This window comes from Janibacter anophelis NBRC 107843, from assembly GCF_001570945.1.
GTDB lineage: Bacteria > Actinomycetota > Actinomycetes > Actinomycetales > Dermatophilaceae > Janibacter > Janibacter anophelis.
Window position 1 is genome coordinate 1 of record NZ_BCSQ01000001.1, and the last position, 109886, is coordinate 109886.

Annotated in this window: 112 protein-coding genes, 1 pseudogene and 1 riboswitch (1 of these 114 running past the window's edge); of the genes and pseudogenes, 45 read left to right on the forward strand and 68 right to left on the reverse strand. The window is 72.4% G+C overall.

The features are described from left to right. A pseudogene (locus tag JAN01S_RS00005) lies at positions 1–370 on the reverse strand (transglutaminase-like domain-containing protein); the annotation flags it as partial. Positions 371–498: 128 nt separating this feature from the next. Then, positions 499–849, reverse strand: a complete 351-nt coding sequence (locus JAN01S_RS00010; protein ID WP_068311738.1) for an ArsR/SmtB family transcription factor — start codon at positions 847–849, stop codon at positions 499–501. Positions 850–926: 77 nt separating this feature from the next. Here JAN01S_RS00010 and arsB point away from each other — a divergent pair, with 77 nt between their 5' ends. Both arsB and JAN01S_RS00020 read left to right on the forward strand, forming a co-directional pair. After that, complete coding sequence (gene arsB / locus JAN01S_RS00015) at positions 927–2003, forward strand: ACR3 family arsenite efflux transporter (protein ID WP_068311740.1); 1077 nt, start codon at positions 927–929, stop codon at positions 2001–2003. After that, positions 2000–2401, forward strand: coding sequence for an arsenate reductase ArsC (locus tag JAN01S_RS00020; protein ID WP_068311743.1), 402 nt, complete (start codon positions 2000–2002; stop codon positions 2399–2401). Before arsB ends, JAN01S_RS00020 begins: the two co-directional genes overlap by 4 nt. A 72-nt stretch (positions 2402–2473) precedes the next feature. Here the strand turns inward: JAN01S_RS00020 and JAN01S_RS00025 are convergent, their stop codons facing one another. Next, a complete protein-coding gene (locus JAN01S_RS00025; RefSeq protein ID WP_068311746.1) occupies positions 2474–3010 on the reverse strand; it encodes a YbaK/EbsC family protein in 537 nt (178 codons plus the stop codon). Positions 3011–3068: 58 nt separating this feature from the next. On the opposite strand from JAN01S_RS00025, the gene JAN01S_RS00030 reads away from it, so the two are divergent. From JAN01S_RS00030 to JAN01S_RS00060, 7 genes are all read left to right on the forward strand, one after another. Beyond that, complete coding sequence (locus JAN01S_RS00030; RefSeq protein ID WP_068311750.1) at positions 3069–4277, forward strand: sigma-54-dependent transcriptional regulator family protein; 1209 nt, start codon at positions 3069–3071, stop codon at positions 4275–4277. Positions 4278–4294: 17 nt separating this feature from the next. Then, positions 4295–5947: a phosphoglucomutase (alpha-D-glucose-1,6-bisphosphate-dependent) gene (gene pgm, locus JAN01S_RS00035; protein WP_068311752.1), complete on the forward strand. Its 1653-nt coding sequence runs from the start codon at positions 4295–4297 to the stop codon at positions 5945–5947. Positions 5948–6041: 94 nt separating this feature from the next. Then, positions 6042–7565: an acetaldehyde dehydrogenase ExaC gene (gene exaC / locus JAN01S_RS00040; protein ID WP_068311755.1), complete on the forward strand. Its 1524-nt coding sequence runs from the start codon at positions 6042–6044 to the stop codon at positions 7563–7565. 29 nt (positions 7566–7594) lie between these two features. Next, entirely contained in the window at positions 7595–7969 is a 375-nt protein-coding gene (locus JAN01S_RS00045) for a DUF779 domain-containing protein (protein WP_068311758.1), read from the forward strand. Positions 7970–8162: 193 nt separating this feature from the next. Further along, positions 8163–9413: a threonine ammonia-lyase IlvA gene (gene ilvA, locus JAN01S_RS00050; RefSeq protein ID WP_068312130.1), complete on the forward strand. Its 1251-nt coding sequence runs from the start codon at positions 8163–8165 to the stop codon at positions 9411–9413. A 64-nt stretch (positions 9414–9477) separates the two neighbouring features. Then, positions 9478–9759, forward strand: coding sequence for a metal-sensitive transcriptional regulator (locus JAN01S_RS00055; RefSeq protein WP_068311761.1), 282 nt, complete (start codon positions 9478–9480; stop codon positions 9757–9759). Positions 9760–9849: 90 nt separating this feature from the next. Continuing rightward, the gene (locus JAN01S_RS00060) at positions 9850–12051 is read left to right on the forward strand and encodes a heavy metal translocating P-type ATPase (protein WP_068311764.1); all 2202 of its coding nucleotides are present in this window, start codon (positions 9850–9852) and stop codon (positions 12049–12051) included. 148 nt (positions 12052–12199) lie between these two features. Here JAN01S_RS00060 and JAN01S_RS00065 read toward each other — a convergent pair whose 3' ends face one another. The 6 genes from JAN01S_RS00065 to JAN01S_RS00090 all read right to left on the reverse strand — a co-directional run bounded on the left by JAN01S_RS00065 (position 12200) and on the right by JAN01S_RS00090 (position 18004). Further along, positions 12200–13369, reverse strand: a complete 1170-nt coding sequence (locus JAN01S_RS00065) for an ABC transporter permease (RefSeq protein WP_068311767.1) — start codon at positions 13367–13369, stop codon at positions 12200–12202. After that, the gene (locus JAN01S_RS00070; RefSeq protein ID WP_068311771.1) at positions 13366–14283 is read right to left on the reverse strand and encodes an ABC transporter ATP-binding protein; all 918 of its coding nucleotides are present in this window, start codon (positions 14281–14283) and stop codon (positions 13366–13368) included. The genes JAN01S_RS00065 and JAN01S_RS00070 overlap by 4 nt, the downstream gene beginning before the upstream one ends. Positions 14284–14514: 231 nt before the next feature. Further along, complete coding sequence (locus JAN01S_RS00075) at positions 14515–15183, reverse strand: response regulator (RefSeq protein ID WP_068311774.1); 669 nt, start codon at positions 15181–15183, stop codon at positions 14515–14517. Next, positions 15180–16484, reverse strand: a complete 1305-nt coding sequence (locus tag JAN01S_RS00080) for a sensor histidine kinase (protein WP_084359875.1) — start codon at positions 16482–16484, stop codon at positions 15180–15182. The genes JAN01S_RS00075 and JAN01S_RS00080 overlap by 4 nt, the downstream gene beginning before the upstream one ends. 10 nt (positions 16485–16494) lie before the next feature. After that, positions 16495–17136 carry a VOC family protein gene (locus tag JAN01S_RS00085; RefSeq protein WP_068311778.1) on the reverse strand — a complete coding sequence of 214 codons (642 nt, stop codon included), beginning with the start codon at positions 17134–17136 and terminating at the stop codon, positions 16495–16497. 58 nt (positions 17137–17194) lie between these two features. Continuing rightward, positions 17195–18004 carry a TrmH family RNA methyltransferase gene (locus tag JAN01S_RS00090; protein ID WP_068311780.1) on the reverse strand — a complete coding sequence of 270 codons (810 nt, stop codon included), beginning with the start codon at positions 18002–18004 and terminating at the stop codon, positions 17195–17197. Between the two features lie 30 nt (positions 18005–18034). Between JAN01S_RS00090 and JAN01S_RS00095 the strand changes: the two genes are divergently transcribed. Further along, positions 18035–18706, forward strand: a complete 672-nt coding sequence (locus JAN01S_RS00095) for a phosphatase PAP2 family protein (protein WP_169797139.1) — start codon at positions 18035–18037, stop codon at positions 18704–18706. Here the strand turns inward: JAN01S_RS00095 and JAN01S_RS00100 are convergent. From JAN01S_RS00100 to pyrE, 5 genes are all read right to left on the reverse strand, one after another. Then, on the reverse strand, positions 18639–20279 hold the full coding sequence (locus JAN01S_RS00100; protein ID WP_068311786.1) for an ABC-F family ATP-binding cassette domain-containing protein: 1641 nt from the start codon (positions 20277–20279) through the stop codon (positions 18639–18641). The genes JAN01S_RS00095 and JAN01S_RS00100 overlap by 68 nt on opposite strands. A gap of 210 nt (positions 20280–20489) precedes the next feature. Then, positions 20490–21299 (reverse strand): DUF1206 domain-containing protein, encoded by an 810-nt coding sequence (locus tag JAN01S_RS00105; RefSeq protein ID WP_068311789.1) that lies wholly within the window; start codon positions 21297–21299, stop codon positions 20490–20492. A 27-nt stretch (positions 21300–21326) separates the two neighbouring features. Next, positions 21327–22118 carry an HAD family hydrolase gene (locus JAN01S_RS00110; RefSeq protein ID WP_068311792.1) on the reverse strand — a complete coding sequence of 264 codons (792 nt, stop codon included), beginning with the start codon at positions 22116–22118 and terminating at the stop codon, positions 21327–21329. 25 nt (positions 22119–22143) lie between these two features. Next, complete coding sequence (locus JAN01S_RS00115) at positions 22144–23010, reverse strand: siderophore-interacting protein (protein ID WP_068311795.1); 867 nt, start codon at positions 23008–23010, stop codon at positions 22144–22146. 199 nt (positions 23011–23209) lie between these two features. After that, the gene (gene pyrE / locus JAN01S_RS00120) at positions 23210–23764 is read right to left on the reverse strand and encodes an orotate phosphoribosyltransferase (RefSeq protein ID WP_068311798.1); all 555 of its coding nucleotides are present in this window, start codon (positions 23762–23764) and stop codon (positions 23210–23212) included. Between the two features lie 124 nt (positions 23765–23888). On the opposite strand from pyrE, the gene JAN01S_RS00125 reads away from it, so the two are divergent. After that, a complete protein-coding gene (locus JAN01S_RS00125) occupies positions 23889–24356 on the forward strand; it encodes a hemerythrin domain-containing protein (protein WP_068311800.1) in 468 nt (155 codons plus the stop codon). Between the two features lie 43 nt (positions 24357–24399). Here the strand turns inward: JAN01S_RS00125 and JAN01S_RS00130 are convergent, their stop codons facing one another. The 3 genes from JAN01S_RS00130 to JAN01S_RS00140 are packed head-to-tail and all read right to left on the reverse strand — an operon-like array spanning position 24400 to position 26380. Continuing rightward, entirely contained in the window at positions 24400–25170 is a 771-nt protein-coding gene (locus JAN01S_RS00130) for an SDR family NAD(P)-dependent oxidoreductase (RefSeq protein WP_068311802.1), read from the reverse strand. Further along, the gene (locus JAN01S_RS00135; protein WP_217999973.1) at positions 25167–25922 is read right to left on the reverse strand and encodes a dienelactone hydrolase family protein; all 756 of its coding nucleotides are present in this window, start codon (positions 25920–25922) and stop codon (positions 25167–25169) included. The genes JAN01S_RS00130 and JAN01S_RS00135 overlap by 4 nt, the downstream gene beginning before the upstream one ends. Positions 25923–25927: 5 nt before the next feature. Then, positions 25928–26380: an SRPBCC family protein gene (locus tag JAN01S_RS00140; protein WP_068311806.1), complete on the reverse strand. Its 453-nt coding sequence runs from the start codon at positions 26378–26380 to the stop codon at positions 25928–25930. A gap of 40 nt (positions 26381–26420) precedes the next feature. Between JAN01S_RS00140 and JAN01S_RS00145 the strand changes: the two genes are divergently transcribed. Both JAN01S_RS00145 and JAN01S_RS00150 read left to right on the forward strand, forming a co-directional pair. Then, on the forward strand, positions 26421–27233 hold the full coding sequence (locus JAN01S_RS00145; protein WP_068311808.1) for an exodeoxyribonuclease III: 813 nt from the start codon (positions 26421–26423) through the stop codon (positions 27231–27233). After that, on the forward strand, positions 27230–28126 hold the full coding sequence (locus JAN01S_RS00150) for an alpha/beta fold hydrolase (protein WP_068311810.1): 897 nt from the start codon (positions 27230–27232) through the stop codon (positions 28124–28126). Before JAN01S_RS00145 ends, JAN01S_RS00150 begins: the two co-directional genes overlap by 4 nt. Here the strand turns inward: JAN01S_RS00150 and JAN01S_RS00155 are convergent. The 8 genes from JAN01S_RS00155 to JAN01S_RS00190 form a co-directional block, all read right to left on the reverse strand. Further along, positions 28088–29779, reverse strand: a complete 1692-nt coding sequence (locus tag JAN01S_RS00155; protein WP_068311812.1) for an MFS transporter — start codon at positions 29777–29779, stop codon at positions 28088–28090. The genes JAN01S_RS00150 and JAN01S_RS00155 overlap by 39 nt on opposite strands. A gap of 1 nt (position 29780) precedes the next feature. Next, positions 29781–30473: an LppX_LprAFG lipoprotein gene (locus tag JAN01S_RS00160; RefSeq protein WP_084359863.1), complete on the reverse strand. Its 693-nt coding sequence runs from the start codon at positions 30471–30473 to the stop codon at positions 29781–29783. A 48-nt stretch (positions 30474–30521) separates the two neighbouring features. Next, a complete protein-coding gene (locus JAN01S_RS00165) occupies positions 30522–31817 on the reverse strand; it encodes an AAA family ATPase (RefSeq protein ID WP_068311817.1) in 1296 nt (431 codons plus the stop codon). Between the two features lie 36 nt (positions 31818–31853). Next, a complete protein-coding gene (locus JAN01S_RS00170; protein WP_068311820.1) occupies positions 31854–32900 on the reverse strand; it encodes a tetratricopeptide repeat protein in 1047 nt (348 codons plus the stop codon). Between the two features lie 10 nt (positions 32901–32910). Further along, positions 32911–33942 (reverse strand): FAD-dependent monooxygenase, encoded by a 1032-nt coding sequence (locus JAN01S_RS00175; RefSeq protein WP_068311823.1) that lies wholly within the window; start codon positions 33940–33942, stop codon positions 32911–32913. 101 nt (positions 33943–34043) lie between these two features. Continuing rightward, positions 34044–36611, reverse strand: a complete 2568-nt coding sequence (gene clpB / locus JAN01S_RS00180; RefSeq protein ID WP_068311826.1) for an ATP-dependent chaperone ClpB — start codon at positions 36609–36611, stop codon at positions 34044–34046. 95 nt (positions 36612–36706) lie between these two features. Then, positions 36707–38206 (reverse strand): LCP family protein, encoded by a 1500-nt coding sequence (locus JAN01S_RS00185; protein WP_068311829.1) that lies wholly within the window; start codon positions 38204–38206, stop codon positions 36707–36709. Between the two features lie 133 nt (positions 38207–38339). Continuing rightward, positions 38340–38612, reverse strand: a complete 273-nt coding sequence (locus JAN01S_RS00190) for a ribonuclease E inhibitor RraB (RefSeq protein WP_068311831.1) — start codon at positions 38610–38612, stop codon at positions 38340–38342. Between the two features lie 62 nt (positions 38613–38674). Here JAN01S_RS00190 and JAN01S_RS00195 point away from each other — a divergent pair, with 62 nt between their 5' ends. Further along, a complete protein-coding gene (locus JAN01S_RS00195; RefSeq protein ID WP_068311834.1) occupies positions 38675–39139 on the forward strand; it encodes an SRPBCC family protein in 465 nt (154 codons plus the stop codon). A gap of 24 nt (positions 39140–39163) precedes the next feature. Continuing rightward, positions 39164–40144, forward strand: coding sequence for an aminotransferase class V-fold PLP-dependent enzyme (locus tag JAN01S_RS00200; RefSeq protein WP_084359865.1), 981 nt, complete (start codon positions 39164–39166; stop codon positions 40142–40144). Here JAN01S_RS00200 and JAN01S_RS00205 read toward each other — a convergent pair. After that, entirely contained in the window at positions 40122–40688 is a 567-nt protein-coding gene (locus tag JAN01S_RS00205) for a TIGR03086 family metal-binding protein (RefSeq protein WP_068311837.1), read from the reverse strand. The two genes, JAN01S_RS00200 and JAN01S_RS00205, sit on opposite strands and share 23 nt — an antisense overlap. 48 nt (positions 40689–40736) lie before the next feature. Further along, the gene (locus tag JAN01S_RS00210; protein ID WP_157075530.1) at positions 40737–41198 is read right to left on the reverse strand and encodes a hypothetical protein; all 462 of its coding nucleotides are present in this window, start codon (positions 41196–41198) and stop codon (positions 40737–40739) included. 245 nt (positions 41199–41443) lie between these two features. On the opposite strand from JAN01S_RS00210, the gene JAN01S_RS00215 reads away from it, so the two are divergent. Further along, on the forward strand, positions 41444–42283 hold the full coding sequence (locus JAN01S_RS00215) for an SGNH/GDSL hydrolase family protein (RefSeq protein ID WP_068312133.1): 840 nt from the start codon (positions 41444–41446) through the stop codon (positions 42281–42283). Between the two features lie 98 nt (positions 42284–42381). Here JAN01S_RS00215 and JAN01S_RS00220 read toward each other — a convergent pair whose 3' ends face one another. From JAN01S_RS00220 to dnaK, 4 genes are all read right to left on the reverse strand, one after another. Continuing rightward, positions 42382–42825 carry a heat shock protein transcriptional repressor HspR gene (locus tag JAN01S_RS00220; RefSeq protein ID WP_068311843.1) on the reverse strand — a complete coding sequence of 148 codons (444 nt, stop codon included), beginning with the start codon at positions 42823–42825 and terminating at the stop codon, positions 42382–42384. Positions 42826–42917: 92 nt separating this feature from the next. Next, positions 42918–43940, reverse strand: coding sequence for a DnaJ C-terminal domain-containing protein (locus tag JAN01S_RS00225; RefSeq protein ID WP_068311846.1), 1023 nt, complete (start codon positions 43938–43940; stop codon positions 42918–42920). 24 nt (positions 43941–43964) lie between these two features. Then, a complete protein-coding gene (locus tag JAN01S_RS00230) occupies positions 43965–44633 on the reverse strand; it encodes a nucleotide exchange factor GrpE (protein ID WP_068311849.1) in 669 nt (222 codons plus the stop codon). Then, entirely contained in the window at positions 44630–46516 is a 1887-nt protein-coding gene (gene dnaK, locus JAN01S_RS00235) for a molecular chaperone DnaK (RefSeq protein WP_068311853.1), read from the reverse strand. The genes JAN01S_RS00230 and dnaK overlap by 4 nt, the downstream gene beginning before the upstream one ends. Positions 46517–46726: 210 nt before the next feature. Between dnaK and JAN01S_RS00240 the strand changes: the two genes are divergently transcribed. Together JAN01S_RS00240 and JAN01S_RS00245 are read left to right on the forward strand one after the other, a co-directional pair. Beyond that, complete coding sequence (locus JAN01S_RS00240) at positions 46727–47356, forward strand: alpha/beta hydrolase (RefSeq protein WP_068311856.1); 630 nt, start codon at positions 46727–46729, stop codon at positions 47354–47356. A gap of 84 nt (positions 47357–47440) precedes the next feature. After that, positions 47441–47800 carry a hypothetical protein gene (locus JAN01S_RS00245; protein WP_084359866.1) on the forward strand — a complete coding sequence of 120 codons (360 nt, stop codon included), beginning with the start codon at positions 47441–47443 and terminating at the stop codon, positions 47798–47800. A gap of 9 nt (positions 47801–47809) precedes the next feature. On the opposite strand, the gene JAN01S_RS00250 is transcribed toward JAN01S_RS00245, so the two are convergent. Further along, positions 47810–48394 (reverse strand): TIGR03086 family metal-binding protein, encoded by a 585-nt coding sequence (locus JAN01S_RS00250; RefSeq protein WP_068311862.1) that lies wholly within the window; start codon positions 48392–48394, stop codon positions 47810–47812. A gap of 76 nt (positions 48395–48470) precedes the next feature. Between JAN01S_RS00250 and JAN01S_RS00255 the strand changes: the two genes are divergently transcribed. Continuing rightward, positions 48471–49361: a CHAD domain-containing protein gene (locus JAN01S_RS00255; RefSeq protein WP_068311865.1), complete on the forward strand. Its 891-nt coding sequence runs from the start codon at positions 48471–48473 to the stop codon at positions 49359–49361. A 53-nt stretch (positions 49362–49414) separates the two neighbouring features. Here the strand turns inward: JAN01S_RS00255 and JAN01S_RS00260 are convergent, their stop codons facing one another. After that, positions 49415–50293 carry a helix-turn-helix domain-containing protein gene (locus JAN01S_RS00260; RefSeq protein WP_068311869.1) on the reverse strand — a complete coding sequence of 293 codons (879 nt, stop codon included), beginning with the start codon at positions 50291–50293 and terminating at the stop codon, positions 49415–49417. Between the two features lie 181 nt (positions 50294–50474). Between JAN01S_RS00260 and JAN01S_RS00265 the strand changes: the two genes are divergently transcribed. The 4 genes from JAN01S_RS00265 (at position 50475) to JAN01S_RS00280 (ending at position 52805) form a co-directional block, all read left to right on the forward strand. Continuing rightward, positions 50475–51119 carry a papain-like cysteine protease family protein gene (locus JAN01S_RS00265; protein ID WP_217999974.1) on the forward strand — a complete coding sequence of 215 codons (645 nt, stop codon included), beginning with the start codon at positions 50475–50477 and terminating at the stop codon, positions 51117–51119. A 2-nt stretch (positions 51120–51121) separates the two neighbouring features. After that, positions 51122–51922 carry a hypothetical protein gene (locus tag JAN01S_RS00270; RefSeq protein ID WP_068311875.1) on the forward strand — a complete coding sequence of 267 codons (801 nt, stop codon included), beginning with the start codon at positions 51122–51124 and terminating at the stop codon, positions 51920–51922. Between the two features lie 96 nt (positions 51923–52018). Next, complete coding sequence (locus tag JAN01S_RS00275) at positions 52019–52222, forward strand: heavy-metal-associated domain-containing protein (protein ID WP_068311877.1); 204 nt, start codon at positions 52019–52021, stop codon at positions 52220–52222. Between the two features lie 4 nt (positions 52223–52226). Then, the gene (locus tag JAN01S_RS00280; protein ID WP_068311880.1) at positions 52227–52805 is read left to right on the forward strand and encodes a mismatch-specific DNA-glycosylase; all 579 of its coding nucleotides are present in this window, start codon (positions 52227–52229) and stop codon (positions 52803–52805) included. Positions 52806–52859: 54 nt separating this feature from the next. Here JAN01S_RS00280 and JAN01S_RS00285 read toward each other — a convergent pair whose 3' ends face one another. Further along, positions 52860–53327 carry a PaaI family thioesterase gene (locus tag JAN01S_RS00285; RefSeq protein ID WP_068311883.1) on the reverse strand — a complete coding sequence of 156 codons (468 nt, stop codon included), beginning with the start codon at positions 53325–53327 and terminating at the stop codon, positions 52860–52862. A gap of 121 nt (positions 53328–53448) precedes the next feature. On the opposite strand from JAN01S_RS00285, the gene JAN01S_RS00290 reads away from it, so the two are divergent. Continuing rightward, entirely contained in the window at positions 53449–53982 is a 534-nt protein-coding gene (locus JAN01S_RS00290) for a hypothetical protein (protein ID WP_068311886.1), read from the forward strand. On the opposite strand, the gene JAN01S_RS00295 is transcribed toward JAN01S_RS00290, so the two are convergent. Continuing rightward, a complete protein-coding gene (locus JAN01S_RS00295; protein WP_068311889.1) occupies positions 53928–54659 on the reverse strand; it encodes a VOC family protein in 732 nt (243 codons plus the stop codon). The genes JAN01S_RS00290 and JAN01S_RS00295 overlap by 55 nt on opposite strands. A 113-nt stretch (positions 54660–54772) precedes the next feature. Between JAN01S_RS00295 and JAN01S_RS00300 the strand changes: the two genes are divergently transcribed. Further along, positions 54773–55348, forward strand: coding sequence for a GNAT family N-acetyltransferase (locus tag JAN01S_RS00300; protein WP_068311891.1), 576 nt, complete (start codon positions 54773–54775; stop codon positions 55346–55348). On the opposite strand, the gene JAN01S_RS00305 is transcribed toward JAN01S_RS00300, so the two are convergent. From JAN01S_RS00305 to JAN01S_RS00320, 4 genes are read right to left on the reverse strand one after another with little or no spacing between them, the layout of a single operon-like run. Further along, positions 55269–55898 carry an RsmD family RNA methyltransferase gene (locus tag JAN01S_RS00305; RefSeq protein ID WP_068311894.1) on the reverse strand — a complete coding sequence of 210 codons (630 nt, stop codon included), beginning with the start codon at positions 55896–55898 and terminating at the stop codon, positions 55269–55271. The two genes, JAN01S_RS00300 and JAN01S_RS00305, sit on opposite strands and share 80 nt — an antisense overlap. Continuing rightward, positions 55895–56110, reverse strand: a complete 216-nt coding sequence (locus JAN01S_RS00310; protein WP_068311895.1) for a CDGSH iron-sulfur domain-containing protein — start codon at positions 56108–56110, stop codon at positions 55895–55897. The genes JAN01S_RS00305 and JAN01S_RS00310 overlap by 4 nt, the downstream gene beginning before the upstream one ends. Further along, positions 56107–57069: an iron-containing redox enzyme family protein gene (locus tag JAN01S_RS00315; protein WP_169797140.1), complete on the reverse strand. Its 963-nt coding sequence runs from the start codon at positions 57067–57069 to the stop codon at positions 56107–56109. The genes JAN01S_RS00310 and JAN01S_RS00315 overlap by 4 nt, the downstream gene beginning before the upstream one ends. 29 nt (positions 57070–57098) lie before the next feature. Then, the gene (locus tag JAN01S_RS00320; protein ID WP_068311897.1) at positions 57099–57308 is read right to left on the reverse strand and encodes a hypothetical protein; all 210 of its coding nucleotides are present in this window, start codon (positions 57306–57308) and stop codon (positions 57099–57101) included. 76 nt (positions 57309–57384) lie between these two features. Between JAN01S_RS00320 and JAN01S_RS00325 the strand changes: the two genes are divergently transcribed. The 3 genes from JAN01S_RS00325 to JAN01S_RS00335 all read left to right on the forward strand — a co-directional run bounded on the left by JAN01S_RS00325 (position 57385) and on the right by JAN01S_RS00335 (position 59021). Continuing rightward, positions 57385–58164 carry an SDR family NAD(P)-dependent oxidoreductase gene (locus JAN01S_RS00325; RefSeq protein WP_068311899.1) on the forward strand — a complete coding sequence of 260 codons (780 nt, stop codon included), beginning with the start codon at positions 57385–57387 and terminating at the stop codon, positions 58162–58164. Continuing rightward, positions 58161–58709, forward strand: coding sequence for a DUF1697 domain-containing protein (locus JAN01S_RS00330; RefSeq protein WP_068311901.1), 549 nt, complete (start codon positions 58161–58163; stop codon positions 58707–58709). The genes JAN01S_RS00325 and JAN01S_RS00330 overlap by 4 nt, the downstream gene beginning before the upstream one ends. A gap of 63 nt (positions 58710–58772) precedes the next feature. Further along, a complete protein-coding gene (locus tag JAN01S_RS00335; protein ID WP_068311903.1) occupies positions 58773–59021 on the forward strand; it encodes a hypothetical protein in 249 nt (82 codons plus the stop codon). A gap of 959 nt (positions 59022–59980) precedes the next feature. Here the strand turns inward: JAN01S_RS00335 and JAN01S_RS00345 are convergent. Next, a complete protein-coding gene (locus JAN01S_RS00345; protein WP_068311909.1) occupies positions 59981–60226 on the reverse strand; it encodes a hypothetical protein in 246 nt (81 codons plus the stop codon). A 363-nt stretch (positions 60227–60589) separates the two neighbouring features. Between JAN01S_RS00345 and JAN01S_RS00350 the strand changes: the two genes are divergently transcribed. The 3 genes from JAN01S_RS00350 to hrpB are packed head-to-tail and all read left to right on the forward strand — an operon-like array spanning position 60590 to position 64979. Further along, complete coding sequence (locus JAN01S_RS00350; RefSeq protein ID WP_244884686.1) at positions 60590–61897, forward strand: threonine/serine exporter family protein; 1308 nt, start codon at positions 60590–60592, stop codon at positions 61895–61897. Between the two features lie 11 nt (positions 61898–61908). Beyond that, positions 61909–62457, forward strand: coding sequence for a GNAT family N-acetyltransferase (locus tag JAN01S_RS00355; RefSeq protein WP_084359869.1), 549 nt, complete (start codon positions 61909–61911; stop codon positions 62455–62457). Further along, positions 62457–64979, forward strand: coding sequence for an ATP-dependent helicase HrpB (gene hrpB, locus JAN01S_RS00360; protein ID WP_068311916.1), 2523 nt, complete (start codon positions 62457–62459; stop codon positions 64977–64979). The genes JAN01S_RS00355 and hrpB overlap by 1 nt, the downstream gene beginning before the upstream one ends. 1 nt (position 64980) lies before the next feature. Here hrpB and JAN01S_RS00365 read toward each other — a convergent pair whose 3' ends face one another. The 4 genes from JAN01S_RS00365 to JAN01S_RS00380 are packed head-to-tail and all read right to left on the reverse strand — an operon-like array spanning position 64981 to position 67784. After that, positions 64981–65343 (reverse strand): VOC family protein, encoded by a 363-nt coding sequence (locus JAN01S_RS00365; protein WP_068311919.1) that lies wholly within the window; start codon positions 65341–65343, stop codon positions 64981–64983. A gap of 42 nt (positions 65344–65385) precedes the next feature. Then, on the reverse strand, positions 65386–65868 hold the full coding sequence (locus tag JAN01S_RS00370; protein WP_068311922.1) for a hypothetical protein: 483 nt from the start codon (positions 65866–65868) through the stop codon (positions 65386–65388). Further along, positions 65865–66755, reverse strand: a complete 891-nt coding sequence (locus tag JAN01S_RS00375; RefSeq protein ID WP_068311925.1) for an NAD(+)/NADH kinase — start codon at positions 66753–66755, stop codon at positions 65865–65867. Before JAN01S_RS00375 ends, JAN01S_RS00370 begins: the two co-directional genes overlap by 4 nt. 3 nt (positions 66756–66758) lie before the next feature. After that, positions 66759–67784, reverse strand: a complete 1026-nt coding sequence (locus tag JAN01S_RS00380) for an SPFH domain-containing protein (RefSeq protein ID WP_068311928.1) — start codon at positions 67782–67784, stop codon at positions 66759–66761. A gap of 92 nt (positions 67785–67876) precedes the next feature. Here JAN01S_RS00380 and JAN01S_RS00385 point away from each other — a divergent pair, with 92 nt between their 5' ends. Then, positions 67877–68545 (forward strand): NUDIX hydrolase, encoded by a 669-nt coding sequence (locus JAN01S_RS00385; RefSeq protein WP_068311931.1) that lies wholly within the window; start codon positions 67877–67879, stop codon positions 68543–68545. Here JAN01S_RS00385 and JAN01S_RS00390 read toward each other — a convergent pair. The 4 genes from JAN01S_RS00390 to JAN01S_RS00405 form a co-directional block, all read right to left on the reverse strand. After that, positions 68535–69038, reverse strand: coding sequence for a mycothiol transferase (locus tag JAN01S_RS00390; protein ID WP_068311934.1), 504 nt, complete (start codon positions 69036–69038; stop codon positions 68535–68537). The two genes, JAN01S_RS00385 and JAN01S_RS00390, sit on opposite strands and share 11 nt — an antisense overlap. Positions 69039–69169: 131 nt before the next feature. Further along, positions 69170–69874: a DsbA family oxidoreductase gene (locus JAN01S_RS00395; RefSeq protein ID WP_068311937.1), complete on the reverse strand. Its 705-nt coding sequence runs from the start codon at positions 69872–69874 to the stop codon at positions 69170–69172. A 29-nt stretch (positions 69875–69903) separates the two neighbouring features. Continuing rightward, positions 69904–71112, reverse strand: a complete 1209-nt coding sequence (locus tag JAN01S_RS00400) for an MFS transporter (protein WP_068311940.1) — start codon at positions 71110–71112, stop codon at positions 69904–69906. Then, entirely contained in the window at positions 71109–71813 is a 705-nt protein-coding gene (locus JAN01S_RS00405; RefSeq protein WP_068311943.1) for a DUF1361 domain-containing protein, read from the reverse strand. Before JAN01S_RS00405 ends, JAN01S_RS00400 begins: the two co-directional genes overlap by 4 nt. A 260-nt stretch (positions 71814–72073) precedes the next feature. On the opposite strand from JAN01S_RS00405, the gene JAN01S_RS00410 reads away from it, so the two are divergent. The 3 genes from JAN01S_RS00410 to JAN01S_RS00420 are packed head-to-tail and all read left to right on the forward strand — an operon-like array spanning position 72074 to position 73950. Beyond that, positions 72074–72658 (forward strand): DinB family protein, encoded by a 585-nt coding sequence (locus tag JAN01S_RS00410; RefSeq protein ID WP_068311946.1) that lies wholly within the window; start codon positions 72074–72076, stop codon positions 72656–72658. A gap of 11 nt (positions 72659–72669) precedes the next feature. Next, entirely contained in the window at positions 72670–73428 is a 759-nt protein-coding gene (locus tag JAN01S_RS00415; RefSeq protein ID WP_068311949.1) for a hypothetical protein, read from the forward strand. A gap of 42 nt (positions 73429–73470) precedes the next feature. Further along, positions 73471–73950 (forward strand): hypothetical protein, encoded by a 480-nt coding sequence (locus JAN01S_RS00420; RefSeq protein ID WP_068311952.1) that lies wholly within the window; start codon positions 73471–73473, stop codon positions 73948–73950. An 83-nt stretch (positions 73951–74033) separates the two neighbouring features. Here the strand turns inward: JAN01S_RS00420 and JAN01S_RS00425 are convergent, their stop codons facing one another. The 6 genes from JAN01S_RS00425 to JAN01S_RS00450 form a co-directional block, all read right to left on the reverse strand. After that, positions 74034–74453 carry a hypothetical protein gene (locus JAN01S_RS00425; RefSeq protein ID WP_068311955.1) on the reverse strand — a complete coding sequence of 140 codons (420 nt, stop codon included), beginning with the start codon at positions 74451–74453 and terminating at the stop codon, positions 74034–74036. Between the two features lie 14 nt (positions 74454–74467). Then, a complete protein-coding gene (locus tag JAN01S_RS00430) occupies positions 74468–76168 on the reverse strand; it encodes a hypothetical protein (protein ID WP_068311958.1) in 1701 nt (566 codons plus the stop codon). Beyond that, positions 76168–76884, reverse strand: coding sequence for a hypothetical protein (locus tag JAN01S_RS00435; RefSeq protein WP_157075533.1), 717 nt, complete (start codon positions 76882–76884; stop codon positions 76168–76170). Before JAN01S_RS00435 ends, JAN01S_RS00430 begins: the two co-directional genes overlap by 1 nt. A 156-nt stretch (positions 76885–77040) precedes the next feature. Beyond that, positions 77041–77532 (reverse strand): flavodoxin family protein, encoded by a 492-nt coding sequence (locus JAN01S_RS00440; RefSeq protein WP_068312142.1) that lies wholly within the window; start codon positions 77530–77532, stop codon positions 77041–77043. 16 nt (positions 77533–77548) lie between these two features. Continuing rightward, positions 77549–79909 carry an ATP-binding cassette domain-containing protein gene (locus JAN01S_RS00445; RefSeq protein ID WP_370670770.1) on the reverse strand — a complete coding sequence of 787 codons (2361 nt, stop codon included), beginning with the start codon at positions 79907–79909 and terminating at the stop codon, positions 77549–77551. Further along, entirely contained in the window at positions 79906–80541 is a 636-nt protein-coding gene (locus JAN01S_RS00450) for an ECF transporter S component (protein ID WP_068311965.1), read from the reverse strand. Before JAN01S_RS00450 ends, JAN01S_RS00445 begins: the two co-directional genes overlap by 4 nt. A gap of 83 nt (positions 80542–80624) precedes the next feature. Continuing rightward, positions 80625–80726: riboswitch (TPP riboswitch) on the reverse strand. 131 nt (positions 80727–80857) lie between these two features. Between JAN01S_RS00450 and JAN01S_RS00455 the strand changes: the two genes are divergently transcribed. Next, positions 80858–81145, forward strand: a complete 288-nt coding sequence (locus JAN01S_RS00455; protein ID WP_240312421.1) for a DUF4235 domain-containing protein — start codon at positions 80858–80860, stop codon at positions 81143–81145. Continuing rightward, the gene (locus JAN01S_RS00460) at positions 81145–82122 is read left to right on the forward strand and encodes an NAD(P)H-quinone oxidoreductase (protein WP_068311971.1); all 978 of its coding nucleotides are present in this window, start codon (positions 81145–81147) and stop codon (positions 82120–82122) included. Before JAN01S_RS00455 ends, JAN01S_RS00460 begins: the two co-directional genes overlap by 1 nt. A gap of 77 nt (positions 82123–82199) precedes the next feature. Here the strand turns inward: JAN01S_RS00460 and JAN01S_RS00465 are convergent, their stop codons facing one another. Genes JAN01S_RS00465 through JAN01S_RS00475 form a run of 3 tightly spaced genes read right to left on the reverse strand, consistent with a single transcriptional unit; the run spans position 82200 to position 86748 of the window. Then, complete coding sequence (locus tag JAN01S_RS00465) at positions 82200–82892, reverse strand: ABC transporter ATP-binding protein (RefSeq protein ID WP_244884690.1); 693 nt, start codon at positions 82890–82892, stop codon at positions 82200–82202. Then, complete coding sequence (locus tag JAN01S_RS00470) at positions 82889–83722, reverse strand: ABC transporter ATP-binding protein (protein ID WP_068311974.1); 834 nt, start codon at positions 83720–83722, stop codon at positions 82889–82891. The genes JAN01S_RS00465 and JAN01S_RS00470 overlap by 4 nt, the downstream gene beginning before the upstream one ends. Next, a complete protein-coding gene (locus tag JAN01S_RS00475) occupies positions 83719–86748 on the reverse strand; it encodes an FtsX-like permease family protein (RefSeq protein ID WP_068311977.1) in 3030 nt (1009 codons plus the stop codon). The genes JAN01S_RS00470 and JAN01S_RS00475 overlap by 4 nt, the downstream gene beginning before the upstream one ends. Before the next feature lie 108 nt (positions 86749–86856). Between JAN01S_RS00475 and JAN01S_RS00480 the strand changes: the two genes are divergently transcribed. The 3 genes from JAN01S_RS00480 to JAN01S_RS00490 are packed head-to-tail and all read left to right on the forward strand — an operon-like array spanning position 86857 to position 91027. Further along, complete coding sequence (locus tag JAN01S_RS00480; protein ID WP_068311980.1) at positions 86857–87447, forward strand: PadR family transcriptional regulator; 591 nt, start codon at positions 86857–86859, stop codon at positions 87445–87447. Beyond that, positions 87444–88172: an ABC transporter ATP-binding protein gene (locus tag JAN01S_RS00485; RefSeq protein ID WP_068311984.1), complete on the forward strand. Its 729-nt coding sequence runs from the start codon at positions 87444–87446 to the stop codon at positions 88170–88172. The genes JAN01S_RS00480 and JAN01S_RS00485 overlap by 4 nt, the downstream gene beginning before the upstream one ends. Continuing rightward, entirely contained in the window at positions 88169–91027 is a 2859-nt protein-coding gene (locus tag JAN01S_RS00490; RefSeq protein ID WP_084359871.1) for an FtsX-like permease family protein, read from the forward strand. Before JAN01S_RS00485 ends, JAN01S_RS00490 begins: the two co-directional genes overlap by 4 nt. Positions 91028–91034: 7 nt before the next feature. On the opposite strand, the gene JAN01S_RS00495 is transcribed toward JAN01S_RS00490, so the two are convergent. After that, entirely contained in the window at positions 91035–92699 is a 1665-nt protein-coding gene (locus JAN01S_RS00495) for an FAD-binding dehydrogenase (protein ID WP_068311990.1), read from the reverse strand. Positions 92700–92779: 80 nt separating this feature from the next. On the opposite strand from JAN01S_RS00495, the gene JAN01S_RS00500 reads away from it, so the two are divergent. Next, positions 92780–94294, forward strand: a complete 1515-nt coding sequence (locus tag JAN01S_RS00500; protein WP_068311993.1) for a metallophosphoesterase family protein — start codon at positions 92780–92782, stop codon at positions 94292–94294. Between the two features lie 220 nt (positions 94295–94514). Here the strand turns inward: JAN01S_RS00500 and JAN01S_RS00505 are convergent, their stop codons facing one another. The 4 genes from JAN01S_RS00505 to JAN01S_RS16450 form a co-directional block, all read right to left on the reverse strand. Further along, positions 94515–95966 (reverse strand): glyceraldehyde-3-phosphate dehydrogenase, encoded by a 1452-nt coding sequence (locus JAN01S_RS00505; protein WP_068311996.1) that lies wholly within the window; start codon positions 95964–95966, stop codon positions 94515–94517. Between the two features lie 114 nt (positions 95967–96080). Then, a complete protein-coding gene (locus JAN01S_RS00510) occupies positions 96081–96968 on the reverse strand; it encodes a ferredoxin family protein (RefSeq protein ID WP_068311999.1) in 888 nt (295 codons plus the stop codon). A gap of 10 nt (positions 96969–96978) precedes the next feature. Next, a complete protein-coding gene (locus JAN01S_RS00515) occupies positions 96979–98238 on the reverse strand; it encodes a cupin domain-containing protein (RefSeq protein ID WP_244884691.1) in 1260 nt (419 codons plus the stop codon). Then, entirely contained in the window at positions 98239–98589 is a 351-nt protein-coding gene (locus tag JAN01S_RS16450) for a BatC protein (RefSeq protein WP_084359881.1), read from the reverse strand. 148 nt (positions 98590–98737) lie between these two features. Between JAN01S_RS16450 and JAN01S_RS00525 the strand changes: the two genes are divergently transcribed. Beyond that, on the forward strand, positions 98738–100033 hold the full coding sequence (locus JAN01S_RS00525) for a saccharopine dehydrogenase family protein (protein WP_068312004.1): 1296 nt from the start codon (positions 98738–98740) through the stop codon (positions 100031–100033). 156 nt (positions 100034–100189) lie between these two features. Here JAN01S_RS00525 and JAN01S_RS00530 read toward each other — a convergent pair whose 3' ends face one another. The 6 genes from JAN01S_RS00530 to JAN01S_RS00555 all read right to left on the reverse strand — a co-directional run bounded on the left by JAN01S_RS00530 (position 100190) and on the right by JAN01S_RS00555 (position 106773). Further along, on the reverse strand, positions 100190–101296 hold the full coding sequence (locus JAN01S_RS00530) for a GNAT family N-acetyltransferase (protein WP_084359872.1): 1107 nt from the start codon (positions 101294–101296) through the stop codon (positions 100190–100192). After that, a complete protein-coding gene (locus tag JAN01S_RS00535; protein WP_157075534.1) occupies positions 101293–101703 on the reverse strand; it encodes a hypothetical protein in 411 nt (136 codons plus the stop codon). The genes JAN01S_RS00530 and JAN01S_RS00535 overlap by 4 nt, the downstream gene beginning before the upstream one ends. A 107-nt stretch (positions 101704–101810) precedes the next feature. Continuing rightward, on the reverse strand, positions 101811–102620 hold the full coding sequence (locus tag JAN01S_RS00540; protein WP_068312010.1) for a crotonase/enoyl-CoA hydratase family protein: 810 nt from the start codon (positions 102618–102620) through the stop codon (positions 101811–101813). Positions 102621–102703: 83 nt separating this feature from the next. Next, positions 102704–103450, reverse strand: coding sequence for a hypothetical protein (locus JAN01S_RS00545; protein WP_068312013.1), 747 nt, complete (start codon positions 103448–103450; stop codon positions 102704–102706). A 286-nt stretch (positions 103451–103736) separates the two neighbouring features. After that, positions 103737–104210: an SRPBCC family protein gene (locus tag JAN01S_RS00550; RefSeq protein ID WP_068312016.1), complete on the reverse strand. Its 474-nt coding sequence runs from the start codon at positions 104208–104210 to the stop codon at positions 103737–103739. A gap of 10 nt (positions 104211–104220) precedes the next feature. Beyond that, entirely contained in the window at positions 104221–106773 is a 2553-nt protein-coding gene (locus tag JAN01S_RS00555) for an MMPL family transporter (protein ID WP_068312019.1), read from the reverse strand. A gap of 109 nt (positions 106774–106882) precedes the next feature. On the opposite strand from JAN01S_RS00555, the gene JAN01S_RS00560 reads away from it, so the two are divergent. The 3 genes from JAN01S_RS00560 to ppdK form a co-directional block, all read left to right on the forward strand. Further along, positions 106883–108085: an MFS transporter gene (locus JAN01S_RS00560; RefSeq protein ID WP_068312022.1), complete on the forward strand. Its 1203-nt coding sequence runs from the start codon at positions 106883–106885 to the stop codon at positions 108083–108085. A 96-nt stretch (positions 108086–108181) separates the two neighbouring features. Then, positions 108182–108682, forward strand: coding sequence for a GNAT family N-acetyltransferase (locus JAN01S_RS00565; RefSeq protein ID WP_068312026.1), 501 nt, complete (start codon positions 108182–108184; stop codon positions 108680–108682). 140 nt (positions 108683–108822) lie between these two features. Then, on the forward strand, positions 108823–109886 hold the 5' portion of the coding sequence (gene ppdK / locus JAN01S_RS00570) for a pyruvate, phosphate dikinase (protein ID WP_068312029.1). The gene runs 1654 nt beyond the window's last position; only the first 1064 of its 2718 coding nucleotides appear in the window; its start codon is at positions 108823–108825; the stop codon falls past the right edge of the window.

A 109886-nucleotide genomic window follows, 5' to 3' on the forward strand; every position in this document is an offset into this window, starting at 1 on the left:
CCAGCCGGTCCGACTCCGCGTACCGGCTCGGCCGGGTGAAGACCCACCGGTCGAAGTCGATCTCCTTGCCCACCTGGTCGCCCGTCGGCCGGGTGATGTCGACGAGCGCCGAGTAGGTCACCTCGAGCCAGCCGCTGCCGACGTCCTCGACGACGTGCAGGCGGGTGCCGTGGTTGCCGGCGAGCTCACGGGCCTCGACCTGGCGGCCGGCCGCGTGGATGAGGATCTCCTCCTCGAGGATGTCGTGCGCGTTGGACACGGCAAAGGACAGCAGCGCCTCACGGACCCCATTCGTCCCATAGGCAAACTTGGTGCCTACCCGCGCCCGAAGGGGGGTGGGCGCGGCGTCGACGATCGCGAGGTCGGTCATGGGTCCATGGGACCGCGCCGGGTGCGACCGCGTCAAAACGATGGCGGCCTCGCGCGCATTTCCCCGGGGAAATGCGCGAGTGGGCGCGCATCCGCCCGGGGAAATGCGCGGGTGGGGGCGGCGCGAGGTCAGGCGGGGGTGGGGACGGCCAGGAGGGCCGAGAGGGCGCCGAGGGCCTCGGGGTTGATCCGGTACCAGACATAGGTGCCGCGCCGCTCGCTGCTGACCAGTCCGGCCTCGCGCAGCTGCTTGAGGTGGTGCGAGATCGTGCCGAGCGACAGGTCGAAAGCCGGCGAGATGTCGCAGACGCAGACCTCGGGCTGGGCGGCGATGAGGCTCGCCATGCGCAGCCGCGCCGGGTCGCCGAGCGCCTTGAAGACCGGAGCCAACCGCGCCGCCTCGTCCGCACTCATCGGTGACTTGGTGAGGCCACCACAGCTGACGATCGGCTCGAGGGGGGTGGGCTCGCGCGGGCTCATGCCGCCATCTTGACATGCATCAAACCAGGCGTCACGCTGAACTCGCTGATTGGACCCCTGTCGAAGCACGAGAGCCGATGACCTCCCCCGCCACACCCCCTTCGCGCCTGTCCGCGCTCGACCGCTGGCTGCCCCTGTGGATCGGCCTGGCCATGGCCGCCGGCCTGCTCCTCGGCCGCCTCGTCCCCGGCCTCGGCGAGGCGCTGAGCACGGTCGAGATCGACGGCATCTCGCTGCCGATCGCCATCGGGCTGCTCGTGATGATGTACCCGGTCCTGGCCAAGGTGCGCTACGACCGGCTCGACACGGTGACGGGCGACCGGCGGCTGCTCGGCTCCTCCCTCGTGCTCAACTGGCTCGTCGGGCCCGCCCTGATGTTCGCCCTCGCGTGGCTGCTGCTGCCCGACCTGCCCGAGTACCGCACCGGCCTGATCATCGTCGGCCTCGCCCGCTGCATCGCCATGGTCATCATCTGGAACGACCTGGCCTGCGGCGACCGCGACGCCGCCGCCGTGCTCGTCGCGATCAACAGCGTCTTCCAGGTCATCGCCTTCGCCGGGCTCGGCTGGTTCTACCTGTCGGTGCTGCCCGGATGGCTGGGCCTCCAGCAGACCGCCCTCGACGTCTCGGCATGGCAGATCGCGAAGTCGGTCCTGATCTTCCTCGGCATCCCGCTGATCGCCGGGTACCTCACCCGTCGGTTCGGCGAGCGCCGGCTGGGCCGCGAGCGCTACGAGGGCAACTTCCTGCCGAGGATCGGCCCGTGGGCCCTCTACGGCCTGCTCTTCACGATCGTCATCCTCTTCGCACTCCAGGGCGAGGCCATCACCTCCCGACCCGGCGACGTCGCCCGCATCGCCCTGCCGCTCCTCGCCTACTTCGCCGTGATGTGGGGCATCGGATACCTCACCGGCCGCCTCCTCGACATGTCCTACGAGCGCACGACGACCCTCGCCTTCACCGCCGCGGGCAACAACTTCGAGCTGGCGATCGCCGTGGCCATCGCCACCTTCGGCGCGACGAGCGGCCAGGCCCTCGCCGGCGTCGTCGGTCCGCTCATCGAGGTCCCCGTCCTCGTCGGCCTGGTCTACGTCAGCCTCGCCCTCCGCACGCGCTTTACCTCCCCTTCGCCCGACCTGCAGGAGGTCCGATGACCCCGTCCGTGCTCTACGTCTGCGTGCACAACGCCGGCCGCTCGCAGATGGCCGCGGCCTGGACCCGCGTGCTGTCCGGCGGCGCCGTCGAGGTGCGCTCCGCCGGCTCCGCGCCCGCCGACTCGATCAACCCGGCCGTCCACGCGGCGATGCTCGAAGAGGGCATCGACCTGTCCGCCGAGCGGCCCAAGGTCCTGACCACCGACGCGGTGCAGGCCAGCGACGTCGTCATCACCATGGGCTGCGGGGATGCCTGCCCGATCTTCCCCGGCAAGCGCTACGAGGACTGGCAGCTCGACGACCCCGCCGGCCAGGGCGTCGAGGCCGTGCGGCCGATCCGCGACGAGATCAAGGGGCGGGTGCGGGAGCTGCTCGCCTCGCTCGGGGTGGACGTGTGACGGGTCACTGACCGGGTCTCGAGGCTCGGCCGTGGACGGCCTCGCACCTCGACCAACGGTGGGTCGCGGACCTCAGCCGGTCGGCTGCGCCAGGGCGAGGACCTCCGCGGTCGGCAGCGCCGCGAGCTCGGCCGCGTCGACGAGCAGCTTGGAGCCGCGCACGCCCGAGCCGACGACGACCTCGCCGGCGGCAACGACCGCCTCGTCGACGAGCACCGGCCACCCCTCCGGCAGCCCGACGGGGGTGATGCCGCCGTACTCCATGCCGGTGACCTCGACGGCCTCGTCCATCGGGGCGAAGGAGATATTGCGTGCGTCGACGTGCCGGCGCACGACGCCGTTGATGTCCGCCCGGTCCGTCGCGAGGACGAGGACGGCGGCGTGCCGCGTCTCCCCTCCTCTTCGGCCCGCGACGACGACGCAGTTGGCGGACGACTGCGGCGGCGACGCGTAGGCCTCGCAGAAGGCGGCGGTGTCCGCCAGCTCGGGGTCGATCTCGGCCACGCGGGCCGAGGGGACCGCCGCGATCGCGGCGGCGACGGGCGCGGCGAGCAGATCCGTGCGCTCGGCCGCCGGAGTCCAGGTCAGGGTGCCGGCTGCGGTGCTCATCCCTCGACTCTAGGCCCCGCCCGGCCTACCCTGACCGGGGACCACGAGGAGGTGGCCGATGGTGGAGTCGGGTCGGCGGCGCACGCTGGAGCGCGCCTGGGAGCACTGGCGCGAGGGCAGCGCGCCCGAGCAGGTGCGCCCCGAGATCCTCTCGTCGTGGCGCCGATCCGCGGAGCACCTGCCCGCGACCGTCGAGGCCGCTCCGCTGGCGGACGAAGGGGAGACCGCCAGCCTCTTCGCGGAGTCACCGCTGTCGGCCGCGGTCGCTCGGCTCGAGGGCGCGCTGCGCTCCGCTGCTGAGGACGGAGACCTCGTCGTCGCTGTCACCGACCCCCAGACACGGATCCTGTGGACCTATGGCGGGCGGGTCATGCGCAGCGCTGCCGAGCAGGTCAACTTCGTCGCCGGCGGCCGGTGGGACGAGGGCAGCGTCGGGACCAATGCGCTCAACCTCGCGCTGCGCACGGACTCCGTCTCAACCGTCTTCGCCGCCGAGCACTACGCCCCGATCATCCACAACTGGGTCTGCTGGGCCGCGCCCGTCCACGACCCGGTGACCGGTGCCCAGCTCGGGGTGCTCGACCTGTCGACGACGTGGGACCGCAGCCACCCCATCGGCGCCGCCACCGCCCAGGCGCTGGCGCGTCTCCTCGAGACGGCGATCCCCGCCTCGTCGATCGCCTCGACGCTGACCGTGCCAGCGCACCAGGGGCTGCACCTACGGCTGCTCGGCGCGAGCGAGGTCCACCTCGACGGGTCACGGCTGCTCCTCACCCGACGCCAGGTCGAGATCCTCGCGATCCTCGCGCTGCACCCCGACGGGCTCTCGCTCGGCGAGCTGCACGCCCACCTCTACGGCGACGAGCGGGTCTCGACGAGCACCCTGAAGTCGGAGGTCAGCCACCTGCGCTCGGCCCTCGGCGGCCGGCTCGCATCGCGCCCCTACCGACTCGACCTGCCGGTGACGAGCGATGTCGACGCCGTCCGGGCCGCCGTGCGGCGCGGCGACGCCCGGGCCGCCGTCGACGCCTACGGCGGCGACCTCGTCCCCGGGACCAGCTCGCCGCTGCTCACCGAGACGGCCGACTACCTCGCTGTCGCCGTCCGCGAGTGCCTGCTCACCGACCCCGACCCCTCGGCGGTCCTCGCCTACAGCGAGGTCGTCGCCGACACCGAGGTGCTGCAGCGGGCGCTCGACGAGCTGGGCGATGGGCGCCACCCGGCCCGGGCACCGCTCACCGCGCGGCTGGCGGCGGTGCTGCGGTAGAGCGGTAGCGTCGGGCCATGAGCGCAGCCGACCGAGCGGGCCAGCCCGCACTGCCCGAGGACCTCATCGACGTCAGCCACGTCGTCACCGCCTACTACGCGGTCCAGCCCGACCCCGACGACGTCGACCAGCAGGTCGCCTTCGGCACGAGCGGGCACCGGGGCTCCTCGCTCACCGGGTCCTTCAACGAGGCGCACATCCTCGCGACGACCCAGGCGATCGTCGACCACCGCCGCGCGGCCGGCATCGACGGCCCGCTCTTCCTCGGCCGCGACACCCACGCCCTCTCCGAGCCGGCGTGGACCACCGCCCTCGAGGTCCTCGTCGCCGGCGGCGTCACCGTCCTCGTCGACTCCCGCGACGGCTACACCCCGACCCCCGCGATCTCGCACGCGATCCTCACGGCCAACCGGGGCAAGGACCTCACGGCGAAGGGGGGTGGCCTCGCCGACGGCATCGTCGTCACCCCGTCACACAACCCCCCGAGCGACGGCGGCTTCAAGTACAACCCGCCCCACGGCGGCCCCGCCGACACCGACGTCACGAGCGCCATCGCGGACGCGGCCAATGCACACCTGCGCGATGGGCTGCGGCAGGTGCGGCGGACTCCCTTCGCCCGGGCGCGGGCCATCGCGACCGACCACGACTACCTCGACGCCTACGTCACCGACCTGCCCGATGTGGTCGACCTGCAACGGATCCGAGACGCCGGCGTGCGGATCGGTGCCGACCCGATGGGCGGCGCGGCCGTGCACTACTGGGGCAAGATCGGCGAGCGGCACGGCCTCGACCTCACCGTGGTCAATCCGCTCGTCGACCCGACGTGGCGCTTCATGACCCTCGACAAGGACGGCAGGATCCGGATGGACTGCAGTTCGCCGTCCGCGATGGCGAGCCTTGTCGCACAACGCGATCGGTACGACATCGCGACCGGCAACGACGCAGACTCCGACCGGCACGGCATCGTCACGCCCGACGCGGGGCTGATGAACCCCAACCACTACCTCGCCGTCGCGATCCAGTACCTGCACGGCGGCGCGCGTCCGGGATGGTCGAGCCGGCGCATCGGCAAGACGCTCGTGTCGAGCTCCATGATCGACCGCGTCGCGGCCGACCTCGGCATGGACCTGTGGGAGGTGCCGGTCGGCTTCAAGTGGTTCGTCCCCGGCCTGCTCGACGGCTCGGTCGGCTTCGGCGGCGAGGAGTCGGCCGGCGCCTCCTTCCTCCGCCACGACGGGTCGGTGTGGACCACTGACAAGGACGGCATCATCCTCGCGCTGCTCGCCTCCGAGATCCTCGCGACCACCGGTCGCTCTCCCAGCGAGCACTACGCCGACCTCGTCGCGCGGCACGGCGAGCCCGCCTACGCCCGCGTCGACGCGCCCGCGACCCGTGAGCAGAAGGCTGCACTCAAGGCCCTCACCCCGGCCGCTGTCTCCGCGGACTCCCTTGCAGGAGAGGCGATCACGGCCAAGGTCACCGAGGCCCCCGGCAACGGCGCGGCCATCGGTGGGCTCAAGGTCACCACCGAGTCGGCGTGGTGCGCCGCCCGCCCGTCGGGCACCGAGGACGTCTACAAGATCTACGCCGAGTCCTTCCGCGGGCCCGAGCACCTGGCGCAGGTGCAGGCGGACGCCAAGGCCATCGTGGACGCGGCACTGGGCGGCTGACGACCGACCAACCTTTGGCCAACCTTCCTCGTCCTACGGTCGGCCCAGGACGACTTCGCAACGGTGCGTCGTCGATTGACCCCAGGAGGCAGACATGGCCGTCTACAGCCCGCCCGGCAGCTCGGACTCGACCATCGAGGTCAAGGAGCAGTACGACAACTTCATCGGTGGCGAGTGGGTCGCCCCGGTGAACGGCGAGTACTTCGACAACATCACCCCGGTGATCGGTCAGGTCTTCACCCGGGTCGCCCGTAGCACCGCCGAGGACATCGACAAGGCGCTGGACGCCGCGCACGCCGCCAAGGACGCGTGGGGCCGCACGTCGACCACCGACCGCTCCAACATCCTGCTCAAGATCGCCGACACCATCGAGGCCAACCTCGAGGACATCGCGGTCATCGAGACCTGGGACAACGGCAAGGCCGTGCGCGAGACACTCGCCGCCGACATCCCGCTCGCGGTCGACCACTTCCGCTACTTCGCCGGCGCGATCCGTGCCCAGGAAGGCAGCATCTCGGAGATCGACCACAACACGATGGCCTACCACTTTCACGAGCCGCTCGGCGTCGTCGGCCAGATCATCCCGTGGAACTTCCCGATCCTCATGGGCGTGTGGAAGATTGCCCCGGCGCTGGCCGCCGGCAACTGCATCGTCCTCAAGCCGGCCGAGCAGACCCCGTGGTCGATCCTCAAGGTCGTCGAGCTCATCGCCGACCTGCTGCCCCCGGGCGTGCTCAACGTCGTCAACGGCTTCGGCGTCGAGGCCGGCAAGCCGCTCGCGTCCAGTCCCCGCATCGCCAAGATCGCCTTCACCGGCGAGACGACCACCGGCCGGCTGATCATGCAGTACGCCAGCCAGAACATCATCCCCGTCACCCTCGAGCTCGGCGGCAAGTCGCCCAACGTCTTCTTCGACGACGTCGCGGCCGAGCAGGACGCCTTCTACGACAAGGCACTCGAGGGCTTCACGATGTTCGCCCTCAACCAGGGCGAGATCTGCACCTGCCCCTCCCGCGCGCTCGTGCAGCAGGGCATGTACGAGCAGTTCGTCGGCGACGCCGTCAAGCGCGTCGAGGCGATCACGCAGGGCAACCCGCTCGACACCGAGACGACGATGGGCGCCCAGGCGAGCAACGACCAGTTCGAGAAGATCAAGAGCTACCTGGCGATCGGCCGCGAGGAGGGCGCCAAGGTGCTCACCGGTGGCGAGTCGGTCGACCTCGGCGGCGACCTGTCCGGCGGCTACTACATCGCGCCGACGGTCTTCGAGGGCAAGAACTCGATGCGGATCTTCCAGGAGGAGATCTTCGGACCGGTCGTCTCGCTGACCTCCTTCGCCGACGAGGACGAGGCACTGCACATCGCGAACGACACCCTCTACGGCCTCGGCGCCGGCGTCTGGTCGCGCAGCGCCCACACCACCTTCAACATGGGTCGCGGGATCCAGGCCGGTCGCGTGTGGACCAACTGCTACCACCAGTACCCGGCCCACGCCGCCTTCGGCGGCTACAAGCAGTCCGGCATCGGTCGCGAGAACCACAAGATGATGCTCGAGCACTACCAGCAGACGAAGAACCTGCTCGTCAGCTACGACCAGAACAAGCTCGGCTTCTTCTGATCGAGCCGGACCGAAGGGAGTCCCCCGCCATGGGTGCACGCGTCGACCTCACCGACGAGGCAGCAGCACTGCTCGCGAAGCTCGAGCAGCGCCACGGCCCGCTGATGTTCCACCAGAGCGGCGGTTGTTGCGACGGCTCGGCGCCGATGTGCTACCCGGCGGGGGACTTCATCACCAGCGAGGCCGACATCAACCTCGGCACGCTCACCGGTGAGGGCTTCACCCCCATCGAGTTCTGGATGAGCGTGTCGCAGTACGAGTACTGGAAGCACACCCACCTCACGGTCGACGTCGTCCCCGGCCGCGGCTCGGGCTTCTCGGTCGAGGCGCCCGAGGGCGTGCGCTTCCTCATCCGCTCGCGCCTGATGACAGAGGATGAGCTGCGGGAGTTCGACCTGCTGTAGCGGGCTTCGCGGCTCGCTGGCGCTCGCACCTCAGCCACCGTGGGTCGAGGTGGCCGAGCGCCAGCGAGGCCCTCGAGACCGCGCACTAGGTTTCGAGGCTCGTCGCAGAGCTCCTCACACCTCGACCACCGGTGTGGACGGGGCGGGTGAGACGGGTCGGGCCGGGGCGACCGGGCGCGACTACGGTGGGCAGGTGACCGCCCCGCTCCTCACCGCAGCCGCCGTCGACGAGGCGGCAGCCCTGCTCGCCGATGTCCTGCCGCCGACCCCGCTGCACCGCAGCGAGCGCCTGTCGGCCGCGACCGGCGCCGACGTCTGGCTCAAGCGCGAGGACCTGCAGCCGGTGCGGTCCTACAAGTTGCGAGGCGCCTTCACCCTCATCGCCCACCTCAGCGACAAGCAGCGCGCGAAGGGAGTCGTCGCCGCCTCCGCGGGCAACCACGCCCAGGGGGTCGCCTTCGCCGGCCAGCGCCTCGGCGTCAAGGCCCGGATCTACCTGCCACGCAACACTCCTCGGCAGAAGCGCGACCGCGTCGCAGCCCTCGGCGGCGACATGGTCGACGTCATCGTCACCGGTGAGGTCTACGACGACGCAGCGCGCGCAGCCGCAGCAGACGCTGCGGAGTCCGGTGCTGTCGTCGTGCCGGCCTTCGACGCCCTCGACACCATGGCCGGTCAGGGCACGGTCGCCGTCGAGATCGCCCGCCAGCTCGGCCGCACCCCCGACCTCGTCACCGTGCCCGTCGGCGGGGGCGGGCTGCTCGGCGGGATGGCGACGTGGATGGCGGCCCACTCCTCGAGCACCCGGCTCGTCGGGGTCGAGCCCGAGGACGCCGCCTCGATGGCCGCCGCCCTGGCCGCCGGGGCCCCGGTCGACCTCGAGACGGTCTCCCCCTTCGTCGACGGGGCCGCAGTGCGCCGCGCCGGTGACCTGACCCACGCGGCCGTCGCCGCCACCGGCACCGAGCTGACGTCGGTCGCCGAGGGCGCCATCTGCGTCGAGATGCTCGCGATGTACCAGACCGACGGGATCATCGCCGAGCCCGCGGGCGCCATGGCGACCACGGTCCTCGCCGACCTCGACATCACGCCCGGGTCGACCGTCGTCGCCGTCGTCTCGGGCGGCAACAACGACGTCTCCCGCTACGCCGAGATCGTCGAGCGGGCGCTCATCCACGAGGGCCGCAAGCACTACTTCCTCGTCGACTTCCCGCAGGAGCCCGGGGCGCTGCGGCGCTTCCTCGACGAAGTCCTCGGGCCGGACGACGACATCACCTTCTTCGAGTACATCAAGCGCAACAACCGCGACACGGGCACCGCGATCGTCGGCCTCGAGCTCGGCGACCCGCAGGACCTGCTGCCGCTGCTCGCGCGGATGGACACCTCGCCGCTCGGCATCGAGCGGATCCCGGCGGACAGCCCGCTCTTCCGCATCATCGGCTGACCCGCGCTGGAATACCCTCTGGGGGTATGCTGTTGACCGAGTCGACACCCCACCAGGAGGACCCATGGCCGGCTACAGCGGCAGCAAGGACGACTACCTCAAGCGACTGCGACGCGTCGAGGGCCAGATCCGTGGCATCTCGCGCATGGTCGAGGAGGACACCTACTGCATCGACATCCTCACCCAGGTCTCCGCGGCGACCAAGGCGCTGCAGGCCGTGAGCCTGGGCCTGCTCGAGGACCACGTCGGGCACTGCGTCGTCGACGCCGCACGCGAGTCTGACGAGGCAGCCGCGGCCAAGGTCCAGGAGGCCAGCGCCGCGATCGCGCGGCTCGTGCGGTCCTGACGCCACGCCCCACCGCGACCACACGCGAAGGGGGCGACGCGCCCCCTTCGCCTCCCCGAGGCCCCGCAGACCGAGCGAGATGATGCACCCATGAGCACCACGACCGACCCCCGACCCGAGACCGAGGCGGACGCGCGCAGCGTCGACCTCGCGATCACCGGCATGACGTGCGCCTCCTGCAGCGCACGCATCGAGCGCAAGCTCGGCAAGATCGACGGGGTCGAGGCGAGCGTCAACCTCGCGACGGAAAAGGCGACGGTCCGCCACCCCGACTCGGTCGCCGTCGACGACCTGATCTCCGCGGTCGAGTCCGCCGGGTACGGCGCGACCGTCATCGAGCCCGAGGCACGCCTCGCTCCCCCGAGCCACACCCCGATCGCGCGCGCCGACCTGCAGCGACGGGCGATCGTCGCCGGCGCCCTCGCGCTCGTCGTGGTCGTCATCGCGATGGGCCCGTGGGACTTCGCCGCGGGGCCGTGGCTGGAGTGGCTGCTCACGACGCCGGTCGTGCTGTGGGCTGCCTGGCCCTTCCACCGCGCCGCCGCGATCAACGCGCGCCACCTGGCCTCGACGATGGACACGCTCGTCAGCCTCGGCGTGAGCGCCGCCTACCTGTGGTCGACCGTCACCCTCTTCACCGGGGCGGGCACCGAGGGGCACTACTACTTCGAGACCGCGGCGGTCATCACCGCCTTCCTCCTCCTCGGGCGCTGGCTGGAGGCCCGCAGCAAGGACGAGGGGCGTTCCGCGCTCACCGAGCTCATGGACCTGGGGTCGAAGGGAGTGGCCGTCCAGCGCATCGACGCCCGCACCCGCGCGACGACCGAGGTCGTCCTGCCCCTCGACGAGCTGCAGGTCGGTGACCACTTCATCGTCCGCCCGGGCGAAAAGGTCGCGACCGACGGCGTCATCGTCGACGGGACCAGCTCGATCGACACCTCGCTCGTCACCGGCGAGTCCGTGCCCGTCGACGTGCGCACCGGCGACCACGTCGACGCCGGCACGGTCAACACCTCCGGGCGGCTCATCGTCGAGGCGACCGCCATCGGCGCCGACACCACCTACTCCCAGATCGTGCGCCTCGTCGAGCAGGCCCAGACGGGCAAGGCCGACGTGCAGCGGCTCGCCGACCGGGTCTCCGCGGTCTTCGTGCCCGTCGTGCTCGGGCTGGCGCTGCTGACCTTCGTCGGCTGGTGGATCGGCTCCGGGTCGGCCACGACCGCGATCGGCGTCGCTGTGACCGTCCTCATCATCGCCTGCCCGTGCGCGCTCGGCTTGGCCACGCCGATGGCGCTGCTCGTCGGCACCAGCCGCGGCGCCCAGCGCGGCGTGCTCATCAAGGGGCCGCAGGTCCTCGAGGACACCCGTCGCGTCGACACCCTCGTCCTCGACAAGACCGGCACCATCACCACCGGCGTCGCCCAGGTCACCGACCTCGCGGCCTCGCCCGGTCTCCACCCGGCGGCCGTGCTCACCGCTGCGGCGGCCGTCGAGTCGGGCAGCGAGCACCCGATCGCGCGCGCCATCGTGCGCCGCGCGCAGGACAAGGGGATCAAGGTCCCGGCGATCCGCGACTTCGAGGCCCTCCCGGGCGCCGGAGCGGTCGCGACCATCAAGGACACGCGGGTCACGGTCGGGCGAGCCGACCTCTTCGACGAGGTGCCGGCCGAGCTGGCGACACTCGAGCGCGCCGGCACGACGGTCTTCGTCGGCTGGGACGGCGTCGCGCGCGGCGCGCTGACCGTCGCCGACGAGGTGCGCGAGACCTCCGGTGATGCGATCCGGGCGCTGCGCGCCGAGGGTCTGCAGGTGTGGCTGCTCAGCGGCGACAACGAGCACAACGCGACGACGATCGCCGGGCAGGTGGGCATCGACCCCGAGCACGTCATCGCCGACGTCCGCCCACAGGACAAGCACGACGTCATCGCGCGCCTGCAGGACGAGGGCCGGGTCGTCGCCATGGTCGGTGACGGCGTCAACGACGCGGCCGCGATCGTGCGGGCCGACCTGGGCATGGCCATGGGCACCGGCACCGACGTCGCGATGGAGTCGGCCGACATCGTCCTCGTGCACGCCGACCTCGAGTCGGTGCCGCGCGCGATGGCCCTCTCCCGCGAGACCCTGCAGATCATCAAGCAAAACCTCGGCTGGGCCTTCGGCTACAACATCGCCGCGATCCCGCTCGCGATGGCCGGCCTGCTCAACCCGATGATCGCCGGTGGCGCGATGGCCCTGAGCTCGATCCTCGTCGTGCTCAACTCCCTTCGCCTGCGGCGGGCGATCGACGACTGAGGGGCTCCCCCCTTCGGCTGGATCGCCGGTGAAATCCAGGGCGCGTGTCCGGAAGCGCGCCCTGTATTTCGATCGACGGGGAGCATGACGATCGGCCCGGGCACACCCCCTGCGGGTGCCCGGGCCGATCGGGATCTGAGGCCGAGCGTCAGAGCTCGGCGTTCCACGCGTCCTTGTAGCTGAGCTTGCCGCCGGTCTGCATCAGCGCGCGGCGGTAGATCCGCTCGGCGACGAGGATGACCGCGACGGTCGCGACGGCGAGGATGCCGAGGCTGATGAGCGCCTCCCACCACTGCGCCTCGCCGGAGACCAGGCGCATCGGCTGCAGGATCGCGGAGAACGGCGGGATCCAGGCGAGCACGTCGACGATCGTGCCGCTGGCGAACATCGCGCCGAAGAACATCACCATGAGCAGCATCGTCACGGGGAAGGACGTCGACTGGATGTCCTCCTGCCGCGACGCGAGCGCCCCGGACACCGCGTACATCGCGGCGATCATCGTGAAGCCGGCGATGAAGAACACGACGAACCACGCGAGTCCCGCGGTGAGGCCGGGCAGCAGGTCACCCCAGTCGGTGAAGCTCGCGCCGACGACCGCCACCGCCGCGTAGAGGAGCAGCTGGCCGACCGCGAGCGCCACGGCCGCGATGAGCTTGCCGAAGAGCAGGTGCCGAAGGGGGATCGACGTCGCGATGATCTCGACGATGCGGGACTGCTTCTCCTCCGTCACGCTCATCGCGAGGTACATGCCGAAGATCGCGGCCGACATGTAGAAGAGGATCGCCATGCCGAAGCCGACGGCCTGGGCGATGCCCTGCTGCTCGGCGTCGCCGTCGAGGATGTCGGTGGTGACGGCCGTGCCCTGCTGCAGGGTGGCGACGTCGGTGCCGGCGCGCTCCGCGTTGGCGGCCAACACCGTGCTGCTCACCGTCTGGGTGGTGATGTCCTGCAGCGTCGAGTTGACCTCTGACTTGCCGACGAGCTGCCACCCGTCGTCGGTCTGGTGCAGCCACGCGTCGGCCGACTCGTCCATGACCGCGGCCTCGGCGGCCTGCTCGTCGGCGACGTCGAGGAGCTCGACGGTCACCTTGTCGTCGATGCCGGGTGCGGCGTCGGCAACGGCTTGCCCCATCTGCTGCGACTGGCTGGTGACGGCGACGTCGTAGGTGGCCGCCTTGTTGGCCTGCCACGCCTGGAACCCGAAGACGGCGATGAGGATGACGAGCGAGAGCAGGGTCGACCCGATGAAGGTCTTGTCCCGCAGGCGGACGGACAGCTCTCGCTGGGCGACGAGGGTCCATGCGGTGTTGGTGCTCATGCCGTCACCTCTCGGTAGACCTCGGACAGGGGCGGGATGATCGGGGACAGCTCGGTGACGCCCCCGCGGCGCAGGCCCTCGGCGAGGACTTCGCCGAGCAGCTGCTGACGCTCGGTCTCGGAGTGGGCCGCCAGGTCGAGCACGGCGACCGGGCCGTCGACGTCGATCGCGGTGACGCCGCGCAGGTCACGGACCCAACCGGCGTCGTGGGCCGCGACGAGCCGGTGCCGTCGGGGCGCTCCGCCGCGCAGCTCGGTCGGCGTACCGGTGGCTCGCACGCTGCCCTTGGCGAGGATGACGAGCTGATCGCACAGCCGGTCGACGAGGTCGAGCTGGTGGCTGGAGAAGAGGACCGGCACCCCGCGGGCGGTGTGCTCGCGCAGTAGGTCGGCCATCGAGTCGACGGCCTCGGGGTCGAGCCCGCTGAAGGGCTCGTCGAGGATGAGCGCGGCCGGCTCGATCATCAGCGCCGCGGCGATCTGCACGCGCTGCTGGTTGCCGAGGGAGAGCTGCTCGACGGTGTCACCGGTCCGCTCGCCCAGGCCGAGCCGCTCGAGCAGCGTCATGACGGACTCGCGGGCGCCCTTGGCGGACATGCCGCGCAGCTGACCGAGGTAGACCAGCTGGTCGGCGATCTTTTGCTTGGGGTACAGACCCCGCTCCTCGGGCATGTAGCCGATCGAGCGCTGGTCGGCGGCGGTGATCGGGCGGTCGCCCCAGAGCACGCGGCCCTCGGTGATCGACAGGACGCCCATGATCATGCGCATCGTCGTGGTCTTGCCGGCCCCGTTGCCCCCGACGAATCCGGTCATCTTCCCCTGCGGCACCGTGAAGTCGACGTGGTCGACGGCGGTGAAGTCACCGAACCGTCGCGTCAGCCCCTCCACGGTGATCGTCTGCGGTGCCTTGTCCATGACCCCAACGCTATGGACGCAGCCGGCCCGGCGGATCACCCCCGAGGCTGGTCCTGCCCCTCCCCCTGCGGGCGGAGAAGGCGACGCTCCTCCCCCTTCGCCCGGCTCGTGGCCGCGCATCTCCCCGGGCGGATGTGCGAAAACGCGCGCATCTCCCCGGGGAAATGCAAAGTCTTGATGTCGAAAGCCTGCAGTGCCGTCGAGCACTGCGGGCGAACGGGGTGGGCTGGGTCAGCGCCCGGCGATGCCCGCCTCGTGGGCGATGATCACCGCGCCCACCCGGTCGCGCACCTGCAGCTTGGCGAAGATGCTCGACACGTGCGTCTTGACCGTCGCCGCCCCGATGACCAGGTCGGCCGCGATCTCCGTGTTGGACCGGCCCGCGCCCATGAGACGCAGCACGTCGAGCTCGCGCTCGGTGAGCTGGGCGAGCAGGGGCGCGTGCCGCCCTTCGCCCCCGGCCGCGGCCGACCCCGGCGAGGCCATCTGCGCGATGACCCGCTGGGTGACCTCCGGCGCGAGCAGCGCGTGCCCGTGCCCGACGGCCCGCAGCGCGTCGACGAGCTGGTCGGCCTCCGCGTTCTTCAGCAGGAACCCGCTCGCCCCGGCCTGCAGCGCGTCGAAGAGGTAGTTGTCGGCGTCGAAGGTGGTCAGGATGATGACCCGCCCCAGGTCGCGCGCGACGATCTCGCGGGTCGCGGCGATGCCGTCCATGAGGGGCATCTGCACGTCCATGACGATGACGTCGGGTCGCTCCCGCTCGGCGAGGTCGATGGCCTCGCGGCCGTTGGCCGCCTCGCCCACGACCTCGATGTCCTCCTCGACGGAGAGCATCATGGCGAATCCGGAGCGGATGATCGGCTGGTCGTCGACGAGCAGCACCCGCAGCACCTGGCTCATCTCGTCTCCTCCTGCAGGGGGATGCGTGCGCGCACCCGGTAGCCGGCAAGCGGGCGCGGGCCGATCTCCACGGCACCGCCGTGCGACGAGACCCGCTCGCGGATGCCCAGCTGCCCCATGCCCGTGCCCGAGGTACCCGGCCGTGGGCGGCCGTCGTCGGTCACCTCGACCTCGGCATGGCGCGCGCCGACGCGCACCGTCACCCGGGCACGCTGCGCCGTCGAGTGCCGCACGACATTGGTCAGGGCCTCCTGCGCGGTGCGGTACAGCGAGTGGCCGACCGCCGCGGGCACCGCGTCGAGGTCGCCGGGGGCGTCCTCGACGACGTCGTGGGTCACGGCGAGCACCGCGCCGTCGCGCTCGGCGACGAGGTCGGCGACGTCCGCGAGGGTCGGCTCGGGAGCAGTGGAGTCCTCGCTCGTCGACCCCTCCCCCATCCGCAGCGTGCCGAGCAGCCCGCGCATCTGCGTCACGGCGTCCCGGCTGCCCCCTTCGATCCGGGCGAGCGCCCCCTTCGCCGCCTCGGGGTCCTTGTCGAGGACGCGCCGGGCCGCGGCCGCCTGCACCCCGATGCCGGAGACGTGGTGCGCGACGACGTCGTGCAGCTCGCGGGCGATGCGCAGCCGCTCCTCGACGACCGCCGCCTCGCGCAGCTGGCCGGCCTGCTCACGGATCGTCTCGGTCTGCTCCTGCAGCCGGAACCGCTGCCGCGCCGAGCGCCACGCCACCTGACCACCGAGGACGGCGCCACCGAAGTAGAGGATGTTGATGACGCTCAGCATGAGCGGCGCGGCGATCGTCGCCGGGATCCACGCGTCGGGGTCGACGGCGAGCACCATGTCCTTCGTCGCCTGCCCCACGGCGACGCCCCACACGAGCCAGAGGAACATCGCGAAGATGATGACGCCGTAGACCCCCGCCATCGTGCGACGGTTGCGGGCCCAGCTGACGCCGCCGAGCACGACGAGGAAGTAGGAGACCTGCGTCGACAGCAGACTCGTCATGAGCGGCTCGTAGGTGGAGATCGCCCAGTAGGCAACGCTTGCAGCGCAGACGGTGATGAGGGGAAATCGCCTGCGGGTCAGCAGGAAGAGCCCGGGGATCGCGGTGAGGAGCCACTGCTGCCACACGGGCACGTCGATCTCGACGAGGCTGCCGAGGGCGCGCATGAGCTCGAGGACGAAGAGCGAGAGCGCGACGACCGTCAGCGTGAAGAGCGCGTCGCCGCGGCTGATCGTGTCGCCGGGACGCTCCCAGTCGTCGTCGAGGGCGAAGAAGTCGCCGACGTCGGACCAGGCCATGAGGAGCCGGTCAGAGGGTGACCGGGCCACCCGGGGTGTTGAAGGTGACCGACATCAGGCCGGGCGTGCCGTGCGGGGCGACGAACTCGAAGTCGATGACCGACGAGGTCTCCTCCGGCGGCAGCCCGCCGAGCCAGTCGGTGACGCGGCCGGGGTCGCCGGCGATCATCAGCGAGGCGATCGTCACGTCGGTGGACGCCTCCTCGGAGGGGTGCGGCGAGCCCTCGCCCCACTTGACGAAGAAGGGCAGCTGCGGGTCGGCGAGCGTGCCCTTGATGCCGATCTGCTTCCAGAGGAACTCCCGGCCGTCGGCCAGGCGACGGTTGCCGTCGACGGCCTTGCGGTCGAGGCGCTGCTCGACCTCCTCGATCTCGGCGTCGACGCGGATGACCCAGCCCATCCAGCCGCCTCCGGCCTCGGAGCGGGCGCGCACGACCTGACCGAAGGGGGCCTTGTCGGAGCTGGGGTGGTCGAGGACCTCGACGACCTCGACGTAGCGCTCGTGGGCGAGCGGCAGGATCATGTTGCGCGTGCCGAATCGCGGGTGGATGCCCCCGTCGACGGGCGTGACGCCGAGTGCCTCGCCCAGACGCTGGGCCGTGGCCTTGACACCGGACTGGTCTGCAGCATAGGAGACGTGGTCGACGCGCATGCCAGCATCGTGACACAGGCCGCACCCGGGTCAGTAATCGCCCCCCGAAGTCGGGGACTCAGCCGGTGCGCCGCTGACGGACCGCCTCGTAGACGACGATGGCCGCCGACGTGGCGACGTTGAGCGAATTGGCCCGGCCCACCATGGGGATCCGCACGCGGTGGTGCGCCCGGGCGAGGGCGTCGTCGGTCAGGCCGTACTTCTCCGAGCCGACCGCGACCGCCACCGCACCGGTGAGGTCGGCGTCGGTGTGCTCGACGTCGGTGTCGGGGGTCGTCGCGACGACCTCGACCCCTCGCGCGTCCAGCCAGGACCACACGTCGTCGCTGTCGGCCGCGGCCACGGGGACGGAAAAGACCGTCCCCTTGCTCGAGCGGATGACATTGGGGTTGCCCCAGTCGGTCACCGGGTCGGCGGCGATGACGAGCGCGACACCGGCGGCGTCGGCGGTGCGGAGCATGGCGCCGAGGTTGCCGGGCTTTTCGACGCCCTCGCACAGCAGGACGAGCGCGCCGTCGGGCAGGTCGACGTCGGCCAGGTCCAGCCCGGGCGCGGGGACGCGGGCGAGGATGCCGTCGGGCCCCTCGCGGTAGGCGACCTTTTCGAAGGCGGCGCGCCCCAGCTCGACGATCTCGGCCCCGGCGTCACGGGCACGCTCGACGAGCGCGGCGCCGACCTGCCGGTCGAGCATCAACTCGGGGCAGTGGAAGAGGGTGAACGGCCGCACGCCGGCGTCGAGCGCGAGCGAGGTCTCCTCGAGCCCCTCGAGGAGGGTCGCCCCCGTGCTCTCACGGATGCGGCGGCGGCGCAGGGTGACGAGGTCCTTGAGGCGCTGGTTGGCCGGGGAGGTGATGACGAGATCGGACATGGCGGGTCCAGCATGCCGCACAATCGGTGCGTGCCAGCAGACAGTCGCCCCCTCGTGCTCCGCGGTGTCGCAGCGGTGGTCGCGATGACCGTCGTCATGCTGGCGATCGCCGCCCTCGGCCGGTGGGTCCTGATCACCGCCCCGTGGGCGGCCCGGGTGGACGAAGGGGGCCTGGCCGCCGGCGGCGAGATCGTCGCCGCCGCACCGTGGATCGTCGACGTCGCCCGGACCTGGTCGGCGCTCAGCGGACCGTGGGTCATCCACCCGGTCGTCATCGCGTTGGCCCTGTGGCTGCTGCTGAGCGGGCGCGCCCACCGGTCGGTGCTGCTCGTGCCGGCGGTCGGGCTCGTCGGCTGGGCGCTGGGCGCCCTGTGCAAGGAGGTCGTCCAACGGGCCCGGCCCGACGAGGCGGTCGTCGCCTACGGCAGCTGGTCCTTCCCCAGTGGTCACGCCAACAACGCGGCGCTCGGTTCGGTCCTGCTCGTCACCCTCCTGGCGCTGGTGCGCACTGCCTGGATCCGTTGGGGTGCAACGGCCCTCGTCGTCGTGGGCGCGCTGCTCACCGCGGCCGACCGGATCGTCCTCGGGGTGCACTACGTCACCGACGTGACCGCCGGCCTGGCCCTCGGGGCGCTCATGGCGCTGGTGGGGCTGGGGGTGCTTCGACCAGACCTGCGTCCACCACCTGCCACCGACGCGTGATGCCGATCCTCCCGAGGAAGTCCTCGTCGTGGCTGACGACGAGCAGCGCTCCCTCGTAGGCGGTGAGCGCGTCGACGAGCTGGTCGACGCTGTCGACGTCGAGGCTGTTGGTCGGCTCGTCGAGCACCACGAGCTGCGGTGCGGGGTCGGCCAGCAGCACCCGTGCGAGTGCGACGCGGAAGCGCTCACCACCGCTCAGCCCGGCCACCTCCCGCTCGGCCAGCGCCCCGCGGAAGAGGAATCGCGCCAGCGACGCCCGCACCTCCTGCGGGGTGGCGCTCGGTGCCGCGGCGCGCACCGACTCGAGCACGGTGAGCTCGCCATCGAGCTCGATCCGCTGCGGCAGGTGGCCGACCTCGTCGATACGCCGCACGAGCCGGGCGACCGGGGGCACCGCCGTCGGCAGGCCGAGCACCTCGCGCAGCAGCGTCGTCTTGCCCGAGCCGTTGTCACCGGTGAGGGCGATGCGTTCCGGCCCGCGCACGACGAATGTGTCTGCCCCCGCCGCGAGCTCCAGCACGGTCCGCCCCGCCGGCACCCGCGTGGCGGGCAGCTCGATGCGCACCGAGCGGTCCTCCCGCACACGTGACTCGGCGTCGGTCAGCGCCTCGGTGGCCCGGTCGAGCCGGTCGTCGTGCAGGTGGCGGTGCTTGGCGGCGGCCTGCTCGGCCTGCATGCCCCAGGTCTTCATGACGATGCGCGGCGCGCGCTTGTTGGCGTAGTCACGCTCGGCGATGCGCCGGCGACCGGCGAGCTTGACCTCGGCCTCGATGCGGTCGCGGCGTTGTCGACGCACGTCCTGCTCGGCGGACCGCACGGCGTCGGCGGCGGCCTGCTGCTCCGCCTCGATCGCGGCCCGGTACACCGACCACGCCCCGTCGAATCCGCGCAGCTCGTGCCCGTGCACCTCGACGATGCGCTCGACGTGCTCGAGCAGCTCGGTGTCGTGGCTGATGACGACGAGCGAGCGCTGCGCCGGCCACGCGTCGATCGCCGCGACGAGCCGGGCCCGCGCGCTGCGGTCGAGGTTGTTGGTCGGCTCGTCGAGCAGCGCGACATCGGCCCGCTGCAGCTGCAGCGCGGCGAGTCCGACCGTGACGACCTCACCCCCCGACAGGGTGCCGAGGGGACGGTCGAGCAGGTCGGCGTCGGCGTCGGCCTCGAGACCGAGGGTCGCGAGGGTGGCGAGCGCCTCCGCCTCGATGCCCCAGCGGTCCTCGACGGTGTCGAAGTCCGCCTGGGCGAGGGAACCCCCTTCGATCGCATGGATGGCCGCGAGGACCGGCGCGATGCCGAGCGCCTCGGCGACCGTCCGGTCGGTGTCGAGACCCAGCTGCTGCGGCAGGGTCGCGACCGTCCCGGAGACGTGGATGCTGCCGGAGGTGGGGGTGAGCTCACCGGTGACCAGGCGCAGCAGCGTCGTCTTGCCGGAGCCGTTGCGACCGACGAGACCGGTGCGGCCATGGCCGAAGGAGCCGCTGACGTCGTCGAGCGCGCGGGTGCCGTCGGGCCAGTCGAAGGTCAGCGAGGTGAGGGTGACGAGGGCATCGTGTGCCCGGGCAGGTGATGACATGGGAGATCTCTCGACGTCGGGGCGGGCGCGCCGACGTGACACGCGGTGCGTGGGCCGCGGTCGGTCGCGCCGTCAGTCGCGGGAGATCTCGTGCCGCATCGTGCGGAGGTCACCTTCGTCAGGAGGGACCCAGCGCTGTCACCACCGGGTCGGACCCGACAAGGCTAGGGGTGCCCCTTCGCCCCGGCAACCGGATTGTCGCCGCGGCGCTCAGATCCGCTGGTGGCGCGCGCGGGCGAAGCAGTACAGCCCGAAGGCGACGAGACCGACTGCCACGGCGGTGAGGAGGTAGGGGCCGAAGGGCTCGTCGCGCAGGGACTTCAGGGCGCCGTCGAGACCGGTCGCCTCCTCCGACTGCTGCTCCACCGCGGCGAGGACGAAGAAGGCCCCGACGAGGGCGAGCACGACCCCCTTCGCCGGGTAGCCGACCATGCCGAGGGTGCGCGCCACGGTGCCCGGGTCCTCCTCGAGGTCCTTCATGAAGCGCTGGGCCAGCCCCTTGTACATGTGGTACGCACCGACCCCGATGACGACGAGACCGACCGCGCCGACGAGCCAGCGGCCGGCGGGCTGCTGCATGAGGGTCGCCGTGACGTCCTGCGAGGACTCCTCGCTCGAGGACGAGGACCCGGAGCCGAGCGCGAACTGCAGTGCCGTCCAGGCGAGCGCGCCGTAGACGACCGCCTTGGCCACCGCCTTGCCTCGGTCGGCCAGGCCGTCGCCGGCGGACGGCGCGACCGCGACGGTCAGCTGCCACAGGACGAGCGCGACCAGCCCGATGACGACGACCCACATGAGCACGACCCCGCCGGGGTTGCTCGCGAGCGCGGCCAGCGCGCCGGCCTGGTCCGCCTGCCCGCCGCCACCGCCCCACGCGACGCGGCCGGCGGTCCAGCCGATGACGATGTGCAGGATGCCCGACACGACGAAACCGACGCGGGCGAGCGCCTCGAGGGCGGGGTGGTCACCGACGCGACGAGCAGCACCGCGGGCGTCGGAGATGTCAGGGGTGCGGGTCACGGAGCAATGATGCCCCGCGCGAGCACCTCAGAGGTAGGGGCGAAGGGCGGCGGCCAGCCCGTCCTCGTGGACGGTGCCCGTCTGCTCGTCCGCGGCCGCGACGACCTCAGGCGGCGCGTCGCCCATCGCGACCCCACGCGCGGCCCAGCGGAGCATCTCGAGGTCATTGCGCTGGTCGCCGGCGGCGAAGGTCAGGTGCGGCTCGACGGCCAGGCGGCGGCGCACGAGCTCCAGGGCCGACCCCTTCGACACGCCCTCGGGGGCCAGGTCGAGCCACGCGGTGTAGCCGACCGCGTAGCTGACGCCGTGCAGGCCGATCCGCTCGACGAGCTCGAGGAAGTCCTCGCTCGCGCCCTCCGGGTCATGGAAGGTCACGCGGGTCGTCGGCCCGCTCACGAGCTCCTCGAAGGGGACGACGACCTGCTCGCCCTGCAGCACGCCCTCGGGGTAGGGCCGGGCGACCTTGAACCCCACGCCCACCTGCTCGACCGCGACGAGGATGTGCGGCGCGTGCTCCATGACGAGGGTGAGCGCCTCCCGCGGGTCGAAGGTCACCGTCTCGGCGACGCGGTGGCCCCCGGGCTCGTCGGGACTCAGCTCGAGCGTCACCGCCCCGTTGGAGCAGACCGCCCAGCCGTGGGTGAGGTCGAGCATCTCGAGCACGGGGAGGGTGGCGACGGCGGAGCGTCCGGTGGAGATGACGACGTGGTGGCCGGCGTCGGCGACCGCGCGGACCGCGTCCCGGGTGGCCGGTCGCAACTGGCCGTCGTGGGTGAGGATCGTGCCGTCGACATCCAGGGCGACGAGGTGCGGCTCCATGGTCGAAACGCTATCGGGCGGGCGGTCAGCCGCGGGCAGCGCCCAGCTTCCAGTACCCCGAAAAGGTGATGTCGCGCTTGTCCATGCCGACCTGCTGGACGAGATGACGACGCAGGGAGGTCGCCAGCCCCGACTCGCCGCAGAGCCACGCGTAGTCGAGGTCGGCGGTCGACGCGGGCGACGCGACGAGGGCCGGCAGCACCGCCGTGCCGGGGTCGTCAGCGCCGCGCACGTGCACGGCCACCTCCGCCGGCAGGTCGAGCCCGCCGAGCACCTCGGTCGAGGGGACCTCGACGTGCGCCTCGATGCCTGCGCCGAGCCCGGGCAGGCCACGGCGCTCGCGCTCCTCGAGGATCGCGAGCAGCGCCGGCACCGCGGTCTCGTCGGCGACGATGAGCTGCCGGGCGTCGCCGAAGCGGGAGTAGAGCGCTCCCCCGGAGCGGAAGGCGGCGATGTCACCGACCTTCGCCATGGTGGCCCAGGCCGAGCCGGGGCCGGAGTCGCCGTGGGTGACGATGTCGACGTCGAGCTCCTGCGCGTCGGCACGCAGCTCGCGCACGGTGTACCAGCGCAGGCCGGGCTGCTCGTCCTCCGGCATCTCGCTGATCGCCGCGCGCACATTGGGGCGCTCCGGGTCGGGCAGGTGCAGCTGCCCGTCGGGGCCGGGCATGAGCAGACCGAAGTACTCATCCGGGCCGAGCAGGGTGTAGCCGGCGAACTCGGGGGCGTTGAGCGTGATCCGCCGCATGACGGAGTTGAGCGCGACGACCCGGGTCACCGTGACCTCGAACTGCGACTCCTCCGGGCGCTCCGTGTAGTCGGCCATTGTCCGGCGGGCGTAGGCGCGGGCGGCGCCGAGGACGACGCGATCCTTGAGCTCGGCGATCTTCATGACTCTCCTGTGACCGGGGCGGGCCAAGCGGTACCGCCTGACTTAGGAGACCCTAACCTACCCTGCTCTGCATTGCCCTACGGCGATGCACTCTCTCGACGTCAAGACTCTGCATTGCCGTAGGGCAATGCGCGCCCCGGCACGTCAGACCGCGCATTTCCCCGGGGAGATGCGCGGTCCGGAGCGTGGAGGGTCCCGCTCAGGCGAGCCCGAGCTCCTCGAGCCCGAAGACGTGGCGGTACTCCAGGCCCGCCTCGGCGAACTTCTCCGCCGCACCGGTCGCGCGGTCGGCGATCGTCGCGACGGCGACGACCTCGGCGCCCGCCTCACGGGCGGCATTGGCCGCCTCGAGCGGCGAGTTGCCGGTCGTGGAGGTGTCCTCGACGATGAGCACGCGCCGGCCCTCGATCGACGGGCCCTCGATGCGCTGCTGCAACCCGTGCGCCTTGCCCGCCTTGCGCACGACGAAGGCGTCCAGACGCTCCCCCTTCGCCGCCGTGGCGTGGAGCATCGAGGTCGCGACCGGGTCCGCGCCGAGCGTCAGCCCACCGACGGCGTCGAAGTCGAGGTCCGCGACGAGGTCGAGCATGACCCGGCCGACGAGCGGGGAGGCCTCGCCGTCGAGGGTGATGCGGCGCAGGTCGACGTAGTAGTCGGCCTCCTTGCCGGAGGAGAGGGTCACCCGTCCGTGGACGATGGCCTTGTCCTTGACGATCTCGAGCAGGCGGGCGCGGTCGGCAGCGATGTCAGTCACGGCCCCGAGTCTATGGACTAGCGTTGGGCGCAGCGTCGCGTGCCGGTGGCAGACCGTGTCAGGCATGGAGGCGCCGAACCGCGAGGAGGACGCGTGATGCACGCTTCCCACCCTTCGCCCTCCCGTGACTGAGGGCGAGCACACCAGGCTCATCGCCCGGGCACACGAGATGCGGGCGGTTCACGCCCGTCTGCGCGAGGCCCTGGACCTCGTGCGCTCCGCGATCGCCGGGGGCGCTGATCCCCCTTCGGCCCGCGACCTGGTGGTCTGGTGTCGTGGCTTCTGCACCGCCCTGACCCGCCATCACGAAGGGGAGGACCGGCACCTCTTCCCTGCCGTCGCCGCGGCGAACCCCGAGCTCGAGGAGACCCTGCGCAAGCTGACGCAGGACCACTCGATGATGAGTTACCTCATCACCGGGCTCGAGACCGCGCTCGATCGCGACGAGCCCGCCGAGCGCGTGCACGCCCACCTCGAGGGGCTCGGGGCGATCATGGAGTCGCACTTCCGCTTCGAGGAGCGCGCTCTGCTCGAGGTCCTCGAGACGGTGCGTCTCGAGGTCCACCCGGCCGACGCCCTCGGCCCTCTCTGAGCGCGCATCTCCCCGGGGAGATGCGCGGTTTCGGGGACGGCGGTCAGGTGCGCTTGCGGTGCAGGCCGCTGACGCGCGGGTTGCGCAGGAGCCCCCGCGGCAGATGACGAAGGGCGGCGACCAGCGCCTTGTACTGCGGGCTGGGCACGGACACGACCCGCCCGCGCTCGGAGTCGGCGAGCGCCTCGCGCACGAGGTCGGTCGCGTCGAGCCAGAACGGCCCCGACCGCTCCCCCTGGTCGATCCCGGCGCGCGCGTGGAACTCGGTGCGCACGAAGCCGGGCAGGAGCGCCGTGGCTCGCACGCCCTGCGGTGCCAGCTGGGCCGCGATCGACTCGGTGAAGGTCGTCACCCAGGCCTTGGCCGCCGCATAGGTCCCGCTCGTCAGGTGACCGGCGACGGACGAGACGTTGATGATCCGCCCGTGCCCGCGCGCGGTCATCGAGCGCGCGGCGGCATGGCTGAGCACGAGCACCGCGCGCACGAGCACGTCGAGCAGGCGCTCCTCGTCCGCGACGTCCGTGTCGACGAAGGGAGAGCCCAGCCCGTAGCCCGCGTTGTTGACGAGCAGATCCACGGGTCGCGACTCGTCGCGCAGCCGCTCGGCGACCCGCTCGAGCTGGGCGCGGTCGCACAGGTCGGCCGGCAGCACCTCGACGGCGACGCCGTGGGCGGTGGTCAGCTCGGCGGCGAGCGCCTCCAGTCGCGCGGTGTCGCGGGCGACGATGACGAGGTCCTTGCCCTGCGCGGCCAGCTGGACGGCGAACTCGCGCCCGATGCCGGCGGTCGCGCCGGTGACCAGGGCCGTGCTCACGCGCCGAGCACCCGGTCGAAGAGCTCGCGCAGCTCGGTGAAGTGCCGCTCGGCCCCCGCCTCCTGGTAGCTCGAGGTGTCGGCCATCGTGAACCCGTGCGGTGCGTCGGGGTAGATCGCGGTGCGCGCCTGCAGGCCGTGCTCGGCGAGCGCCGCGTCGAGCCGCTCGGCCATCTCGACCGGCATCGTCGGGTCGTTGTCGGCGTGCCCGTAGACGAAGGCCGCGCGGGCGCTGCCGAGCCGCAGGTGGGGGCTGTCGGGCTGGTCGCTCGCGACGTGTGCGCCGTGGAAACCGCCGCACGCCGCGATCGTCGGGTCGACGCACGCGGCGCGGGTCGCGTGCTTGGCGCCCATGCAGTACCCCGTGGTCCCGATGGGTCCGTCGGCGACACCGGGCAGGGCGCGCAGCGCAGCGACGAAGGGGGCGACGTCCGCCTCCGTGGCCTCCCGGGTCAGCGTCGCGACCCGGGGCATGCTCAGCTTGCCGTAGGCGGCCCGCTGGTCGGGGTCGCGCAGGTCGGCACCGGCCGGCGGCCGCATCTCCGCGGCCGTGCCGAGTCGGTAGAAGGTGTTGGGTGCGAGCACGACGTAGCCCCACGAGGCGATGCGATCGGCCATCTGCTCGATCTGGGCGCGCAGCCCGATCGCGTCCATCCACAGCAGCACCCCCGGGTGGGTGCCGTCGCCGTCCGGTCGGGCGACGAGCGCCTCGGCGACGCCCTCGCCGGCCTCGATCTCGATGAGGTCCCGCATGGCCATCACCCTTCTGCCGCAGCCTTGAGCGCGGCCAGTCCCTTGTCGAAGTCCTTCCCGATCGCCTTGTCGAAGAAGAGCCTGCCCGCCAGGCCCATGATCGCGCTGCGGGTGCCGGTCATCGTCCACGTGACGTCGGTGCCGCCGTCCCGCGCCACGAGATCGAAGCGCGTGACATTGGTGGCCTTGAAGGGCTTGAGGAATCTCAGGTCCACGACCACGGCATCGGGAGTGGACCTGACGATCTCCATCCGCCCTTCGCCCGCCTGCTTGTTGCCGGACCACTCGTAGACCGACCCGACGCCGCTCTGCGTGCCGCTGTAGGTGCGCCGCAGATCGGGGTCGGCGCCCTCCCAGGGCGACCACTGCGGCCACTGCCGGAAGTCGTCGATGAGCGCCTTGACGGTCGCCGGGTCCGCGTCGACGTGCGCGGAGCGGGACATCTCGAAGTCGGCCATGGGTCACATCGTCGCAGGTGGCGGTGGCTAGGGTGGCGGCGTGCGTATCGCGACCTGGAACGTCAACTCCATCCGCTCCCGCGTCGACCGCGTCGAGGCCTGGCTGCAGCGCAGCGACGTCGACGTGCTCGCCATCCAGGAGACCAAGGCGAAGGAGGAGCAGTTCCCCTTCGACCGTTTCACCGCCCTCGGGTACGAGGTGGCCCACCACGGGATCAACCAGTGGAACGGCGTGGCGATCCTCTCCCGGGTGGGGCTGGAGGACGTGGCGATCGGCTTCGACGGGGACCCGGGGTTCGGCGACCCGATCGCGCCGGAGGCCCGCTCGATCGGCGCCACGTGCGGCGGCGTGCGCGTGTGGTCGCTCTACGTCCCCAACGGGCGCACCCTCGACGACCCGCACATGGCCTACAAGCTCGCGTGGCTCGAGCAGCTGCGCCAGCGCGCGGTCGAGTGGTCTGCCGACGGCACCCCGACCGCCCTGTGCGGTGACTGGAATGTCGCGCCCCAGGACGAGGACGTGTGGTCGATGGAGTACTTCGCGGACAAGACGCACGTCTCCCCGCCGGAGCGCGCGGCCTTCAACGCCTTCCTCGAGTCGGGCTTCGTCGACGTCGTGCGCCCGCACACCCCCGGGCCCGGCACCTACACCTACTGGGACTACCAGCAGCTCGCCTTCCCCAAGCGGCGCGGCATGCGCATCGACTTCGTCCTCGGGTCGGCGGCCTTCGCCGAGCGCGTCACCGGCGCCTCGATCGACCGCGAGGAGCGCAAGGGCAAGGGGGCGAGCGACCACGCACCGGTCATCGTCGGTCTCGACGGCGACGCAGGGGACGCGAGGACCAACCTGTGAGCCCCATCGCCCACCCGGGTCCGGGAGAACGCCGTACCGTCTCCACGCCTGACGGCGCCCTCGTCGTCGCGCACGACCACCCCGCGCCCAGCGGCTCACCGCAGGGGCCGACCCTCGTCCTCGCCCACGGCTGGTGCGGCACCCACGAGGTCTGGGACCCGGTGGTCGTCGACCTGCAGGAGCGCCGCCCCGACCTGCGCGTCATCACCTACGACCAGCCGGGCCACGGTCAGTCGTCACCCGGCCGCGACCGTGACGTCTCCCTGCTCGACCTCGGCGTGGCGATGCGCGAGGTCGTCGCCGAGCTGGTCCCCGAGGGCGAGATCGTCCTCGCCGGCCACTCGATGGGCGGCATGACCGTCATGGCGTTCGGCGACGTCGCGCCCGACCTGGTGCGTGAGCGGGTGCGCGGCGTCGCGCTCGTCGGCACCGCCGCCCACCTGCCGGGGCGCCGCGGCATCCCCGGCGAGGTGGCCGTCATGAGCCTCCTGGCCAAGGCCCCCGCATCCTTCCCCGGGCTGCCGACCACGGCCCGGCTGACCGCCGCCAACCTCTTCGGGGACGACCCCGACCCGGAGGCCGTGCGGGCGACGATGCGCCAGACGAGCCGTACCCGGGCCAATGTCGTCGCGGACTGGTACCGGGCGATCATGGGGCTCGACCTGCGCGAGGCCCTCGCTCCCTTCGCCGAGGTCCGCACGGTGGTCCTCACGGGCCGGCGCGACCGGCTCACGCCCGTCTCGGCCGGCCGCCGGCTGGCGGCGCTCATCCCGGGCGCGACCTTTTGGACCGTGCCCGGCGTCGGGCACATGATCACCTACGAGGCGAGCCGCCTCGTCGCCGACAAGATCGAGCTACTCCTCGACGCCGAACCCGCGAGCCAGCGAGCCTGACCCCTCCCGGCGGCGGATGCCGAGGAAGACCAGGGAGAGCACCGCGCCGACGAGCGCGGCCCCGGCCGCGCCGACGAAGACGGTGTGCACCTGCAGCAGGGCGGCGTCGAGCAGCGCCTGCCCGTCGGTCTGCTGCTCGCGCGGCAGCGCCTCGACGGCCTGGTAGTACCGGTGCAGGCCGACGCCGGTGAGCAGCGCGAGGCCGACGACCATGCCGACCATGCGGGCCACGATGACGAGGCTCGACGCGGTGCCGTGCGCGTGCTGCGGCGAGTCGGCCAGGGCCGCGTCGTTGACCGGCGCGAGCGCCATGCCGAGCCCGAGGCCGACGAGGGCGAGCGTGACCGTCGAAGAGAGCTCGTCGAGCGAGCCGCGGTCCCAGCCGGACATCGCGAGCAGGCCACCGGAGGCGAGGACCAGTCCCACGCCCGCTGAGAGCCCGTCGCCGACCCAGCGCAGGATCCAGCCACCGAGGAGCGCGCCGACGGGCACGGCGACGAGGAACTTCACCAGCTCCATCGCCGCGTCGGTCTGCGAGCCCGACGTCGTCAGCCGGGAAAAGAGTGGGACGTCGACGACGACCGCGACGAGCGCGACGCCGACGAGCAGCGAGACGAGCAGGGCCCACGGGGTGCGGCCCCGCACGGTGCCGCGCGGCACGAGCGGTGACGCGGCCGTGCGGTGCCGCCACACGTAGGCGATCGCCGCGACGAGCGCCACGGGCAGCAGGGCGTACCCGAGCGGCCCGACGACCTCGGTCTCGGGGTCGGCGGAGCTGAAGGTCAGCACGACGCACCCGAGGGCCGTGCCGAGCAGGAGTGCCCCGGGCACGTCGCTCTCCCGCAGCGGCGGCCACCACCGACGGACGGTCAGGGCCGCGAGCGCGAGGGCGAGCAGGGCGGTGACGAGCCCGATGGGCGTGAGCACCCGGCTGTCCCCGGCGAAGGGGACGAAGGGCAGGCCGAGGTAGACATCCGTCGCGAGAGAAGGGGGCGCCGCGAGCGTCAACCAGAGCAGGCCGACGGTGACCACCCCCAGCACCCACGTGAGGATCCGCGGTCGGCCACGCTCCTCGCTCCCCCGCGTCACGAACCCGATGGCGAGCGCGAGCAGGATGCCGAGGACGACGTTGAGCCAGAAGATCGCCCGCCAGTCGGCGACGACGAGGACGGCGGCTCCGAGCAGCGGACCGAGGACCGAGCCGATCTCCTGGACGGCGCCGACGATGCCGAGTGGCATCCCCCTTCGTCCCGGGGGCCACAGGTCCGCGACGAGCGCGAGCGTGGCGGGCACCAACCCGCCACCGCCGACGCCCTGGACGACGCGACCGGCGACGAGGACGTCGAGGTCGACGGCCAGGGCGGTGACGCCGGAGCCGATGACGAAGATCGCGAGGCAGCCGAGCAGGATGCGCGATCGGGAGACGACGTCGGCGAGGCGCCCGATGAGGGGCAGCACGGCGATGTAGCCGAGGAGGAACCCGGAGATGATCGGGGCGGCGCGCTGGAGGTTGTCCAGGCCGAGGCCGACGCCACTCATCATGTCGGTGAGCGCGAGGACGACGACGTAGGTGTCCGCCGCCGCGAGCGCCACCGCGGTCGAGGCGAGCGCGAGCAGGGTCCGGGGGCCGGCCCCGGTGACGGGCGTCGTCACGTCAGGACGAGGGCTTCGTGATCTCGACGGTCTTGCCGTAGTCCTTGATGTCGAGGGTGAAGGTCGTCTCCGCCTCCTCGTAGAAGTCCCCGGTGATCTCGACCGAGCGCAGCTGCCCGCTGTCGGGCTCGATGCCGTAGGTGACGTCGAAGGCGTCGGCGCCCTTGCCGAGGTTGAACAACCGCTCGATCTCGGTCGCGGGGACCTGGCCGGTGTACTCCTGCAGCACGGTGTCGCCGCTGCGGGTGCGCTCGCCCTCGGCCGCGTCGGTCGTGCTGGCAATGATCTGGTCGACGCCGCTGCCGACGCGGAAGAACTCGGCGGGGTTGGGCGCACCGAGGTCGGCCATGTCGACGGGGTTGAAGTCCTTGGTGAAGAAGGACATCCACGTGTCCTCGTCGATCGCGATGATCTCGACGCCGGCCGAGTTGCCGTCGATGACGCCGGTGACCTGGCCCTGGAACTTCGGGGTGGCCTCGTCGATGATGCCGGAGCCGTTGGCGGCGCTGACGCCGTTGCGCCCCTTGGGGATCGCCGACTGCTTGAGGTCGAAGCCGACCGTGCCGGCGTCGACAAAGGCGGTGCGCGCCGTCTCGAGGGCCTCGTCCGGCGGGGCGGCCTCCTCGAAGGCCGAGCACCCGGCCACGAGGGTGAGTGCCAGCGGCACGGCGGCAAGTAGGGAACGTCGTCGCATGACGGTCAACCTAACGCGGGGGTGGCCCGGGAGCCGGGACGATGTGGGTCAGCGCACCTTGTTGCGGCGCATCCAGTCCCGCAGCTCGTCGTAGGCGCCGTCGACGTTGGCGAACTCGACGACATTCTTCGCCGAGGTGAACCACGGCCCGGTCGACGGGCGCACCTCGCCGAGCGAACGCTTGAGGTCGGCCATGCCGATGTAACGCATCGTGCCCGAGCGGGCACCCTCCATGAGGGCGAACTCGGTGGCCGTCTCGCAGACGTGGGCGATGTCGGCGCCGGACAGGCCGGCGGACTTGCGCGCGAGCCAGGCGACGTCGATGCCCTCGACGGGCCGGTCGGCCAGGTGGTGGCGGAAGATCGCGGCTCGCGCCTCCTCGTCCGGCGGCGAGACGAAGAGGGTGCGGTCCAGGCGCCCGGGGCGGCGCAGCGCCGGGTCGACGTCCCACGGCTGGTTGGTCGCTCCGACGACGAAGACGCCCTCGTTGTCGGCCTCGACGCCGTCCATCTCCATGAGCAGCTGGTTGACGACCGTGCGCATGCCGCTGTTGTGCATCGTCGCGCGCTTCGCTCCGATCGCGTCGAGCTCGTCGAGGAAGATGACGGTCGGCGCGTGCGAACGGGCGAACTCGAAGACCTCCGTGATGTTGCGCTCGGACCGACCCGTGTACATGTCGAGCACGTCGCTGATGCCGACGTTGACGAAGCCGGCACCGAGCTCGCCGGCCAGCGCCCGACCGACGAAGGTCTTGCCGCAGCCGGGCGGCCCGTAGAGCAGGATGCCGCCCTTGAGCGACTTGCCGTAGGCCCGCCGCAGCTCCGGGTTGCGAAGGGGGGCGAGGAAGGCCGCGTCGAGCCGCGCCTTGACCTCCTGCATCCCGCCGACGTCGGCGAGGGTGATGCCGGGGCGCTCCAGGTCGTGGGCGGCGACCTCGGAGGCGTGCGGGTCACCGTCGACGAACATCGGCCGCGGGGAGACGTCGCCGAGCTGGCCCTCGGCTGCGCTCCAGTCGAACCCGTCGTGGTCGCCGGTCTCGGTCGGATCCGTCGCCCCGGTCGGGGGCGGCGGCGCGGGCGAAGGGGGTGCCGGCTGGGCGGACGGCGCCGGCGGCGCGGCGGCCTGGGGCGCGGCGGATGCCTGCGGCGGTCCGCCCAGCGCGCGCGTCATCAGGTCGCGCGCGGTGCTGTTGCCCGGGTCCTGCTGCAGGACGGTGGCGCAGTGCGTCACGGCCTGATCGCCCCGGCCCGCGTCGACGAGCATCTGGGCGAGGTGGAGGCGCAGCGGCAGGTCCTGCGGGCTGGCCTCGACGGCGCGGGTGAGTGAGTCGATGAGGTCGCTCATGGGTCCATCCTCCATCACCAGCGGGACACGGGCCGGTCAGGACTTCCGGTTGCGGAACCACGCGACCCACGACAGGACCGCGCCGAGGAAGAGGCCGGCGATGCCCAACCCGAGGAACGCGGTGAGCCCGGTGAGCGCGCCGAGCACGAAGGACAGGACGCTCAGGCCCAGCAGCACCGCCCACACCGCGATGAGGGTCTGCCGACGGGCGAAGCCGCGCAGGTACGCCATCCGCGACTGACGCACCTGGGTGAGCAGGCGGCCCACGATGAAGCCGAGGGCGAGGATCGCGATCCCCGCGATGACCGCCATCTGCGTGCGCTCCGAGAGCACGTCCACGCGGATGATGACGAAGACGGCGAGGAAGAGCGCCCAGTGCGCCATGACGACGTTGTTGGCCAGCGCCACGTCCATGTTGTGGTGGAAGAGCTGCTCCTGCGGCGAGCCGGCGACGGCCCGGGAGAGGGTGCCGGCGGCCTGCGCGGAGCGACGCCCGGCCATCTGGATGCGGGCCAGCTCGTTGAGCGCCGCCGGGGACTCGGGCTCGAGGTCGAGCGCCTGCCGCACGTGGTGCTCGGCGACCTCACGGTCGCGGCGGCCGGGCCGGGCGCCGTCGGGGAAGATCGCGTCCACCATCGCCAGGTGGCTGTCGGCCTCGCGCGGCGCGAGCTCCAGGGCGCGCGCTGCGGCCGCGCGGGCCGGAGCGGAGCCGAGAGGCCCGGAGGCGGCGTGGGCCCGGGCGAGCTGGCGGTGGGGTTCGGGCTCGAAGGGGGCCAGCCGCGCGGACTCCGACGCGGCGGCCACCGCGTCGCCGTGGTGACCCAGCCGGGTGAGCGCCATCGACGCGAGCAGATGGAGCGTCGGGTCCTCGGGCTCGGTGGCGAGGGCGTGGTTGAGGGCCTCGAGCGCCTGCTGGGCGCGACCGGAGTCGAGGAGGGTGACGGCGCGCAGCCGCTGCAGCTCCGGGTCGTCGGGCGCACTCGCGAGGGCTTGCTCGACCTCGTGCATCGCCGCGTCGTGGCGGCCCTGGGACAGGTGCAGGCGGACGCGTTCGCGGGCGACGTCGAGCTGGTGGGGGTCCACGCGCCAGAGACTAGGGCACGAGGCGCAGTGCGGTGTCGCGCAGTCGGGCACCGCGACGCGTCGTCGCCACCTGAAGGCCGGCGGCGCCGGCAAGCTGCAGGGTCCGGCCGCGGACGCGGCGGCGCCTGCTGAAGGCGAGGGGCGCCCCCTTCGTCCCACGGCGGTGGATGAGGTCGGCGAGGACGACGGCGTCCTCGAGGGCCTCGTTGGCGCCGCGGCCGACGTTGGGGCTCGTGGCGTGGGCGGCGTCACCGATGAGGACGACACCGTCGTCGGCATAGCTCGGCAGGCGGGGGGCGACGAGGATGCGCTGGACGTCGGCTTCGTCGCCGACGGCCGCGAGGACCTCTCCGACGCGCGGGTCCCAGTCGCCGAAGTGCCCGCGCGCGAGGGCGAGCGCCTCGTCCCGCTCGAGGGGCGCGTCGCGGTGGTCGGCGCGCACGGCGCAGAACCAGGCAGCGCCCCGCGGCCCGGGCGTCACGCCGAAGAGGCCTCCGGGTCCCCACCACTCGGTTGCGGTGCGCACCAGCGGGCCGGGGCGGTGTCCGCGCAGGGCGATCCAGTCGGTGATGACCGGCGCGCTGCCCTCGAAGGTGTGCTGCCGCACGGCCGAGCGAACTCCGTCGGCCCCGACGACGAGGTCCGCGCCGACCTCCGCGGCGAGGGCGCGGGGATCGGTGACGAGGCGGGTCAGGCGGGTGACCGAAGGGGGCACCGCGGCCTCGAGCGCCGCCACGAGGTCGGGACGCGGGGTGAACCACAGCCGTTGGTCGCGGTCGCGCAGCCCCACCAGGTCCCGCCCGTCCGCGGAGCGCAGCCCTCCCCCTTCGACGGGCAGCGCGGTGGCCCGGACCCGCTCCCCCACGCCGATGGTGTCGAGGGCGTCACGGCCGCCGCGCCACAGCGCGAGGACCGTGCCCGCCCCGGCGCGCTCCGGGCGCTCCTCGACGAGGGTGACCCGGGTGCTGCGGCCGAGATGGGCGGCGAGAGCCAGTCCAGCGATGCCGCCGCCAACGATCAGGACGTGTTCACGGGTCCGCACGCCTCGACGGTATCGACCCCTGTGTACAAAAGGGACTCCTGGAGCAATTCGTGGCGGATTCGACCGCCAGATGCTCCAGGAGTCCCCCTCGGGCACATGCGTCAGCGCAGGATCAGTCCGGCGCCCTCGTCATCGCGGTCCACGACGACGGTCGACCCGTCACGCACCTCGCCCGACAGCAGGCCGGTGGCCAGGCGGTCACCGATCTCCTTCTGCACCAGGCGACGCAGCGGCCGGGCACCATAGGCCGGGTCGTACCCGGTCTCGGCGAGCCACTCGCGTGCGGCCGGGGTGACCTCGAGGTCGATCCGCCGGTCGGACAGGCGGGTGGCCAGCTCGCGCACCTGCAGCTCGACGATGTGGCCGAGCTCGTCGCGGTCGAGCGCGTCGAAGATGACGATCTCGTCGAGACGGTTGAGGAACTCGGGCTTGAAGGCCTGCCGCACGACGCCCATGACGGCCTCGCGCCGTGCCTCGCCCTCGAGCAGCGGGTCGGTGAGGAACTGGCTGCCGAGGTTGGAGGTCATCACGAGGATGACATTGCGGAAGTCGACCGTGCGGCCCTGGCCGTCGGTCAGGCGACCGTCGTCGAGGACCTGCAGCAGGATGTCGAAGGTCTCGGGGTGCGCCTTCTCCACCTCGTCGAGCAGGACGACCGAGTACGGGCGTCGACGCACGGCCTCGGTGAGCTGACCGCCCTCCTCGTACCCGACGTAGCCGGGCGGGGCACCGATGAGGCGCGCGACCGCGTGCCGCTCGGCGTACTCCGACATGTCGATGCGCACCATCGCGCGCTCGTCGTCGAAGAGGAAGTCCGCCAGCGACTTCGCCAGCTCGGTCTTGCCGACACCGGTCGGCCCGAGGAAGAGGAAGGACCCGGTCGGCCGGTTGGGGTCCGCGATGCCGGCCCGCGAGCGCCGCACCGCGTCCGAGACCGCGCGGACGGCATCGGTCTGGCCGATGAGCCGCGAGCCGATGATCGACTCCATGCTCAGCAGCTTTTCCGACTCGCCCTGCAGCAGGCGCCCGGCCGGGATGCCCGTCCACGCCGAGATGACCTCGGCGATGTCGTCGGCTCCGACGCGCTCCTTGACCATGAGGTCCTCGTCGCCCCTGGCCGCCTCGGCCTCGCTGGCCTGCGCCAGCTCCGCCTCGAGCGCCGGGATCTCCCCGTAGAGCAGCCGCGAGGCACCCTCGTAGTCACCGTCGCGCTGCAGCCGGTCGGCCTGCGTGCGCAGGTCGTCCAGCCGCGCCTTGAGCTCACCGACGGCGTTGAGGCCGGTCTTCTCCGACTCCCACCGCGCCGTCAGCCCGGCGAGCTCCTCGGACTTGTCCGCGAGGTCCTTGCGCAGGCGCTCCAGGCGCTCGATGGAGGCCTCGTCGGTCTCCTTGGCCAGGTGCAGCTCCTCCATCTTCAGCCGGTCGACGGCACGCTGGAGCTGGTCGATCTCGACGGGGCTGGAGTCGATCTCCATCCGCAGCCGGGACGCGGCCTCGTCGACGAGGTCAATCGCCTTGTCGGGCAGCTGCCGCCCGGTGATGTACCGGTCGGACAGCGCCGCGGCGGCGACGAGCGCGGAGTCCTCGATGGCGACCTTGTGGTGCGCCTCGTAGCGCTCCTTGAGGCCGCGCAGGATCGCGATGGAGTCCTCGACGCTCGGCTCCCCGACGAAGACCTGCTGGAACCGGCGCTCCAGCGCCGGGTCCTTCTCGATGTGCTCGCGGAACTCGTCGAGCGTCGTCGCGCCGACCAGCCGCAGCTCGCCGCGGGCGAGCATCGGCTTGAGCATGTTGCCGGCGTCCATCGCGCCGTCGCCGGAGGCGCCGGCCCCGACGACCGTGTGGAGCTCGTCGATGAAGGTGACGACCTCCCCTTCGCTCGCCTTGATCTCCTCGAGCACGGCCTTGAGCCGTTCCTCGAACTCACCGCGGTACTTGGCGCCGGCGACCATCGCGCCGAGGTCGAGGCTCACGAGGCGCTTGTCGCGCAGGGACTCCGGCACGTCGCCGGAGACGATGCGCTGGGCCAGCCCCTCGACGACGGCGGTCTTGCCGACGCCGGGCTCGCCGATGAGGACCGGGTTGTTCTTCGTGCGACGGGAGAGGACCTGCACGACGCGACGGATCTCGGCGTCACGACCGATGACGGGGTCAAGACGGCCCTCGCGCGCGGCCGCCGTGAGGTCGGTGCCGTACTGCTCGAGCGCCTCACCGCCGTCGGCGGGCGTCTCGGAGGTCACCTTGCGGCCGGCACGCAGCTCGTCGACCTTGGCCTCCATGTCCTTCGCGCCTCGCTGCTCGACCGCGGCGAGGTGGCCGGTCTCGGCGAGCGCGACGAGGAGCAGGTCGAGGGCGAGGTACTCGTCCCCCTTCGCCCGCATGAGGGTGTCCGCCTGCTGCAGGACGGCGAGCAGCTCACGACCGAGCGAAGGGGGCGATGCCGCACCGCTCGTGGTGGGCAGCGACGCCACCTTGGCGTCCGCCTGGGCGAGCACGTGCGACGCGCCGGTGCCGGCGGCCTGCAGGAGGGTGTCGCACTGCGGGGTGTCGAGCTGCACGAGCGCACTCACGAGGTGCGCGGGGGTGACCTCGGGGTGACCCTCGGTCTGGGCGGAACGCTGGGCCAGGGCAAGCGCCTCGGCCACCTTGGTGGTCGGCTTGAAGTCCATGGATCTCCTCCACGAGGTCACGGGTGATCGTCTGCTCGGATCAACCTCGTCAGAGTTGAGTCTATTCCGCTCAACCCTGGGTCGTGGAGGACTGGTCAGCAGCTGGCGGTGATGTCGCTCAGCTCGTCGCCGTTCGTCGTGGTCGTCGAGGTCGGCGGGGTCGTGGTCGTCGTCGACGTGGTGGTCTTCGACGTCGAGGGGGTCGGCTTCGGGGTCGGCTTCGGCGGGTTGATGGCCTCCTGGACCATCTCGTGGATCTTGTCGTAGTCCGGCCGGTTGACGTCGATGTTCTTGTTGGTCAGGGGCAGCGACTTGATCGAGCCGCCCTTCTGGATGCGCAGCACGAGGTCGGCCCACGCCTCGAGGTCCTGCTCCGGGATGTCGACGGTCACGTTGTCCTCGAGGGTCGCGGCCAGCGCGGGGTAGCGCATGAGCATCGACGTCGGGTTGACCTGGTTGAGCAGCGCGCCGACCATGCAGCGCTGGCGCCGCATCCGGGAGAAGTCACCGTCCGCCGAGCCGGCCCGGGAGCGGGAGTACCAGAGGGCCCGATAACCGTCGAGCTCCTGCACGCCGGGCTCGATCCAGCCGGTCGTGCCCACGACGACACCGCCCTCGATCTTGCAGCCGATGCACACCCGCTCCTTGACGTCGACGGTCACGCCGCCCATGGCGTCGACGAGCTGGGTGAAGCCCTCGAGGTTGACGACCGTCGTGTAGTCGATCTTCAGCCCGAGGATCTGCGAGGCCGCATCGCGAGTGGCGACGAGGCCCGGGTTGACGTCCGGCGGGAAGAGGTCGGCGTTGTCGCGGCCGAGGGTCCAGACGTACTCCATGAGGCACTGGTCGCCGCAGTTGTATCCGTCGGGGAACTTCTGCGACAGCGGATTCTCCGGGGAGAAGGGGATGTTCTGCAGGTTGCGGGGGATGCCGAAGAGGACCGTCTCGCCCGTCTGCGGGTCGATGCTCGCCACCATGAGCGCGTCGGGCCGGATGCCGTCGCGGTCCTGACCGGCGTCCGAGCCGACAAGCATGATGTTGACCCGGTCGGTCTCGGCCCACGGGTCGTCGCCCTCACCCGGGGCGGCGGCACCATCGGGCCGCAGGTTGTCGAAGACGTTGCCGATGAGCGAGCGCTGGATCACGGCGTAGCGCACGGACTGGGCGGCGGGGGCGAAGATCAGCAGGGAGGCCAGCGCGGCGAAGACGACCATGGCCACCTTGGGCCGACCCCGGGTGCCCTCGGGCATGTTGTCGCGGGCGGTCGTGACGATCCCCCAGATCCAGATGATCGCGCCGACCACGAGGACCGGGATGAGGACCATCAGGGCCCGACGACTGACGCCGACGCTGATGACCGAGGAGGTCACTCCCTTCGCCAGGGCCCACCCGAGCCCGACGAGCACGGTGAGGACGAAGCCGGCCAGGATCGCGATGCCGGTGCGGCGTCGGGTCGGGATCAGACCCAGGCCCGGCAGGACGGTGCTCGCGGCCGTCAGGGAGTAGTACCGGCGGCTCTGGCGTGACTTGCGCCGGGCGTTGAGCCCACGCTGTCCGAGAGCACGACTGCCCTCGGTGGTCTCGCTCTGGCCCACAGGTGCCAACCTTCGTCATCGGGGACCCGTGGACGTGCGGCATCCCTGGGCTCGTATTCACGACATCGTGACACAAAAGTGACCCCGGACTGCAACCCGCCGAAGGGAGGAACTCGGGTCGGCTGCGGGTCGTTCAGTCCCGCGGAGAGGGCTCCGGGTCGTACCACCCGTCGTGCTCCTCGGCGAGTGCCGCGAAGCGCTCGCGCAGGCCCTGCTCCACCGCTCCGGACTCGTCGGCGACCATCTCCTCGCGGACGTGGACCGCCCACTCGTGGTCCTCGCCGTCGTCCTCACCTGCGAGGGCCTCGCGCACGACGCGGACCTCGGTGAAGCCCTCGTCGCGCAGGTCATCGGCGATGCGGTCGGCGTCGTCGCGGTCCGGGAAGACCATCAGGTGATCGGACATGCCACCACCTTGTCACGGGTGTGGGGGTGGACAACAGCGTCGACCCGTGGTGTCGTCGAGGGATGGCACAGGATCAGCAGATCGTTGTCCAGCGCACCATCGACGCGCCCGCCAAGGACGTCTTCGAGGTGCTCACCAATCCCGAGCGGCACGCGGAGCTCGACGGCTCCGGCTTCGTCCGCTCCGATGAGAAGACCGACCGCATCCAGGCCGTCGGCGACGTGTTCACGATGAACATGACCGGCGACCACATGGGCGGCGACTACCAGACCGACAACCACGTCACCGCCTATGACACCAACAAGATGGTCGGGTGGAAGACGGCGCCCGCCGGCACCGAGCCGCCCGGCTGGGAGTGGCTGTGGGAGCTGGAGCCGCAGGGCCCGGACAGCACGCTCGTCACCCACACCTACGACTGGAGCCGCGTGACCGACAAGGCGCTGCTCGACAAGGTCGGCTTCCCGCTCGTCACGCAGGAGCAGCTCGAGGAGACGCTCGGTCGGCTCGCGGCCGCCGTGAGCAGTTGACGACAGAGGCGGCATGATCGGCGCATGTCCCTCGACGTCGCCGCGCTGCGTGCCCGCTTCCCTTCGCTGACCTCCGGCATCGCCCACTTCGACGGGCCCGGCGGCACCCAGACGCCGGCCGAGGTCGGCGCGGCGATCGCCGCCACGCTCACCGGGCCGCTGTCCAACCGCGGCACCTCCGTGGCGAGCGAACGCAACGCCGAGGCGGCCATCGCGGGGTTCCGCTCCGCGATGGCCGACCTGCTCGGCACCGCGCCGGAGGGGATCGTGCACGGCCGCAGCGCCACCCAGCTCACCTATGACCTCTCCCGGACACTGGCGAAGGGGTGGGGCCCGGGTGACGAGGTCGTCGTCACCGAGCTCGACCACGACTGCAACGTGCGTCCGTGGGTGCAGGCCGCGGCGAACGTCGGGGCCACCGTCCGGTGGCTGCGCCTGGACCCGGCGACAGCGGAGCTCGACCTCGACGCGCTGGACGAGGTCGTCACCGAGCGCACCCGCCTGGTCGCGGTGACCGGCGCGTCCAACCTGCTCGGCACGATGCCGCCGGTGGCCCGGATCGCGGCGCGGGCCCATGCGGTCGGGGCCCTCGTGCACGTCGACGGGGTGCACCTCACCGCGCACTCGCACATCGACGTCACCGCGCTCGGTGCGGACTTCTTCGTGTGCTCGCCGTACAAGTTCTTCGGCCCGCACTGCGCGGCGCTGGCCGCCGATCCCGCGCTGCTGGAGACCCTGCACCCGGACAAGTTGCTGCCGTCGACGGATGCGGTCCCGGAGCGCTTCGAGCTCGGGACGCTCCCCTACGAGTTGCTGGCCGGGGTGGACGCGCATTTCCCCGGGGAAATGCGCGTTCTTGGGCCCGGGACGTCGCATTGCCCCACGGCAATGCAGTCTCTTGACATCGAGACTGTGCATTTCCCCGGGGAAATGCGCGGTCAGTGGGTGGTTGGGCCGGGTGGGCGTGGTGCGGCCGAGCGGGTCAGCGGGGGTCGCGGCCGGTGAGGGCCAGGGCCCGGTCCTGGCGGGAGGCGTCCGGGCCGACCTCGACCGCGGGGCCGCAGACGCCCTCGCCACGGATCCCGTCGCCGAAGCCCTCGATCGCCGCCTCGACCTGGTCGAGCTCGGTCTGCGAGAACTCGACCGGCACACCTGCCGCCCGACCGACGTCCCAGCGGTGGACGATCAGGTCGAAGCCGTAGAACTGGTCGAAGGCGTCCCCCACGGTCGTCGTGCCGAAGGGGGTCTCGTAGGGCCGCTCGCCGAAGGTGTCGTCGGCGAGCTGCCGGGCCACGGCCTCCGCGTGGGTGCGCCACGCCGTCGCCGGGCCGAGCGCAGCGATCGTCGGCGCCGGGTCCGGCAGGTCGGCGCCCGCCTTGAGCAGGAAGTCCCGCTGGGTGTCGATGAGGTGCTGGAGGACGTCGAGGCCGGACCAGCCCTCGCACGGGCTCGCCCCCTCGAGCGCCTGCGGGTCGGTGGCATCGACCAGTCGCATCAGCGGGGTGTTCTTGCGGTCGAAGACGGAGGCGGCGTCACGAGGCAGCGGCATGGCCCCAGCCTGCCAGTGCCCTCCGACAGCCGCCACGCCCCACACGGGTCAGGAGCCGGCAGCGGAGTCGAGCGCGGACAGGGCAGCGGCACCGAGGTCGGCCGCCGACCACTCACCGTCGTGGCTCACGGGAGATGCATCAGGGTGACTGGCGAAGCCGCGACCCGCTCCCTCATTGCGCATCGGGGTGACCTTCCAGCGGGAGCCCTTCAGTCCGACGGCCACGGACGCGACGCCTGCGGCCAGCATGGCGTTCTCCGTCTCGAAGCCAAGAGCCCGCGACCCCGGCGTCGCCTCCGTCCCGCCGAGAGGCGGCAGAGCCTCCACCCCGATGGCGCCGGAGCGCTCGATCCCGGCGAGCACGGCTTCACCCACCCGCTCGGCTGTCGCCTCGTCGCTCCCGACGACCTGCGTCCAGCCGTCCGCCACTCGGCCGCCCCCGGCGAGCATCGAGGTGGACTCCACGGCGATCCCCTCCGTCGACCGGTAGAGGTTCACGGCCTTCCTCACGAGGACTCCTTCACCACGCACCTGGCATACCTGAGGCCTTGCGCCACGACATTCCGCGGCAGGCCTCGCCTCGAGGGTGGTGGACCGCGCATCCGTTGTCCATCGGAAGCGCTCCTCGCTGACCCGTGGGGGACCGGACCGGACCTCCCCCCTTCGTCCTGCGGGTGAACTCCCGGCGGCGACTTGGCGAAGGGGGCCCACGCCCCCTTGATCGTGCCGTGTCCCCCGGCGAGCATGTGCTCGACATGAGCGGGCTCTTCGTCGCCGTCGGCGACTCCTTCACCGAGGGCGTGGGCGACCCGAACCTGCACTACCCCAACCAGGTTCGCGGCTGGGCGGACCGCTTCGCCCGACAACTGGGGCGCGCCGACCCGACGTGGCGCTACGCGAACTTCGCGATCCGCAGCAAGTTCCTCGACCAGGTCGTCAGCGACCAGCTCGAGCCCGCACTGGCGCTGGGTCCGACGCACATCTCCTTCAGCGCCGGTGGCAACGACCTGCTCGCCCTGCGCGCGGACGTCGACGGCATCGCCGAGCGCTACGAGCAGGCCCTCCTGAGACTCGTCGACTCGGGCGCGCACGTCATCGTCTTCACGACCTTCGTGCCCCGCGCGACCGGCCTGCTCAAGCCGCTGGCGCGTCGGGTCGGCGCGTTCAACGACGCGATCCGCGACCTCGCGGCGAGCCACGACGTGACCCTCATCGACCACGACGCGATGCGCGAGTTCGACGCCAAGGGGCTGTGGGCGCTCGACCGCATCCACATGTCGCGTCCGGGGCACAAGCGGATGGCCGCCGTCGTCGCCGAGACGCTCGAGGTACCGCACACGCTCAAGCTGAGCGACCTCATGCCCCCGGACGCCCCCGGCTGGCGCCACGCGCTGCGCAACGAGGCGGAGTTCGTCCGCGACGAGGTCGTCCCGCTCGTGCGGCGGCGCATGCGCGGCGAGTACGAAGGGGACACCACCCGCCCCAAGTGGCCCGAGCCGATCCATCCCCGGGACGGCATGAAGCGCCTGGCCGCGGAGCAGGCCGCGGTCGAGCGACGCCTGCGCGCCTGGGGCGAGGTGCTCGAGCGGGTCTGAGCCCGCTCCGCATCCCCCAGCCACCCGGATCGAGGTATGAACAGCCTCTTGGGAGGGCCGTTGCTACCTCCACCGTGGAGACGTCGGACGAAGGGGGATCAGCGCGGCTGCCACACGACGAGCGCCTGCTCGCCGCTGCGGTCGGGGCGCTGGCCGTGGCGCAGCGCGACGATCTCGCCCTGCGAGCCGACGGCGAAGAAGCGCCGCCCGCGGCCGAGCTCCTCACGCGCGGCGTCCAGCTCGTCGTCGAGCTCGGCGACCCGGGCGCGCAGGGCCTCGACCTGGTGCTCGAGGTCGAAGATCCGCTGGATCGCCCCGAGCGAGACCCCCTCCTCCTGGGAGAGGCGCTGCACCTCGCGCAGCCGGGTGACGTCGGCGGCGCTGTAGCGCCGGCCGCCCCCTCGGGTGCGTGAGGGGGTGACGAGACCGATGCGGTCGTACTGCCGCAGGGTCTGCGCGTGCATGCCGGCGAGCTCGGCGGCCACGGAGATGACGAAGACAGGCGTGCGGTCGTCACCGCTCAGTCCTGAGATCCGGGTCATCGGGCCCACCTCCCTTTCGAGGCTCCTTCGTCGCGCCTCAAGACGGCGCCTTCGTCATCTCCGTCGCCACCGGCTCGCCATCAGTGTCGCGCTCAGGCGCTCGCGGCGGCGACCAACGCGGCACGCGGGTCGTCGGTGCGGGCATCGCGCAGGACCTCGACGGCCTCGCGCTCGGCCCGGCTGAGCTCGGTCGGCACGATGATCTGGACCTTGGCGAGCAGGTCGCCGGTCGCCCCCTTCGTCGCGATGCCGCGGCCCTTGAGCCGCAGCACGCGGCCACTCGGGGTGCCCGGCGCTACGCGCACCTTGACCTGCGACCCGTCGAGGGTCGGCACGGCGACCGTGGCACCGAGGGCAGCCTCGGCGAAGGTCACCGGCAGGTCGAGGGTGAGGTTGTTGCCGTCGCGGCCGTAGACCGGGTGCTTGCCGACCGACACGGTGAGGATGAGGTCACCGCGGGGCCCGCCTTGGTCGCCGTGAGCGCCCTTGCCGCGCAGGCGGATCTTTTGCCCGTCCTTGACGCCGGCAGGGATCTTGGCGTTGACCTTTTCGCCGTTGACGCTCAGCGAGATCGTCCGCCCTTCGACGGCGTCGCGGAAGGACAGCTCGGTGCGGGCGGTGAGGTCCTGGCCCTTGACCGGGCCCCCCGGGGCGCGGAAGCCCGCACCCTGCCCGCCGAAGCCGGCCCCGGCGCCACCGCCGAACATCGACAGGATGTCCTCGAGGTCGGGCTCACCCGCCCCACCCCCGGCGAAGGGAGAGCCGCCGCCGGTGCTGTAGCGCATCCGGGAGCCACCCCCACCTCCGCCGAAGGCGGAGAAGATGTCCTCGAAGCCCGCGCCCCCGCCCGGACCGCCGGCGGTGAAGCGTGCACCGCCGCCGGTCATCGAGCGGATGGCGTCGTACTCACGACGCTGCTCGGGGTCGGAGAGCACGGCGTGCGCCTCACCGACGTCCTTGAACTTCTGCTCGGCGGCGTCGTCCCCGACGTTGCGGTCGGGGTGGTACTGCTTGGCGAGCTTGCGGTAGGCCTTCTTGATCTCCGCGGTATCAGCGTCCTTGGCGACGCCCAGGACCGCGTAGAAGTCCTTGTCCAACCAGTCCTGACTGGCCATGTCTCCTCCTCTCGGGTAGTGGGGTTACTGCGGGTCGGCGACCGCGACGCGGGCGGCGCGCAGAACGCGCTCGCCGGCGCGGTAGCCGGGCTGGAGCACGGTGACGACCGTCGTGGCCGTCGCGTCGCTCGGCAGCTCCGGGTCGGAGGCATCCCACGCGCCGTGCATGAGGGCCTCGTGCACGTTGGGGTCGAAGGCCTCGCCCTTGACGCCCACGCGCTCCAGGCCCTGCTTGGTGAGGACCTGCTCGAGCTTGTCGGCGATCGCCCGGAAGGGGCTGCCCTCCGGCAGGTCGCCGTGCTGCTCGGCGAGGTGGATCTCGTCGAGGACCGGCAGGAGCGACTCGAGCAGGTCGTGGACTGCGCGCTCCTTGTGCACCGGGAGGTCCCGGTCGACGCGCCGCTTGTAGTTGACGTACTCGGCCTGCAGGCGCAGGTAGTCGTCCTGGAGCTGGTCGGCGCGGGCCGTGTCGGGGTGTGCCTCGGCGTCGCCGGCGGCCTCCCCTTCGCCCGGGGCCGGGGTGGCCCCGTCGGCGCCGGTGGCCCCGTCCGCCGGGGTGGCCGACTCGGGCGCAGCGTCGGCTGCGGCCTCGTCGACCACCTCGGCCTCGACGACCTGCTCCTCGGCACCCGACGTCGCGCCAGCGGACTGCGCACTCACGTCGGGGTCGATCGGCTGGTTGGGGTCGGTCACTTCTTCTCCTCGTCGTCGTCGACGACCTCGGCGTCGACGATGTCGTCGTCACCCTCGGGGGCGGGCTGCTCGGCGCCGGCGTCGCCGCCGGGGGCCGCGCCCTCGCCCTGCTCCGCGGAGGCCGCGTAGAGGGCGGCGCCCATCTTCTGCGACTCCTCGTTGAGGGTGTCGACCTTCTTGGTGATGTCCTCGACGCTGGCCTCGGACTCGGGCTTGAGCGCCTCCTTGAGGTCGGCGAGCGCGTCGTCGACGGGCTTGCGCTGCTCGTCGGTCAGCTTGTCGCCGGACTCGGAGAGGAACTTCTCGGTGGAGTAGACGAGGTTCTCGCCGTTGTTGCGGGCCTCGGTCTCCTCGCGACGCTTCTTGTCCTCGTCGGCGTGCGCCTCGGCCTCCTTGACCATGCGCTCGATCTCCTCCTTCGACAGCGCGGAGCCGCCGGAGATGGTGATCTTCTGCTCCTGGCCGGTGCCACGGTCCTTGGCGGTGACGTGGACGATGCCGTTGGCGTCGATGTCGAAGGTGACCTCGATCTGCGGCACGCCGCGCGGCGCCGGCGCGATGCCGGAGAGCTCGAAGGTGCCGAGGTTCTTGTTCTGCTGCGCGATCTCGCGCTCACCCTGGAAGACCTGGATCAGCACGGAGGGCTGGTTGTCCTCGGCGGTGGAGAAGACCTCGGAGCGCTTCGTCGGGATGGCGGTGTTGCGCTCGATGAGCTTGGTGAAGAGGCCACCCTTGGTCTCGATGCCGAGGGAGAGCGGCGTGACGTCGATGAGCAGGACGTCCTTGCGCTCGCCCTTGAGGACACCGGCCTGCAGGGCCGCGCCGAGCGCGACGACCTCGTCCGGGTTGACGCCCTTGTTGGGCTCCTTGCCGCCGGTGAGCTCCTTGACGAGCGAGCTAACGGCCGGCATGCGGGTGGAGCCACCGACGAGGACCACGTGGTCGATGTCGGAGAGCTGGACGCCCGCGTCCTTGATGACGTTCTCGAAGGGGGTCTTGGTCCGGTCGAGCAGGTCCTTGGTCATCTGCTCGAAGTTCGCGCGGGAGAGCGACTCGTCGAGGTGGATGGGGCCGTTCTCGCCCATGGACAGGTACTGCAGGTTGATCGACGTGGTCGACGAGGAGGAGAGCTCCTTCTTCGCCTGCTCCGCCGCGTCACGCAGACGCTGCATGGCGATCTTGTCGCCGGAGAGGTCGACGCCGGTGTTGTTCTTCACCTGGGTCAGGAGGTGATCGACGATGCGCTCGTCCCAGTCGTCGCCACCGAGCTGGTTGTCACCGGAGGTCGCGCTGACCTGGATGGTGGAGAAGCCGTCCTCGGGGTCCTTGCCGACCTCGAGCAGGGAGACGTCGAAGGTGCCACCACCGAGGTCGAAGACGAGGATGAGCTCGTCCTCCTTGCCCTTGTCGAGGCCGTAGGCCAGGGCGGCCGCCGTCGGCTCGTTGACGATGCGCAGGACGTTGAGGCCCGCGATCTCGCCGGCCTCCTTGGTGGCCTGGCGCTCGGCGTCGTCGAAGTAGGCGGGGACGGTGATGACCGCGTCGGTGACGTCCTCACCGAGGTAGGACTCGGCGTCGCGCTTGAGCTTCTGCAGCGTACGGGCGCTGATCTCCTGGGCGGTGTACTTCTTGCCGTCGATGTCGTCGGTCGTCCAGTCGGTGCCCATGTGGCGCTTGACCGAGCGGATGGTGCGGTCGGCGTTGGTCACCGCCTGACGCTTGGCGATGTCGCCGACGAGGACCTCGCCGCCCTTGGAAAAGGCGACGACGGACGGGGTGGTGCGACCACCCTCGGCGTTCGCGATGATCGTGGGCTCGCCACCCTCGAGGACGGCGACAGCAGAGTTGGTGGTTCCGAGGTCGATGCCAACGGCACGGGCCATGAGGCGCTCCTTTGTATCGGGTGGCCGAGGGGTTCCCCGACCGAAGTTGAGTTGCTGCTGCTCAACCTAGGCACCCCGTCTGGCTTGCGCAAATCCGGGACCCAAAAGTTGAGTTCTCTTGGCTCAACTACGGGCGAAGGTGGTTCATTCCCAGGGCCGCGCAATGCTTCTCCGACCCTCTCGGTGAGGACGTCGTGGCACCCTCGACGCATGTCCGCCGACGTCGCGCCCGTCATCTGCTGGGTGCCGCCGCGTGGAGACCGGGGCGAGCGCCCCTGGGTGCTCCTCCACGGATCGGGCGGGCATGAGACCGATTTGCTGCCCTTGGCCGCGAGGGTCTCGCCGTCAGCGGCGAAGATCGCGCCCCGCGGCAGCGTGGCGATGGAGGGCGGATTCGCTCACTTCCACCGACGTCCCGACCGGACGATCGACGAGGACGACCTGCTCCGCCGCGTCGTGCCCCTCGCTCGCCTGCTCGACAGCGCGTTGGCCGATCATGGTCTCGACCGGCCACCGATTCTCCTGGGCTTCTCCAACGGCGCCATCATGGCGGCGGCCCTCCTGGCCCACACCCCGGAGCTCTTCGAGGCGGCGGTGCTCCTTCGGCCCCTCGCACCGTTCGTCGACGCGTCGCTGCCCACCATGGACGCCATGCCGATCCTCGTGCTCGATGCCGCTGGCGACACACGCCGGTCCAATGCGGACGGTCACCGCCAGGCCCAGGTCCTCACCCGTGCCGGTGCACACGTCACGCACTCGACACTCCCGACCGGCCACGCCGTCAGCGACCACGATGTGCACGCGATCGTCCGATGGCTCGACGCCAACGGACTGGCATAGAGGTCAGGCGGCCGCTGCCGCGAGACGGGAACCTGCAGGCGCCGCAGGTGCACCGGGCCCCGAGGCCCCGGCAGGATGGACCCCATGACGAGCCACCTGTCCATCGCGTCGCGCAACTCGGTCCTGTCGATCGCCTCCGAGGGGTCGGTGCTCTCGATCGGCAGTGTCGGCTCGGCCCTGTCGATCGGGAGCGTCGGCTCCTTCGGCTCCGTGCTGTCGGTCGGCTCGTCGATGTCACTCGGCTCGGCGTTGTCCTGGCAGAGCCTCGGATCGGCCCTGTCGGCGCAGAGCACCGCCGCGCTGCTGTCCAGCCAGTCGACGCGAGCCGTGCGCGCCGAGCGCGCCCACGGTCACCTGCCGGCGATGCGGGCTCCGCTGCTCGTCGCCGCCGCGCTCGTGGCGTGCGGCGCGACCTACGCCATCACTCGGCGGCTCGCCGGCTGACCACGTGACTCACGCAGGGGACCATCCAGGGTCGCGCCCGGACAGCCCGATGACCCGGTCGAGCTGCGAAGCCCCTTCTGCGACAGGCACCCTCGGCCCGAAGAGCCCCTGGCGCGCCTCCGGCTCGTCCGGGATCGACGCACAGAACTCCTCGGCCGCGTCCAGTGCCGCCTGGTCCGGCTCGTAAGCCTGCCCAGTCGCGACCGCGAGGTCCCAGCCGTGGACGACGAGCTCGTCGAGGGCGACGGCGGCCGCGACGTCACCGGGCATGTCGAGCCCGCCGGCACGGGTCATCCCCTCCCACGCCGCCGGATTCCGCCAGGCCTGGGCCAGCTCGTCGAGCCGACGGGGGATCACCGCCGGCCAGTCATCGGGCAGCGAGGACGCGGCGGGGTCCGGGGCGGAGGACGAAGGGAGGGACTCCCCCTTCGTCGCCGCGTCGCGGAAGGCGACCGCGAGGTCGTGGACGTGGCCGAGCAGCTGCGACACCGTCAACCCGCTCGGGGTCGGTGCGCCGAGCTGGTCCTCGGCCGTGCCCGCGACGAGCGCGGACATCCGCTGGGTCGATCCGGAGAAGTCGATGAGCTGGTCCATACCGACCAGCGTCCTCCTCGGAGCCACTCTTGTCGCCCGCTCGTGGGACTCGCCGGACTGCGACTACCGTTGGTCCATGGCGCAGGACCTCGCCTCCGTCCTGAACGACACGGTGCGCACCCACGCGCAGCAGGTCGAGTCATGGGACCGCGCCGTCCGTGACGACGCCGACGACGCGGTCCACCAGATGCGCGTGTCGGCACGAACCCTGCGCTCCGTCGTGCAGGTCTTCGGCCCCTGCCTCGCGACGGACCAGGCCCGGGAGATCAACCGCACCCTGCGGCGTCTCGGTCGGCGCCTCTCCCCCGCCCGCGACGCGGAGGTGCTGTGCGAGCTGGTCGCCGCGCGCCTCGACGAGCTCCCGGTCGACCTCACCGCCGCCCTGCCGGGCAAGACCGCACGGCGGCTGACCCGCCTGGCGGACAAGGAGTACGCGACCGCACAGGCCGAACTGGCGGATGCCCTGGACACCTCGGAGCACCGGGGCGATCTCGCGTACGTCTCCCGGCTGGACTCGGTCGACCTCGCCGACGACCTGACCGATGACCAACGGGAGGACGCCGCGGCGGCTCTGTCCCCCTTCGTCCTGCGTCGGGTGGACGAGATCGTGACGATGGCGAAGGGGGCGACCGCCACCTCATCGCCCCGCGAACGCAATGTGCAGCTGCACGAGCTGCGCAGGGAGGCCAAGAGGTTGCGTCTGGCCGCGGAGGGCGTGCGGGAGGAGACCGGTCTCGACCTCGGTCAGGACGTGGCCGTCGCGGTGCGCCGCGCGCACAAGCTGCAGCGCGCGCTCGGCGACCACCGCGACTCGGTGATCCTGCAGGAGCTGCTGCTGCGGGCGGCGGACCGGGCTCGCGACAAGGGCAGGGACACGTTCGGTCACGGTGTGCTCTTCGCCCACGAGGCGAGGGTCCAGGAGGCGGCACTCGCTCGGGCCGAGCGGCACCTCGCCCGCCTCGGCTGACACCCCCGAACGCGCATTTCCCCGGGGAGATGCGCGGTCTGGGCGGGGCGGGGTCAGGCGGGCCAGTCCCAGCGGATGCCGTGGAGGCCGGGCGCGGCCGCGTTGCACGCCTGGTGCACGCGGTCGCCGTGCTCGAGGACCAGCTCGTGGGCGCGCAGGTCGGGCCCGTCCAGGTGCGCCCGATGGAAGGCCGTGACGTGCGTCGGCAGGTGGCTCCGGTCGAAGGAGGCCTCAGTGACGAGCAGTGTGGTCTCCTGCGAGGACCAGCGGTAATACCCTTCGGACACAACGGAGTTGGCGTCGTCGAACTGCACGTCGAAGACGACGGTGTCCCCCGCGGACAGCCACCGGTCGAAGCGGACCTCCACCGCCACGACCTCGGCCTCCCGGTCGCGCAGCACCCGACCCAGACGACAGCCCCCGAGCACGCTCGCCGTCACCAGGTCGACGTCGCCCCCGGTCTCCACGCCGTGCGCCACGACGTATCGATCAGTCGCCGCCTCCACCCGCATCGTCATCGTCGTGCGCCGCTGGACCATCGCCCCCTGCCCGTCCACCCGCAGCCGGTCGTGGGCACCGAGCGTCACGAGCGAGCGCCGATGGGTGGCCCCGAGCTGCTCGACGAGCCGACCGAAGGCCGCGTCGTACGAGACGACCGCCGCCGCGCCGCTGCCCGCCGCGCCCGGCTCGACGAGCCCCCACAGCACGCCCGGCGTCACCCGCAGCACCCGCTCGAGCTCCTCGACCACTGCGTAGGACCGCGGTGACGCCGGCACCCGGCGCCCGTGCTGCCACTGGCTGAGCGTGCTCAGGGCCACCGGGTGACCGGCCGCCCCCAGGTGCGCCTGCACGCGGGCGAGGGAGAGCCCCCGGTTGGCGACCGCGACGCGCAGCGCCTCGCCGAAGGCATGTCGTGGGTCCGTGGCGTCCATCCCATCTCCTTGTCGTGGCGTGAAAGTTCACGCCCGCACGCACCTTCCGGCGCGCGGGTTCCGGCGTCGGCGCCGTGAAGGGATTTCACACCCTCCACGGCCGTCGCGCTCGCGCTGCCGGGGTGGTGGGGCGTCCCTAGTGTTGCGTCACTCGCTTCACCCCGCCCGTCGAGGAGGAATGGTGCTTGCTCTCAGTCCCCGCCTGACGACGTCGCTCGTGACGGTCAGCGCAGCCGCGATCATGCTCACCGGGACGGTGCTCACCGCCCCTGCCGACGCCGCGACCACGACGCTCACGGCCACGACGACGACCGCCCTGTCGAGCGGCCCGATCCATTACGACGACGGCGCGGTCGCCGTGCCGATCCAGCCCCAGGCGCAGGAGCAGAGCAACTGGTGCTGGGCCGCCACCGGCGGAACCATCGCGGCGTACAAGGGCCGCTCGATCAGCCAGAACACGTTCTGCAACCTCGCCTTCGGTCGCTCGACCAACACCTGGTGCCCCAACTCCCAGGCCACCCTGGCCAACGACCAGCGCGCCCTCTCGGCCCTGGGCATCCGCCCCGGCTCCTACATCAACGGGCGTCTGAGCTACGCAGGGATCGGCACCGAGATCAGCAACGACCGCCCGATCCTCACGCGCATTCAGTGGAGCTCCGGCGGCGGTCACATGATGGTCATCAGCGGCTACCGCGCCAGCGACCGGACCATCGAGTGGTACGACCCGTGGCCGAGCAGCCAGCGCCTCAACGTCGGCTCGTACTCCTATTACCTGGACAACTGGAACTTCTCCTGGACGCACTCGCTCTACGGGATCGGAGCCTGACGATGACCGCACTCATTCGCCTCGCCCGGGCCGGCGGCGTCGCCACCGCACTGCTGTGCCTGACCACCACCGCGGCGCACGCCGCCGATGGCGCCGAGCCCAGCCCCCTTCGCGCTGCCGATCGTGCCGCCGCGAGCAAGGCGGCGTCCTCGGGGCAGGGCCTCGACCTCGCCCGTCGCGTCGCGACCCTGCAGCAGGGCCAAGCCTCAACGAAGGGGCAGCCCCACCGTGCGCCCACCGCCCGCGTCGTCGCCGGGAGCACCACCGAGGTGCACGTGCTCGCCCGCGACTTCGTCGCCGAGGGCACCGGTCCGGTGGGCGAGCTCGGCTACGTCGCCACGACCGCCCGCGTCGACGACCAGCTGGTCTCGGTGTGGACCGCCAGGGCGAAGGGGGGCAACTGGCGGGCGGTCAACGCCGCCGCCGGCGACCTCGAGGCCCGGATGGAGCGCAAGGCGGGCGCCGGTTCGCTGCTCAGCGAGCCGCAGGTCGGCGCGTGGTACGCGGTCCACGACGGTCGCGTGCGCCCGCTCAACGCCTCCGCGCGCGACGTGGTCGGCGCGGGCATGACGCTCGAGGAGTACCAGCAGGTCGTCCACGAGCGGTACGCAGACAAGCTGCCCGGCAGCGCCTACGACCGGGCGGGAACAGCAGGCGGTTTCGGCGACGCGGTCGCCGACGGCGCGACCGGAGCCGCCGCAGGCGGAGCCTCCGGCACGCAGACCGCGGCCCTCGGGGCCGGAGGCGCGGCGCTGGCCACCGGCGGGCTCCTGGCGGCCCGCCGTCGACGCGAGCGAGCCTGAACCCGCCCTGTCCGGAATACCCCAGAGGGGTATATGGTTGGTCCTGTCGACCCCAAGACTCACCACACGGGTGAGCCGCACGCAGGAGGAGCAACCATGAGCACGACCCAGTACCAGGTGACCGGCATGACCTGCGGCCACTGCGAGATGTCCGTCCGCGAGGAGGTCTCCGAGGTCGCCGGCGTCCAGGACGTGCAGGTCAGCCACGAGACCGGCACCCTCGCCGTCACCGGCGACGTCGACGACGCCGCGGTCCTCGCCGCCGTCACCGAGGCGGGGTACTCGGCGACCCGGGCCTGACCAGATGGCGGGCTTCACCCGCGCGGAGCTCGAGTCGTTCCGCGACGCGGAGGTTCCGGACCTCCTGCCCGGCCCCGGGCAGGATGTCCGGCTCCTCTTCGTGGGGATCAACCCGGGCCTGTGGACCGCGGCGACGCAGACGCACTTCGCCCACCCGGGCAACCGCTTCTACCCCGCGCTGCTGCGCGCCGGGGTCATCACGCGCTCGGTCGACCCGTCAGCGGGCATGACCGATGAGGACCGGGAGCACCTGCGGGGACGCGGCATCGGCATCACCAACCTCGTGCGCCGGGCCACCGCCCGCGCCGACGAGCTGACGGCCACAGAGCTGCGTGAGGGTGGCGACCGGCTGCGCGCGACGGTGCGCGTCGCCGGACCCGCGGTCATCGCGGTCGCCGGGATCACCGCCTACCGCAGCGCCTTCGGTGAGCGTCGGGCGCGGGTGGGCGAGCACCCGGAGCCCTTCGAGGGCGCGCGCCTGTGGGTCGTGCCCAACCCGAGCGGGCTCAACGCGCACGAGACCGTCGCGACGCTTGCCGCGGCCTACGCCGAACCCGCCCGGGCAGCGGGGCTCATCGACTGAGCGGTACGTGGTCCGTGCCCCGGACCGACGGGACGCAGACCCCCTTCGTCCTGCTCAGCCCCGGGCCATCCCGGCCGGCATGAGGACCGCGACGACCCTGCCGCGCGCGACGAGGGTCTCGCCGGCGTGCACCGTCTCCGAGACGACGACCTTGTGCTCGCCGACCTCTTCGATCGTGCCGCGCAGGGTCAACTCCACACCCATCGGCGTCGGCGCGACGTAGTCCACCTGGAGCGACGCGGTGACGTACCGCAGCGGCGGCTCGCTGCCCGGCTCGCGGTCCTGCGCGCGGTACCCGGCCGCAGCGGCGCTGCCGGTGCCGTGGCAGTCGACGAGCGAGGCGATGAGCCCGCCGTAGACGTAGCCGGGCATGGCCATGTGCTCGGCCCGCGGGGTGAAGCTGGCGACCGTCCCCTCCCCGTCCCAGTAGGTCTTGAGCTGGTGGCCCGCCGGGTTCTCCCGCCCGCAGCCGTAGCAGTGCGCGACGTCGTCGGGGTAGGTGTCCTGGATCGCGGTGGTCATCGTCGTCCTCTCGTCGGCTCCGCCGCCATCGTGCCCCACGGCCGCTGTCCGGCGGGCCGCAGGCCGGCGGCGGGGGCTCGCCGGATGGTCCCGGCGATCGCCTGCGACCACGCTGGGAGACATGACGACGCGCATCCCGTCACCGACCCGTTGGGCCGAGCGCCCGCCCCAGGACTGGGCGGTCATCGCCGCCTGGGGCACGCTCGCCGCCGCGCTCCCGTCGGCGGTCTGGCGACTGCTGATGATCGCCGGGGTGCTGCCCGGCACCGAGGCGCTGCGCCGCCTGCACGAGGGCGAAGGGGGCTACGTCCTCGCCCTGTCGATCACCCAGGTCCTCGCCGCGGTCCTCGTCGTCGGTCTCGTGCGCCCCTGGGGTGAGCGCTTCGCCGGCGTCGACATCAACCGCTGGGTCCCGGTCGCGCTCGGCACCCTCGGCGGGATCGTCATGACCTGGCTCTTCACCATCTCGATGGTCCTCGGGCTGCTCCGGGGACAGCGACCTGACGAGGGCTCGGTGCACGACGGCGCCCTGGCCCTCATGGTCATCGCCTACGCGCCGATGCTGCTCTTCGGCCCGATGACCCTGCTCGCCACCGCGGGCTATGCCTTGCGGCGCACCCCTCCCGTCACCGGGTCACGGTCGGTCAAGCAGTAGACCTGACCGTCGGGCGCCTCCAGCACCGTCCACCACCGTTGTGCCGCAACGAGCTTCGCACCCAGCGCGAGGTGACGGTCGGCCTCGTGCTCACGGTCGGCGACCGCGAAGTCGACGTGCGCGCGGACCGGACCGGACGACTCCTCCAGACGCTGCAGCAGGATGCGGACGGCGCCCTCGGCGCCGAGGAAGGAGAACTCGGGCTCGCCTCCCTTCGTCAGGTCCCGGTCGGTGAGATCCCGCCAGAAGGCGACCTCGCCCTCCCACCGGTCAGCCGGGATGTCGATGCAGACCTGGTCGAGGACGCGAAGGGGGTCACTCCGGTCGAGCACGCCGGCCGGCTCGACCGTGTGGCAGAAGAGCAACCCACCGGGCGAACGCATCACCGGCACCCCCTCGTACGTCCACTCGTGGACGGCCCCGAGGCTGCTCGAACGACGTTGTGCCGCAGCGCGATCGGGTGCGTCGAGGTCGACGTGCACCCGGGGCGGACCGTCGACCGCCTGCAGCTTGACCCACCCCCGGCCGTGGGCCGGCTGCAGGGTGGCGAACTGCCCGGCCTCGCCACGGGTCGGCGAAGCGCTCCACCCGGTCGCAGCCGGCCAGAACTCGAGCGACTCCTGCCACGTCGCACGCGGCACGTCGAGGAAGATCTGGACCCACGGGATCTCGGTCATGCTCCCAGTCTCACCCGTCGGCCAGCCGCGCGCTCTGCCCGGGCGCGCAGCCGCCCGGGCAGATGCGCGCCCGGGGGTCAGGCCCTGTCGGCGCAGAACGGCATGATGAGGCCGTGACCCTCACGATCCGCCCCCGACGCGACGACGACCTGACGGCGCTCGGCCGCGCCCTCGTCGAGCAGCAGTCCGCGTCCGGCTACCCCCACCGCGAGCCGCTGCCGATGCCGGCCGAGGAGTTCATCGCCCGCTCGGGCAGCCTGGCCGCGTGGACCGCGGAGGTCGACGGCCAGCCCGTGGGGCACATCGCCGTGCTGCCGGTCAGCGCCGATGGCCGAGAGCCCGAGCTGGCGCGACTGTGGAGCGCCGGGCACGGTCTGCCGGCCGAGCGGCTCGGGGAGGTCGGGGTGTACTTCACCGCGTCGCACGTGCGTGGGACCGGCGTCGGCTCGGCCCTGCTGCGCACGGCCCTCGCGGACCTCGCCGACCGCGGTCTGGCGCCATGCCTCGACGTCGTGCCCACCGGGGCGGCGGTCGAGGTCTACCGCCGCGCGGGCTGGATCGAGGTCGGCAGCACGCGCCCGTCGTGGCTGTCGGCGGACGCGCCCGACGTCATCGCGATGATCCTGCCGGCGGGCCGGGGCGACGCAGGCACACCACCACCCCGCGGGGGTACTCGCGCACCTCGGTGACCACGAGGCCGTCCGGCAGGCCGACGTCGGTGGCCTGGGCCGCGGTCCCCAGCTGGAGGAGGGCCGCACCCTCGTCGTGCAGGTGGGCGGCGATGACCTCGAGGCACTCGCGGGCGATGTCGAGCCCGTCGGGGCCGCCGTCGATGGCGCCGGGCGGGTCCTGGGGGTGGTCGCCGATCGACGCGTGCGGCACCCAGGGCGGGTCCGCGATGACGAGGGCGAAGACCTCGTCCGCCGCGAGCGCGTCGCCCAGCGGCCGGCAGCGGGTCTCGACGAGGTCGGTGCGACCGAGCCGATCGGCGTTGGCCCGGATCCGGTCGACGGCGACCTCCTCACGGTCGACCGCCACGAGGCGCCGGTCGCTGCCGTGGACCGCTGCGAGCCCGATGTGACCGGCACCGGCGCACAGCTCCAGCACCGGCCCGTCGGGCATGTCGTCGAGCAGCTCGGCCGCCCAGTCGGACTGGGCCTGTGTCCACGGGCGCGACGTGAGCAGTCGCTCGTCGGTGGTGAGGGTCAGCCCCGCGAACTCGAAGTCCAGCGGCGTCATCGGCGCTGCTCCGGCCGCGTCGGCACCACCTTGTGCGTGCCGTCGCACCACGGCGCGCGGCCGCTCATCCCGCACGTGCACACGGCAACGACGGGGCGCGTCGTGGCGTGCTCGATGCCGTCCGCGTCGCGCACGACGTCGCCACCCCGGACGAGGAGCGGCCCGTCGGGGCACAGCTCCACGCTGACGCCGGGCTTCGTCGGCCGGCTCATGCGGGCACCTCCTGCGGGACCTGGCTCGACCACAGGGCCAGCTGCTCCCCGGCGGCCAGCGCGTCGAGCTCGAGACAGGCGGCGACACCGAGCAGGACGTCTCCCCGCAGGTGCGGCTCGTCGTCGACGAGGGGCACGCAGATGTCGCGCACCGCGAGCTGCTCGTGCACGGCGTCGGCCTCGACGTGCTCGTCGTAGTAGGCGGCGACCGCCTCGGGCAGGCCGAGCCGCCGCGCCCCGGCGGCGATCCGGCGGCACGGCAGCGAGCTCGTCGACTCGAAGGCGGCGAGGTGCCCCATCGCGGCACCGCGCCACCGTCGACGCAGACCGAAGACGAGCATCGTCGTGTTGACCGCCAGCGTGGTTCCCCGGGCCTCGTCGAGGTGGGCGCCGAGCGAGGCGTCGATCCCGCACGCCTGCAGCGCCTGGGCAAAGAGCCGCGAGTGCAGCGCCTCCGGACGCCCCGCCCCCATCTCGTCGTACTGCAGCTCGGCGAGGGCGACCTTGGCCCGACCGTCGATCCGCGGGACGACGAAGGCGTGAGGGTCCGACTCGACGAGGTGGTAGATGCTGCGCTGGCGCAGGAACTCGTGGAACTGCCCGACGTCGGCGCGACGTCGGAGGAACTCCGCGAGTGACGGACCGTCATCGCCCGCGAGGAGCTCCGCGATCTGGGCGGCGAGGTCATCACCCGTGTCGACGAGGGCCAGCCGGTCGTGGGTCAGCTCGCGCAGGGCCGCCACGTGCGCGTCCTCCAGGGTCCGCAGCACGGCGACGACCTGCGGGTCGCGCTCGAGGTCGTCGTCCACGCCCTGCAGCCCGCGGTGCTGTAACTCGAGGAGGAGCCACAGCGCCAGCTGGGTGTCGCCGTCGGTCAGCACGTCGACGCCCGAGGTGGCCGGCAACGGCGTCAGTGCCGGGCACTCACCACGCAGCAGGCCGAGCACGAGTTCGCTCACCGGCCCTCGCGCCGGGGGCAGGGGGATGGTCACTCGGTGTCCTCGCCGACGCTGTGGTCGACTGACTCCTCGACGTCGCCCTCCTCGGGTGAGATCCGCGCCTCCTGCGAGGACTGGTCCTCCTGGGCCGCGTCCTCGCCGGGCGGCACCCCCTCGGTCTGCTGCAGGCCCTCGTCGTCGGCGCCGGCACGCAGGTGGGTGGTCTCGGAGACCTGTCCGTCCTCCGATTGCTCGCTCACGGGTCACTCCCTTCGCTCGGTGGGTCCTCACTACCCGCAGCCCACGGAGGCAATCGCGAGGGAGCAGACTGGCTCCATGACCTCGACCACCGGCCGGGCCGTCCTCGTCACCGGAGCCGCGCGCGGCATCGGCGCAGCCGTGGCTCGGGCCTTCGCCGAGCAGGGTGACCGCGTCGCGGTCCATGTGCACACCGCGGTGGACGAAGGGGGCGCAACTCGCGACGCGCTGCCGGGCACCGGCCACGCCCTCGTCGTCGCCGACCTCGGCGACGCGGAGCAGGCCGCGAGCCTGCCGGCCGCTGCCGAGGAGGCCCTCGGCGAGCCGGTCACCGTCCTCGTCAACAACGCGGGCATCGCGACCGGGCCCGACCTGGCGCACCCACCCGCGACGACCGACACCACCACCTGGCACCGCAGCTGGGAGCAGTACCTGCGCGTCAACACGCTCGGCACGGCCGTGGTGACCCACGCGATGACCTCCCGACTCATCGAGCTCGGCCTGCCGGGCCGAGTCATCACCATCGGCACCCGCGGGGTGCACAAGGGTGAGCCGGAGTTCCCTGCCTACGCCGCGTCCAAGGCGGCGCTGCACGCCATGGACGCCTCGCTCGCGGTCGCCCTCGCACCGCACGGCATCGCGGTCGCGACCGTCGCGCCGGGCTTCGTCGAGACCGAGCGGGTCGCCGACCGGCTGGCCTCCCCGGCGGGTGACGAGATCCGGGCGGGCTCCCCCTTCGGTCGTGTCGGACGCCCGGAGGAGGTCGCCTCCGCCGTGCTCTGGCTCGCCTCCGAGGAGGCGGTGTGGGCCTCCGGCGCCACCCTCGACCTCAACGGCGCCTCCCACCTGCGGCCATGAACCGCTACGTCGCCCTGCTGCGCGGGATCGCGCCCGCCCTGCCCAACAACAGCAATGCGCAGCTGCGCGCCGTGCTCGAGGGCCTCGGCCACGAGCGGGTCGAGTCGGTCCTCGCGAGCGGCAACATCCTCTTCCGCACCGAGCAGACCGACGTGCCACGGCTCGAGCGCACCATCCAGGCCGCACTCGTCGCCGAGCTCGGCATCGGCGGCGGAACGATCGTGCGCGAGCTCGGCGAGCTGGAGGCACTCATCGAGCGCGACCCCTTCGACGGGCTGGTGCACGGCCGCGGGACCTACCTCGTCGCGACCTTCCTCAAGGACGGCGCCCCGCTCCCGAGCGAGCTCCCCGACGACCCCGACCCACGCGTGCGGGTCGTCGGCTTCGACGCGGATGCGCGCGCCTTCCTCGCGGTCATCGACAACGGCGACCCGGGCAAGACGCCGGACTTCATGCGCTGGCTCGACCGCACCTACGGCAAGGACATCACCACCCGCACCTGGCTGACGGTCCAGCGCATCGTCACCAAGCTCGCCGCCGGGTAGCGGATCGCGCGGCCACCCGGGACGCGCATCTCCCCGGGCAGATACACCGGTGGCGCGCACACGATGCACGAGATCGAGCCGGAGACCGATGCGCAACGCACGGTCGTCTTCGAGATCCAGACCCGCCGAGGGATGTACCTGGGTGGGTCGCGCCGCGTGGATGACACGTCGCACTTGCTCCCGCGGGGCACTGCGTGGCAGGTGACCGGCTCACACACCGCGACCTACGAGCGTCCCGATGGCAGCAGCTGTGAGCGTGTCGTCGTGCAGCTGATCGACCATGACCCCAGCCACGAGAAGGAGGACCAGTGATGGCCGCAGAGAAGAAGGTCCCGCCGGCGCAGACGCAGGGTGGCCAGGTGCGTCCGCCTGCATATCGCGACAAGCACGGCCGGCCGGAGTTGAGGATGCCCCGCAGCTTCGTTCGCGGCTCGGTCACCCCGCGGGTGAGCCCGCCGAAGGATGACAAGAGCCAGTAGCCTCGGAGCACTACGAGTTGGCTGGGCGCATCGGCGGATCACCCCTGCGGGGAGTGGCCGCCGATGCCTCTACCAGGCGGAGGGGAGCGTGATGGATGTGTCAGGAGCGGTGTCTCGATGCCCGGCCGATCACCGCGCGTGCACTTGGACGCTGTGCGCGTGCTCCTGCCACCAGCAGGCGACGGATCCACAACGTCCCGGAGCCGGGGCTGTGGAGACGCCTCGCGAGGAGCTCCAGGGCCTAGGAGATCTCCTCGAGGTCCAACTGGAGGCTGAGAGCCAAGCCTCCGCCCGTCGCCGCCAGACGCTGTCGGAAGTCACGAGCGCGCTCAGCGAGGCGGCGAGCAGACACCGGCAACAGGAACGGCGTCGGCGAGGTCGGGACCGCGGGTGGGGGCGTGAAGGTGAGCGCCGTGATGTGTCGGGCCGTCGGCTCTAGCCCGGTGGTCAGGCCGGTCGTAACCGGGTTGCTGGTAGCCACTCTTGCATGGTGACGTCGCTGCCGTCGCTGGGCACGACGTAGACGACGAGAGCGACCCACCCGCGCTGGTCTTGGGCCCATTGAAGGACGAGGCCTTCGACGACCGATCCGTCATCGCGGGTGACGTAGCAGTGTCGGCGTCTCTGCTGGGGGGTGATGCTGGGGGGTCGGGTCGTGGTCGCCCACGGGCCGATCCTTCAGTGGTACGCCGGGTCGGGTCGGCGGTGGGGCCGCTGGCACGGGGTCACGGGTCACGAGGGAAGTTCTTCCACGCACGGTGCGATGCTGCGGCCACTCGCATCATCCCTTTCCTAGCCTCCCGGCTGGTAGTCGTCGTTCTCGTGGTCGTCGTCGAAGGTTGGAGGTACGTACCCCCAGGGGTAGGTCCGGGCAGCTGGAGGGCGCGGGCGCGGTGCCTTCTCCTTCTGCAGCTGCGCTTTCACCGCTGCCTCGGTGACGAGCTTGGGGTGGCTGCGCAGCCACGTCGTGGCCCTCGTGCGCGGCCAGCCGGTCATTCTCATCACGAGATGGATGAGGTTCGTGGTGGTGTTCGGCATCGTGCTCTCTCCTCGGGGTCGGTCTCCTTGCCACCCACGGAACCACGGGTGAGTGACACCGGTGGCGTGCATGTTTGCCGCCCTGGGAGACCTGGGAGTGCGGTGTGCTCGTTTATGAGACGAATCGCAGGGTGGATTGCCCGAGAAGTGTTTTTGCGGCCGGGCGTGGCGTGGCGCAGCTGCTACCCGGGGGCCTGACCCCGGTTCTTGGACACGCTGAATCCAGCACTTGGTGCTGGGGAAGCGAGATGGTTCGAGAACCATGGCCAGGAAGAACTACATCCGAGGAGTTCCGTCGTCAGGCCGTCGACGTGTACGAGTCCACCCCAGGTGCCACACCGGCCGGGTGCGAGGATCGACGACGTGCCGCCGCCCGTGACCGACCCCGAGCAGACCCGCCGCCTCCTCGCATGGCTCGGCTCGGGGCTGCTCGCCGGCGGGATGCCGGTCCACGAGGTCGAGGAGGACGTCCGGGAGGCGGCCGTCGCCCTCGGCCACGAGGGCATCGAGGTCGCCGCCTCACCGACCGGCCTGTGGGTGACGCTCGCGAGCGGTGAGGCCACGACCTTCGAAGCCGTCGACGGCGGGGTCCGGCTCGACCAGCTCGCCGAGGTGACCGCGGTGCACGCCGCCCTCACCGCGGGGACCCTGCCCGCCGCCGAGGCGCTGCAACGTCTCTCGGTGCTGCGTCAGCGGCCCCACCGCTACCCCGCCTACGGCCTGCCCGTGGGCACCGTCATCGTCGCCATCGGCATCGCCCTCGTCCTCGCTCCCGCCTGGCCGTCCATCCTCTTCGCCGCCGTCATCAGCCAGGTGGTCGCCGGCCTGATGGTCCTGAGCGGCCGCACCCTGCTCGTCGGCCCCCTCCTGCCCTTCCTCGCCGCCTTCGCCTCGTCGGTCGCGGCCTTCGGCCTCGCCGAGCGCGGTCTCGTCGACGCGCCCCTGTGGACCCTCGTCCCGCCCATCGCGGTGCTGCTGCCCGGCTCGCTCATCGTCACCGGCCTGACCGAGCTGTCGGCCGGCGCGATGATGGCCGGCACCGGACGCCTCGCCTACGGCGGCACCCAGATGCTGCTCGCCACGCTCGGCGTCGGCGCCGCAGTGGCCGTCCTCGGCCTGCCGCTCTCCCTCATCGACGGGCAGCGGCCCGAGGCCCTCGGGTGGTGGGCGCCGCTCATCGGCCTGCTCGTCATCGCCGTCGGCATCTCGCTGCTCGAGTCGGTCCCGCCCTCGCTCGTGCCGGCGCTGCTCGTCACCGTCCTCGCGACCTTCGCTGCGCAGTCACTTGGCAATGCGGCCAGCGAGGGCCCGTGGGTCGGAGCCTTCCTCGGCGCCTGCGCGGCGAGCCTCACCGCGACCCTCGTCGAGTTCGTGCGCCCCCAGGTGCCGCGCGTCATCGCCTTCCTGCCGAGCTTCTGGCTGCTCGTGCCCGGCTCGCTCGGGCTCGTCTCCGTCGCCCAGCTCGAGTCGTCGCCGACCGCGGGAGTCCTGGCGGCCGTCGAGGTGCTCGTCATCGTCGCCTCCATCGCGCTCGGTGTCCTCGTCGGCGCCGGCCTGGCCCACCCCCTTCGCTCCGGCGTGACGCGGCTCAGCCCGACCCGCCGCGCCTTCGTCCGGCAGCTCGCCCGCCGTCCCGTCCGTCGGTCCGAGCGCGGACCGCGACCCGACTGAGAGGAGCCGACGTGCCCGCCACCCTGACCACCGACCGACTCGTCCTGCGGACCTTCCGCGAGGACGACGCCCCGGTCCTCTTCGACATGCACTCCCGCGAAGAGGTGCAGCGCTGGATCGGTGACGGGCAGGTGATGACCGACCCCGCCGAGGCCGTGTCGTCCATCGCCCGCCGCAGGATGGAGTTCCCCGAGCCCATGGGCATCTGGGCGATCGACCTCGAGGACCGGCTCGTCGGGACGCTCCTGCTCAAGCCGATCCCCATCAGCGGCACGCCCCTGTCCGCCGACCCACGCACGACCGACCTCGACCACGCCCTCGGCAGCCCCGACGTCGAGATCGGCTGGCACCTGCACCCCGACGCCTGGGGGCGGGGCATCGCCACCGAGGCAGCCACCCGCATCCTCGAGCACGCCGTCGCGCTGACCCGGATCGTCGCGGTCACCCACCCGGACAACCACGCCTCCCAACGGGTCGCGCTGCGCCTCGGCATGGCCGACGCCGGCACGACCGACCGCTACTACGACACGACGACACGGCTCTTCGTGCTGGAGCGCTGATGGGCCTGGACCTCACCGCGATCGGTGCGGGACTCCCCTTCGCCGAAGCCCTCCCCGACGTGCGCGCCGCGCTGACCGGCCACGGCGTCGCCGTCGTCCAGGCGCCGCCGGGCTCCGGCAAGACCACGCTCGCACCGCCGCTCGTCGCCGAGCAGGTCGACGGCCGCGTCGTCGTCACGGGTCCGCGTCGGGTGACGGTCCGCTCCGCCGCCCGTCGTCTCGCCCACCTGACCGGCACCGAGATCGGTGATGTCGTCGGGTACACGGTGCGCGGCGAGCGGCACGTGCGGCGCGGGACGCGCATCGAGTTCGTCACCCCCGGGGTGCTCGTGCGGCGCCTGCTCGCCGACCCGGAGCTGGCCGGCACGGCGGCCGTCGTCCTCGACGAGGTGCACGAGCGCGGGCTCGAGTCGGACCTGCTGCTCGGCATGCTCGCCGAGGTGCGCCAGCTGCGGGACCTGCCGCTCGTCGCGATGTCCGCGACCCTCGACGCGCCCGCGATCGCCCACCTGCTCGGCGACGCCCCCGTCGTCGACAGCGAGGGCGCGCTCCACCCCCTCGAGGTCATCTGGGCTCCGCCGGCCGGGCCCCGTACCGACGAGCGCGGGGTGACGCGGGAGTTCCTCGAGTACGTCGCCTCGACCGCGGCACACCACCACGGGGCGAAGGGCGGAGACACCCTCGTCTTCGTCCCCGGCGCCCGGGAGGTCGACCGGGTCGTGGAGTCTCTCGCTTCCCGGTTGCCGCACGTCGAGGTGCTCCCGCTGCACGGCCGGTTGGCACCGAGGGAGCAGGACCGCGCCACGGGCGAAGGGGGTGATTCGTCACGAATCATCGTCTCCACCGACCTCGCCGAGTCCTCGCTCACCGTGCCGGGAGTGCGACTCGTCGTGGACGCGTGCCTGTCCCGGGAGCCTCGTCGGGACGCCGCCCGTGACATGTCGGGCCTGGTCACGGTGCAGGCCTCGCGGGCGTCGATGACCCAGCGCGCCGGGCGCGCCGCGCGTCTCGGGCCGGGGCGAGCGGTGCGACTGATCGAGGAGTCAGCCTGGTCGCGGGCACCGGAGCACGTGACCCCGCAGATCGCCACCGCGGACCTCACCGAGACCGCCCTGACCCTCGCGGCGTGGGGTTCGCCGCGGGGCGAGAGGATGCCGCTGCTCACCGCTCCCCCGGGACCGGCGATGGTCGCCGCGGAGTCCACCCTGCGTGCCCTCGGGCTGGTCGACGAGGACGGCCGCATCACGCCCGACGGTGAGGCCGCGGCCCGCGTGCCGGCCGACCCGCGGCTCGCGCGGGCCCTGCTCGACGGCTCCCGCCTCGTCGGTCCGGTCGCCGCGGCGGAGGTCGTCGCCACCCTCGCCGACGACCACCGCAGCACCGATGGTGACCTCGACCGGCTCGTCGCCGACCTGCGCTCCGGTGCGGCGCCTGCGGCCGCTCGCTGGCGAAGGGAGGTCGAACGGCTCACCCGACTGGCCCCACCCGCTGGTCGAGGTGCGAGACCGTCCACGGTCGAGCCTCGAGACCCCTCTGCCGCAACGGGACTCGTCACCGCCCTCGCCCACCCGGGGCGCATCGCCCGCCGGGTCGGCGACGGCCCGACCTATCTCCTCGCGTCCGGGACCCGCGCTGCGCTGCCGGCGGGCAGCCCGCTGCGGCACCACGAGTGGATCGTCGTCGCCGACGTCGCCCGGGCGGAGGGCCGCGTGGCAGCCGGCACGGGTGCCGTCATCCGGCTCGCCGCCGCGCTGACCCGGGACGAGGCCGAGACCGCGGGCGCGGGCCTGCGTGTGCGGGAGGTCCGGGCCGATCTGGGCGGGCAGCGGGTCACGGCCCGCGACGTCGACGCCCTCGGGGCGATCGAGCTGAGCTCGACGCCGGTGCGGGCCGACGCGCAGACGGGCGCCGCGGCCGTGGCCCGGGCCCTCGCCACCCAGGGACTGGGTCTGCTCCGGTGGTCACCCACCGCCGACACCCTCCGGCGGCGCCTCGCCGTGCTGCACCACCACCTCGGTGACCCGTGGCCGGACGTGTCCGACGAGGCACTCGCGGCCCGGCTCGACGAGTGGCTCGGTCCGGAACTGCAGCGGGTGGCCACGGGCACGCCGCTCGGGCGGATCGACCTGACCGACCCCCTTCGCCGCCTGCTGCCGTGGCCCGAGGCGACCCGGCTCGACGAGCTGGCACCCGAGCGACTGCCCGTGCCGAGTGGGTCGACGGTCTCCGTGACGTGGCCGGCGCACGACGACCCTTCTGCCGCACCGGTGCTCGCCGTCAAGCTGCAGGAGTGCTTCGGGCTGGCGCAGACGCCTCGGTTGGTCGATGGGCGGGTGCCGGTGCTCTTCCACCTGCTCTCACCGGCGCGCCGACCACTGGCGGTGACGGACGACCTCGCGAGCTTTTGGTCCGGGCCCTACGCCCAGGTGCGCGCGGAGATGCGGGGCCGCTATCCCAAGCACCCGTGGCCGGAGGACCCGTGGTCGGCACCTGCGACCGCCCGGACCACGCGCCGCATGTGACTCACGACCGGCGGTCGGTGATCCGCACGTAGTAGCCGTCGGGGTCGTGCACGCGGAAGTCGGTCAGGCCCCACTCCCGCTCCTGCAGGTCCTCGGCCAGACCGGTCCCGGCGGCCACGACCCGGTCGCGCTCGGCGCGCACATCGTCGACCGCGAGGACGATCTCGGTGCCGGACGGGACGGCCCGGTGCTCCGCCGGTCGTGCCGGCGACTGGACCATCCCGATCCGGACGTCATCGCGCCCGAGGGAGGCGTACGGCGGGTCGTCCTTGCGACCGAGGACCTCGAACCCCAGCGCCGACCACCACTCCACGGACGCGTCGATGTCGGCGGGGAAGATCTCGATCCGCAGTGTCATGCCCATCCGGCGATGCTGTCAGCGCGGTCGGCCGGGTCGCAAGGAAAGTCAGGCGAGCAGACGGCCGAGCACCCACCGGTACCCGGGCGCCACGAGGCGTGCGCCGATCGCTTCGATCCAGCGCAGTGGGCGCGGGAGCCACGGCAGCCGGACCTCTTGGCGCCAGTGCACCGCGCTCCCCCGACCATCGCCTGCCGAAGGGGGGACCAGCTCCACCTCGATCCGGCCACCGAGCAGGCGACCGGTCTTGACGACGACCGCGCGGCCCGTCGCCTGCGGCGCGGTCGACGGCGCAGTCGCCTGCGGCGCGGGCGGCCGCCACATCTCGACCCGCATCGTGTCGTCGAAGCCGAGCGGCCCGAGCGCGGTGCGACCGGTGAACCCGACACCCTCGCCCAGCTGCGTCGACGGGGCGTCGACCGTCACCCGGGTGAGCGGGATGGTGGCCGTGTGCCGGTCGAGGTCCCACAGCCGCTCCCACGCGACGGCAGGCGGCAGGTCGGTCTCGACGTCGATGATGAACTCGCTCACGCCACCACGGTACGCAGCACCTCGGGCGCCCGCCGCACGAGCACGCGCTGCCCCCAGCCGAGCGTGAGCCGGTCCTGCTCCATCCCGTCGCCGAAGACGACCATGCCCTCGGACTCGACGTCGAGCTCCAGCTCCCTCCCGGCGTCCAGTGCACCGGCGACGAGGTCGGCGCCCGTGCTCGGCGAGGGCCACGGCTCACGGACGAACCACGCCAGCCCCGGCTCCGCCGCCGCGGGCAGCACGAGCTGCGGCGCCTGGATGCGCTGCAGCGACGCGCACCACCCGGTCGCTCCCGTGCCCGTCCCGACGATGACCCCCGACGACGACTGCCGCTCGCGCACCCCGCCGACGGTCAGCGAGTAGCGCGCCGACTGGTGACCCACCTGCCCGAGGAAGACCTCGTTGAGCGCGAGCAGGCGCTGCCCGTCGTCGGCCACCGCCTCGACCATCGTGCGCTCCAGGGCGCGGGCCTCCCCCTTCGCCACGGCCCGCAGCAGCCCGGCCACCGACGACGGGCGGTGCGTCACGAGGACGCCCGCGTTGACCCCGGTCCGCGGGTCGACACCGATGACCGGCTGTCCCTCGAGGTACTTCGCGAGGTTGGCGACGAGCCCGTCCGGGCCAACGGCCACGACGATGTCGCCGGGCTCGAAGACGAAGCGCGCCAACTCCGCCCGCTCGACCGAGGCCCGGCGCCAGTCGGCGGGGATCGCGGCGCCCACGGTCGCGAGCGCCGCGGCGAGAGCCTCGTGACCGGCGTCGACCTCGTCGAGGGCGCGCCCGCGGGTGCCGAGGACGAACCCGACCTGACCGCGCGTGCCGTGCCGGGCGAGCAGCTCGTCGTACTCGCTCGCCCGGTGGGCGACGACGACCCTGGGGGTGGCCATCGCTCAGGCCTCCTCTCGCTGCCCCGTGGGCGACCCGCCCACGGCGAGTCGACCCAGCACGCTGCTCACGACGTCGGGCGTGAGGACCAGCTGGTCGATCGCCGGCAGGTTGCCGGCGAGCTCCCGCAGGGCCAGGGCCATGAGGACCTCCGGGGCGACCTCGCCCTGCGCGGCGAGGCGGGCCCGCTCGGCCTCCGCCTCGGCGGCACCGACGGCCTCGGTCGCCTCGGCCTGCGCCTTGGCGAGGGCGACGGTGCGCTCCCCTTCGGCGGTGACGGTGACCCGGTCGGCGGCGGCGCTGTCCTGCGCCTCGCGCACCCGGTTGGCACCGCGCTGGGCGATGAGCTCCTCCTCGCGGCGGGCCAGGTCGATCTGGTTGGTCAGCTCGTTCTCGCCGATCGCGGCCTCCCGCTCGACGGCGACGGCACGGCGCTCGAAGGTCGCCTTGTCCGCCTCCTGCTGGATCTGCTCGCGCGAGGGCAGCTGCAGGGCCCGCTCGACGTCGGGGTCGGCGCGCAGCACGTCGAACCGCACGGCGACGACGGCGATGCCGAGGTCGGCGAGGCGCGGGTCGGCGGTGAGCCGTTCAATGACCCGCCCGGCGAGGTCGGCCGGGTCGCTCATGAGGATCTCGGCGAGCGGCCGCCCGGTGAGCGCCGCCGTGATCGCGTCGGCCGCGGCCCCGTGGACGGTCGCACCGACGACCTCGAGCGGACGACCGAGCCAGGCGCCGCCCTTCGCGTCGATGCCGAAGTCGACACGCGCGGCCGCGGTCGCCGGCTGGGCGATGCGGTAGGTGACCACGCCCGGCACGTTGACCTCCTGCAGGTCGCTCGCGCGCACCTTGACCAGGACGGCCTGCTCGCGGTCGTCGACCGGGACCTCGCTGAGCACGGCGGGCAGTCGGCGGAACCAGAACGACGAACCGACGCCCTCGTGCTTGAGCGTGCCGTGCGCGAGGTGCTGGACGTAGCTCGTCGCCGGGGTCCGCAGGTGGGTGACGAAGGGGTAGCTGGTGATGGTTGCCATGACGCGCCTCCTCGGGTTGTTTGCGTCATGTTGACGATAAGTAGGTGGATGATTAAATGTCAAATTGACGATAAGTGAGCTAGGGTGGTCCCATGACCGCACCACTCATGGCCGTCACCGTGGACCTCGTGATCCTCACCGTGCGTTCGGGCGAGCTCTGCGTCCTGCTCGTGCGAAGGGGGGTCCCCCCGTTCCGCGGGCACCTCGCGCTGCCGGGTGGGTACGTCCTGCCGGACGAGGACCTCCTCGCCGCGGCGGAGCGGGAGCTGCGGGAGGAGACGGGGCTGGGCGACATCCACCTCGAGCAGCTGGCGACGTACGGCCACCCCGGGCGCGACCCGCGGGGACGGACGGTGACGGTGGCCCACCTGGCGCTCGCGCCGCACGCGGGGGCCCCGACTGCGGGGACCGACGCGGCGGAGGCGCAGTGGCTGCCCGTGGCCGAGGCGATGGCCGAGGACCTCGCCTTCGACCACGACGTCATCCTGCGCGACGGGGTCGAGCGGGCCCGGGCGAAGCTCGAGTACAGCTCGCTGGGGGCGGCCTTCTGCCCGCCGGAGTTCACCGTCGGCCAGCTGCGCGAGGTCTACGAGGCGGTGTGGGGCGAGCGGCTCGACCCGCGCAACTTCCACCGCAAGGTGACCAAGACGCCGGGCTTCCTCGAAGAGACCGGCGCGACCTCGAACACCGAGCCGGGCCGCCCGGCGAAGCTCTACCGGCGCGGACCGGTCGAGCAGCTCAACCCGCCGATCACGCGCTGAGCAGTCCCCGCACGTAGGCCGCCTGACCGATGTGCTGCGTGTCGTCGTCGACGACGCTGACCAGCCGCACGCCGAGCGTGACGGGCGGGTCCCACGAGGTGTCGACGACCCGGTCGAGGTCCTCCGCGGCGAGCCCACCGACCCAGGCGAGCGTCTGGTGGTGCACCGCCTCGACGTAGCGGGCGAGGAGTTCGGCCGGCGCGCGCACCTTCGCCACCTGGGCGGGAGTGTGGCCGTAGCCGGTGTCGTCCTCGTCGAGGTCGAGGTCGAAGTGCTCGATGAATCCCCGTGCGGCCCAGACCTGCTGGAGCCCGGCTGCGTCGGCGAGGTGGTCGTCCTGGACCCTGAAGGCGTGCCAGACGAGCCACGCGATGGAGTTGGCGTCGGGCGCGACCCGTTGGGCGAGCTGCTCCTCGCTCAACCCGTCGACGGCCGCGAGCGCGCCGTCGCGGATGCGACCGAAGGAGTCGGTGAGCAGCTCAGCCGGAGTCATGACCCCGACGCTACGCCTGCCCCCACCCGCACGAACTGTGGCTGGCTACACCTTGGGTGGTCAGCCACACCACGAGGGGTGGCTGACCATCGAAAATGTAGCCAGCCACAGTTCGTGGGGCTTTGGGTCGGTCAGATCGCGCAGCCGTCGGGCCCGCACGCGTCGGCGTCGGCCGCGCCGTCGACGACCTGGATCGCGGGCGCGCGCTCAGCGAGCGCGGTGTCGATGGCCTGGCGGAAGACCTCCGGCGGCTGGGCCCCGGAGACGCCGTACTTCATGTCCACGACGACGAAGGGGACGCCCGTCACCCCGATCTGGCGGGCCATGTCGATGTCGGCCGCGACCGCGGCCTTGTACCGGCCGTCCTCGAGGGCCGAGCGGATCTCCCCTTCGTCGAGACCGGCGTCGACGCCGACCCGCACCAGCGCGTCGACGTCACCGATGTCCATCCCGTGCTCGAAGTGCCCGGAGAGCAGCGACTCCTTGACCGCGTCGGCGACGCCGCGCTCCTTGGCCAGGTGCAGCAGCTCGTGGGCGCGCGCGGAGTTGGCGACGACGAGCTGGTCGAAGTCGTAGCTCAGGCCCTCACCGGCGGCCTGCTCGGTGACGTGACCGAACATCTGCCGCACCTGCGCGTGCGGCATCCCCTTGCGGCTGGCGAGGTAGTCGATCTCGGTGCCGTCGTAGTGCTCCGGCAGCGTGGGGTCGAGCTGGTAGCTGTGCCAGATCACCTCGATCTCGTCGCGCTGCGGGTGGTCCGCCAGCGCGGTCTCGAGGCGGCGCTTGCCGATGTAGCACCACGGGCAGGCGATGTCGGACCAGATGTCGATCTTCATACGGGGGCCAACACGCGGGGCCCCGGGGATCATCCCGCGTGGATCTGGAGGGTCTCTCGGGCCTGCAGCCACGGGATGATCGCCACCGCCGAGATGAGCCCGCTGAGGGCGAAGGCCCACTGCCAGCCCCAGATGTCGGCGACCGCTCCGATGGCGACCGGACCGCCGATGCCGCCGGCGTCCTGGCACATCTGGAAGGCGGCGAGCACCTTGCCGCCCGACCGTCCGTTGCCGACGACGTCGGCGACGGCGGCCTGCTGCGCCGGGTTGAGCAGGCCGGAGCCCACACCGAGGACGACCGTGAGCGCGATGATGGCCACGAGCCCACCGGCCAGGCCCATCGCGCCCATGCCGACGGCGCTCAGCGCCAGGCCGACGAGGATCGGGCGCCGCCGGCCGAGGGTGTCGGCGAGCCGCCCGGAGAACTGCAGCGCGATCGCGGTCGCGGCCGCACCCGCGGCGAGGACGACGCCCGCTGCCCACGTCTCCCCGACGACGGCGACGGCGAAGAGGGGCAGGATCGCCACGCGTACACCGAAGTTGGTCCACCCGTTGGCGAACGCGGAGACCATCGCGGAGCGGTAGGCGCTGTCCTGCACCGCCTCGCGGACCGTCATCGGCGCCAGCGTGGTGTGCGTCGGATCGGCACGAAGGGGGGTCCCCCGCAGCATGATCCCGACGAAGGCGGCCGCGATGAGCAGCGCGACGCCGTAGACGACGAAGGGGACCCGCATCCCCAGCTCGCCGAGCGCGCCACCGATGACCGGTCCGATGACGCCACCGATGAGGAAGGCGCTGCCGTACATCGACGACACGCGGCCCCGGATGAGGGGCGGGGCCATCCGCACGAGCAGCGCCATCGCGGAGACGGTGAACATCGTCGACCCGATGCCGCCGAGGGAGCGGAAGAGCAGCAACTGCCAGTAGGACTGGGCGAAGGCGGAGGCGCCCGTCGACACCGCGACGATGACCAGCCCGATGAGGTAGACCGGGCGCTCACCCAGGCGGGTGACGAGCGAGCCGCCCGCGGGCGCGAAGAGCAGGCGGAAGAAGGCGAAGGCGGAGACGATGACCGATGCCGCGGTGACGCCGACGTCGAAGCTCTGGGCGAACTGCGGCAGGACCGGTGAGATCAGGCCGAAGCCGATGGCGATGACGAAGGCCGCGGCGACGAGGACCTTGATCTCGACGGGGACGGGTGGCCGCTCCTGCTGGGTGACGGCGGCCGAGGTGCTCACCCGCCGTACTGTGCCACCCCACCCCGACGGCCACCCGCGAGGGCCTGCCCGACCGACCACGTCACGAGGTAGGACAGGACCAGCCCGGCGGTCATGAGACTCGCGAACTGCAGGAGGAAGGGGTTGCCGAACGGGTCGGCGAGCCGGTACGCGATGACCTCGACGAGCCCGGACGGGTTGGTGAGGACGTCCCACGAGTTGAAGCGCGGGAAGCGCCCGAGGTAGATGCCGATCGACGACAGCGCGAGCGACCCGATGGCCACGACCCACCCGGCGGTCTGCCCGATGCGGGCGGCCACGACGTGGTGCACGAGGAGCAGGGACGCCAGGCCGAGGAGGAGCCCGGTGGCAGCGAACGCCCCGATGAGCAGCACGTCGAACCACTGCGGTGCCCCGGGGATCGAGCCGACGTGGATGAAGTCGGTGAGGATGTACGGCGCGTTGGGCAGGAAGAGCAGCCAGGCCACACCGACCGGCGCGAGCACCCAGCCCGGCGCCCGCACCCGGTCCAGACCGGTCATCGCGAGCGCGAGGACGTAGGGGATCCACGCGAGGAAGAGGTTCCAGAAGAGGAAGGAGAAGACCGGCGCCCCGGTCCGGTCGGCGCGCACGTCCTGCAGCCCCGCCGCCACGAGGGTCCCGGCGACGAGGAGCAGCGTGAGCCCCGTCAGCCAGCGCGCGGGGTGCGATATCTGTCCCATCCCACGGACCGTAGGTCGCGCACCTTGGGAGACGCTGGACACCTCCCCCATGCCGGCTGGGCCCACCACGCCTCGAAGCCACAGTTCCGTAGTCCCACCGCTCCCGACGAGCAGAGTCGGCGCGCTGCCGAAGTCCTTCGTTCTCGTGTGGTCACGTCGTCGTTCTCGACTTCGGCTTGATGCTGCGCCGACCCTCCTCGTCGTCCGCTCCGTCCCCCTTCGCTCGCCTCCGTGTCGGCCCCCGGTGGCAGGCTGGACCCATGGCGGACCTCAAGGAGCACCTGCACGGGTACCTCAGGGCGCAGCGCTCGGCGCTGCTGCTCAAGCTCGAGGGGCTCCCCGAGCGGGAGGCGCGGCTGCCGCGGACCCCGACGGGCACCAATCTGCTCGGGCTGGTCAAGCACTCGGCGGCGTGCGAGCTCGGGTACTTCGGGGAGACCTTCGGCCGGTCGAGTGAGCTGACGCTGCCGTGGGACCGGCCGGGCGTCGACCCCGACGACAACGAGGACATGTTCGCGATCGAGGGTGAGTCGATGGCCGAGGTCCTCGAGTGGTGCCATGCGTGCTTCGCCCATGCCGACGCGACGATCGAGGCGCTCCCGCTCGATGCACCGGGCACGGTGGCGTGGTGGCCGGAGGACCGACGCGAGGTGACCCTCGGTCAGATCATCGTCCACGTGGCGCTCGACGAGGCCCGGCACGCCGGCCACGCCGACATCCTGCGTGAGCAGATCGACGGCCGGGTCGGGTGGCGGTCCGAGGGCGACAACCTGCCCGAGTGGGACGAAGGGCGCTGGGCCGGGTACGTCGAGCGCCTCACCCGCATCGCCGACCAGCACTCCTGAGGACGGGCGGGATGGACCTCGGTGAGACGGTGGGCGAGCTCTACGGGGTCGCCCTGTCGGACTTCGTGGCGACGCGCACGCGCTTGGTCGGCCGGGCGAAGGGGGACGATCCCGACCTGGCCGCGCAGATCAAGGCCCTGCGCAAGCCGACGGTCGCGGCCTGGCTGCTCAACCGCGTGGCCCGCGACGAGCCGCAGGCGATCGCCGAGCTCAATGCCCTGGGTGAGCGCATGCGCCGGGCCCAGTCGCGGGGTGATGTCGCGACGCTCGCCGAGGCCCGGCCGGAGCGACGCGCCGCCATCGACGCCCTCATCGCCGCAGCGGGTCGGTGCGCGACGGCGGCGGGCGCCACGTACGGACCTGCGACGCAGGACGAGATCGACGCGACCGCCGTCGCGGCACTCGCCGACGAGCAGAGCGGGCTCGCCCTCGCGTCCGGCCACCTGCTGCGCCCGCTGTCCTACGCGGGCTTCGGCGAGGTGGAGCTCGACGACGCCGTGGCGACCCCCCTTCGCCTCGTCCCGCCGCTGGCCGACGACACCGACCGCACGCAGGAGCTCGAGGCGGCCGAGCAGGCCCGCCTGGCCGAGCTCGAGCAGGCCCGGGACGAGCTGCGCGAGGCCGAGCGCGAGCTGAGCGCGGCGCGGCTCGCTGAGTCCGAGGCACGGGCCGCGCTCGTTGCCGCCCGCGACCGGGTCAACACCGGTGAGGCCCGTGTGACGGATGTGACGACGCGGATTTCTCGTCTGGAGACACGCCGGACGCGTTAGACCTCCCCGAATTCCCTTGTGCGGCGCGGGATCATAGCTGCCATGAGCACGGCGCGCACGACTTCTTCCCGCACGACCCCGACCGACCTGCCGACCTGGGCGATCCAGGCGCAGGACCTCGAGGCGATGCTGGCGACCGACGACGACACGGTGGACACCGCCGTCATCCCGCGTCTGGCCTTCCGCGATGCCGTCGAGGAGGCCGCCGCCCCGGGTCAGGCAGCCGTGACGCCCGTCGTCCCCACCGAGGACGCCGTCGAGCCCGCCCCGGCTCCCGTCGGCCACAACCTGCGCAGCCGCCACGCGAGCCCCGAGTCGGTGGCCGCGGTCCGACGCAACCTCATCGCCGTCGCATGCGTCCTCGTCGCGGTCGTCGTCATCGGCGCCGCAGCGACCTGGCTCGCGGGCTGGATCGCGCTGGGCGTCTGGTCACTCCTCGTCGTCTGCGCGGCCGTCGCCCTGCGTCGCGTCAACTCGCGCTACACCGCCAAGCACAGCCGGTACACCGCGCGCCACGCCTGATCGTCCGCCCGGCACGACGACGGGGGATCCCGAGCGGGATTCCCCTTCGCACGTCCGTGGGCCGGGCACGACTGTCGCCGACCTCAGTGGGTCGCCTCCCACAGTGCGGCCCCGTCACTGACCCCGTCGTATCCGTACTGGCGCAGCTTGTCCGCCGGGCCACCGTCAGCGCTGACGTAGATGTTGAGCCGCACGCCGTCGGACTCCTGCCCGAGCACCTCGCTCACCCGGAGCATGGCGTCGTCGACGACCGCCTGGGCGTCGCCCTCGACCTTGATCGAGCCGTAGAGCAGCGGGCCCGAATATCCCGCGCCGTTGTCCGACTCCTGCACGACGACGCTCGATGAGGTGACACCCGGGGTACCCTCGATCGCCTCGATGACCTCGGTGCGCCAGGCATCGCCCGGCGGCACCTGGCGGTCGTCGCCGCCGAGCCCGAAGAGCGAGCAGCCGCTCAGGGCACCGACGGCCAGGGCGATGGTCAGGGCCAGGAGTCCACGCATGGATCCAGTCAACCTCACCGCCGGCCGGTCTCGTACTCCGTGATGACGACGTCTGACGGATCATCGGTCAGGAAGACGTTCAGCCCCGGGTCGTTGGCGTAGTCGACCAGGCCGGGGTGGCCGGCCTCCAGCTCACGCTCGACCGTGTTGGCGTAGTCGATGTAGTCGTGGGCGCCCCGGTCGTTGGCCCCACCGGACAGGGCCTCCACCCCGGGGCCCGGATCGAGGACGACCTGGGAGACGTGGTCCCCCGAGGCCGCGAGCGACGGATCGAAGTTGGGGATCGGCACCGACGGCAGGATGACGGGCGGCAACGGTCCCGGCATCGGGATCGGCACGGGTGGGCTGGCATACGCGTCGCCGAGGTCCACCTTGGGCACCGGGTCGTTCGTGTGCTCGATCGCCAGGGTCTGCACGCCGTCGGGGACCGTGCGGCTGTCGTTGGGCGAACCCTGGGTGATCATGTGCGTCACGTTGTACTGCGCCATGAACTCCGGGTCCTGCAGGAGCTCGGCGGTCACCATGCCGCCCTGGCTGTGGCCCTGCATGAGCACCGGTGCACCCGGTGGGATGCCCGCCTCCTGCATGGCCGCCATGACGGCCTCCATCGAGGCGCTGCGTTGCCCGGCCTGCAGCTCGAGGTTGGAGGTGTTGTCGAAGGCCTCGTCGCCGCCGGTGATCGACCCGGGGAACTCCGTCAGACCGTTGGTGCCCGGCACCGTGACGATGTACGCCGACGACCCGTCCGGCTGGGTCACCTCGGTGACGCGCACGTGCCGGTTGTCGCCCTCCCCCTTGTCGAGGTCGTAGGTGCTCGACTGGATGTCCATGAGTGCGTTGAGGTCGACCGGGACCCGGCCCGGCTCGGACGGGTCGGCCTCGATGTGGTCCGTGTCGGTGACCACGCCCTCGCCGCTGTCGAAGATCTGGTGGTCCTCGCCCGTGATGACGTTGGCGAAGAGCCCGACGGTGCGTCCTCCGAGCAGCATCGCGCTGGCGAAGAGCTCATGGAAGCGCGGCCACCGGCCCTCGAAGATCTGGGTGAACTGCTCACCGAAGTTGACGATCGACGGACCCAGGCGTTGCAGCGCCTGGACGCCGGCGTCCCACCGGGCGACGACCTCGTCGTCCCAGAACTGGCGGGCGGCGTCGGCGAGGTCGTCGGCGCGGTCGCCGACCCACTCCAGCCCCGCGTCGACCCGGTCGCTGCCCCACTCGAAGGCGTCACGTCCGCGATCGACGCCCCAGTCCCAGGCGTCGCCGACCATGTCCGTGCCGCGGTCCCACGCGTCGCCGACGGCATCGGTCCCACGGTCCCAGGCCTCGCCCACCGCGTCGAGGGGGTTGGGCAGGCCCCAACCGCCGCCGTCGTCATCGTCGCCGCCGTCGCGGCGCTCCTGCGGGGTGGGGCCGCTGCCGCCCGAGCCGGAGCCGCCCCCGGAGCCCCCTCCGGAGCTGGCGTCCTGGTCGTCGGCCTGGCGCAGCAGCCCCTCACGCAGCGCCTGCAGCGACACCGCCGCGCTCTCGAGGGAGCCGGCATGCACCCGCCAGCTCTCGCTGAAGCCTTCGAGGTCGGAGCCTGCCCACGCTGCCCCGAGCAGCTGCATGCTGCCGTTGCCGATACCGCGCACCGTGCGCAGGCGTTCGCTCGACGCGCCGAGCTCCGCGGCGATCCCCCGGATCCGCTCGACGTCCATCCCCTCGCTGACGCTCATCACGCCACCGTCCGGGAGCGGATGTCGTGGGCACCGACGGTCAGCCAGACGACCTCGTCGGCGATCGTGCCGGTCGGCACCCGCACGACCTCGACCGAGTCGTCGAGCAGGCGCACCTCGAGGAGCTGGTCGCGCCCCCCTTCGAGCCAGTGCCGGGTCGTGACGAAGGGGAGGTCCGTCCCGTTGTCGACCTGCAGCATGAGGTGCACCTCGACGTCGGCGCCGGCGAGGTCGACGAGCAGGTCCTCCGGCATCGCGGAGCGCTCGGGCGCGTCCCGCAGGACGCCGACGGTCCGCTCGTCGCGGGGGTTGGTGCCTCCTTCCGCGCGCACGAGGTGGCTCGGGGGCAGCACCCGCTGCACGGCGGGCCAGATGTCAGCCGGCTCGAAGAGGGCGACCTCGACGACGTCCTCGACGGCATCGACGACGATCTCGGTGTCGGTGACGGTGAGGCGGCGGCGTTCGGTGATCGACAGTCCGTAGCGGGCGGTCAGCGAGATGAGGCTGCGCATCCCCGCGCGACCCATCCGCGACTCGACGTCGAAGCGCACGGGCGCCTGCGAGGCCCCGGTGAGCAGCTCCCGCCAGTGGGGCAGCAGCTGCCGGTCGGTGGTCGCGACACCGGCCTCGACGAGCTCGGCCCAGGCCTCGTCGTGCCCGGCGACGTCGCCGTCCTGGACGGCCCGGCTCAGCACGTCGAGCGTGCTGGCCCTCATCATCCGCGGTCTGATCGTGGCCCGGTCCGGCGCCATCGCGTCTCCCCTTCGACTGGCCGGACCGTTCGGTCGGTCCGGAGGGTCGCATCTCCCCGGGGAGGTGCGCGCTTCGGAGCCTAGGGAGGGGGTCCGGGCAGGGGAAGGGGGAGGACTCCCCTACGCGAGCAGCGCCGCCAGGGTGCCGCCGAGCTCGGTGGCCGACTCGAGGGCGGCGTCGTCGACGTCACCGACGACCTCGAGGACCTCGGCGGACTGCTTCCAGTCCAGGGCCTGGACGATCGAGGTCACGGCCCGCACGGCACCGGTGACGTCGTAGCGGCCGTGGACCCACAGGCCGTACGGACGCTTGGCGGTGGTGCCGCCACCCCCTTCGCCCGCTCCGCCGGAGTCGTCGAGCGCGCCCCCGACCTGGAGGAAGGTCGAGTCGAAGAAGTGCTTGAGCGCGCCCGACATGTAGCCGAAGTTGGCGGGCGTGCCGAGCAGGTAGCCGTCGGCGGCGAGGACGTCGTCGGCGGTCGCCTCGAGGGCCGGGACGACCCGCACCTCCACGCCCTCGATGTCGGGGTGACGGGCTCCCTCGAGCGCCGCGTCGAGCAACGCCCGGGTCGATCGCGTCGGGCTGTGGTGGACGACGAGCAGACGTGCCATGCCCTCCATCCTGCCTTCAGAGCCGGGCGATGACCACGACGAGCACGGTCGACAGCGCGGCGAGCACGACGAGGGAGTCGGCGACGCGCCACGGGGCGGGCTGGGCCCAGGTGCGCCGGGCGCCGGAGGCGAAGCCGCGCGCGTCCATCGCCACGGCGAGGATCGCGGCCGACCCCAGCGACCGCAGCAGCATGCCGAAGGTCGAGGCCCACAGGTGCGCGATGACCGACCTCGGGCGCCGCCACGAGACCGCTTGACCGCGCAGGTGCCTGGCCCATCCGACCTCGGTCCATGCCGTGCCGAAGGTCTGCACCCGCTGCAGCGCCGCACCCAGCGCGACGACCGGTCGGGCCGGCAGCCGCAACCGCTGGCCGAGGTGGTCGGCGAGGTCGTCGGGGTCGACGAAGGCGAGCACGATCGCCGACGGGGCGACGATGACCAGCAGCCGCAGGGCCGCTGACACCGCGTCGTCGACGTCCTGGGAGCCGAGCAGCCAGGTCGACCACCCGACGCCGAGCGCGCCGACCAGTCCTGGGAGCAGGCGGATGGCCAGCCCACGCCAGCGACCGCCCACGGTCCACCCGGCGCCGCTGCCGGGCCGGTTGGACAGGCCGACGAGGGCGCCGACCGCGAGCATCGCGAGCACGAGGAGTGAGGTCGGCCAGCCCGGCGAGAGCACCGCGGCGGCCATCGGGATCGCGGCCGCGGCGAAGAGGGACAGGGGCCCGCACGCCGACAGCACGGCCGGCGGGGCGGAGCGGTGGGTCCCGGCAGGTGGGGTGCGCACGTGGCGCACCTCGTCGACGCGGGCCACGAGGTCGGGGTCGTGGGTGGCGGTGACGACGGCCCCGCCGCGGGCCCGGTGCGACAGGAGCAGGCCCGTCACGGCGGCCCACGTGCCGCGGTCCTGGCCGACGGTCGGTTCGTCGGCGAGCACGACCCCGGGCCCGTGGGCGAGCGCCGCGGCGACGGCCAGTCGGCGCTGCTCGCCGCCCGAGAGGGTCTGCGGGTCGACCTGCGCCAGGTGGGCCAGGCCGAGCACGTCGAGGAGGTGGTGGGCGGCGGCTTCGTCGGCGGTCCCGAGGGTGCGGCCGGTGAGCAGCACCTCGTCGAGGACGGTGCGCGAGAGCAGCGCGCTCGAGCTCCACTGCGGCACCCAGCCGAGCAGCGGCGCCACCTCGGTGGCCGGCAGGTCGGCGACGTCCCGGCCGTCGGCGGCCATCACCCGACCTGACGAAGGGGGGACCAGCCCGGCCATCGTCGCCAGCCACGTGCTCTTGCCGCCGCCGCTCGGCCCGACGAGCGCGGTGGCCCGTCCGCCGAGGACGGCGAGCGGCGCGTCGGTGACGAGGGCGGTCGAGACCTCGCTGCTGCCGTCGAGGTGGTTGCGCCGGCGCTCCACGCGCAGCGGCTCGCTCGTGAGCAGCACCCCGTCCGCGCATCCGCCCGGGGACATGCGCGCCTGTGAGTCCGCGTCCGAGACCGCGAGCGGCGCGAGGTCGATCTCGAGGGGCTGCGGCGCGGGGACACCCGGCACCCAGATGCCGTCGGCGGCCAGCTCGGCACCGTGCTCGGCGAGCACCCGGCGCACCGGCCCGTCATGGCGGACCCGCCCGTCCCGTCCGAGCACGACGAGTCGGTCGACGTGCTCGACCCACGGCTCGATCCGGTGCTCGACGACGACGGTCGTGACACCCGCCGCGCCCCGCACGACGGCATCACGGACGGTGGCCGCGCTGGCCTCGTCGAGCATGGCGGTGGGTTCGTCGAGCAGGAGCAGGGAGGGACCCAGGGCGAGCGCTCCGGCGAGCGCCAGTCGCTGGGTCTGGCCTCCGGAGAGCGACCCCGTCGGTGCATCGTCCGGCAGGTGGTCGAGGGCCACGGCACGCAGTGCGGCCGCCACCCGGGCGGGCATCTCGTCGGCGGGCAGGCCGACGTTCTCCAACCCGAAGGCGACATCACGCGCGACCGTCGCCGCGACCGTGCCGGAGCCGGGCTCCTGCAGCACGAGCCCCACGGCGCCGGGCCGGGCGCCCGGCTCGGCACCGTCGATGCTCACGCTCCCGGAGAGGTCACCGGAGTCGACGGTGAGCAGCAGGCCCGCGAGGGCCCGCAGCAGGGTGGACTTGCCCGACCCGCTCGGCCCGACGAGCAGCACCCGCTGCCCCGCCGGCACGTGCAGGTCGACCTCCCGCAGGACCGGCTCACGCCGTCCGGCAGGTCTCCACGTGAGGTCCCGGACGACGACCTCGCCGCCGGCGGGCCCTCCCTTCGCCCCGGCCTGCGTCCGGGCACCACCCGGTGGAGGTGTGCGCGCCGACGTGACGTCCGCGCGTACACCTCCACCCGCGGGGTCGAGGTGACCGGAGGAGATCAGACGGCCCTCCGCTCGAGGACCTCCTGGCCGGGCGGGAAGGGGTTGAGCGCACCCGCCTGCGCGAGCGCCCGGGTGAGCAGCCACCCGCCGACCCCGGCGATGACGACGCCGGAGACGACCATGAGCGGCAGGTAGGCCAGCTTCCACGCCCACGTCCAGTCGGTGAAGTACGCAAACACCTCGTAGATCCACTCGAGCGGCGCCGACAGCGCGCCGGCGAGGACCGCGACGAGCGGGCCGAAGGCCTTGTACGCGAAGATCGCGAAGGCCAGCTCGGCGCCGATGCCCTGGGCCAGCCCGGAGACGATCGTCGTCACCCCCCACTGGTTGCCGAAGAGCGCGGAGACGGTCGCGGCGATGAGCTCGCAGGCCAAGGCCGCCCCGGGGCGGCGGACGACGAGCCCACCGACGACACCGGCGATGAACCAGAAGCCGACGAAGAGGCCGAAGAGCGGCTGGAAGGCCAGGTCGAGCGCGGAGATCGGGCCGTTGTACAGCAGGCCGTACCCCCAGTAGGCGACACCGAAGGCCACGCCGAGGAAGGCGATGGTCAGCAGGTCGACGGTGCGCCAGCCGGTGAGCCGGCCGGTCGCAAGGACGGTCCGGACGGAGTCCGGTGCCTTGGTGGTCATGTGGTGCTTCTCCTGTGTCGGTATCCCACAGGGAGGGCCTGCCGTCGCGAGCCCGACGCCATGTCGGAACCCGTCGACGACGGGTCCGTGAGAACTCGACTCCCTACGCCGGTGCTAGCCGGATCAGGTACGAGGGTCTGCGGTTGCCCGCACTCTCAGCGCTGTGCGCTCCCCTGTCGTGCCCCTCCAGCATAGCCGCGTCGGGCGAGCACCCTCGGCGCGGTCCGTCCTGTGGCAGTGTGGTGCCCGTACCGGGTGGGCGCGTCGAGTTGCCGCCCGCCGCCGCGTTCAGTGAAAGGACTCCGTCGTGGGCAACATGGTCTGGAAGGTGCTCGGCACCGGCTCGGCGATCGTCGCCGGCATCGTCGCCAACAAGATCGTCTCGATCGCCTGGTCGCGCGCCGGCAAGGGCGAGACGATCGACCCCAACAACCCGGACAACCCGATCGGCGAGGCCATCCTCTTCGCCGCGCTCGCCGGTCTCGCGATGGGCCTGGCCCGCACGATGGCCACCCGCCAGGCCGCCGCCTTCTACAAGAAGTCCGCCGGTCACCTCCCCCAGCCGATGCAGAGCACCGTCGGAGAGCTCGACAAGGTCTCCTGATGCGCGGCGTCTCCATCACCGAGCCCGGTGACGCGGACGTCCTGCAGGTCGGTGAGGTCGACGCGCCCACCGCCGGCCCCGGCCAGGTCGTCGTCGAGATGGTGGCCGCGGGGGTCAACCGCGCGGACGTGATGCAGCGCCTGGGTCACTACCCACCGCCGAAGGGGGCCTCGCCCCTCCCCGGCCTCGAGGTCTCGGGGACGATCCGCGAGGTCGGACCGGACGTGACCGGCTGGTCCGTGGGCGACGAGGTCTGCGCACTCGTCGACGGTGGCGGCTACGCCGAGCAGGTCCTCGTGCCGGCGGCCCAGTTGCTGCCGGTGCCGCAGGGGGTCTCGCTCGTCGAGGCCGCCGGGCTGCCCGAGGTGGCGTGCACGGTGTGGTCCAACGTCTTCATGACCGCCAACCTCCAACCCGGCGAGACCTTCCTCGTGCACGGCGGCTCCTCGGGCATCGGCACGATGGCGATCCAGCTGGCCACGGCCGCGGGCGCGCGCGTGGCCGTGACGGCCGGCTCGCAGGCCAAGCTCGACGTGTGCCGCGACCTCGGTGCCGAGGTGCTCGTCAACTACAAGGAGGCGGACTTCGTCGAGGAGGTCCGGGCCGCGACCGACGGCCACGGCGCCGACGTCGTGCTCGACCTCATGGGCGCGAAGTACCTCCCGCGCAATGTCGACGTGCTCGCCACCTCGGGCCGTCTCGTCGTCATCGGGCTCATGGGTGGCCGCACCGGCGAGCTCGACCTCGGCAAGCTGCTCAGCAAGCGGGCCGCGGTCATCGCGACCTCGCTGCGCGCGCGACCCGCTGCCGAAAAGGCGGCGATCGTCGCCGCCGTTCGCGAGCACGTGTGGCCACTCATCGAGGACGGCGCGGTCCGCCCGATCGTCCAGGGCACCCACCCGCTCGAGGCCGCCGCCGACGCCCACCGCGAGCTCGAGGCCAGCGGGCACATCGGCAAGATCCTGCTCACCGCCTGACGCGCCCCCTTCGCCCCCCAAGACGCTGCATTGCCCTACGGCAATGCAGCGTCCTGATGTCGAGAGAGTGCATTGCCCTAGGGCAATGCAGGGTCGAGGCGGCCGTCGTCGAGGTGCCAGCGGGCCGCGGCGACGTCGGCGACCTCGGGGTCGTGCGTGGCGAGCAGGACGGACCCACCGCGCCGGGCGACGTCCTGCAGCAGCGCGACGACCCGCTCGCGGGTGTCGTGGTCGAGCTCGGAGGTGGGTTCGTCCGCGAGGAGCACCAGGCTCCCCGTCTCCAGGCGAAGGGAGGACAGCGCCAGTCCGCGGGCCACGGCCACGCGCTGCCGCTGGCCCCCGGAGAGCTCCTCGGCGAGGTGCCCGCCGTGCTCGTCGAGACCGACCGCCGCGAGCGTCCGGTCGGCGAGGGCGGTGGCCTCTGCCCCACGCATCCCGGCCGCGACGAGTGGGACGGTGATGTTGTCGCGGGCGGTGAGCACCTCGGCGAGCGCACTGCCCTGGGGGATGAGCACGGCCCCGGCCTCGCGGGAGGATCGCTCGTCGCCGATTGCTTTGTCCCCCAAGGTGATCGACCCACTCGACTGCCCGTCGTCGAGCAGCCCGCCGATCGCCCAGAGCAGCGAGGTCTTGCCCGCTCCGGAGTGGCCGGTGACGGCCGTGACCTGCCCGGGCACGGCGGCAGCACTCGCGCCGTCGACGGCGACGACGTCGCCGTAGCGCACGGAGACGTCACGCAGCACGAGGCGCTCGCTCATCGGTGTGCTCACGTGTCCTCCTCGGCGATGAGCTGCCAGGTGCCGTCCTCGGTGCGGTGCACCCGCACGAGCGTCCCCGGCGGGAAGGCCTCGACCGCGACCGCGGGCAGCGGCAGCGACCCGTCGGCGGCGACGACGGAGTACTCCTCGCCGCTGCGTCCTTCGCCCCCGACCCGGCCGTCGCGGATCGTCACGGTGCGGGGGAAGGCGCGCGCCACGTCTGGGTCGTGGGTGACGACGACGACCGTGGTGCCGAGGGTGCGACCGACCTCGGCGAGCGCGTCGAGCACGACGTCGCGGGCCTCGTGGTCGAGCTGGCTCGTCGGCTCGTCGCCGAGCAGCAGGCCGGGCCCGCTCGCCAGGGCGACGGCGAGGGCGGCCAGCTGGAGCTGCCCCGGGGTGAGCGCGTCGAGCGGTGCGTCGGCGACCTCCCGCAGCCGCAGCAGGTCGAGCAGCTCGTCGACCTCGGGCACGCTCCGGCCGGCACGACGCGCGGGGCGCTGGGCGAACTCGATGTTGCCCCGCGCGCTCAGCCACGGCAGGTGGTTGCGCGCAGCACCCTGCAGGACGATCCCGACCTCACCGGCGCGGAAGGCGTCGATCTCCGCCTCACTCATCACCGACAGCTCGTGCTCCCCGACGTGGATCCGCCCGGCACTCGGCCGCAGCAGCCCACCGAAGAGCGCGAGCAGCGTCGACTTGCCGGCGCCGCTCGGTCCGAGCAGGGCGATGCGTTCGCCGGCGGCGACCGACAGGTCGACACCGGACAGGGCCGCGACGTCGTGGCCCTCGGCCCGGTAGATGTGGACGAGGCCGTGGGTGCGCACGGGCAGACCGGTCATGTCGGCTCCCCCTTCGCCGCGGACAGGCGCACCCGGCGCAGGACGCCGAGTGCGAGCGCCCAGGCGATGAGCAGCAGGATGGCCGCCACGGCCACCGTCGCAGCGCCCACCGCGGGCCAGGCCGGGGCGTGGTCGAGGGCGGGGACGGCCGCGGGGGAGGTGAAGAAGGGCAACGCCGGCAACGCGATCCACGACCCGGCGAGGGCGCAGACGGCACCGAGCACCACGCCCACCGCGACGCTCGTCAGGTGCTCGGTGCGCAGTGCCCGCCCGACCGACCGGTGGCCGACGCCGCTGACCCGCAGGGCGGCGAGGTCGCGCACCGCGGCGCGCCACCCGGTGATCGCGAGGATGAGCAGGACGATCCCGGCGAGCACGACGGCGAGCGCGCCGCCGAGCAGCGCCAGCTGCAGCCCCCACCCGGAGGCGGACTGGTCGTAGACCCCGTCGGCCTCGGCGGTCGTGCGCACGTGGCGCACCGCGATGCCGGCGTCGTCGAGCACCTGCTCGGCCTCGGCGACCGCGGCCGGCGAGGCATCTGCGAGCCACAGCTGGCGCTCGGTGCGGGTCGTGTCGAGCGCACCCGTCACCCGCGCGAGGGCAGGCAGGGAGAGCAGCACGCCCCGGTCGGTCGCGGCCGGCAGCGCCGCCACGCGCTCGTCGACGCGCACCTCCGTCTGCCCGCCGGTGACGTCGAGGACCCGGAGCACGTCGCCCTGCTGGGCGACGCCCCCGGAGACGATCGCCGGCATCGGCCGGGGCACGTCGGCGATGTAGGCGGACACGTCGGCACCATCGGCTGCCGCGACGTCGAGGTGCAGGTCCTCCCCCTTCGTCGTGACGGTCAGGCCGGTGCCGTCCGCGGACTCGACCGAGGCCCACACGCCCTCGCCCGTGACGGGCACGGGCCGGCCGCCGACCGCCAGGTCGGACACCGTGACGGTGCCGCGGACCTCGCTGCCGGCGACGCCCGACGTACTCACCCGCACCCCCGCGAGACGACACCCGTCGGAGCAGAAGAGCCGCTCGTCGATGCTGCGGCTGCCCGTGGCCCGGGGACCGAGGGTCGCGATCCGGGCCGAGCGGTCGTCGCCGTCGGGAGTCGTCATGTCGAGGACGAGGGTCGGCGGCTCCTCGCCGGCAGCCACCGTGAGGTCCCACGAGACCCGCGCCGTGGCGTCCCCGGCAGGGAGGGTGATGGGTTCCTGCTCCGGGAGGGTCAGCAGGTCGGGGTCGAGGCCACGCACGGTCTGCGGATGGGCGACCTCGACGAAGCGCTCCGGGTCGGTCGCCATCGTCGCCGCCGCCTCGTCGGCGCGGGGGTGGATCATCGCGACCGGTGCCGCGGCGATACCGCGATCGGCGAGCGTGTCGGCGGCAGCCATGAGCGAGGGGGCGTCGGGTGAGTCGACCGTGACGACGGCCGGCGCGCCGGTCTCGAGCTCGGCACGAGCCTGTCGATTGCGGTCGGCGACGACGACGGCATTGGCTCCGAAGACCGCGATGGCCGTCGCCACGGTCGTCACGACGAGCACGCGCCGAGCGGCGGGACGGCGGGCGATCGCGTGGCCGGCGACCGCTGCTGCGACGCGGCCACGTCGCATGGCCGAGCGGGCCCGGCGCGCCGCGAGGCGCGGGACGAGCCGGGCGGCGAGGACGCCGACGGCGATCGCGAGCAGGGTCGGTGTGGCCAGGGCCGCAGGCCCGGTGAGTGCCCCGGTGGCCAGTCCGGCGACGCCGAGCACGGCGAGCACGACGACCACGACCTCGGCGACGGGGGCCCCCGCGGCCGCACTCGGCCGGACCGAGCGGAGCAGGTCGTTGACCGGCTCGCGCAGCACCGGCCGCGCAGCGAGGTGGACGGCGAGGACCGAGACGACGAGCGCTCCGAGCAGCCACGGCACGATCGCGAGCGGGATCTCGAAGGGGATGCCCTCCGGCAGCATCGAGCGTCGCACGAGCACCGCGACGAGCAGTGCGACGGCGAAGCCGATCGGCAGGCCGAGCAGGACGGGCACGACGAGCTCGGTGAGCAGCAGCCGTCGCGCGCCCGAGCGGGAGCGACCGCGCAGCCGGGCCAGGGCGACGTCGTGGCGCCGCTGGTCGACCGCCGCCTGCGCGACGAGGAAGAGCACGAGCACCGACAGCAGGGCCAGCTGCACCATGACGAAGGGGACGATGACCGCGGTCTGGCCGCGACCCGTCGCGATGCCGTCGACCACGGTGCGGGTCGTCTCGTCCACGCCCAGCTCCGGGTGCTCCTCGTGCAACCGCTCGGCCGACGCTGCGGCGGCAGGCAGGGAGTCGAGGGTCGCCGTGTCGGGATCGAGCGGCAGGACGACGACGGCCGACGCGGTCGGCATGGCGTCGGCGAAGGTGGCCTCCGCGGTGAAGAGGTCGTCGATGCCGGGCAGGTTGTCGAGATCCGGCTGCGGGACGCCCGACTTGCCGTCGGGACGGTCGCTCAGCCAGTAGCTCGGGTCGTCGACGACCGTGTAGGTGCCGACGACCGTCAGTTCGACGTCGGGCCGGTCGGGGTCGAAGCGGGTGAACTTCGTCTGCGGCACCGCCAGCCGCGCCCCACGCTCCCATCCCCACGCCTGCGCGTCGGCCTGGGAGACGAGGACCTCACCGGCGGCCTGCGGGCAGCTGCCCGTCACCTCGAGGTGGTCGCAGACGGCCGAGCGGGAGCGGACGACGACGGGCGAGGGCTTCTTGCCGCGCTGCGGGCTGAGCTGCCCCGCGTAGCGCATGGCGAGGACCGGCTCCTCGGAGACGGCGGCCAGCTCGGCCGGGACGAGGTCGGCCACCGCGCCGGGCAGCAGGGTGGGCTCCTGCGCCGTGCGGGTGCGTGAGATCGCCGTCGCGGTCGTCACCGGGTCGGCCTCGGTGACGTGGACGCGCAGCAGCGCCTGGTCGACGCTGCGGGCGAAGACGGGGGCGAAGACCGCGCAGGTCGCGACGAGCGCCGACACGAGGGCAAGGGCGATGACCTGCCCCCGGCGGTGGCGCAACGCTGCCCACATGTGTGTCCCCCTTCGTGACAACCCGGGACACCTTACGCCCACGATCCCTCTTGCGGGGGTTGAATACTCGGTATACATTCCCGCCATACCGAGTATTCAGGAGGGGCGATGTCGGTTCGACTGGGGATCCTTGCGCTGCTGGCGGAGGAGGACATGTACGGGGCGCGGCTGCGCGCGGAGTTCGAGGCCCGCACCGGCGGCACCTGGCCGCTCAACATTGGGCAGGTCTACACGACATTGACGCGGCTGGAGCGCGACGGGCTCGTCGAGCAGGCGAGCGGACCCGACGACGAGGGGCGGATCACCTACGCGCTCACCGACACGGGGCGCGCCGAGGTCGACGGGTGGTGGTTCACGCCGGTCGACCGCAGCAGCACTCCCCGCGACGAGCTCGTCATCAAGCTGGCCCTGTCGGTCACGGCCGTCGGCGTCGACGTCACCCGAGTCGTCCAGGCCCAACGGACCGCCACGCTGCGGCACCTGCGCGACCTGACGACGCTCAAGCGCTCGGCCACGACCGAGAGCGGTACGGACCTGGCCTGGCTGCTCGTCCTGGACAACCTCGTCTTCTCAGCCGAGGCCGAGGTCCGGTGGCTCGACCACGTCGAGTCCACCCTCGCCCGCTACTCGACGCTCCCCCGCTGCACGCCCGCGGCCGTCGTCGGGCACGACTCCGACCGGACGCAGGTGCGGCGATGAGCGCCCCCTGTCTCCTCCTCGACGACGTCACCCGGGTCCACGGCGACGGACCGACCGCGGTCCCCGCGTTGTCGGGAGTCAGTCTGAGCGTCCACCCGGGCGAGCTCGTCGCCGTCATGGGGCCGAGCGGCTCCGGCAAGTCCACGCTGCTCAACCTCGCCGGCGGCCTCGACCGCGCCACCTCCGGCCGCGTGGTCATCGAGGGGCAGGACGTGGGCGCCCTGGGCTCGCGTGCGCTGGCCGAGCTGCGGCGCCGCCACGTCGGCTTCGTCTTCCAGGACTACAACCTCATCCCGGCCCTCACCGCTGCCGAGAACGTCGCGCTCCCCCTCGAGCTCGACGGCCAGCGCGTGCGAGACGCCCGCAGAGCGGCCGTGCAGTCGCTCGAGCTCATGGGCCTGGGCGAGCTCGTCGACCGTTACCCCGACCAGATGTCCGGTGGGCAGCAGCAGCGTGTCGCCTTCGCCCGGGCTCTGGTCGGCGGACGGCGCCTCGTCCTCGCCGACGAACCGACCGGTGCCCTCGACACGCACACCGGTGAGGAGGTGCTGCGAGTGCTGCGCGAGCGCTGCGACGCCGGCACCGCGGGCCTGCTCGTCACCCACGAGGCCCGGCACGCCGCGTGGGCCGACCGGGTCGTCTTCCTCCGTGACGGTGTCGTCGTCGACACGACCGGCGACCCGAGCGACGCCGAGGACCTCCTCGAGACCGAGCCGGTCCGATGACCACCCAGACCGCGCCGGCGGTGTCCGCAGGAGGGACACCGCCGGCGACACCCCCTTCGTCATCCGGCAGCGGGTCGTCGTGGCTGGCGTCGTGGCGGGTCGCGCTGCGCCTGGCCCGGCGTGACGTGCGCCGCCACCGCGGACGCTCGCTCGCCGTGCTCATCATGGTCGGGGTGCCGACGATGCTTATCTGCGTCGGTCTCGTGCTCGGTGCGACGAGCCAGGTCTCGCCGCAGGAGTCGATCCCGCTGACCCTCGGGACCGCCCAGGCCCACGTCGAGGTGAACCCCGGGGGCGGTCGCGTCACGCAGCTCGCCGACCCCTCCCGCGGCTACTCCACGACGGACACCCCTGCTCGAGAGATCCCCGGGTTCCGCGCCGGCTCCGGCGCCGAGCTCAACGCGGCGGCCATCTCCGACCTCACAGGAGCGGAGGTCGTCGCATCGAGCGAAGGCAGGATCCGCGTGCGGATCGGCGACCGCGACCTCGGTCTCGAGACCCTCGCGCTGCCGGGACCGGAGCGGTTCACCGGCAAGGTCACCCTACGGTCCGGACAGTGGCCGGACCGCTCGGACGAGGTGCTCGTATCGCCGGCCGCCGCGCGGCGTGGCATCCCCGAGTCCGGACCCCTGCAGATCGTCGGCGAGGGTGGCGAGCGCACCGTCACCGTCGTGGGCACCGCGATCGCCACCACCCAGTGGGGCGCGCCGCACGACCTCGTGACGACGGACTCGGACCTCCTCGCCGCAGAGGGGGCGAGGAGCGTCTGGTACGTCATGGGCGACCGGCCCGTCACGTGGGACCGGGTGCGCGAGCTCAACGAGTACGGGTTGCTCGTCAGCAGCGCTCAGGTGCTCGCCCAGCCGCCCGCGCAGGACGACCTCGCCCCCGAGTGGCGCGACACGGGCGAGGTCAGCAGTGACCAAGCCGCGCTCATCGCGCTCGGAGCGACCCTGCTGCTCATCGTCATCGCCCTGCTCGTCGGGCCCGCCTTCGCCGTCGGCGCCACCCGACAGCGACGCACCCTCGCGCTCGCGGCGAGCAACGGTGCGACCGCCGCGCAGCTGCGACGCACCGTGCTCGCCCAGGCGATCGTGCTCGGTGGTCTGAGCGCGCTGGCCGGCGTCGCGGCGTCCGTCCCGGTCACGTGGGTCATCGCCCGCGAGGTCACCGACCGCGGGTCGGCGATGGGTCCCTTCGACGTGCCGTGGTGGCAGCTCGGCGCGATCTGGTCCATCGCCGTGGTCGCAGCGATCCTCGCCGCGCTCGTCCCCGCGCAGCGACTCACCCGCCTCGACATCGTCGGGGCCATGCGCGGGCGGGTCGTCACGCCGCCGCCGTCGCGCTGGCTCTTCGTCGTCGGCCTCATCCTCGCCGGACTGGGTGGCGCGGGGGTCATCGTCGGGTTGGATCGCAGCGAGTACGTCATCGCCGTCGCGGCGGTGCTGCTCGTGCTCGGCACGCTGCTGCTCGTCCCCCGCATCCTGCACACGCTCGGGAGGTTCGCGGGTCCGCTGCCCCTCCCCCTTCGCCTCGCCGTGCGGGACCTCGCCCGGCACCGCACCCGCAGCGCCCCCACGGTCGCGGCCGTGCTCGCCGGCACCGCCGCGCTCACGATGGGCCTGGTCGGGGCGAGCAGCGACGACGCCCAGGAGCGGGAGGACTACGTCCCGCAGACGCTCCACGGCGAGGCCTACGTCTACTCCGGCGGCCCGTCCGACGCGGCGGACCCCTTCGCTCGGGTCGAGCGGGAGCTGCCCGACCTCGTCGTGGTCCCGGTGCAGTCCTACCGCGCCGACACCGAGGTCCTGCCGTCCGGCTCGGGTGAGGTCCCCGACGAACCCTTCGCCACGACACTGCCCCGCGGCTGCACCGTGGACGACCTCCTCGGCACGGACGAGAGCGGCGGGGGCGACGTGGATGCGGCCCCCGGGACCGGCACCGGCAACCGCTGCTTCGACCTGGCCAGCGGCTCCGGTGTCCTGCCCACCACGTCGACGATCTCCTTCATGCCCGCGGCCGAGATCGTCCGACGCTTCGCCCTCACCGGCGGCGAGGCCCGCACGGTCACCGACGGCGGCGGCCTGCTCGTCTCCAACGACGCCGACGACGTCGTCTCGGATGGTCGGGTCGAGGTCGCCCGCGGCACGCTGAGCACCGACCTCGACAGTGGCCGGTACTCCCTCGTCGGGTCCGCCACGTCGAGCCGGATCCCGGCTGTCACGCGACCCCGCACCAGGGACAACCTCGCGCGCTCCGTGCACGCGGGCCTGGTGCTGCCGTCCGAGATCGCCGAGCGCGAGGGGTGGCCCGTGATGCCGGACATGCAGCTCGTGCACGACCCCGACGGCCCGATCGACGCCAGGACCCAGGAGCGGCTGCAGCAGCTGCTCGGCGACGACACCTACGTGGAGGTCGAGCGTGGGTGGCAGAACCCGCTCGCGATCGTCATCGCCGTGCTCATCGGCATCTTCACGCTCGTGCTGCTCGTCGTCACCCTGACGGCCACCGCGCTGAGCATGGCCGAGCAGGAGCGCGACCAGGCGACCATCGCGGCCGTGGGCGGCAGCGGACGCACCCGCCGGCTCATGGTGGCGTCGCAGACCTGGTTGCTCGCCACGACAGGGATCGTCCTCGGCGCGCTCGTCGGGCTCTTCCCCGGCATCACGATCGCCCGGGCGCTGACCTCGGAGGGCTGGGACCCCGTGACCAACATGCAGGTCGCCCGCGACGCGACGGTCGACGTGCCGTGGACGGCGCTGCTCGTCGTACTCGTCGCGGTGCCCGCGCTCGCCGCACTGCTGGCCGGTCTGGGCATCCGGCGCACGCCGGACCTGACCCGCCGGACGGAGTGAGCCCGGGTCAGTCCCCGATCTCGGCGCCCATCGCCCGACCGGCGGTGCGGCCGGAGAAGATGCACCCGCCGAGGAAGGTCCCCTCGAGCGCCCGGTAGCCGTGCAGGCCACCGCCGCCGAAGCCGGCTGCCTCGCCGGCCGCGTACAGGCCGGGGACCGGCTGCCCGTCGGCGCCGAGCACCCGCGCGGACAGATCGGTCTCGAAGCCGCCGAGCGTCTTGCGGGAGAGGATGTGCAGCTTGACCCCGACGAGGGGCCCCTTCTTGGGGTCGGTGAGCTTGTGCGGCGGGTACGCGCGCTTGGAGATCTTGTCGCCGATGTAGGAGCGCGCCACCCGCATCGCGGCGACCTGCGCGTCCTTCGAGTACGGGTTGTCGAGCTGGCCGTCCCGCTCGTCGACCTGCCGCTTGACGTGCTCGGCGTCCAGGAGCGGCTCGCCGTCCTCGAGCAGGCCGTTCATCTTCGCCACGAGCTCCTCGACCGTGTCGGCCAGGACGAAGTCGGCGCCCTTGTCGAGGAAGGCCTGCATCGACGGCGTGACGTCGGCGAGGGATCGCTTGCGCACGACCCCGGCGACCTCCTTGCCGGTGAGGTCCTGGTTCTGCTCCGAGCCGGAGAGGGCGAACTCCTTGCCCGCGATCGACCGGTTGGTGATGAACCACGAGTGGTCGTGGCCGGTGCGCCGCAGGTGCGCCAAGGTGCCGAGGGTGTCGTAGCCGGGCAGCAGCGGCGCCGGCAGCCGGGTGCCCTCGGCGTCGAGCCACATCGAGCTCGGGCCGGGCAGGATGCGGATGCCGTGCCGGTCCCAGATGGGCGTGTGGTTGCGGATGCCCTCGACGTAGTGCCACATCCGGTCGCGGTTGATGAGGTTGCCGCCGGCGGCCTCGGTGATCGCGATCATCCGGCCGTCGACGTGCGCGGGCACCCCGGTCACCATGCGCTTCGGCGGGGTGCCGAGTCGCTCGGGCCAGTTGTCCCGGACGAGGTCGTGGTTGCCACCGATACCGCCCGACGCGACGAGGACGACCGGGGCGCGCAGCTCGAAGCCGCCCACCGGGTCACGGTTGGTCGCCACTCCCCGCTCGGCCGGATCGTCCGCCAACCGGACCCCTCGGACACCGGTCGCGGCGCCCCCTTCGACGATGATCTCGTCCACGCGGTGGCGGTGGGCGGACGTGACCAGCCCGCGCTCACGGGCCTCCTCCACGCGCCGGAGGAAGGGGGCGACCACCCCAGGACCGGTCCCCCACGTGATGTGGAACCGGGGCACGGAGTTGCCGTGGCCGTGCGCCGAGCCGTCGCCCCGCTCGGCCCAGCCGACGATGGGGAACCAGCGCATGCCCTGCTGGTGCAGCCAGGCGCGCTTCTCCCCCGCAGCGAAGTCGAGGTAGGCCTGCGCCCAGCGGCGCGGCCAGTGGTCCTCGTCGCGGTCGAAGCCGGCCGTGTTCATCCAGTCGGCGTGCGCGAGGTCGGTGGAGTCCTTGATGCCGAGGCGACGCTGCTCGGGGCTGTCGATGAAGAAGAGCCCGCCGAAGGACCAGTGCGCCTGCCCCCCGAGGTTGGCCTCGCTCTCCTGGTCGACGACCACGACCCTGCGTCCGGCGTCGGCCAGCTCGGCAGCGGCGACGAGACCGGCGAGCCCGTGGCCCACGACAATGGCATCAGCATCCATGCACCGACTCTACGTTGCGTTACTCACGAGTAGCAATTGGGGGTCCGGTGGGCTCAGGGCACCTCCCTACAGTGGACGGCATGCGATGGATCCGCCGGCTGCGTCCCGTGCTGACGGCGCTCGTCGTGGCCGTCGCGGTGGTTGCCGGTGGCCTGGTGACGGCTTCGCTGTGGCCCGTCACCGTCGAGACCGACTACTACGCCGCGGACGTGCGCCTCTCGCCCAGTTGGGCGGACCGCTCGAGCATCGGCACCGACACCGTCGTGGGGAGCGTGTCGGCCCGGTTCACCGGGCTCGCGCCGGGCGTGCAGGTCTCCCCTCGGGTCAAGCCCGAGATCACCGAGCTCTTCGCGTCCGGCGATGCCGGCGCCGCATCGCTCGACGTCAGCCCGCAGGAGCGCTCCCGGGTCATCGGCGAGGCGGTGCGCGGGGTGGCGCTGCGCTTCGGCCTGGGCGCGCTCGCCGGGCTCCTCGCGGTCCTCCTCGCCCTCGGGATGAGGCGAAGGGGGCTCCCCCCGGTCCGCACGACGCTCGGCGCCGTCCTCGCGACCGTCGTCGCGTGCGGCGGGCTGGGCCTGTCCGCGCAGCGCACCTACACCGCCGACCGGCTCCTCGCCCTCGACTCGACCGGGCTGCTCCAACTCGCCATCGCCAACCGCGGGCTGCTCGCCGACGTCGAGCAGCGTGCCGACCAAGCGACCCCCTACCTGCGCAACCTGCTCGCACTGTCGGCGGCGATGCAGGACGAGTACGCGCCCGAGCCGTCCCGCGACGCCGACGCGCTCACCGTGCTGCTCGTCTCCGACGTGCACTCCGCCAACCAGTACGCGCTGATGCGCACGATCGTCGAAGAACAGGGCGTCGACGTCGTCATCGACTCCGGCGACCTCATCAACCTCGGCCACGTCGAGGAGGCCCGGCTGAGCAACCTCTACGGCGGGATCAGCTCGCTCGGGGTGCCGTACGTCTTCGTCTCGGGCAACCACGACCGCAACTCGCCGGGTGACACCTCGCTGCTCGATGCCCTCGGGCGGACACGCGGCGCGGAGGTGCTGCAGCCCGGGCCGGGGCAGTACCGCGAGGTGAGTGTCGGCGGGCTGCGCATCGCCGGCTTCAACGACCCGCGCTACTACGGCGACGCCGACGACGGCACGACCGAGCAGCAGACCCGGGCCCGCGACGCCTGGGTCGAGGCACTCGGCGACACGACGCCGCCCGACATCACCGTCTCGCACGAGGCACCGGCGCTCGAGGACGCGCCGGGCCGGATGCGCGTCAACGGCCACAGCCACGTCCCCGCGCTCGACGGCAACCGCGTGCAGGTGGGGACCTTCACCGGCGGTGGCACGCTCGCGCACTTCGTCGGCGGCCCCGACGCCGAGCTCGTCGGGCAGGCCAGTTCCTTCGACGTGCTGACCTTCGACGAGGAGTGCCGCGCCCAGCGCCTCGTGCGCTACCAGTACCGCGCGATCATCGAGGGCCGCCCCTCCTTCGACTCGCTGTCGGTCCTCAACGCCTCGCGCATCGTCGAGCCCCCCGAGGAGGGCCGCACCTGCGGGGGTGACGAGCTCGAGGTGCGCCCGCTCGGGGAGTAGCCGCTCCCCCTTCGCCCCCCCGCTCGGTGGAGGTATACGCGCGGACGAATCACCAGCGCGTCGGGGTCCACCGCGAGGCCCCCCGGCCGGGGTCGACGCCGACACGCGAGTGTTTCGTCGGCGCGCATACCTCCAACCAGGGAGGCGCGGCCGCCCCCCCTGCCCCCCGAGCACGCCGGAGCCCCCGGCCAGCAACTGACCGGGGGCTCCGCGAGGTGGCTCAGACCGCGGGGAAGACCGGCGGGTGGACCTTGGCCATCTCCTCGAGGACGCGCACGACCTGGCAGGAGTAGCCGAACTCGTTGTCGTACCAGACGTACATGACGACGCGGTCGCCCGCGGTGATCGTCGCCCGGCCGTCGACGATGCCGGCGTGGCGGTTGCCGACGAAGTCGGTGGAGACGACCTCGGGGCTGTCGATGTAGTCGAGCTGCTTGTGCAGGTCGCCGTACAGCGAGGCCTCGCGCAGGAAGTCGTTGAGCGCGTCCCGCTCGACGGCCTGCTCGAGGGTGAGGTTGAGGATGGCCATCGACACGTCGGGGGTGGGGACGCGCACCGAGTTGCCGGTCAGCTTGCCCTCGAGCTCGGGCAGCGCCTTGGAGACGGCCTTGGCCGCACCGGTCTCGGTGAGCACCATGTTGAGCGCGGCGGAGCGGCCACGGCGCTCGCCCTTGTGGAAGTTGTCGATGAGGTTCTGGTCGTTGGTGAAGGCGTGGACCGTCTCGATGTGGCCGCCGACGATGCCGTACTCGTCGTTGATGACCTTGAGCGCGGGCACGATCGCGTTGGTCGTGCACGACGCCGCGGTGACGACCTTGTCGTCGTCGCCGATCATCTCGTCGTTGATGCCGCTGACGATGTTGGGCAGACCACCCTTGCCCGGCGCGGTGAGCAGCACGCGGGAGACGCCGGGGCACTGCAGGTGCTGCGACAGGCCCTCCTTGTCGCGCCACTTGCCGGTGTTGTCGACGACGATCGCGTCCTGGATGCCGTACTGGGTGTAGTCGACGCTCGACGGGTCGTCGGAGTAGATGACCTGGATGAGGGTGCCGTTGGCGAGGATCGTGTTGGCCTCCTCGTCGACGGTGATCGTGCCGTCGAAGGAGCCGTGGACCGAGTCGCGGCGCAGCAGGCTGGCGCGCTTGGACAGGTCGTTGTCGGCACCGCGGCGCACGACGATGGCGCGCAGGCGCAGCCCGTGGCCGGTGCCGGCGTGCTCGATGAGGATGCGGGCCAGCAGGCGGCCGATGCGACCGAAGCCGTAGAGCACGACGTCGGTGCTCGGCATGTCGTCGCCACCGTGCTTGCCGACGACGTCGGCGAGCTCGGCGCGCAGGAAGTCCTCGAGGGACTGGTCGGCGCCGGCCTCGAGGCGGCGGCGGTGCAGTCGCGCGATGTCGACGGACGCCGGGCCCGGGTCCAGCGCGGTGAGTGCCTCGAGCATGGGCAGGGTGTCGTCGACGTTGAGCTCGATGTCGACCCGGCGGGCGAACCGGTGCGCCTTGAGGATGTCGGTCGAGGACTGCCCGAGGAGGGTGCGGCCGTGGACCGACGTCACGACGCCGAACTCGCGGTACAGGCGGCCCACCACGGGGATCATCGCCTCGGCCTTGGCCTGTCGGTCGGCCCACTCGGCCAGGTGCTCGTCTGCTGCGGTGCGCTGGGTCGTCATGGGCCCTCAGATTAGTCGGTCGCCGCGATGTCGCCGAAGCCGGTCCCGCCCGCGGAACCCATCCGGTGACCCCGGTCTCACCCGCGCATCCCCCCGGGCGGATGCGCGCTCGGGTCAGGCGGTGGTGACCGTGTAGATCGCCTGCACCTTGGCGCCACCCGAGCAGGTGAGCCGGTGCGGCTGGCTCATCGTGCGCACGACGGAGCGAAGGGAGCTTCGCCCGCCCGCGTCGACGCGCACCGTCCACGCGTCGTCACCGGTCGCCTCGACGTGGGGTGGCGCGATGTCGGGCAGCCGCACGTCGGGGTCACTGCCGAGCACGTCGTGCACCGCCGCCTGCGCGGCGGGGTGCCAGGAGCAGCGGCCACGCCACCGGTCGAGGTCGACCCGGCCGTCGAAGTGGTCGAGCACTACCTGGGCCGCGACGTCGCCGTCGAGCCGGCCGTACTGCGAACCCTCCGGCAGGAGGACGACATTGCCGGCGAAGCGGTCTCCGCCCAGGTGGGTCGTCTCCCACACCGCACCGGGCAGGGCGTCGTCGAGCACGGCGGCGACGACGCGTCCGTCGATGGCGCAGCAGACGTCCTTGCGGCCGTGCGTGCACACGAGCACCAGCGGCTCGCTCGTCGGGTCGGGTAGGTCGTCGAAGCGCGCTGCCAGCTCGACGAGGTCCTCTGGCCGCTGCCAGCTCGCCCGGCCGACGAGCCCGCGGCGGACGTCGACGAGGAAGACCGGCTCCCCGTCGGCCTCGACGAGCTCGCCCTCCAGCCGGCCGTGCCGCCGGATGAGCTGCAGGCGGGCACCGAAGCGGCCCATGGCGGCCGACAGCTCCTCCGCGACGTCGGCGATGCCAGCAGCCTCGATCGGCTTGGCCGGCCAGGGGCCCGGGTGGGCCACGACCATCCAGTAGCGGGCGGGCACGGCCGTGCCCACCGGGACGTCGCCGCGCGCGAGGGCGGCGAGCGAGCACCGGAACCGCTCGGTGTCGGGGGACGCGCTCACGCTCGCGACCCTACGCGGGCGGACGCGGAGCGGGGACCGCGACCCCGGCGACGACGAGCCGTCGGGTCAGCTGCGGGTCGAGCACGGCGGGCTCGTCGGCCGTGAGCCAGTCGGTCACGACCTCGGCCTCGCTCGGGTCGAGGGCCAGCCGCCCCGCGCGGCTGACGAGCAGCGCCCCCTCCGGGGACGGTTCGACCCGTGCCCTCAGGTGCGCCCGGGGCGCGACGGCCAGACCCTCCGGCCCGTCGGCGAGCGACTCGACGGTCGCCACCGGCGAGATCGGCGCCGGTCGCTGGGCGGCGCGCGCCCGTGCGGCGAGCCGGTCGACCACCACGGCCTCGTCGACGGCGGCGACCGCCTCGAGCAGGGCGGCGCGCACGGCCGCGAGGTCGTCGGCGAGGTCCGCGGGGTCCGCGACGTCCACGCCGGGGCGCAGGGAGGTGCGCTGGTCCGGGCGGGCGGCGACCGCCCTTCGTGCCTCGTCCAAGACGGCCTCGGCGAGGTGCCCGCGGTGCCACACGTGCACACCGACGGTCAGGTGCGTGCTCACGCCGCCGAGCGCGGTGGCCGAGTGCAACCACCCACGGGGGATGTAGAGCACGTCGCCGGGGCGCAGGGTCACCTCGAGGTGCGCCTCGCCCTCGGCGGCCTCCGCGACGGCGTCGCGTCGGTCCTGCCACGGCTGGTCGCGAAGGGGGTCGACGTGGACCGGGCGGTGCAGGTGCCAGTGCTTGTCGCCGCCGGTCTGGAGGACGAAGACGTCGTGGACGTCGTAGTGCGCGGCGAACCCGCGGCTCTGCGGCGGGGTCACGTAGGCGTTGACCTGGACCGGGTGCCCGAGGTCGGCGGCCAGGTCCTGGGCGAAGCGGAGCACCGGCGGATGGGTGCGGTGCAGGCCCTGCAGGACGAGCGTGTGCCCGTCCGCGAAGAGTCGCAGCAGCGCGGTGTCGTCGAGCTGGTCGGTCACCCCCGCGCCGACCCCGCCGCCCCGGGTGAACTCACCGTCCGCGAGGGTCTGCCCGTCGCGTGCGACGCGGAGGAAGGGGGCCCGCAGCCCGTGCAGGGAGAGGAGTTCGTCGACGGCCGCGGTGTCGAGCAGGTCGACAAACCCCGCACCCCGGGACATCGTGCCCTGCGGCCAGAGGGTCTGCGCCGGAACGTGCCGGGGCTCCCTGCCCCAGGCCGTGGCGAACTCCTGCGGCCCGAGGTCGGTGATGCGGCGGAGGCCGGTGCACCGCGGGGGTGCACCGGCCTCGTGGGGGTCGATCACTCAGAGACCGCGCTCGGTCGGCGTCGCTCCGCCGTCCGCGCCACCGTCACCAGCGGCACCATCGCCAGCAGCGCCGTCCGCGCCACCGTCACCGGCCGCGCCATCTCCGGCGGCACCGTCCGCGCCACCGTCACCGGCCGCGCCATCTCCGGCGGCACCGTCCGCGCCACCGTCACCAGCTGCACCATCGCCAGCGGCACCGTCCGCGCCACCGTCACCAGCGGCACCATCGCCAGCAGCGCCGTCCGCGCCACCGTCACCGGCTGCGCCATCGGACTGCGGGGCCCCGGTCGGCACGCCGCCGATGGCCTCCTCGGGCAGGTCTGGGGTCTCGTTCGGAGGCTGCGTCATGTGCTTCTCCTTCTCGTGGGTGTGGGACACGACACGTGACCCGTACCCCCTTCCTAGCGGACGATGCCTCCCGGGGGAAGCCCTCGACGCCGTGGCTTGGCACGTCGTGATGAAACACCTTGCGGCTCAAGCGGTTACTGTCGATCGCATGAGTGACAACGAGACCCGCGAGTTCGACATCGTGCTCGTCGGGGCCACCGGATTCGTCGGTCGGCTCACCGCCGCACACCTGCGCGACCACGCGCCCGAGGGCGTGCGCATCGCCCTGGCCGGGCGCTCGCGCGAGCGCCTCGACACCCTCGCTGCGGAGCTCGGCGGCGCTGCGGCGCAGTGGCCCCGCATCGTCATCGACGTCGCCGACCCGGCCGCATGCAGCGACCTGGTCTCCCGCACCCGGGTGCTCACCACCACGGTCGGCCCCTACGCCGTGTACGGCGGCGAGCTGGTCAAGGCGTGCGCGATGGCCGGCACCCACTACGCCGACCTGACCGGTGAGGTCCTCTTCGTCCGCGACACCGCGGAGTCCTTCCACGAGGTCGCCCAGCGGTCCGGTGCACGGATCGTCCACTCCTGCGGCTTCGACTCCATCCCCTCCGACCTCGGGGTCTGGGAGACCGCCCGGGTCGCCGAGGAGGAGGGCGCCGGCACGCTCACCGACACGGTGCTCTTCGTCCGCAAGTTGAAGGGTGGCCTGTCCGGCGGCACCATCGACTCGATGCGCAAGCAGGCGATCGCCGCCCGCGAGTCGGTCGAGGACCGCCGAGCCATCGCCGACCCCTACGGCCTGAGCCCCGACCGCGCCGCCGAGCCGACCAAGGCCGACCGCGTCGACCACCAGGCCGAGGACGGTCCCTCCGGCGCGCTGCGCTCCGCCGTGCGCGGCCTGCGCTCGCGGATGCCGGTGCGCCGCACCGAGGACGGCCACTGGACCGGCCCCTTCGTCATGGCCTCGTACAACACGCGCGTGGTGCGCCGCAGCAATGCCCTGCTGGGGTGGCGCTACGGCCGCGCCTTCCGCTATCACGAGGTGACCGACTTCGGGTCCCGGGCGAAGTCCCCCTTCGTCGCCACCGGCACCACGCTGGGCCTGCTCGGGCTCGTCGCCGGGATGGCCTTCGGTCCGACCCGCTCGGCCCTCGACCGGTTCCTGCCGGCCCCGGGCGAGGGACCGGATGAGGAGCGTCGGGTCAACGGCCGTTTCGTCCTCGAGGTGGTCGCCGGCACCACGAGCGGCGCCAAGTACGCGACCACGGTCGGCGCCGACGCCGACCCGGGCTACAACGGCACGGCGATCATGCTCGGCCAGGCCGCCCTCTGCCTCGCCGAGGACGACCTCGACAGTGCCGGCGGCGTCATCACCCCCGCCGTCGCCATGGCCGCCCCGCTCATCGAGCGACTGCGAGCGCACGACTTCACGATCACGACCCGCCGCTGCCCCGACTGACCGGCCCACCCGCGCGACCGGGACCGCCAAGAAACGCGCATCTCCCCGGGGAAATGCGCGCCGAGGGTCGCCAGAGCGCGCATCTCCCCGGGGAAATGCACGCCGAGGGTCGCCAGAGCGCGCATCTCCCCGGGGAAATGCGCGCTCGGGGGCGGGTCAGTCGTCCGAGGCCTCGTCCAGACGCGCCTGCGGGACGGGCGCGTCACTGCCTTCGGCGACGACGTCGCGGTGCCAGGACTCGGTGCAGTAGCGGGTGACCCAGCCCATCGACTCGTAGAGCCCGTCGGCACCCGTCGGGCTGTCGGCGTCGACCTCGAGCGAGACCCGGTTGCGGCCGCGCTGGGCCGTGTCGGCCAGGACCGCGTGCAGCAGCGACTTGGCCACGCCACGTCCGCGGGCGAGTCGGTGCACGCCGATGTAGTCGATGTAGGTGCCGTGCTCACCGGAGGCGTCCTCGGGCAGGACCGCGGCCGCGACCGCGCCACCGGGGACCCACTGGCCCTCGACCTCGATGTCGGCGATCCACCAGTGGTCCCACCGGTGCCCGGGGGCCTCGCGCAGTCGGGCGAGGAACTCCGGGAAGGACTCGCGGTAGGAGTTGAAGTGGTCCGCGAAGGACTCCTCGATCATCCGGTAGACCGCCTGCAGGTCCGCCGCGACGGGGGTGCCGTCCTCGTGGCGCGAGACCTGCCGCACGACGACGCCCTCGCGCGCGTGCGTCGTCGCGAGGTCGGCATCGCCCTCCTGGACCGGCCGGCTCATCTGCAGCCAAGTGCGGGCATGGGTGAAGCCGTAGTCCTCGAGCAGGCACCGCAACCGGTCGTCGTCCTCGTGTACCGACACATCCAGCCGGGTACCGCCGAGACCCCGCCCGCGGGTGATGCGGAGCGCGACGTCCTCGGCCCAGGAGAGCAGGGAGGGGGCCAGCCGGTCCTCGACCTCCCCGCCGAGCTGGGGGTCGGTCGTCAGGTCGATGTTGCTGCGGCCGGCGGCACGGTCGTGGACGCGCGCCCACACCTTGATGATCCCCGTCGGGTCGAGCACGACGACCTGTCGTCGCGTCCACGAGGCCTCGCCCACGGCCTCGCTCGCGATGAGCTCGTCCTCCACCGCGCCGGAGCCGTCGACGGCCTTCTTCGCCTCGGAGACGAGCGCGATGAGCTCGTCGACGTCGCCCTCGTCGGGCACGCGACTGGTCCAGCCCTCCGGCAGGTCGTCGGGGACGATGGGCAGGAAACCGGTCTGCGCGTTGGATCCGCTCACTGGGCGTCCTCCTCGATCGTGGTGAGCAACTCCGTGAGCATGTCGGAGACCTCGGACGCGGAGTACCCCTCGTCGGCCGCGACCACGTACGTCACACCGTCGAGGTCGGCGAGGCACTGCCAGGTCCCCTGGAGCTCTCCGCAGACGTGATCACCGATCGTCACGTTCTCCTCGTACGCCGCCGTCCGGTCCGGACTCCCGTGGACCGCGGCCGCCTGGATCAGGTCGCCCTCCTCGTTGCGGTAGACGGCGACCGAGTCGGTGGCGCGCAGCCGCTCCCACTCACCGAAGGAGGCAGGGAGGTCCTCGGGCGCCGGGATGCGCGAGCTCGGGCTGGCCGTGGTGGAGGTCGTCCTCGGCCCGGAGGAGGTCGACGACGGGGAGGTGGTCATGGACGTGGTGGTCATCGAGGGGGCAGGCTCCGCCGTCTCCGACGACGTGTCACCCGAGCCCGAGGAGCAGGCGGCCACGCCGCTCACGAGGGCAGCCACCGCGACCCACCGACCGACGCGGCTCACGGGACGAGCCGGCGCTGACGGGGCAGGAACTCCGGCTGCGCCTTGCGCGCGTTGGCCGCCCGGGCCCTCGCGGCGTTGGGCCCGAAGAGCAGGGGCAGCTGCTCCCATCGCTCCCGGGCGAAGGTGTGCCGGGCCCCACGGGTCCACGTGCCGTCGAAGAGCCGCTTGGTCGCCGCGAGCGCGTCGGGCGAGCGGGTCGCCAGCTGCTCGGCGAGGTCGAGCGCCGCGGCCACCGGGTCGTCGGCCACCTCGGTGACCAGCCCGAGCTCGTGCGCCCGAGTGCCGGAGATCTTGTCGGCGGTCATCGTCAGCCGCTTGGCGACGTCGATGCCGACGAGCTCGGAGAGCGCGTGCACCCCGGACATGTCGGGGATGATCCCCCACCTGCCCTCGAGGACCGACCACGTCGCGTCGGGGTGGCTGATCCGGAAGTCCGCGCCGAGGGCGATCTGCAGGCCGCCGCCGAGGCAGTGTCCGTTCACCGCGGCGATGACGGGGACGGGCAGCCGGCGGAAGGCCCACGGGGCCTCCTGGAAGGTGTTGGTCCCCCGCCACGGGCGCGGGACGAAGCGCCGCATGATGCCGGCGGGCTCCTTCATCGCCGAGCCGAAGTCGAGGCCCGCGCAGAAGGAGTCCCCCTCGCCGGAGATGATGACGGCCCGCAACCGGCGGTCCGATCGCAGGCCGTGCGCCGTGGCCGCGAGGTCGTCGAGCATCTCGAGGGTCAGCGCGTTGAGCTTGTCCGGGCGGGCCAGGCGGACGTGGGCGATCCCGTCCTGGATGGTCGTCGTGATGTGCCGGGGCATGCGGGACAGCCTAATTCCGCCCGGGGACGACGGAAGGGCCTCGTCGCAGGACGAGACCCTTCCGTAGTGGTGCGAGCGGTGGATCAGACCTCGTCGAGGAACTTCTCCAGGATCGCCGCGGTCTGCTTCGTGTCCTTGTTGACGGCGCTGAGGAGGTAGGTCGTCCCATCCTTTTCACCGGCGCACTGGGCGGTGCCGGAGGAGGTGCCGCAGGAGAGGTCGCCGACCTTTTCGCTGTCGTCCCAGATCGCCTCGTACTGGCTCGCCGTGACGACATCGCTCGCGATGACGCTGATGGCGTCCGTCCCCTTGGTGTAGGTCGCGGCGGACTGTCCGGCGACATCGGTCGTCGAGCCGGACTTCCACCCGTCGAACTCGTCGGGGAACGAGACGTCGCCACCTGCGGACGACGAGTCGCTCGTCGTCTCGGAGGTCGGCTCGCTCGTCTCGGACGTGGGCTCGCTCGTCTCGGACGTGGGCTCGCTCGTCTCGGACGTGGTCTGGCTCGTCTCCGAGGTCGTCGTCGACGACGACGTGGTCTCCTCGTCGTCACTGCCCCGGGTGAGGAAGAAGCCGCCGATGCAGCACAGGAGCAGGACGAGGGCGAGGCCACCGGCGATGCCGAGGATCAGGCCCTTGCCGGGCCCCTTCTTCGGCGGCTGGCCGCCGGGGCCGGCCTGCCCCGGTCCGTAGCCACCGGGCGGCGGCCCGCCGGGACCCTGCCCTGTCTGACCGTAGGGGCCGGGCCCACCGTAGGGCGGCTGGCCGGAGGATCCGCCGGGGGGCGGCGGGACGTGTGGGCCGTTCGGACCCCCAGGTGGTGTGCTCATGCGCACATCGTCACACATGCCAGGCTCCCGCGTCCCGACGACGAGAGGGCGGGACTCCCCCTGCGGAGTCCCGCCCTGCGTCGGCGGCGGAACCCCCCTGCAGGCTCCGCGCCGGTGTCAGTCGGCGTCCCCGTGCCCTGCTGACACGGAAGAATCTATGAGGGGCCCGTCGACGGGTCGATGGGGAGAATTACCCATCTCTTGCTCGGGTCCACCGCCACGACGAAGGGGGGGGCACGCCCCCCTTCGTCCCGCGGCAGCGGACCGGTGGTGCGGTGGCGCGACGTCAGGAGCGCTCGAGGAGCGCCTTGAGCCGTTGCAGGGTGACCGCCATGCCGGAGCTCATCTCCCGGTCGAAGTCCTCGACGCCGCCGAGGACCTTGTCCTGCAGGGTCCGCGAGATCTGCGTCGTCCCCTGCGCCGCCTCACGGCGGTGGGTCACGATCGTGCCGCCGCCGGGAGCCTGCTCGAGGACAAAGGACCACGTCGTCCCGTTGTCCTTGACCCGGAAGGCGTAGTCGCGGTGCGGTTCGAAGCGCACGACCTTCGCCCGAGTCGGCCACACGAGCGGCCCGCGCCGGTTGATGTTGACCGTGCGGGTCCCCAGGCCGACGGGGGCGGTACCCACGACGTGGGTGCGCCAGACCTGGTCCGACAGACCGCCGAGGGCACGGGGGTCGGTGATGACCGCCCACACCTCCTGCGGCGTCGCGGAGATCTCGGTCGTGGTCTCGAGCAGTGGTGCGTTGGTGGCCGTCATGGCCCCGAGACTACGAGGCCGGCGCCGCCTCGGGCTCGCTCCCGATCTCCCCCTTCGCCTCGGCCTGCTCCAGTGCGGTGCCCTCGACGTCGAGGTTGGGCAGGATCCGGTCGAGCCATCGCGGCATCCACCACGCCGACTCGCCGAGCAGGTGCATGACGGCCGGGGTGAGCGTCATCCGCACGAGCAGCGCATCGACGAGGACACCGACCGCCAGGGCGAAACCGATCGGCCGGATCATCGTCAGGTGGGCGAAGATGAAGCCCGCGAAGACGGAGGCCATGATCAGCGCGGCCGCGAGGACGACCTTGGACCCGTGGGTGAAGCCGCTGCGGACCGCCGAGCGGGCGTCGGCGCCGTGCGCGTGGGCCTCCTTCATGCCGGAGACGAGGAACATCTGGTAGTCCATGGCCAGGCCGAAGAGGACGCCGATGAGCATGATCGGCATGAAGCTGAGCATCGGGCCGGGGGTGTCGACGCCCAGGACCGACCCGAGCCACCCCCATTGGTAGACCGCGACGGCGGCGCCGAAGGAGGCGGCCACGGAGAGCAGGAAGCCTGCGGTGGCGACCAGCGGCACCAGGACGCTGCGGAAGACGATGGTCAGCAGGACCAGCGACAGGCCGATGACGATCGCGAGGTACGGCGGCAGCGCGTCCCCGAGCTGCTCGGAGATCTCGATGTTGGCGACCGTCTGGCCGGTCAGGCCGATCTGCGAGTGCGTGGCCTTGCCGATCGGGCCCGCGCTCGCGTTGAGCAGGCGCACGGTCTCGCTCGTCTCCGCGTCGGCCGGACCGGCGTCGGTGACGACCTGGAAGGCGAGCGTCTTGCGGTCGTCGCTGACGCCGAAGGGGATGACGGCGTGGACGCCGCCGACGTTCTGCAGCTGGCGCACGACCTCGCTCTGGCGCACCAGGACGGCGTCGTCGTCCTTGGCGGCCTCGTCGAGGGTGGCGACCGCGATGACCGGGCCGTTGGCACCGGCACCGAAGTGCTCGTCGACCTGGACGTAGGCCTTGTGGGCGGTCGACTCGGCAGGCTCGCTCGACCCGTCCGGCAGCCCCAGCCGCAGGGACAGCGTCGGCAGGGCGATGATGCCGCACAGCGCGATGACGAGGAGCACGACGAGCGCGGGGCGACGCGTGACGCCCTTGACGTAGCCGGCGCCGAAGACGTCGTCGGCGTCGACCCCCTCCGCGCCCTCCGGGGCCACCCCGGGGCGCTCGTACCCGTGCTTGGCCCAGGTGCGCTTGGAGATCACGCGCGTGCCCACCAGGTGCAGCAGGGCAGGCGTGAGGGTGAGGGCGACGCACACGGCGACCGCGACGGTGGCCGCGGCGACCAGACCCATCTGCCCGAGCAGGGGCACGGGGGTGACCACGAGAGCGGTCAGGGCGATGGCGACGGTGGTGCCGGCCACAACCACGGCGCTGCCAGCCGTGCCGACGGCGTGCGCGATCGAGTCCGTCATCTCGCGCCCGTCGAGGATCTGGGTGCGGTGCCGGTTGACGATGAAGAGGGCGTAGTCGATGCCGACGGCCAGCCCGAGCATCAGGGCGAGCGCCGGGGTCATCGCGTGCATGTCGAAGAAGTGGGTGGCGGCCATCGCCCCCGCCAGGCCGACGCCCACCCCGAGCAGCGCCCCGGCGATCGGCAGCCCGGCGGCGACGAGGGAGCCCAGGGCGATCATCAGCACGATCGCGGCGATCACCAGGCCGACGGCCTCACCCGGACCGACGAGCTTGTTTTCCTGGGTGATCTCGACGCTGTACTGGGCGTCGATCCCGGCGTCCGCGAGCTGCTGGCCGATCTCGACGATCGCTTCCTTGACCTCGGGGTCGACCGAGTTGGTGTTGGTCTCGAACTGGATCTGGGTGAGGGCGTAGCCGTCGTCGGTGACGAAGCGGGTGTCGGCGGCGCCGTCGGCGACGTGGGTCCCGGCGGCGTACTGGGTGCGGCCGGAGGCGAGCTTGCGCTCCCCCTTCGCGTAGTCGGCCTTGCCGGTGCGCAGGTCCTCCTTGCCCTGGGTCACCTGCGTGCGGATCTGCGCGAGCATCGGACTGTCGGGGTCGTTCTCCTCGAAGTAGTCGATCCAGGCCTCGCCGTAGTCGACCTGGCCCTGCCCGAGGGAGATCTTGCGCCACGCCTTGTCGAGCTCCTTCTGCCCCGAGGCGATGTCCTTCTTGCTCTTGACCAGCTCCCGCCGGGAGTCGTCGAGGGTCTTCTGGTTGTCGAAGGGGTCGATGACGGTCTTGACCTGGGGCTCACGCATCCACTCGGCGAAGACCTTGTCGATGACCCTGCGCTGCTGCGGGGTGAACTCTCCCTCGTCGGTGTGCAGGACCACCGTGCCGAAGCCGCCGGCGGCATCCGGGATCTCGGTCTGCAGGTCGTCGAGGACAGCCTCGAACCTGCTGCCGGGGACCGAGATCTCGTTGGTCATCGGGTGACCGAAGGTGAGGGCACCGGCGCCGGCCGCGACGAGCACGACGAGCCAGAGGGCCAGGACGCGTTTGGCGTGCGTGGCGCACCAGCGGCCGAGGTGGTGGAGGCGGAGGGCCATGGGTCTGCTCCTGACGGCGACTCAACAGTTCTTTTCTACTTACGTAGAAGATGTACTACAAATGTAGAGACATGGACGACGGGCGTCAACCGTGGGGGAGAATGTGCCGGTGACCCTCCCTTCGTCGCCCCCGAGCACCGACCACGGCGGGCGCGTCGGGATCGCTCTGGCCACGCTCGTGCTCGGCGGCGTCGGGATCGGGGTGACGGAGTTCGTCACGATGGGACTGCTGCCGGAGATCGCGCACGGCATCGGCACGTCGATCCCGCAGGCGGGCCACACGATCTCCGCGTACGCGCTCGGCGTGGTCGTCGGCGCCCCGACGATCGCGATCTTCGGCAACCGGCTCCCGCGGCGCGAGCTGCTCGTCGGCCTCATGGTCCTCTTCGCGCTGGGCAACGCGCTGAGCGCGATCGCCGCCGGCTACGAGCTGCTCATGCTCGCCCGCTTCGTCTCCGGGGTGCCGCACGGCGCGTTCTTCGGCATCGCCTCGATCGTCGCCTTCGACATCGTCACGCCGGGGAAGGGGGGATGGGCCGTCAGCCGGATCATGCTCGGCATCCCCATCGCGAACGTCGCCGGCGTCCCCCTGGCCACCTGGCTCGGGCAGCAGCACGGGTGGCGCTCGGCGTACTGGTTCGTCGCCGCGATCGGCGTCGTCACCGCGCTGCTCGTCAGTCTCGTCGTCCCCCATCAGGCCGCTGACACCGAGGCCGACGTGCGCAGCGAGCTGTCGGCCTTCAAGGACGCCCAGGTGTGGCTGACGCTGCTCGTCGGGTCGATCGGCTTCGGCGGGGTCTTCGCCATGTACTCCTACATCTCACCGATCCTGCGCAACCAGACGGGCCTGCCCGCCGACGCGGTCCCCATCTACCTCTTTGTCTACGGCGTCGGCGGCCTCGTCGGCACGATGATCGCCGGGCGCCTCGTCGACCGCTCGGTGCTGCGCACGCTCGTCGGGTCGACGGTCGCCACGGGTGGCACGCTCGCGCTCTTCGCGTGGGCCGCCTACTGGCCGATCCCCGCCGCGATCGTCCTGCTGCTCGTGTGCATCTCGGTCTCCGCCTTCGTCCTGGCCCTACAGCTGCGCCTCATGGAGGTCGCCGGCCGGGCACGCACCCTCGGCGCCGCCGGCAACCACGCCGCGCTCAACGTCGCCAACGCGCTCGGCGCGTGGCTCGGCGGGCTCGTGCTGGCCGCCGGCTGGGGCTGGCAGGCGCCCTCCTTCGTCGGCGCCGGCCTGTCCGCCGCCGGGCTCGTCGTCCTCTTCCTGTCCCTGCGCATCCACCGGGGACGCACGACGCTGGACTGAGGCCCCCTTCGGACGACGGACGGGACCGGGTCTCGAGGCTCGGGCCGCGGACGGCCCTCACACCTCGACCAGCGAGGTGCGGGGCACAATCTGCGCATGAGCCACCACGACATCCGGCCGGCCACGGCGGCCGACATCCCCGACATCCTGCGCCTCGTCCACGACCTCGCGGTCTACGAGAAGGAGCCGGACGCCGTCGAGGCGACCGAGGAGGACTTCGCCGCGGCGCTCTTCCCGGCGAAGGGGGAGCCCACCGCCTTCTGCCATGTCGCCGAGGCGGGCGAGGGCAGGCACCGACGGGTCGTCGCGATCGCCCTGTGGTTCCTCACCTTTTCCACGTGGACCGGCCGCAACGGCATCCACCTCGAAGACCTCTTCGTCGAGCCGCGCCACCGCGGCAGCAGCCTGGGCAAGGCCCTGCTGGTCGAGCTCGCCCGCGAGTGCCGCGAGCGCGGGTACCGCCGCCTCGAGTGGTCCGTCCTGCGGTGGAATGCCCCCTCGATCGCCTTCTACGAGTCGCTCGGCGCGCAGCCCCAGACCGAGTGGGAGACCTACCGCCTCGACGGCGGGGCGCTGGACCTGCTCGCCGACGGCTGAGGGCGCCCCGGACCACCCGACGAGGTGCGGGACACCCCCCTCCGCCCCTCCCCGGTCCTGCCATGAGGAACCGAGGAACGCCGTCATCGTGATGCCTGTCATAGTGGGCTGGTTCCGCGCACGCGTTTGGGAGGCACCCGGTGATTCAGTACGTCCACATGTTCAGCGAGGGCGATCGCGACCAGAAGGATCTGCTCGGCGGCAAGGGGGCCAACCTCGCCGAGATGGTCAAGCTGGGCCTGCCCGTCCCGCCGGGCTTCACGATCACCACCGAGGCCTGCCGTGCCTACCTCACGGAGGGTCGGGTGCCGCCCGAGGTGCGCGTCGAGGTCACCCAGCGCCTGCGCGACGTCGAGGACCTCATCGGCCGCACCCTCGGTGACTCCGAGGAGCCGCTGCTGCTCTCCGTGCGCTCCGGTGCGAAGTTCTCCATGCCCGGGATGATGGAGACCGTCCTGAACGTCGGCCTCAACGACGACACCGTGCACTCGCTGGCCTCCTTCGCCGGCGACGAGCGCTTCGCCTGGGACTCCTACCGGCGCCTGATCCAGATGTTCGGCAAGACCGTGCTCGACATCGACTCCGAGCGCTTCAGCGACGTGCTCGACCGGCACAAGGAGGAGGCCGGCGTCCAGGCCGACGTCGACCTGACCGCCGAGCACCTCAAGCAGGTCGTCGCCGAGTTCAAGCAGATCGTCCAGGACGAGACGGGCAACCCCTTCCCGCAGACGCCGCGCCGTCAGGTCGACATGGCCATCGAGGCCGTCTTCCGCAGCTGGAACACCGAGCGCGCCCAGCTCTACCGCCGCCGCGAGCGGATCGCCGACGACCTCGGCACCGCGGTCAACGTGCAGGCGATGGTCTTCGGCAACCTCGGCGAGACCTCGGGCACGGGCGTGTGCTTCACCCGCGACCCCTCCTCCGGCCACTCCGGTGTCTACGGCGACTACCTGCCCAATGCCCAGGGCGAGGACGTCGTCGCCGGCATCCGCAACACCCTCGCGCTCACCGACCTCGAGGACCGTGACCCCGAGGCGTACAAGGAGCTGCGCACCGCCATGCGCCGCCTCGAGACGCACTACCGCGACCTGTGCGACATCGAGTTCACCATCGAGCGCGGCAAGCTGTGGATGCTGCAGACGCGCGTCGGCAAGCGCACGGCCGGCGCCGCCTTCCGCATCGCCACCCAGCTCGTCGACGAGGC

Excerpts from the sequence above, each read along its gene's own strand:
- JAN01S_RS00010 (WP_068311738.1), bottom strand. The coding sequence starts at position 849 with ATGAGCCCGCGCGAGCCCACCCCCCTCGAGCCGATCGTCAGCTGTGGT.
- arsB (WP_068311740.1), top strand. The coding sequence starts at position 927 with ATGACCTCCCCCGCCACACCCCCTTCGCGCCTGTCCGCGCTCGACCGC.
- JAN01S_RS00020 (WP_068311743.1), top strand. The coding sequence starts at position 2,000 with ATGACCCCGTCCGTGCTCTACGTCTGCGTGCACAACGCCGGCCGCTCG.
- JAN01S_RS00025 (WP_068311746.1), bottom strand. The coding sequence starts at position 3,010 with ATGAGCACCGCAGCCGGCACCCTGACCTGGACTCCGGCGGCCGAGCGC.
- JAN01S_RS00030 (WP_068311750.1), top strand. The coding sequence starts at position 3,069 with ATGGTGGAGTCGGGTCGGCGGCGCACGCTGGAGCGCGCCTGGGAGCAC.
- pgm (WP_068311752.1), top strand. The coding sequence starts at position 4,295 with ATGAGCGCAGCCGACCGAGCGGGCCAGCCCGCACTGCCCGAGGACCTC.
- exaC (WP_068311755.1), top strand. The coding sequence starts at position 6,042 with ATGGCCGTCTACAGCCCGCCCGGCAGCTCGGACTCGACCATCGAGGTC.
- JAN01S_RS00045 (WP_068311758.1), top strand. The coding sequence starts at position 7,595 with ATGGGTGCACGCGTCGACCTCACCGACGAGGCAGCAGCACTGCTCGCG.
- JAN01S_RS00055 (WP_068311761.1), top strand. The coding sequence starts at position 9,478 with ATGGCCGGCTACAGCGGCAGCAAGGACGACTACCTCAAGCGACTGCGA.
- JAN01S_RS00060 (WP_068311764.1), top strand. The coding sequence starts at position 9,850 with ATGAGCACCACGACCGACCCCCGACCCGAGACCGAGGCGGACGCGCGC.
- JAN01S_RS00065 (WP_068311767.1), bottom strand. The coding sequence starts at position 13,369 with ATGAGCACCAACACCGCATGGACCCTCGTCGCCCAGCGAGAGCTGTCC.
- JAN01S_RS00070 (WP_068311771.1), bottom strand. The coding sequence starts at position 14,283 with ATGGACAAGGCACCGCAGACGATCACCGTGGAGGGGCTGACGCGACGG.
- JAN01S_RS00075 (WP_068311774.1), bottom strand. The coding sequence starts at position 15,183 with ATGAGCCAGGTGCTGCGGGTGCTGCTCGTCGACGACCAGCCGATCATC.
- JAN01S_RS00080 (WP_084359875.1), bottom strand. The coding sequence starts at position 16,484 with ATGGCCTGGTCCGACGTCGGCGACTTCTTCGCCCTCGACGACGACTGG.
- JAN01S_RS00085 (WP_068311778.1), bottom strand. The coding sequence starts at position 17,136 with ATGCGCGTCGACCACGTCTCCTATGCTGCAGACCAGTCCGGTGTCAAG.
- JAN01S_RS00090 (WP_068311780.1), bottom strand. The coding sequence starts at position 18,004 with ATGTCCGATCTCGTCATCACCTCCCCGGCCAACCAGCGCCTCAAGGAC.
- JAN01S_RS00100 (WP_068311786.1), bottom strand. The coding sequence starts at position 20,279 with ATGTCATCACCTGCCCGGGCACACGATGCCCTCGTCACCCTCACCTCG.
- JAN01S_RS00110 (WP_068311792.1), bottom strand. The coding sequence starts at position 22,118 with ATGGAGCCGCACCTCGTCGCCCTGGATGTCGACGGCACGATCCTCACC.
- JAN01S_RS00115 (WP_068311795.1), bottom strand. The coding sequence starts at position 23,010 with ATGAAGATCGCCGAGCTCAAGGATCGCGTCGTCCTCGGCGCCGCCCGC.
- JAN01S_RS00135 (WP_217999973.1), bottom strand. The coding sequence starts at position 25,922 with ATGCGGGACCTCATCGAGATCGAGGCCGGCGAGGGCGTCGCCGAGGCG.
- JAN01S_RS00140 (WP_068311806.1), bottom strand. The coding sequence starts at position 26,380 with ATGGCCGACTTCGAGATGTCCCGCTCCGCGCACGTCGACGCGGACCCG.
- JAN01S_RS00160 (WP_084359863.1), bottom strand. The coding sequence starts at position 30,473 with ATGCGACGACGTTCCCTACTTGCCGCCGTGCCGCTGGCACTCACCCTC.
- JAN01S_RS00165 (WP_068311817.1), bottom strand. The coding sequence starts at position 31,817 with ATGAGCGACCTCATCGACTCACTCACCCGCGCCGTCGAGGCCAGCCCG.
- clpB (WP_068311826.1), bottom strand. The coding sequence starts at position 36,611 with ATGGACTTCAAGCCGACCACCAAGGTGGCCGAGGCGCTTGCCCTGGCC.
- JAN01S_RS00190 (WP_068311831.1), bottom strand. The coding sequence starts at position 38,612 with ATGTCCGATCACCTGATGGTCTTCCCGGACCGCGACGACGCCGACCGC.
- JAN01S_RS00195 (WP_068311834.1), top strand. The coding sequence starts at position 38,675 with ATGGCACAGGATCAGCAGATCGTTGTCCAGCGCACCATCGACGCGCCC.
- JAN01S_RS00200 (WP_084359865.1), top strand. The coding sequence starts at position 39,164 with ATGTCCCTCGACGTCGCCGCGCTGCGTGCCCGCTTCCCTTCGCTGACC.
- JAN01S_RS00205 (WP_068311837.1), bottom strand. The coding sequence starts at position 40,688 with ATGCCGCTGCCTCGTGACGCCGCCTCCGTCTTCGACCGCAAGAACACC.
- JAN01S_RS00215 (WP_068312133.1), top strand. The coding sequence starts at position 41,444 with ATGAGCGGGCTCTTCGTCGCCGTCGGCGACTCCTTCACCGAGGGCGTG.
- JAN01S_RS00220 (WP_068311843.1), bottom strand. The coding sequence starts at position 42,825 with ATGACCCGGATCTCAGGACTGAGCGGTGACGACCGCACGCCTGTCTTC.
- JAN01S_RS00225 (WP_068311846.1), bottom strand. The coding sequence starts at position 43,940 with ATGGCCAGTCAGGACTGGTTGGACAAGGACTTCTACGCGGTCCTGGGC.
- dnaK (WP_068311853.1), bottom strand. The coding sequence starts at position 46,516 with ATGGCCCGTGCCGTTGGCATCGACCTCGGAACCACCAACTCTGCTGTC.
- JAN01S_RS00240 (WP_068311856.1), top strand. The coding sequence starts at position 46,727 with ATGTCCGCCGACGTCGCGCCCGTCATCTGCTGGGTGCCGCCGCGTGGA.
- JAN01S_RS00245 (WP_084359866.1), top strand. The coding sequence starts at position 47,441 with ATGACGAGCCACCTGTCCATCGCGTCGCGCAACTCGGTCCTGTCGATC.
- JAN01S_RS00250 (WP_068311862.1), bottom strand. The coding sequence starts at position 48,394 with ATGGACCAGCTCATCGACTTCTCCGGATCGACCCAGCGGATGTCCGCG.
- JAN01S_RS00255 (WP_068311865.1), top strand. The coding sequence starts at position 48,471 with ATGGCGCAGGACCTCGCCTCCGTCCTGAACGACACGGTGCGCACCCAC.
- JAN01S_RS00260 (WP_068311869.1), bottom strand. The coding sequence starts at position 50,293 with ATGGACGCCACGGACCCACGACATGCCTTCGGCGAGGCGCTGCGCGTC.
- JAN01S_RS00270 (WP_068311875.1), top strand. The coding sequence starts at position 51,122 with ATGACCGCACTCATTCGCCTCGCCCGGGCCGGCGGCGTCGCCACCGCA.
- JAN01S_RS00275 (WP_068311877.1), top strand. The coding sequence starts at position 52,019 with ATGAGCACGACCCAGTACCAGGTGACCGGCATGACCTGCGGCCACTGC.
- JAN01S_RS00280 (WP_068311880.1), top strand. The coding sequence starts at position 52,227 with ATGGCGGGCTTCACCCGCGCGGAGCTCGAGTCGTTCCGCGACGCGGAG.
- JAN01S_RS00285 (WP_068311883.1), bottom strand. The coding sequence starts at position 53,327 with ATGACCACCGCGATCCAGGACACCTACCCCGACGACGTCGCGCACTGC.
- JAN01S_RS00290 (WP_068311886.1), top strand. The coding sequence starts at position 53,449 with ATGACGACGCGCATCCCGTCACCGACCCGTTGGGCCGAGCGCCCGCCC.
- JAN01S_RS00295 (WP_068311889.1), bottom strand. The coding sequence starts at position 54,659 with ATGACCGAGATCCCGTGGGTCCAGATCTTCCTCGACGTGCCGCGTGCG.
- JAN01S_RS00305 (WP_068311894.1), bottom strand. The coding sequence starts at position 55,898 with ATGACGCCGCTGGACTTCGAGTTCGCGGGGCTGACCCTCACCACCGAC.
- JAN01S_RS00310 (WP_068311895.1), bottom strand. The coding sequence starts at position 56,110 with ATGAGCCGGCCGACGAAGCCCGGCGTCAGCGTGGAGCTGTGCCCCGAC.
- JAN01S_RS00325 (WP_068311899.1), top strand. The coding sequence starts at position 57,385 with ATGACCTCGACCACCGGCCGGGCCGTCCTCGTCACCGGAGCCGCGCGC.
- JAN01S_RS00330 (WP_068311901.1), top strand. The coding sequence starts at position 58,161 with ATGAACCGCTACGTCGCCCTGCTGCGCGGGATCGCGCCCGCCCTGCCC.
- JAN01S_RS00335 (WP_068311903.1), top strand. The coding sequence starts at position 58,773 with ATGCACGAGATCGAGCCGGAGACCGATGCGCAACGCACGGTCGTCTTC.
- JAN01S_RS00345 (WP_068311909.1), bottom strand. The coding sequence starts at position 60,226 with ATGCCGAACACCACCACGAACCTCATCCATCTCGTGATGAGAATGACC.
- hrpB (WP_068311916.1), top strand. The coding sequence starts at position 62,457 with ATGGGCCTGGACCTCACCGCGATCGGTGCGGGACTCCCCTTCGCCGAA.
- JAN01S_RS00365 (WP_068311919.1), bottom strand. The coding sequence starts at position 65,343 with ATGGGCATGACACTGCGGATCGAGATCTTCCCCGCCGACATCGACGCG.
- JAN01S_RS00375 (WP_068311925.1), bottom strand. The coding sequence starts at position 66,755 with ATGGCCACCCCCAGGGTCGTCGTCGCCCACCGGGCGAGCGAGTACGAC.
- JAN01S_RS00380 (WP_068311928.1), bottom strand. The coding sequence starts at position 67,784 with ATGGCAACCATCACCAGCTACCCCTTCGTCACCCACCTGCGGACCCCG.
- JAN01S_RS00385 (WP_068311931.1), top strand. The coding sequence starts at position 67,877 with ATGACCGCACCACTCATGGCCGTCACCGTGGACCTCGTGATCCTCACC.
- JAN01S_RS00390 (WP_068311934.1), bottom strand. The coding sequence starts at position 69,038 with ATGACTCCGGCTGAGCTGCTCACCGACTCCTTCGGTCGCATCCGCGAC.
- JAN01S_RS00395 (WP_068311937.1), bottom strand. The coding sequence starts at position 69,874 with ATGAAGATCGACATCTGGTCCGACATCGCCTGCCCGTGGTGCTACATC.
- JAN01S_RS00405 (WP_068311943.1), bottom strand. The coding sequence starts at position 71,813 with ATGGGACAGATATCGCACCCCGCGCGCTGGCTGACGGGGCTCACGCTG.
- JAN01S_RS00410 (WP_068311946.1), top strand. The coding sequence starts at position 72,074 with ATGGCGGACCTCAAGGAGCACCTGCACGGGTACCTCAGGGCGCAGCGC.
- JAN01S_RS00415 (WP_068311949.1), top strand. The coding sequence starts at position 72,670 with ATGGACCTCGGTGAGACGGTGGGCGAGCTCTACGGGGTCGCCCTGTCG.
- JAN01S_RS00420 (WP_068311952.1), top strand. The coding sequence starts at position 73,471 with ATGAGCACGGCGCGCACGACTTCTTCCCGCACGACCCCGACCGACCTG.
- JAN01S_RS00425 (WP_068311955.1), bottom strand. The coding sequence starts at position 74,453 with ATGCGTGGACTCCTGGCCCTGACCATCGCCCTGGCCGTCGGTGCCCTG.
- JAN01S_RS00430 (WP_068311958.1), bottom strand. The coding sequence starts at position 76,168 with ATGAGCGTCAGCGAGGGGATGGACGTCGAGCGGATCCGGGGGATCGCC.
- JAN01S_RS00435 (WP_157075533.1), bottom strand. The coding sequence starts at position 76,884 with ATGAGGGCCAGCACGCTCGACGTGCTGAGCCGGGCCGTCCAGGACGGC.
- JAN01S_RS00440 (WP_068312142.1), bottom strand. The coding sequence starts at position 77,532 with ATGGCACGTCTGCTCGTCGTCCACCACAGCCCGACGCGATCGACCCGG.
- JAN01S_RS00450 (WP_068311965.1), bottom strand. The coding sequence starts at position 80,541 with ATGACCACCAAGGCACCGGACTCCGTCCGGACCGTCCTTGCGACCGGC.
- JAN01S_RS00455 (WP_240312421.1), top strand. The coding sequence starts at position 80,858 with ATGGTCTGGAAGGTGCTCGGCACCGGCTCGGCGATCGTCGCCGGCATC.
- JAN01S_RS00460 (WP_068311971.1), top strand. The coding sequence starts at position 81,145 with ATGCGCGGCGTCTCCATCACCGAGCCCGGTGACGCGGACGTCCTGCAG.
- JAN01S_RS00470 (WP_068311974.1), bottom strand. The coding sequence starts at position 83,722 with ATGACCGGTCTGCCCGTGCGCACCCACGGCCTCGTCCACATCTACCGG.
- JAN01S_RS00475 (WP_068311977.1), bottom strand. The coding sequence starts at position 86,748 with ATGTGGGCAGCGTTGCGCCACCGCCGGGGGCAGGTCATCGCCCTTGCC.
- JAN01S_RS00480 (WP_068311980.1), top strand. The coding sequence starts at position 86,857 with ATGTCGGTTCGACTGGGGATCCTTGCGCTGCTGGCGGAGGAGGACATG.
- JAN01S_RS00485 (WP_068311984.1), top strand. The coding sequence starts at position 87,444 with ATGAGCGCCCCCTGTCTCCTCCTCGACGACGTCACCCGGGTCCACGGC.
- JAN01S_RS00490 (WP_084359871.1), top strand. The coding sequence starts at position 88,169 with ATGACCACCCAGACCGCGCCGGCGGTGTCCGCAGGAGGGACACCGCCG.
- JAN01S_RS00495 (WP_068311990.1), bottom strand. The coding sequence starts at position 92,699 with ATGGATGCTGATGCCATTGTCGTGGGCCACGGGCTCGCCGGTCTCGTC.
- JAN01S_RS00500 (WP_068311993.1), top strand. The coding sequence starts at position 92,780 with ATGCGATGGATCCGCCGGCTGCGTCCCGTGCTGACGGCGCTCGTCGTG.
- JAN01S_RS00505 (WP_068311996.1), bottom strand. The coding sequence starts at position 95,966 with ATGACGACCCAGCGCACCGCAGCAGACGAGCACCTGGCCGAGTGGGCC.
- JAN01S_RS16450 (WP_084359881.1), bottom strand. The coding sequence starts at position 98,589 with ATGACGCAGCCTCCGAACGAGACCCCAGACCTGCCCGAGGAGGCCATC.
- JAN01S_RS00525 (WP_068312004.1), top strand. The coding sequence starts at position 98,738 with ATGAGTGACAACGAGACCCGCGAGTTCGACATCGTGCTCGTCGGGGCC.
- JAN01S_RS00535 (WP_157075534.1), bottom strand. The coding sequence starts at position 101,703 with ATGACCACCACGTCCATGACCACCTCCCCGTCGTCGACCTCCTCCGGG.
- JAN01S_RS00540 (WP_068312010.1), bottom strand. The coding sequence starts at position 102,620 with ATGCCCCGGCACATCACGACGACCATCCAGGACGGGATCGCCCACGTC.
- JAN01S_RS00545 (WP_068312013.1), bottom strand. The coding sequence starts at position 103,450 with ATGAGCACACCACCTGGGGGTCCGAACGGCCCACACGTCCCGCCGCCC.
- JAN01S_RS00550 (WP_068312016.1), bottom strand. The coding sequence starts at position 104,210 with ATGACGGCCACCAACGCACCACTGCTCGAGACCACGACCGAGATCTCC.
- JAN01S_RS00555 (WP_068312019.1), bottom strand. The coding sequence starts at position 106,773 with ATGGCCCTCCGCCTCCACCACCTCGGCCGCTGGTGCGCCACGCACGCC.
- JAN01S_RS00565 (WP_068312026.1), top strand. The coding sequence starts at position 108,182 with ATGAGCCACCACGACATCCGGCCGGCCACGGCGGCCGACATCCCCGAC.